Genomic DNA, 115,343 nt, shown 5'->3' with positions numbered 1-115,343 from the left:
ATTGTAGGCTATAAAGATAATATTTCCCGCAATGCTAATATTAACTTATATGCTGAATATAAATTTAAGTTTGGCCTTAAAGCCAAAGGGACTGTCTCTTATAATTATACGAATAATAAGTTTGATGGTTTCCAATATACCTATGATGTCTATTCTTATGATAAAGCAAAAGACACCTATAATCGTACTGGTGGATCAGATGCTGGTTGGAGATATCAGACAGGAAGAGAAGTTGTTGCAAAGTATGGTCAATTTCAATTAGACTATGCAAAACAATTTAAAGATCATTACCTTTCAGTCACTTTGGCCTATGAACGGTCCGATTATGATAAGAAGTATCTTTCAATGGGTACTAATCCTTCTAACAATTATTTGCCTTTGTTGGAATTTGATAAGATGAACTCATTCGGGAATGACTGGTCATACGAAGCACGGGCTGGCTATGCTGGAAAAGTTAACTACAATTATTTAGGAAGATATTTAGTTGAATTATTAGGCCGTTATGACGCTTCATATCTATATGCGCCAGGTAAAAGATGGGGTTTCTTTCCTGGGATATCGTTAGGATGGCGCATTTCTGATGAACCATTCTTTAAAGGAGCAAAAGGCGTCGTCAATGATCTGAAGTTAAGAGCTTCCATTGGGCAAACAGGTATTGAACAAGGTATAGGACTATTTGACTATATGGCTGGATACACATGGAATAACGGCAGTGCTGTTCTAGATGGCGAATATGTAACAGGAATAAAACCAAGAGGAACGCCTATAACCAATTTATCATGGGTCAAAAACACCAACTCTAATATAGGTTTTGATTTGTCGATTTTTGATAATAAGTTGAAAGTTACAGCAGATGCTTTTAAAATTATCAGGTCGGGAGTGCCAGCAGCACGATATGATGTTCTTTTACCTAGTGAGATCGGTTATAGTTTACCAAACGAAAATTTGAATAAGAATGGTTATTATGGGCTTGAAGGCATCATTACATATGCCGACAAGATAGGTGATGTCAATTATGTTGTAAGTGGAAATTTTACTTACTCACGCTATAGAAGTATAGAAACATACAAACCTCGTTTTGGTAATTCGTGGGATGAGTATCGAAATTCAGCGGAAGATCGCTTGGGTGGTACTTGGTGGGGATACCAAGTTATTGGTCGATTTAAATCCGAAGACCAGATTAGAAATTATTCAGTGGATATGGATGGACAGAATAACCGTACTTTATTACCAGGTGACTTTATCTATAAAGATGTTAATGGAGATGGTATTATCAATGATATGGATGAACGTTCTATTGGATATCCTACAGACTGGGCTCCAATGTTAGCTTTCGGTGGGCGTATTGGACTAGATTGGAAAGGCATAGACCTTAACATTGATTTTGCAGGAGGAGCTATGCAATCATGGTTTCAAGATTATGAGCTTAGGAATGCATTCCATGGTGGAGGAAATTCTCCAGCCTATCTATTAGAAGACAGATGGCACCGTGCAGATCCTTACGACCCTCAAAGCGAGTGGATAGAAGGTTATTATCCGGCTATAAGAAATGGAAATTCAGGGCCTAATAGTAAAAATAGTGATTTTTGGCTTACGAATGTTCGCTATTTGAGGGTGAAAAATATGGAACTTGGTTACACTTTCACTAAACAGTTGATAAGTAAAATAAAAGCAGAAAAACTACGTGTATTCGTTAGTGGCTCTAATTTGTTATCTTTCGACAATGTAGGTAAATTCCAAATAGATCCGGAGATAGACGCAAGAGCGGCAGTTGTTTATCCTCAGCAACGTACAGTATTAGTTGGCTTTAATGTTACATTTTAAAAGAAAATATGAGTATGAAATACCTAATTATAAAGCTATTAGTAATAGCCTCCTTCTTTTTGGTCAGTTGTAATTCTGATGGTTGGCTTGAAAGAGACCCTCAGAATATTATTACAGATGAACAGCTTTGGAACGATCCTGAACTAATTAAGTCGTTGTTGGCTAACTATTATGACAGGTTACCATCTCTTCATGGTGTTTTTAATACTGGAGGTATGAGTGAATTGGATGATGCTATGTGGTCGGGGCATAATGATGCTAACTGGCATAATGATTTTCAATATGGTGATGACTATGGTCGATATTGGGATTACGGTCTTATTCGTGATATTAATTTGGCACTTGACAATCTGGATAAATATGCTGGAAATCTTAAACAAGAAGAGAGAGATCTTTTTAAGTCTGAATTAAGGTTTATTCGGGCTTTTGTCTATTTTGAGATGGTGAAACGTATGGGTGGTGTACCTATCGTAACCACTCAGTTGATCTATGATTTTAGTGGTGATCCAACTCCTTTGCAGGTACCACGTGCAAAAGAATATGAAGTCTATGACTTCATCTATAATGAGGCGGAAGCTATAAAAAACATGTTAGCACCCAATAATAATAGCCAGACTCGAGCTAGCACCTATACTGCATTGGCATTGGAGAGCCGTGCTATGCTTTATGCTGCATCTATTGCCAAATACAACAATTTGATGCCTTCACCGATAACAACACCGGGAGAAGAAGTCGGCATACCTGCTTCTAAAGCGGCTGATTATTATACAAAATCTCTTGCTGCCTCCCAAGCCATTATATCCAGTAAGCATTTTCAATTATATAACGAGAATTCGGATAAGGGAAGGAATTTTTACGATATGCTTAATAAAAAAGGAACAAAGGAAATTATCTTTGCTAAAGATTATAAACTTAGTTTGAAAGTACACCGCTTTGCTTATGATAATATTGTAAAAAGCATTACTGAAGATAATGAATCTTCTTCCAGTTTGTCTCCTTCATTGAATCTTGTAGAGAGTTTCGACTATCTTGATGGGAGTCAAGGCTCTCTTCATTTCAAAGACAGTAATGGTAGCTATATATTGTATGATAACGTCTCCGATATTTTTGCAAATAAGGATAGTCGTTTATATGGAACTATTGTTTATGGGGGTACAACATTTAGAAATTTGCCTGTCAATATTCAAGCTGGAGTTGCTATTTGGGAAAATGATAACTATAGATTAAGTGTAGCTCCTAATTTGGGACAGAAATATGATATTGAAGGCGGCGATAATGGATTGTGGACTGGTTTCGACGGGCCAAAGGATAATGCCCAAGATGTAAGTAATACAGGCTTTTATATGAGAAAATTTGTTAGTGATGCATCTGGGGCGAGTACCAGAGGAACATCTGCTGAGAATTGGTGGCCTTGGTTCCGGTTGGGTGAGATCTATTTGAATGCGGGAGAAGCTGCATTTGAGTTAAATAAACCTGAGGCTGTAGGATATATCAATGCCATTCGTGAACGTGCTGGTTTTCCCATAAATAGTATTAAAACTTTAACGATGGGCATTATTCGTAATGAACGTCGCGTTGAACTTGCATTTGAAGATCATCGATACTTTGATTTGAAACGTTGGAGGATAGCGCATGAAATATGGGATGGCAATGACAATAATGAAAATGCCGTGATCTATGGATTATATCCTTATAGAGTAGTGCATCCCGGACATCCAGATAATAACAAATACATTTTTGAAAAAATAAGGCCTACACGCTTCAAAAGAGCAAGACTTTTCCGTATGGCTAATTACTATTCGTCTATCGATCAGACTGTACTTAATAATAATCCGAAGTTAGTAAAAAACCCTTTTAATTAATATTAGTGAATATGAAAAGAAATATATTATCTCTTATAATTATATGTAGCCTTTTACTTTCCGGGTGTGAATATGATAATTTTGATGAGCCTACGTCTTTTTTGATGGGAAAAGTCGTCTATGAAGGGAAAACGGTTGGAGTGCGTACCAATGGTCCGCAATTGGAACTGTGGCAAGATGGTTATGGTTTGAAAAAAAATATTCCGATATACATTGCTCAAGATGGTACCTATTCAGTTGCTCTGTTCAATGGTCAGTATAAAATGGTACGTAAAGCAGGAGCTCCTTGGGAGGCACAACTAAGCGATACTATCATCGTCAATGTTAAAAACAAAACGGAGTATGATGTGCCTGTAATACCTTATTTTACAATAACTGAAGAAGGTTTCCAAAAACAAGGCAATACGATTTCTGCAAAGTTCACTATAAACAAAATTGTAAGTTCTGCAAAAATCGAATCTGTTCGTTTGTATTTAGGCTCTTCCGTTCTTACTGATCAAAATAAGAATGAACAGGCACAAAACGCTGATATTGCTACTATTCAAATAGGGCAAGAAGCAACTGTGACAACGACAATACCAACTAATCTAGCACAATTAGACTATATTTTTGTTCGTGTCGGAGTTCGAGCTACAGTATCAAATGAATATTATTATACTCAAGTTCAAAAAATTGCTTTGAAATAAATCAAAGTACTATATTGAATGGATCGCTTGACTATATCGGAAAAGGTAAGATCTGTCTTGCCTTTTCCGTAATCTTTTTAAATAGACTAAAATAGGTATTAGAAATATTTATAGTTATGCAACAACTAAAGAAACATCTCAATTTTTTCATTCTTTCTCTAATCATACTTATTCCAGCTAACGCTCAGGATTACAAATCCGGACCAGCAGAGAAAGATTATGTCGGTTACCTTTTTGCTTATTTTAAAGGCAATAGTGTAAAAGATGAAGCAGTATGTTATGCTATTAGTCGAGATGGATATAACTATCTGGCATTAAACAATAATAATTCGATTCTGGATTCGAAGGAAATCAGTTCGACGGGAGGTGTGCGCGATCCTCATGTTCTTCGCTGCCAAGATGGTAAGACCTTTTATATGGTTGTTACCGATATGACCGCGTCTAAAGGTTGGGATTCGAATCGTGCGATGGTATTGCTTAGATCTAATGATTTGGTTAATTGGACATCTTCTGTTATCAATATTCAGCAGAAGTATAAAGGACAAGAGGATTTGAAGCGGGTATGGGCTCCTCAAACCATTTATGACACTCAAACAGGTAAATACATGGTCTATTGGTCGATGCAACATGGCAATGGCCCTGATATTATATACTATGCCTACGCCAATGAAAATTTTACGGACCTGGAAGGAGAACCGAGAATTTTGTTTACTCCTAAAAACAAGAGATCCTGCATCGATGGTGATATCATCAATAAGAATGGGCTTTACTATCTGTTTTATAAAACAGAAGGGGATTCAAATGGAATTAGACTGGCCATTACAGATTCATTGGCTTCCGGAAAATGGATAGAACAACTTGGATATAAACAGCAAACTCGTGATGCTGTAGAAGGTTCCAGTGTGTTTAAACTGATCAATAGCGATAGCTATATTCTCATGTATGATGTTTATATGAAGGGTAAATATCAATTTTGTGAAAGTAAAGACTTGGATACTTTCAAAGTAATAGATCAAAATGTCACAATGGATTTTCACCCTCGTCATGGTTCGGTGATACCTATAACGCGTAGTGAATTAAAAAAGTTGACCGCTAATTGGGGCATTCCCAAAGGATTTGAGATGCCGACGAATAATAATCCGCTAGTGGAAGGGTATTATGCCGATCCCGATATATTATATTCCAACAAAACAAAGAAATATTACCTCTATCCTACTAGTGATGGCTTTGATGGCTGGGGTGGATATTATTTCAAAACATTTTCATCTGAAAACTTGAAAGACTGGAAAGATGAGGGAGTGATTTTAGATCTGAAAAAAGATGTATCGTGGGGCAACCGTAATGCTTGGGCTCCATGCATTATAGAAAAGAAGATAAAACAGAAATACAAATATTACTATTATTTTTCTGCAGCTCAAAAAATAGGAATGGCTGTGTCTGATGATCCTGCAGGTCCTTTTGTAGACTCTGGTAAACCGGTCGTAGATTTTAAACCTGAGGGAGTTAAAGGTGGGCAAGAAATCGATCCAGATGTATTTGCTGATCCGAAAACAGGAAAAAGCTATTTGTACTGGGGGAATGGTTATCTGGCTGTAGCTGAGTTGAATAGAGATATGAGCTCTGTTAAAAAGAATACAATGAAAGTGATGACTCCTGATGCGACTTTCCGCGAAGGCATTTATGTTTTCTATAGAAAGGGCCTTTATTACTTCTTATGGTCAGAGGATGATACTCGCAGTGAGAATTACAGAGTCAGGTATGCAATATCTGCATCTCCTTTAGGACCACTTACGATACCTGAGAATAATCTTATTTTGCAAAAATATCCGGAAAAAGGGATATATGGCACAGGGCATAATTCTGTTCTTGAAATTCCGGGTAAAGATAAATGGTACATTGTTTACCATCGTTTTAATCGCCCTAATGGTATTAAAATGGGAGATGCTGCCGGGTTTCATCGGGAAGTATGCATGGATCGTTTGGAATTTGATGAGAATGGTCATATTAAACCTGTAATTCCTACACCTTGATTGATATCGGCTTAAGAGTGTTGTTGCATTAGTTTATAATTTTGAAATAAAGAGATACTATCTCTCTATTTCAAAATAGCTCCTGCCACTGCGTTTGCGACAAGAGATCGTAATCTGACTACTTCTCCTTTATCATCTGGATGAACGCGATTAGTCAGCAGAATGACAGCAGTGTTACTGTCTGGGTCCATGATTAGCGATGTTCCTGTGTAGCCTGTATGCCCGAAGGTGTTAGGTCCGAAAAGATCGCCATTGTTTGAAGCATAAGGTGAAGATACATCCCATCCGGGAGTACGACCTAGTTCTGCAACGGCATGGGGAACGGTACGCATTGTTTTTACCGCCATCGGACTGAGAATGCGTTTACCATCATATTCTCCTTCATTGAGCAGAGTAGCTGCAAGAATGGCTATGTCATCGGCTGAAGAAAAAACGCCTGCATTGCCCGAAACGCCACCATTCATTATCCTTGCCAGTGGGTCGTGGACAATACCTTTCAGTACACTACCATCTGCTTGTTTCTCTGTTGGTGCACAGAGAGCCAATGTTTCGCCTGTTGGGCAATAATCGGTGTGCTTCATTCCAAGTACATCGAAGATGTTGGCTTTAGCAAAGTTGCGTAAAGTTTGTCCGGAGATTGTTTCGATGATGCGTTGCAAGGTGATGTAGTTAAGGCAACTGTACTGAAACTGACTTTTCGGAGCAAAATCACGTTTGCAATTAGAAATGTACTCTATCAACCCGTTGGGATTGGGGGCACCATATTTCTTCTTCAATGAATCGACTGGTGCATAAGGAGGGAGCCCTGATGTATGAGTCATGATATCAACAATACGTATGTCTGTTTTCTTTCCATCTGTCTCTGTCCATCCTTTGAATTCGGGAATATATTGATTGACTTTATCGAGCAAACGCAATTGTCCTCGTTCAATAAGTATCATGGCACAAATTGCAGTCGACATGGATTTACTGACCGAGGCCATGTCGAATACGGTGTTGATATTCATTGCTTCTATTGTGGGATATATTTGCTTATTCCCGTAAGCTTTTAGATAAGCCATTTTACCATTACGCACTACTGCTAGTACTGCACCGGGAATCTCTTTATTATCAATAGCCTTCTGAATCGCTTCATCAGCATACTTTAGTTTCTGGGAGTCCATTCCTACTTTTCCGGGAGCAACACGTTGGAGCGGTTGTGCGGCTGCTTGCAACACAAATAATAGTGTTGCAAGGAGGTAAACTGTCTTTTTCATTTTTTACTATTTTTTGAAGTGTAATTTATTTTGCTTTGTAAGCATCTACAGCCTTTTTTACTGAGCCGTGCATCAACAGCAAAGCTTTGGCTTGTTCATACTCCAAATCGAGTTCTTCGATAATCATACGAGTGCCACGATCGATCAGCTTCTTATTACTGAGTTGCATGTTCACCATCTTATTACCCTTTACACGTCCGAGTTGAATCATTACAGAAGTGGAAATCATATTCAGAATCATCTTCTGTCCGGTGCCCGACTTCATGCGAGAACTTCCTGTAACATATTCCGGTCCTACTATCATTTCAATAGGCACATCGGATTCTGCTGCCATTGGTGAATTAGGATTGCTGGTGATGCATCCCGTCAAGATACCCTGCTGGCGAGCTTTATGTAAAGCGCCTATTACATAAGGCGTTGTACCCGATGCGGCAATACCGATAACTGTATCTTTATCAGTAATGTTATGTTCCAATAACTCTTTCCAACCACGTTCCGTATCGTCTTCGGCATTTTCTACAGGATTGCGCAAAGCAGTATCTCCTCCAGCAATAAGTCCGATGACAAACGTATTTGGCATGCCGAAAGTTGGAGGTATCTCCGAAGCATCGAGCACACCTAAGCGCCCGCTGGTTCCTGCTCCCATATAAAAGATACGTCCTCCCTGCTTCATACGAGGTACTATCTGAGTCACTAGTTTTTCTATCTGCGGAATAGCTCTCTGAACGGCAATAGCCACTTTTTGGTCCTCCGTATTAATATCTTCCAGTAATTCGTGTATCGATTTCTTTTCTAGGTCGTTATAAAGTGAGGACTGTTCGCTTATCTTAACGAACATCTTATTTAAATTTTCTTTGTTGGTATCCATATTCATTCTTGTACTGTATTAGTTGTGATATGAAATCAGCCCTTTCATCGGACTTTTGATGACTGTTCCCAGTTCAATGTTCATTTCGCTAGCAGCTTCAAATAAGATCTCCTTGTAGTAGTGAGCCACTGAGCCGATAATGTGTACTTTGTTGTTCTTATAATCATATTGCATCACGTTGCGTTTAAAGAAAGCTTTGAAGCTATCCAGAATTAGCGAATGTATTTCCGGTTCCTCTATGTTTTGTACCAGAAAAGGTGAAAGACTGGCAAGGAAACGGTTAGGGAATGGTTGGCGATACACCCTGTCGATAATTTCACCCGGTGTAAGGTTGAATTGTTTCAAGAACTTCTCTTTCAATGCGGGCGTAATCTGATTCTTTAGGATATCGCCTACCAGTAATTTACCTAAAACAGCTCCACTACCTTCGTCGCCCAAGATAAAACCGAGTGGAGATATATTTTCCACAATCTCTTCTCCATCGTAGTAACAAGAATTAGAGCCTGTACCCATGATGCAGGCTATGCCCGGTTGATGTCCACATAATCCGCGAGCTGCGGCAAGCATGTCTGTGCTTACTTCGATTTTTGCATTGATATGTTTTGATATGGCCTTGTGTACCGTCTCAATCTTATCGGGGAAAGCGCAACCTGCGCCGTAAAAATATACTGCATCAATTGTATACTTTCCTAGTTGAGGCAAGAGTGCACTACCGACTTCATTACTTATTTCTTCTTCCGATTGAAAAAAAGGATTCGTTCCTTTTGTATAAACTTGTTGGACTAATTGCCCTTTATCTACAATACACCAATCTGTTTTTGTAGATCCGCTATCTGCTATTAAAATCATATTTTTATATATAGTTTCTTTTTGTATAATACGTGTCCGATGGTCCAGTTCAATGCAACAAAGAGTAAAGCGAAGGCCAGCGAACCGGCTTTGTCGCCCAATAAAGGTTGCAAAATGACTGAATAGGCGTATCCGTGTAGGCTGATTGTTTCATTACCATAAGCAAAACTGATATTACTTAAGGAGATCGATAATATGGCTGCCATAACATAAATGAAAAGAGGATTTACGCCAAATGATTCGAAGAAACGACTCCACTTTTTGTATCCTTTTACGTCTATAAACCAAATAAGCAATGCCAGAAGACTAGCTGCTAATCCGCAAGTAGTTAAAGCGAATGTAGGCGACCAGACCTTTTTGCTGATTGGACAACCGTAGCTGAGTAAGAAGCCTGTGAAAGTGAGGATGGTACCTATTAGAAACAGGCGTTCTATCTTTTCATGAATGTCTTTTACTTCCATTAATAGTTTGCCACAGCAGAAACCAATCAATACGTGTGCAATGGAGGGAATAGTACTCAATAATCCTTCCGGATCAACTCCATTATCTTTGTACATATGATTCAGTCCAAGCACGAGGCGATCCACTAATGACAAGATGTTTGTTTCGTTATATTCAAATCCATTGCCGAAGAATAAGATCAGAAAATAACCTACTAGTAGTGTGCCAATGAGATAAGGTATACGTTTGTGTTTTATAGTCAAGGCAATGATGGCTGTAGCTCCATAGCTTAATGCCAGTCTTTGCATCACTCCCAAGATGCGCAATCTGTCGAAAGGGAGAGGATCTAGGGTGCGCCAGGATAAAGACAAGTAGCTAATCCCTAATCCGATAGCGAATATAACGATCGTACGTTTTAGTATTTTCCAAATAGCTGCAAGGCTGAATTCGAAATTGTATTTTCTTAATGAAATATAGGTAGAGATGCCCATAATGAACATGAAGAAGGGGAATACCAAATCAGTAGGTGTCAGTCCGATCCATTCTGCGTGTTCCAGCGGGGCATAGATGCTCCCCCAGCTACCCGGATTGTTTACCATAATCATCCCGGCTATTGTGATCCCTCTCAGTACATCAAGGGCTAGTAAGCGGCTGGATGGAGCCTTTTTAATTCCAGAAGTAGGAATTGTCTCTTTGTTGTTCATTTTATTTATTTATTTTCGTTGTACATTTATCTACCAGATACACAATGGATACGTAAGGTATACCTGAGTTGGTGGTTAATCCTATTTCGCACGTGCGACTGTTGGAGTAGCCAATTTGTATTCCTGCTTTTTCTATTTGAGGTTTAAGTTTACGTAAGGCATAAGTGTTGACTTCCGGATGCGTGAAACCTTTGTCTCCTGCAAACCCACAGCAACCTACTTCTTCTGGTATTAAAACCTGAGTAGAGCATAGTTTGGCAAGTGCGGTAATTTGATCTGCCAGCCCCATTTTGCGCATAGAGCAAGTAATGTGTAGCGCTATCGGCTTGTTGCTTTGCGTAAACGCTAACTTGTCTTTTAAGAACGCGTAGATAAATTCTGCAGGTTCATATAGCTTTAACTTCTTAATAGTATGGCGCATACGGTGCAAACAAGGACTTTGGTCGCAAAGAACGGGATATTTGCCTTCCTCACTAGCTTCGTACAGAGCTGCTTCAAGCTCGGCAGCTTTGCGATCGGCAATGTCTATCATCCCTTTACTTTCCCAGATGGTACCGCAGCATAAATTATCCATTTTTTTAGGGAAAATAATCTCATACCCTGCTTTTTGTAGTAGGGAGACCATTTTGCTGACGAGTGGCATCTCTTCCGGTGATTTTCGCTCCAGTCCCATTGTTTGGTTGATGCAGCTAGGGAAATAAACCACTTTGAGTACCTCTTCATGAGAGATATTCCGTTTTGCTATGCGTTGTTCGTTCTTTGCATTATAAGCTTTGGGCATAGCGGCTGTCCATTGGGGAATACCGAATACATAGTGCATACTCTTAGTAATAGATCTCATTGCTGCTGTTCCAATAATGCCGTGAGCTGCGTCAGCGAGAGTAAGTACTGGTCGCAGTACGCTCTTTATCTCTGCAAAATGATTGGCGGCAAAGTTGCCAACGGAGTAGCCCATACTTTCTTTGGGTAGTTCTTCCTGACGTAGGTCGTGCGTGAGATCTCCTGTGTTGATACCCATTGGACATGACATGGAGCAGAGTCCGTCGCCTGCACAAGTTTGGTTGCCCGGATAGCGATATTGTTTTTGTAAGATTTGCAGCCTATGTTGGTCATCCACATCCTCTGAGTGCTTCAATCGGGATATCTCTCGTTGAATGATAATTCGTTGGCGAGAAGATAAGGTAAATCCGCATGTGAGGCAATTAACCTCGCAGAACCCACATTCAATACACTTGTCTACATGCACATTCGTGAGTGGCAGAGGCTTGAAGTTTTTAATGTGGCACTGTGGGTCATCATTAAAGATAACGCCTGGGTTAAGTAGTCCTTTTGGATCGAACAATTGCTTGACAACACGCATCACTTCATAAGCCGTCTCTCCCCATTCGTATTTCACGAAAGGAGCCATGTTACGTCCTGTACCGTGTTCGGCTTTTAAGGAACCGTCGTATTTATCAACTACCAATGTCTTCACATCGTTCATCAATTCCTCGTAACGTTTTACCTCAGCATCTGTAGCAAACGATTGATTGATGATGAAATGATAATTACCTTCTAGTGCGTGACCATAAATACAGGCATCGTCATATCCGTGTCGCACCAATAGTTGTTGCAGTTCGGCTGTTGCTTCCGGAAGATCTTCAATATGAAAAGCGATATCTTCAATGAGACAAGTTGTTCCAAGCGGGCGTGTTCCTCCTACTGATGGGAAGATGCCCGAACGAATAGCCCAATAAGCAGCATATTCACTTTCAATGTCTGTAAAGTGAACAGGAATATATGTAGGGAAGGATTTTAGTGTTTCCTCAATGCATGCGATGTTGGCTTTAAGCTCTTCGGCAGTAGAAGCCTTTGTTTCAGTTAGCACAGCGGTGAGACCACTACCGGTTTGGTCATTTACGGAAGCTAGTGATTTACAGTCGAGAAGTTCGGCTCCCTTCACAATCAGCTCTTTGCTCGAAGCCAATGTGAGTTTTTTCATGGTCACAACAGCCTTGCAAGCTTCTTTTATATCTTCAAAATAGAGCATCGCACTTGCCTTATACGGATAGTCATATTCTGTTCTCATGGTTACTTCCGAAAGAAAAGCGAGCGTGCCTTCGGAACCTACCATTAAATGAGCTATAATATCAAATGGATCATCTAAAGCGATGAAAGGCAAGATGTTGAGTCCGGTTACATTCTTAATCGAATATTTATAGCGAATGCGTTCTGCTAGTTGTGTGTCTTTGCGTACTAAGTCTCGCAATGATTCTATCTGGTGAATGAACTCCGGCTTCTTTTTCGCAAAGTTTTGGCGGCTTCTACTGTCTCCGGTGTCGAGCAAGGTTCCATCAACTAGTACAATACGAGCAGATAACAAGACTTTATCGCTATTGGCATGAGTGCCGCAATTCATACCCGATGCATTGTTCATTACAATACCGCCTACCATGGCACTCTTAACCGAAGCAGGGTCTGGGGCAAACTTACGACCGTAAGGTTTCAGAATTTCATTTACACGTTGCCCTACTATTCCCGGTTGCATTGTGATGCGACTGGCATCCTCGTTAATGCTATAGCGTTCCCAATGTTTGCCTGCGATGATAAGAATGGAATCGCTGATGGCTTGTCCTGAGAGGCTTGTCCCTGCTGCTCGAAAGGTAACAGGAAGTCGGTAGCGGTTGGCTACAGATAGTAATTTTGACACCTCTATCTCATTGTCCGAGCGGACAACTATTTGAGGAATAAGACGATAAAATCCTGCGTCCGTTCCCCATGCTAATCGGCGAAGTTCGTCGGTATAGATTCTTTCCTGAGGGATAAATTGGGATATATCTCTAAGGAACGTTTTGTGTTTTTTCTCTATATTCATTTTACCATCTGACATTTAGATTCGCTCAAACAATGAGTTTGTTGTCTGATTTCTTCTTGAAATCTTTATTTATATAAATAGTATTTTTTAGATAGTTTGCGGAAAGCGTTCACATCTTTGTACCAATAATCGCGCACATCTTCCCAACGATTGTTTTTACTAAATCGTTCTCGTATCTCTTTGCTCCCACAAACTTTATCGAACATATTGAAACGTTCTTTGTCTGCATGATCAAAAACAGCCTTATCAGGATAGAGAACTGCTACTTCTTGCATGACGTAGAATTGAATATCACTCAATGCTGCTTTTTTAAAATCGACAATATGCACTTGTACTCCTTGCAGATTTTCTCCCTGTCCCACTGAATAAAAGGGTTTCAAATGTATCGGGCGGAAGATGACGCCAGGCAATTGCAAATTATTTAAGTTCTTAGCCAATTCCTCGGCTTTTACCCATGGTGCGGCAAACATCTGGAAGGGAATAGTATAACCTACTCCGATAGACATATAACCTAATTCGCCAAGAATGCCACTGACGGGATAAAAGAGTGCTGAATGTGGATGTGGAATATGTGGAGAAGAGGGTATCCATTGTAACCCGGTGTCTTCATAGTTCATTTTACGCTTCCAGCTTTTCATTTTTACGACGTTCAGTTTGCACTGTTTGCCAAGCATGTTTTCTCTATTTAGCATCAATGCTAATTCTCCACAAGTGAGGCCGTAAAGGTATGGAATTTTAAACTGACTGACAAAGGAAATGTAACCATCTTCTACTAAACTTCCTTCGACTTTTAAACCTCCTACCGGATTAGGGCGATCGAGTACAACGAATTCAATATTATTTTCAGCGGCTGCTTCCATTGCTAATCCCATGGTGCTAATATACGTAAATGAGCGGCAGCCAATGTCTTGAATATCGTAGACGAGTACGTCAATGCCTTTTAGCATCTCTGGCGTTGCTTTACGCGTTTTTCCATAGAGCGAGTAGACTGGTAGGCCGGTTGAGGGATCAGCCGAGTTATCTACTTTATCACCTGCATGTACATCTCCGCGTACTCCGTGTTCAGGGCCGTAAAGTGCTACTAAGTTTACGTTAGGAGCTTCGTGAAGAATATCGATAGTAGACTTTAAGTTATTGTCCACACCCGTGGGATTCGTAATGAGACCTACACGTTTCCCTTCAAGGCACTTAAAGTTTTGGTCTTTCAGTACTTCGATTCCAGTCTTGATCCTTATCTTCTGCGCTTGAGTAGTCAATGCTATCATGAGCAGTGTGTTAAGTAGGATAAATTTGATCATTTTCATATTGTTTCGAATCGTTTGATTATTAATAAGATATCCGAGCATCTATTTAGGCTGCTTTTTACCAAATGAAGCATCGATCTTGTTACGTATCATCATAGAGGCAACTATTCCTGGAATGGTACAGATACATACCCAACCAAAGAAGTTTGTATAACCTATCGTATCTTGAATCCAACCTGCAGCCATACCGGGAAGCATCATGCCCAAAGCCATAAATCCTGTACCGATGGCATAGTGAGCCGTCTTGTGTTCACCATCGGCTACATAGATTAGGTAGAGCATATATGCAGTGAAGCCGAAACCATATCCTAGTTGCTCAATGGCTACGGAGCCGATGACTAACCATGTGTTGTCTGGAATTACAGCAGACAAGTAAACGTATAGTAGGTCGGGAAGGTTGATTGCTAATGCCATAGGAATAATCCATTTTCTGAATCCATCACGTGAAACTAAAAAACCTCCAATAATCCCTCCAACAAGTAAAGCTGCTACGCCGATTGTTCCATAAACCATTCCGACGGTTGCTGTTGAGAGGTTTAGTCCTCCTTTATCCGCAGAGTCGAGCAAGAAGGGAGAGGCTATTTTGCCTAATTGTGATTCTCCTAAACGATAAGTAAGTAGGAAGAAGAACATTAAGCCTAAATCTTTCTTTTGGAAAAAAGAAAGAAAAGTAAGTAAGAAATCTGATAGCAGCTTTTTGCTACTAAGCCCTTGTCGCTTTACGTCCTCGGCAGGGTGGGGGAGAATAATTTTGTGATAGAGAGTAAAAGCGATGAAAAGAGCGGTTAATAGATAGAAAGTAATGCTCCAAGCTAATGGAATATTACCTTTGGTTGAAGGGATAATCACTCCTTCTTCCATTAATCCGGCAAACATTACAAGTATGCCTTGTCCGAAGATGTTGGCAAAGCGATAGAAGGTGTTACGGATTCCTACAAAGAAGGACTGCTCGCCGGTGTTGAGCCCAAGCATATAGAACCCGTCGGCAGCAATATCATGTGTTGCCGAACTGAAAGCTAATAAAAAGAAAAAAGCTAAGGTTAGTTGTAGATAATGAGGTGTAGGAATAAAAAAGGCTATTCCTGCAAAACCCGCTGCTACGCATGCTTGCATAGCTATCACCCATGCTCGCTTGGTTTTTACCAAGTCGACAAAAGGGCTCCATAAGGGTTTGATTACCCAAGGTAGGTTTAGCCAACTGGTGTAAAGAGCAATGTCCGTGTTTGACAATCCCATCTTCTTGTACATGATTACTGCTATGGTCATCACTGCTACATAAGGTAATCCTTCTGCAAAGTAAAGAGTGGGTATCCACGTCCACGGGTTAGTTCTTTTCTCTTTCATCCTATTTCTCATTTTATATTATTCGTATAATCTCTCGATGTTAGCTCCAATGTAATAGTGGAGCAATATTTCATCGTATACATATCCTTGTTCTCCCATCACAGCAGCACCTATCTGACAGAGTCCTACTCCATGTCCCCAACCGGCGCCGATAAGAGTGAACCTCCCCGGAATATTGTTGCTTATCTCCGTTTTATCTACCACGAAGGCAGAACTGTAAAGGTGCGATGTCGATAACGTCCTGCGTATTTCAAGCTCTTTACCAATGGTTAGAGTACGGTTTGTTCCTATAATCTTAAGTTTTACTAATCTTCCGGAAGTTCCTCTCTCAATAGGAATCAGATCGAGTATCTGACCATAGTCAACGCCGGAACGTTTTAATATAAGTTCAGATAGCTCTTGTTGAGTATAGGTTACCTTCCATCGATAGAAATCAGTCGTTTCCTGATCATAGTTATTTAGTACTTGAGAAAGAACCTTTTTATCTTTTGTATTGCAGAAAGCTTCGGGAGAAGTACGGATCCATTTATCAGCTTCCGCTTCCTGACGTAAGTCCGGGAGCTCCGTGATTGTTTTGCTATCTCGTTGTTTAGCCAGATAGGGGTATTTTACATCTTCCCAACAGTATTCAAATTCTTCGAATGCACCACCGCAACATTTAGAGAAGCGTGCATCACATATCTTTCCCTCCGAAGTAAGTACTTGTCCGCGAGTGGCGGCGATGGCTTGTTCTACTATTTCTGTTGAGGCACGGGTAATGCCTTGGTAGCGTTGACAATGGTCGTCAGCACAGACATCAAAGCGGGTGTGATCTTCACGATCGTACCAACGAATCAATTCCTCCTCAGTTTCAGTGTAGGCGGAATAGTTGCTATGGGTATCTGCAATCTCTTTGGTCTTTTGTATTTGAGCCAATAGCCAACTACGGGAAATTACCGCATGCGCTTTGAGTAATTCTAAAGAAGCCGTTGCACTCATCTCTGAAGAGATAACGCTGGTCAGATAATCTTCGATAGCAATAACATTGATACCTGTGAGTTTCTTCCCTTCAACAATAATCTTCAAAGCTCCCAAAAAACGCTGATCTTCCTTTCGTTCCCAATGGAAATTGATACCAATAGTGACATCAATTAGATCGAATGAATCTGTTCGTTCATTGGCTGGCACAAATAAAAGTTCGTCATACAAACGTCCTTTCCACAGAATCTTTCCGTCGTTAAATGTTGCTGTTTGTTTACCGCTGAGTTCTTCACCATTTAGTTGATAAGTGCCGAGTAATACAAACTCTATTTGAGGTTCAAATAAGATTCCGACCTCTACCTTAGGCTCTCTCATAATCGTTCTTTTATAAGTTGTCTTAATCGTAAGAAGCTATTGCTGCTGATGCAAACTTCACTAAGAATGTTTGCTATATCTGTAGCAGTAATTTTTTCAAAGTCTTTCTCTAGTGGAGTGATAAAGACTCCACCCATATCTACTGATGCCGGACTAAGAAGGATATTCTTGTCTCCTTCAGCAAAGTAACAAGAGGGGCGGTGCTTATCCCGTGGAAAGATACATGTAATCCATTTGCTCTCTTCATACCAAGCAAGGACATTCATCATCGGTTCTGCTTCTTCAGGTTTCAATTCTAACGCATCATAAATGGCATTGAATAAGAATTTAGCTGCCTCCTTCTCCTCACTCTCAATGATCAATGTGGCCCGTACTGAATCATTCAGGTACCACAAGGTTGCTTCTTTGTAAGAGGCAATTCTGCCAGCTTTTTTGTATTGCCATTCTTTTTCAATCGGCAAAAAGCCTTTGCTTCCTGCCTGAAAGTGTGCGTGATCGGGAGCCGAAGCTCCACATTTAGGGCCATTATAGAAGATGGTATATTCCTCTAGTTCTTTTGCTAATTGGAGCATATCTCCAAAACGCACTTTGATGCGCTGATCCACATGTTCCGTTTCAGGAATCGTTAGGTGCTTGGGAAAGATAGGGAACGGATTAACCAATATTGAATAATGTCCACCGAAAGGTAAGCCTTTCTGCACGGTCGGCAAGTTAGCGGGACAAAGAAAGCATTTTCTTTCCTGAATAGACTTGCTATCTACCTTCGCAGCAGACGAAACAATGCGTGCGGGGTTGAATTGCACTTTATACAACCACCCGTTTACATCCAATTCTTTCACTCTGACTGTTGCCAGAGCATCATAGTTGGCTTTTGCCATTTCCCATGTTTGGAGTTGCTCAGTAAGCAACTTTTCTATAGCTTCTTTCATCCTGTTTCAAGCAATATTTTGTTTCAATAAAAACACTTAAGAGTTTATGTGCAAACACCTAAGTCTTTTTAAAAAACACCTAGGCGTTTTGGCCATTATTTCCTTTTGTTTTATTTCTTGTTTAAAGCAATGCGTGCCTGGAGTTCCCAAGTACGTATTCTGTCCTTATAGGTGTTATGTCCGTTCATCTTCACTACATCAAGTGAAGCATCGGAGTTATCTTCCCAGCGGCGGCAGAGATAAACAACATCGTACACGCGACCTATCTGATAGTTACGAGAGAAGTTGAGACCCAAAGCATAATCTTCACCATAACTGGTGTTAGGCACATTCACTTCTCGTAATACCGGAGTGTAGAAGGCACGTGGAGCACCTAGCCCGTTGATGCGCAATGCATTGTTGCGTCCGTTCTCGGGAGTCCATTCTTTGTGATCGATGATGCCCGGAGCAATCATGTTCATATTGAAATCAGTCATCATATAAGTTCCTACTACCATGGCACAGTTCTGTTCATAGAAGGCATTAACCATCGTTTGCAGCGTATTCTCGTCTTTGTAAACGTCGTCGCTATCTAGTTGAATGGCAAACTTACCACACTTCTCGTGATGTACTCCTACATTCCAACAACCACCAATGCCCAAGTCTTTTCGCGTGGGGATGATGTGTATCAATCGTTCATCATCAGCATACTTATCTATAATTTCGCTGGTACCGTCAGTAGAAAAGTTGTCGATAATAATCAGATTGAACTTGAATGCTGTCTTTTGTTTTAATACAGACTTGATCGCATCTTCGATTGTACGCATACGGTTGCGTACGGGAATGATGACTGATGCCTCGTATTCGAAATTGCCTGCATTAAACTCTATCTTAGTGAACTCGGGAGCGAGATAACCGCCAATTTCTTTTAAGTGCTCTGTGCATGCTTGTTCCATCTCAACTTGCACCCCACGGTTTTTAGGGTCTACATAGTCAAATATCTTTTCTCCACTTTTGCGCATGTCGTTTTCTATTTCCGAATAGAGATATTCGTTGATATGCACAAGTGGTGCTTTTTGAGAAAGCTTCAAACGAAGATCGTATAGTCCGGCAAACTGATAATCAGCTTTCAGTCTTCCGACTGCTTCTTTCAGTGCGTTAGCTTTGTAAAGCAATACCGAACCGAAATTAAAATCATCACGCAAACTGCCGAATTGATAAGCGATGACCGGTGCATTCGCTTTTGATTCACCCACAATCTGATAATGGTCAGCATATACCATTCCGGCATTTGAATCTTCAGCGATATGAATCATTCTTTCAAGAGCAAAAAGTCCGAGTTCTAATGTGGTGTATTTGGTATAGAACAAAGTATACTCTGCTTCTGAACGCTCTGCGATAGCACGTATGGTAGCTGTAGAGTTCAATGCCGGCACTGTAACAACTTCGCATCCGCTTATTGTTTCACTCGTTGGTTCTATAGCAAGTAAGTATATCTTGTTCACCAGGTTTGTTTTTTGCAACCCTTGAACTGTTTGCTGAACTTGTGCTACTCCTGCAAAAGGGATGAAGCAGTTGATGATTGGTTTCATTCTTATTTTCTTTTTATATTTCTTTATTTTCTATCTTTTATTTCTTTTCGATCCATTCCAATAACCCGATTTCACCGCCAGTTGCTGTGAACAACACTTGGTGGCGATTAAGAGGAACAACCGTACTGATCAGTGAATTACCAACTTTGTGTTTCCACAAGACTTTTCCTGTCAAAGGCTTTAAAGCAAAGATGAGGCCACTTTTTGTACTTCCAAATACGATCCCGTCTTTCTCTACAGGCATAGAGGGAGCATGCTCGTAACCAAAGCCTACATTTGAGGCCCATAGCTGATGAGGCTTATTTCCTTGCGCTGCAAAACAGACGATACTGTCGTTCATTGTTTTGCTGTATACTCTTTTTTTGTCCTCTGATAGGCTGATGGTCTCACGCACCATTGATTGTTTGGTTCGCCATACTGTTTCGCCTGTTTCCAGATCGATGGCTGTCATAGCACGTTCAGGATCTGTTATGAAGACTTTTCCGTATGCTGCAACCGGCCATACTGCTGCTGGTGAGAAATGCATCCGCGTTAGTCCGCCTGTCCATTTCCATAATTCCTTTCCATCGGTCTTATCGAGTGCGTACAATGTATTGTCCCATGCACCAAAAATAACTTTATTTCCTTCGATAAGGGGACGAGTTTCTATGTATCCTTTCACTTGATTGTATGCCCAGCATACTTTTCCTGTTTTTATCTCTATTGCACGAAAAGTATGATCACTGGCACCTATGTAAGCTATTCCGTTCTCAATCGTAACGGCTCCAAGTACAGGTTCGCTGGCTTTTACTATCCATAGCACTTTACCGCTTTTTGCATTCAACCCATAGATGTTCTTGTCTGCGGAACCGAAAACAACGACTCCTTTCTCTACGGCTGGAGTTCCTACGATGCGGTTACCTGATTGAAAAGCCCAGAGCTTCTTTCCGCTCTTCAGTTCGTAGCAAGTCAGCACACCCATGTCGTTTCCCACATATACTTTTTTGTCTGCATAAGCCGGCGAACTATAAATGCCGACTCCGGAACGAACAATCCATGATTCTTTTACTTGAGAGAAGGTTTGGTTGAGCGAGAAATCCGGGTATTTATTGCTTGCACCTTTTTCGTCATAATACTTCTTCTGAAGCGACAGTGAAGCCCATTCTTTCATCTCGGAACCAATCTTGTGTTCGTAGACAATAATGGAATCAGGAGTTACATCGTACACGGAATATCCTCCGACGCTGTCTTTGGCTCTAAGATTGGAACGATTCAATATACCCGGTATGCCGTCATAGGAAAGGAATCGATTGCTGTGATAATGTCCTCCGAGGAAAGCACGTATATTGTATGGTCGCACGGCATCCGTTACATCAAACCAATTGTCCACGTCGCCATCTTGTAGCGGATAATGTGTTGCCAGAATTACGGGTTTCTCTTTTCCTGCTTTGCTGAGTTCTTCTTTCAGCCAAGTTATATCTTGTGGAGACACATGTCCATCTGCCATTCGCATAAGAGGTCCTGAATTAAATCCCAGGAACAAAAAACCATTGTGCTCAAATTCGAATCGCTCAGCACCAAAGATATGGCTGAATGCAGTGACGCCTGATTCACTCCACTTTGTTTCGTGATTTCCCAGAATAATATAATATTTCGCTTTTAATCCGTTAAGGATATCATGTGCTATTTGCAGACTATTTCTGTCGCCTTCTTCCGTGATATCCCCGGTAACTAGAACAAAATCGATGTTCGGAGTTGCATTAATCTGCTTGACGGAGTTTTGCAGATCTTCTACGGATGTAGGATTTTTAGAGATATGAATATCCGTGACCAGCGCAAATCGAAAAGGTTGTGCCAACAGTGTCGGTAATACTATAAACAGAAGAACAAGTATGATTAATCCTTTTTTCATTGTTCAGTCTACTTACTTTTGCGTTGTTTTTTCAAAAAAAGAAAGTATTGATTTCATCAATTGCTCTCTTTCAGCACTTGTGCGTATGGATTCGAAGGGAAATCCCAGTACACATGTTTTGTAATCTCCCTCATAAGCTATTCCGGCACTAAGATTGTTCTCCGAATATCGAAGTACGGTATATGCTCCTTCAGTCGAAGGCTCTAATGCGTCGGGTGATTCTACTACATAAGAATCGGAATTCAATTCATTGTAATAACTGTACTTACCGTTGATCATGTCAAATGGTGAAGCTACGCTCTTTACTTGTCCCGTAGTTGCAGCCTGACCTACACGCCATTTGTATTTAAGAATATTAGTGGCAAAAGCTTTATCTTCTTTGTTTGCTTGAGCATTATCCCATAAATCAGAGGCAACATAGGCTCCTGAAACAAAGATATTTCCTCCCGCTTTGGAATAAGTTGAAATCGCTTTTTGCATTTCCGGTGTGAAAGTCTTAAACTCTAACGGGGTGACTCCTCCTCGTCCCATCTTCGTTTGTTTTTCCTTGCCTAGAATCAAATCTACTGATGGGTAATCGTTCATTGAAGCATACTTATTCTCTATTGCTTCATCGCTACAAGAAACGAAAGAGTAACCAGCTTTGAGGATTGCTACACCATGCACAGCCGGATAATCGAATGTATTTCCCGCAATAACCATTGTTTCGTAATTTCCACAACTATCACCAAAACCTGATGCGTCATCGTCCATCCAAGGTATGACACGACGGAACTCTTTCATACTACCAATGTAACTGATATCCTCTTTATAAGGCACTCCGTGATCTAATTGATCGAGGAACCCGGCAATGCTATCTGCCGGCGCAACAAAATCAGCCGGAGCACTAATGCGATCGAATCCGTTGATAACCAAAACTGTACCTTTAGAGTTGAATGCTCTACCGGTAGAAAGAATTTCCGAAGGGAAACTTTCTCCACCTTTGTTTAGGGCAGTCACCTTATAACTGCAAACCACTCCAGCTGGCACTACTGTGCGATAGGAGTTCTGGTTAACAACTACTCCGTTGTCAAAGTCTCCATCATCTATACGGGTATAAACAATGTATTTTTCAGCTTTAGCTGTTGCCTCCAGTGGATCATTGACCGGTTGCCAAGTCAATTCCATCTCATTTTCTCTGATGAAACGGATACTCATATTGTCCACCGGCAATGGTTGCACTACATATTCTTGTTTGTATTGCGAACAGAGAAACTGGAGCATTCCCTTGTATATGGAACGGCTTACTGTGAAGCGAAAACGAGGATCAATGCCATAGCGCATATCTGCAAAGTTCTGATGAGATAGGAGTTCTAACAACATGGTAGGAACTTTAGGAACTCTAGCTTCAAAATACGATTGATTCCACATACCACGACGTGTCCATTTAGGCTCGTATAAAGCGCGAATGTCATTCACGATGTTGGTTTGTATCAAATCGGTAAGGTCTCTTGATGCATAACGGGACGTTCCATTGGCAAATATCCCGTCATCACCTGCTGTTTGAAAAATACCTAATGTGCCTATAATGGAATCGTTCATTGTAGTACCTGCATCCGAATGAAAGGCAAAAGCCATATCAATAGGGATTTTTAATCCTTTATCAGTAGGACATGCCGATGATCCTCCTGCTAAATAGTTTACCCATAATCCACGTGACTTATAGTCGTCCGTATAATCGTTTTTGCCTTGACTTTCGGAATAGACACTATCAGGCATGCCCGCCCACTGAAGCCAATAACGAGCACCTTCGGTAAATCTGGGATAACCACTTGTCTCATATGGATAGTCTACTTTAGGCAACTGTTTGGTTGTTATCGGAGTTGTAATGTCAGAACTTCGAGTGTTTTCAGTAGCGATACCACCATCGGCTATTCTACGTGCTATGTTACCATAACCACCTCCAATCTTAACGGCATCCGCTGTGACCATTCGTCCCGACTTATCCGACTTGTTGCTTAATACGACTTTGCAAGCATCATTCCTCTCAGCATTGAAACTAAAATGTCCCAGATAAATCCATGTGCCACCGCCCATGGTTTGGTTGACTTTGAATTGAGATACGCCACCTTTGTGATAAACAGTGTAGAGAGCATCTTCCGTACTATTCTCTACTGTTTTGTAAGACACATAAACGGCATACTTACCTGCTTTCGGAATGGAAGGAATCCACTCTGCCAAGTTTTCTTTTCCTTTCTTTATTGTTTCCGTTAAGCGGTAAGTACCCTCTTTGAAAGGATTCTCAAAATTAATGTATTGATCACGTAAATGAGCGAAGCCGGTTTCTTTGCCAGTGCTCCAGCTCTTATCAGCATCTTTTTCAGTATAGACAGATGCATTGCGGCAACCGTCATTATCAATGATAACTTCCACCGCTTGAGTGTCTCTCTCTCGAGGAAGCAATACGTTTGCTCCTGCATTCTCAAGCATTGGAAGAAGGTAGGGGAGGACGAAACTTTGGGTATAGAGATCTTCTACCGTTTGAAAGATGCGGGCTCGCTGCCACTCCCAACGTGTTAGTTTAGGCTCATAATAAAATCCATGACTTTGCCACAAAGCAATGTGCCTACTCTGTAAACCTTTCGTGGGGGCGTAAGGCACAGAGAGTTTGCTAATCAATGGTTTATCAGACTTATTGGTAAAAGTACCTGCTTTTTTATCCTTCTTGCTCCGCAAGGCCATTGGGATAAACTCTTCAATTGCTTTTTTGTCAGTGCAGATCTTTAGTTTGTATTTTGCTAATTCCTGGGGGAGGAGAGCTTGTACTTCACGATAAATAGTCTGCACATTGTCTTCACGAAAGGGGATGTAAGAGCAATGAATGTTAGCAAAGAGAGTGAGTTCATTCTTCTCAATGGCAACAGAGTCAATGTTTATCTTGGCAACAGAAATCTCCTTCCGAGCTGTAGCGGTAAGTAAGTTGCCGATCTTAGTCCGCAGTTCCGTAGAGACATCTTGTGCAATCATGGTTTGTGGGAGCAAACCGAAAGCCAACAGAGATAAAAATGACGCACGTTTTAAATTCATAATTGTGTTAAGTTTATAAATTGATTTTTGCGATTTATTTATTTTTTGTCTTTTACAATCATTAGGCTAAGGCCAACGAAAGTAAAGAATGCATTAAAGATCAATAGCTCGTAGCTAAACGCATACCCGTTGAACCATGCTTCCGAATTCTTTTGCAAGATGAAGCATAAAATAGGCGAGATGATAGCCACCAACGGAATATATTTATCTCGAACTTGTTTTTTAGTGAAAATGCCAAATGCGAACAGCCCTAATATGGGACCGTAAGTATAACTAGCCAAAATATATACTGCATCGATGACGCTGGTATTGTTCAGCATATTGAAAACAAGGATGACTAAACCCATGACTACGGCCATACCTACGTGCACGCGTTTACGTATTTTGACGATCTCGCCTTCTGCCTTTCCCTTTGTCCCTAGTATATCTACCGTAAAAGAGGTGGTCAGAGCAGTCAGTGCAGAACCGGCAGCCGAGTATGCTGAAGAGATTAATCCGATAATGAACAGTATGCCTACAATAATGGGAAAGTAATTGCCCGTGGCAATCATCGGAAACAGTTCATCACTCTTAGCCGGATTGGCAATCCCGTTTTGAGCTGTATATGTGTATAGCAATACGCCAAGCATAAGAAAAAGTAAGATGACAAAGAACTGTGATATACCACTGGTGATCATGTTTTTTTGAGAATCTTTGAAGTTTTTGCAGCTTAGGTTTCGTTGCATCATATCCTGATCCAATCCGGTCATGGCAATCATCGTAAAGATCCCTGCCAGAAACTGTTTGAAGAAATAACGTTTATCGTTTATATCATCAAAGAAAAATAGTTTAGAAAGGTCACTCTTAGTAATGCTAGCTACCATTCCGCTAAAGTTTAGTTTCAAGTCGGATGATATATAATAGATGCATAGTACTACCGATACTACTAAACAAAATGTTTTTAAAGAGTCTGTCCATATCAATGATTTCACTCCGCCACGAAAAGTATATAACCATACTAAGGCAACAGTAGCAATCACATTCAGGATGAAAGGTAATTGTAAAGGGTCGAATACCAATAACTGCAAAGTGAGGCATACTAAGAACAAGCGGACTGCGGCTCCCAGCATTTTGGAAATGAAGAAAAACCATGCTCCAGTCCTATATGAGGATGCTCCGAATCTCTCCTCCAAGTACTCGTAGATGGAAACAAGGTTCATTTTATAAAATAATGGTATCAGCACAAAAGCAATGATGAACTGCCCTGCTACAAAACCGAGCACCATCTGTAGATAGGCAAAGTTGCTAGTTGCTACCATTCCCGGAACTGAAACAAATGTAACGCCCGATATGCTCGAACCAATCATAGCGAAGGCTACTATATACCAAGGCGATTTCCGATTTCCAACAAAGAACCCTTGATTGTCTGCTTTCCTACCCGCTATATAGGAGATGGCGAATAAAATTGCAAAATAAGCGGCTATGGTAACTAAAACTAAAATAGGGCTCATAAGTATCCTCTTTTATTTGTACTAAATGATTAATAAATCCGTTCTCTCTTGTTCTATAATCCATAATATTTAGCGTATCATTCTGCATATAGCAGGTATGGCCTACGCTGCACCTTGAATATCTCCACATCGCCTTTCCACATTGCCTTGATCTCATCTGCATCCTTTCCTTCTTCAATCATCTTTCGTACATAATCCGTACCAACCAGCGATTCGAAGAACGGGCGGAAGAATTGGTCACCCATGTTAAGATTTCTATAGGCATCAATAATGTAGCTCAAATCTACACCTTTTTCCCCTATTTCTTTATCAGAAAGTCCGCTTAAATTTACACCGTGGCATAACTTTCCGAGCTGAGGTGGATTCTTTGCACCCGAAATACTTTTCGGTGTGAAACTGTAATTGTATCCTGTCATATTGGGATGCCCATAGATCTGGAATGGGAGAGAAGTTCCTCTACCTAAGCTAACAGGAGTGGCTTCGAAAAAGCAAGTAGACGGATAAAGGTAAACCGATTTCATATTGGGTAGGTTAGGTGATGGAGGAATAGGAAGTTTATATAATGTTTGGTGTGTATAATTTTTGCATTTGATTACTGTGACATCACAGACTCTTGATGCTGGGAGCCATTTTTCTCCATTTACCATTAAGGCGAGCTCGCCTAAAGTCATGCCATGCACGATTGGGATAGGAAGCCATCCTACTCCCGATTTATATTTCATATCAAGTATTGGCCCGTCTACATAATGGCCATTGGGATTGGGACGATCTAAAATTAGCATCTTACGATTATATTCCGCACAAGCATCCATTAGTTTTACCATAGATATATAATACGTATAAAATCTCAAGCCTACATCTTGTATATCTACGATTAATATATCAAATTTTCGCATAGATTCTTCGCTGGGCTTTCCAGCCTTTCCGTCATATAATGAGAGTATGGGTACCCCTGTCTTTGTATCAACTGAGCTTGAAACATGTTCTCCTGCATCTGCATTTCCACGGAATCCATGCTCCGGAGAGAAAATAGCAACTACATTGAATTTGTTTTCCAACAACACATCCAACGTATGCTTGTTGCCTATCATGCCAGTATGGTTAGAAAACACTGCAATGCGTTTATTCTTCAAAATCGGGAAGTATTCCTTTGTAAGTTCAGCACCGACAATGACAGAATTCCCTTCCTTTGTTTGTGCAGACATACAGGTTGAACCACACAATATAATAGCTATGAGTAGAATTGTTTTCATAAATAGATGTTATTAAGAGAACTATTTTCAGTAGTAGCAAAGATAATATTACTTTTGGCATCAAGAACAACTATTCACATTTATTTAGATACCTGTCTATCAATTCACGCAGTTGAATTTGTTGTCTTTTGATATAGAGTATTTAGATATTTGAGAAACAAGGAAGTGATGTTTAACTGCGATCACTTCCTTGTAAAATTGTTGACTCTATTCCCAGCCAGAATTCTGTTTTAACGTTTTTCCTTTAGCTTCATAAAGAGTTATTTGATCCAATGGGATAGGATATAAATAATCTTTTGCACTATAGGTTCTTAACATTGTAGAATCAGTAATCGGAACAATATAGCCTGTATTTCCTGCTCTGTCAAGTGTTATAGACTTGAGTGTCTCTAAAGTAATTGGAGTTGTTGGGCTGTATGTAGCGTTATACCATGTAATAAAACGCTCTTTATCTAGCCATGCACCTAAATTTAATTTAGCATTAAGTGCCATATCTGCATAATTTAGTTTATTCCATCTGCGGAGATCATTAAATCTGATACCTTCATAGACAAGTTCAATACGACGTTCGCGGCGAACTTCCCATATCAGAGATGGCACATCTGTATCGCGATTCGGATCATTAATGGTAACACCGTTTACTGTGAGGTTGCTGCCAGACAATAATACATGAGGCATACTAGTGCTTTTTCTATCACGAATAAGATTGATTGATTTATCAAAGTCACTTTGCACCAAAGTATAAGCACCTAATTGAGATAATTCTACAGATGCTTCTATGTAATTCATTAAGACTTCGTTTAACTTCATTACAGGGGCATCTGTAATACAAGTATTACTCGTTCCTCCAGCTTTTGTTTTTAAATCTTCGTTGACGAATCTATTTGAAAAGTATCCGGATATTGCATATACCTTTTCAATGCCATCCAACTTTAATCCAGTTTTGTCAATGTTTGCATACATACGTGGATCACGATCTGCTATCTCATCGAAAAACCATTTGTCTCCCTGATAAAGAGTGTTTTCTGCTTGATTTATAGGTAAACCGTTGGATGATAGATAAGAATCAATTAAATCTTTAGATGGGCTGTTTATCTCTGCTTCAGTTACTTGGAATGTCATCAAACTATGTGTAACAACTCCTTCAACATAAGAGCGATAAATGATGACTTCAGGGTTGCTTGCTAAATCTTCAGATGTTGTCAGTGATTTATAACTACTAGCCAAACTATAATCGCCCCAACTCATTAGCTCTGCAGCTGCATTTTTAGCGGCTTGCAGATATTTTTTAGCATATTCGGTATTGTTTTCACGGTATTTCTGCCATGTACCTTCAAATAGCATTAATCTTGAAGTATATGCATATGCTACGGCTTTGTTGATTGAAAGTCCCATTGTTCCGTCACTTTTACGTATGTTCTCACATGCAAAACTTAAGTCATTAAGGACGCTATCCATAACTGTTGTACGTGGATCTTTTTCTTTGTAAAGTGTCTCGTAATCGGTGTTTTCAATAGCTTCACTAAACCATGGAGTATCTCCAAATTTTGAAACTAACTTGCTATACTCCATTGCACGTAAGAAGCGCGCTACTCCTACCCAGTGCCTTTTTGCTTCATCTGTTAATGAGGAACTTGATACCCTATTAATGATAATGTTGAGTTTCCTGATATAACTAAAAGTCCAATTACGTTCATCATTCTTAGTTGAGGCTACATCTGTCTCAGATGATGGAGCTACTTTTGTGAAATAAGTTGCTGATTTTTGGGCATTATCATCAGTCCAATCAGCCACATTTGTTTCGGCATACCAATCTGCGCGTTCCCACCCAGACCGATATCCTTCAAAATACACGTCGTAAAAAGCATACATTGAAGTTCGTATATTATCTTCACTGTTCCAGAATGTAGGTGTGTCTGTTACTGTATCCATTGGGTCGCGAGTCAAAAAGTCATCACATGCACTCAATGTTAAAGCAACGAATAATAATGAGAATATTTTTATTTTCATAATTTTCTTGTTTTAATGTTTTTAAAATCCTATTTGCATACCGAGTGAAATGGTTCTTTGATATGGGTAGCTTCTTCCGAAAGCGTATGATCCGTCGCCATATCCTGTTTTGTAATCTGTTGATTCTGGATCAACAGGAATCTTCATGTTGTCAAATTCAAAAAGGTTTTCTGCACTTACATAAAAACGTGCATTTTCAAAACGTATTTTTTTCAACCACTCTTGAGGCAGTGTATAACCTATAGTTATATTTTTGCAACGTAGGTAAGACATATCAGATAGATATCTTGTTTGGCGTAAGAAGTTTTGGCCATTACTTACCCAAGCATTGTTTGAAGGGCGCGGATAGTAAGCATTTGTATTTGTTGTAGTCCAATAATCCATTTGATGAGCGTATGCTGCATCTGCATAACTGGATCCACCTGCAGGAATGGCAACACTACCGTATGCCCAATAATCACGTTTGCCTACACCTTGAAAGAAAACGCTAAGGTCAAGCCCTTTGTAATCTGCTCCCAAAGAGAAGCTATATTCGTAATCAGGTAAAGTATTGCCTATTACTTTTAAATCGCCGTGGTCTTCTATTGTGTTTTTTCCGTAGCTAATTTTATCGTCACCATCTATATTCTTATATTTAACATCTCCAGGGCCAAACTTAAAAGATCCAGTTTCATATAAAGATTGAGATGCAATACCATCTTTTAGACTTCCATCTATCTTGAAATCACTTTCTTGGAATAAACGGTCTGTTTCATATCCCCAGATTTCGCCAAGGCGTTTGCCTTCATAATTTCCATAAATATTATTATTGCTCCCTTTAAATTTTGTAATCTTTTCTGTGACGTGAGAGATTGATGCTCTGGCATTAATACCGAAACCAGATTTGAAGCGATGGCTATAATCAAGTCCAAGTTCTAAACCGTTTCCTGTAATTTCTCCATAATTTATTTTTGGAGATGATGCGCCAAAAGTAGAAGGTAATGTTTCTCCTGCGCAGTGCATGTCAGAAGTTACGCGCTTGTACCAATCAAATGTAAATCCAAGCTCATCATTAAAGAAACGGGCATCTAGACCTAGATCAGTTGTTGTGACACGTTCCCAAGTCAAAGCGCTTGAAATAACAGAAGGAGAACCTAGATAGAGTTGGTTTGTACCATTAACAACCCAATTTGAATTTCCAGAAGTCATTGTTGAGATAAATGAATTAGATGCAACGTCTTGATTTCCTATAGTTCCCCATGAACCTCTAACTTTCAAAGTTGATAGTGTTGGTTTTACCCATGTCATAAAGCTTTCTTCTGAAGTTCTCCAACCAGCAGAAACAGATGGGAATAATGCCCATTTTTTGCCTTTAGGGAAGTTTGAGGATCCATCATATCGTGCGTTTATTTCTAACAAGTATTTCTGCATGTAATTGTAGTTGATGCGTCCAAAGAAACCTGCAGCAGCAAAGTCATTATGATAGCTATCAGTTGAACTATATGAATATTGGTCACCTGTAGCCAATGCTATCTCAGGAAGGGTGGTACTAATTAATCCTCTGCGTTCTGAATAATGACTTAATTTCTCACGGCTTTCAGCATCCATACCAGCCATTATCTTGAAATTGTGTTTCTTCTCAAAGTTGAGGTTGTATGTAGCATATGCCTTGAATATATTAGCCATCGTATATTTGCTACTTTGAGTTACACGATTATGGGTGCTACCATAGATATCTGCATAGTTGCTGAATGGAGCAGAAGAGAACATATTGTAAGCCATCACGGTTCCACCATTCCTTTTTTGCGCATCAATTAGCATAGAAAAAGTATAGTCAAAGTTGATAGTCAAATCTTTGATAGGTGTTATCTCTGTTCCTAAGTTTGTACGTATGTAATTTGATGTTACCGATTCCCTATTTCCCGATTTTATATCGGTTACGGCTGAGCGGAAGTCTTTTCCGTCGTACTGTGCATAAGGGTACCATCGGGGCCAACGCATTAAGTAAAACCATGCATCATATTGTCCTGAGGTATATTTATAAGGTTGGTCATTCTCAGAACGCGTGAAGAGAATATTGGCTTTAACTTTCCACCAATCACGAATATTGGTGGTGATATTGGAGTTTAGAGTGTACCTGTTATATTTGTCAGAGTTAAATTTCATTACTCCTGTTTGGTTCAGATATCCTAGGCCGATGTTGTATGTGGTTTTGTCATTTCCACCTGTAACTGATAAATTATGGTTTTGTTGAGGTGTCCAGTCTTTGGTGAACTCTTTAATTGGATCAAATGAACGGTAGAAAAAAGTTTTACCTCCTCTTATCTCGAAATCACGCCCCTCAAGCATTTCGCCTAATTCGCTTTGTGACATATTACCATATTGTTCTTCCCATCCTTTTATCTTTTCAACAGCTGTAGCGTCGATGGTATATCCGATGTTAGTGATGGAGTTTTGTCCAAGTCTATCTAGTATGGTCATGATAAATTCAGCATTATCTGATGCAGAGGCTAATTCCGCCATTGTCGTTGGTGTACTCCATGCATAGTTGTTCGAATAATTAACTTTTACCTTATCATTCTTCTTTCCTTGCTTAGTGGTGATTAATATGACCCCCCATGCCGCGCGTGTACCATATATTGAAGCTGAAGCAGCATCTTTTAGAACAGATATTGTCTCAATGTCATCAGGATTGACTAGATTGATGCTAGGAATCTCAACGTTATCAACTAGAATTAGTGGTGATGTCCCATTTGTTGCGCTGAGAGAGCCTACAGATCCACGGAGCTTAATGGTTGATTCTGTTCCGATTCCACCAACTTTATTTGTAATAGTCAGGCCTGGACTGATGCCTTGTAGTGCTTTAGCTGCATCTGTAACAGGGCGACTTGCAATAGCTTCTTGTACATTTATATTTGAAACGGCCCCCGTTAGATTCACTTTCTTTTGTGCTCCATAACCAACGACTACTACTTCATCTAAAAGTTCAGTGTCTTCTTTTAGAACAACTTGCATATTTTTTGAGGCTTTTACCTCTTGGGATTTATAACCTATATAAGAAACGATTAGAATTGTTCCAGGTTTTACATTTAACGAGAATTTACCATTTATATCAGAAATAGTACCGTTTGTTGTTCTTTTTTCTAGGACGCTAGCTCCGATGATTGCTTCTCCTTTAGAGTCAACAATTAGTCCTTGGACAGCTTGTGATTGCTGCTGCTCATTTGCTGTATAGCTACTGTTTTGAATGTTTTTGTTGGCCATAGCTTCACCGCTGCCTAGAAATAGTGCAGTGATAGTTAGTGCCGTGAGGAACTTACTGTGAGTAATCCCTCGTTTTTTTCGATCTTCATTCATATGAGACTGATGATTTTAGTTGTTAGATAATTTTTTTTAAGGTAATAGAGATTTCTGAAATGTTTGGATAAAACTTTATCCCTCGGTAATCTTGTTTCTTCATCATAGGCTATAAGTATTATATTATCTCTTTTTTCTTATTGATAGCATTTACTAAATTGCTCTATCTCTGGTTTACCAGAATCTGAGTCTGCTTAAATATTGTTTTGGTTAGGTTGTTTTAAGAGATTAATCTGTGCGATCAACAAAGGGACAAGACTTCTAAAAAGTATTGTCTTAGCAAATATATAAATAGTTTTTATATCAAGAACTATTTTTTGCATTATTTTATATTTATAGATATATTTTTAGGTATCTATATGCATAAAGAGCTTTGAAATTAATAGATGTATTCGTTTACCTGGTTATAGGAAGAAATGGTTTTGTGCTTTTTGCTGTACTTAGGCTTCTTCAATGTTCATTGAATGAAACTCTATAAGTCCAGACATCGGTGTTTCCTCGATGACTCCAAGCTCTATGTTGAATTCGTGAGCTATATCGCATAATACTTCGGAATAAGTATGTGCTACTGAGCCTACAAAACGAATAGGGTAGTTTTTGTAATCGTACTGGCATACGCTACGTGTGAAGAAGTTGCGTAAATTTTCTGTAAGTAGGCTGTAGACATAATCGTTGTCTAAATAATCTGCCAAGAAATAGGAGATGGTGGCTAAGAAACGATTAGGAAATGGACGGTTATAAACCGATTCCATTACATCATTGGCATTGATACGGAATTTTTCATAAAAATCGTTCGTAATATCTTTAGGTGCTAGCCCTTTGAGAGCATCTGATAAAAAAATTTTCCCAAGTACAGCGCCACTACCTTCATCTCCTAAAATATATCCAGCAGCTTTTACATTTTTTGCAATAATTTTCCCATCATAAAAGCATGAGTTTGAACCTGTTCCCAAAATGCAGGCTATTCCAGCTTCATCTTTAAATAATCCACGGGCAGCAGCAAGTAGATCGCTTTCTACTTGTATGGGAGTCTTGAATTGAGCGACTAACGATGCTCCTAAGATGTTTTTTTTCTCATTCGAAGTGCATCCTGCGCCATAGAAGTAAACTTGTTCCAGTTTTTTTCTAAAAAAAGATTCAGGTAAGCCCAGTCTGACACTTCGACTAATCTCTCTTCGGGTTTGAAAAAAAGGATTCAACCCTTCTGTAAAGACACGTTGTATAAGATGATTATCTTCAATTAATGCCCATTCTGTCCTCGTAGAACCGCTTTCTGCAATAAGTTTCATTCCCTAGATGTATTTTATTCCGATACAAATATATAGTTTTTTTCTATAGTATTTGCTAAAATAATAAATTGTTCTTTGAATTTTGTACAAATCGTGTGATTCTATCGACCTATAGAGAAAAGGGTAAGAATATATTTTTAAGAACTGCTGAGGACTTTACTTTTCTTAGATCGAAATTAAGTGTGTAGGAGAGACGGGTAGAATGCTGCTTCTCTCTTCTGTAAAGGCTAAAATTACCTTTAAGAACATCCCCATGTTATAATATAAAACATCCGGATGTTCTTTGATATAAGTTGGGGATGTTCTGTATAATAACATCCCCATGTTGTGTTAGATGAACTCTCGTTTAATAAAGTGTTTTGTCTGTATTTACAATTAATATACAAAAAGCCTCGCAAAAACCGGTTTACGATTTTGCGAGGCTTTTCAATATGTAGAGCACAATCAGAGAATAAACTCTCTATTATATATTCTTCTCTTTAATCAGATATTCTGCAATCTGCACTGCGTTGAGTGCGGCTCCTTTTTTGATTTGATCGCCTACTACCCAAAAGGTTAGTCCGTTTTCGTTGGAGAGATCCTTGCGGATGCGACCTACGTATACGGGGTCTTTGCCTGCAATGAAAAGAGGCATTGGGTAATCTTTTTCGACAGGGTTATCTTGAAGGATCACGCCTTCTGCTTTGGCAAATGCTTCGCGGGCTTCTTCTATGGATACCGGACGCTCTGTTTCTATCCAGATGCTTTCGGAATGTGCTCTCAATGCGGGAACACGTACACAGGTTGCACTTACTTTGACGTCGGAGTGCATGATTTTGCGTGTTTCGTTAAACATCTTCATCTCTTCCTTGGTGTAACCGTTTTCTGTGAATACGTCTACTTGAGGTATGAGGTTGAAGGCCAACTGGTAAGCAAACTTTTCTACGGTTACTGCTTCACCGGCCAATACTTGACGGTATTGTTCGTATAGTTCGTCCATTGCTGCTGCTCCGGCACCGCTGGCGGCTTGGTAGGTAGATACATGAACGGTTTTGATATGTGAGAGTTGCTCTATTGCTTTCAAAGCTACTACCATTTGTATAGTGGTGCAATTTGGATTAGCAATAATGCCACGAGGACGATCTTTTGCGTCGGCTGCATTTACTTCCGGAACAACCAATGGAATGTCGGCATCCATGCGAAAAGCGCTTGAATTGTCAATCATTACGGCTCCATATTTGGTAATTGTATCGGCAAATTCTTTTGATGTTCCTGCACCGGCAGAGGTGAAAGCGATATCAACCCCTTTAAAGTCATCGTTGTGTTGCAGAAGTTTGACTTCGATCTGTTTACCGCCAAAGGTGTATTTAGTTCCGGCACTACGTTTAGAACCGAACAATACTAACTCGTCCAACGGGAAACTTCTCTCATCGAGCACGCGCAGAAACTCTTGTCCTACGGCTCCGCTTACGCCAACAATAGCTACTTTCATCTTCTTTTGTTTTATATGAATAATTTTGTTCCTATCCAATCTACTCTTTGTGAATAGGTAATTGGCTACAAAATTATAACATTCCATCAGATTATAAGCTATGATAAGCAGAGATTTATTATTTTTGGGTCTTCTTTTCTTGTGAAATGGTTCTATTTATGGATAAATGCTTATTTTATTGAATATTTATCCATAAGGAGATGTTCTATTGTTTATGCATTGTTTTTTTAAGTCATTAAATAATAAATATCCAATTACTTTCTTCGTCTTATTGCATTGTCTTTGTGATATCTTTTTTGTTCTTTTGCAGAAGAATATAAAAACGGAAAACAATGAAGTGGTTAGACTTTAATTTTGAGCTTCCTATCACGGACCCTACGTGGGTGTTTCTTATAGTGCTTACAATTATTCTCTTCGCACCGATATTGCTTGGTCGGTTGAAGATTCCTCATATTATCGGTATGATTTTGGCTGGTATAGCTATTGGTGAGCATGGATTTAATATCCTTGTGCGCGATAGCAGTTTTGAGCTTTTCGGTAAGGTGGGACTTTACTATATTATGTTCCTTGCCGGATTGGAGATGGATATGGAGGATTTTAAGAAGAACCGAGTGAAGGGGGTTGTTTTTGGAATATATACTTTCCTTATTCCTATGATTTTGGGTGTTTGGAGTAGTATTTATTTCTTAGGATACAATGTTACTACCGCAGTTCTTTTGGCAAGTATGTATGCATCTCATACGCTGATAGCTTATCCTATTATTAGCCGATATGGCTTGTCGCGTCTTCGCAGTGTAAGTATCACTATTGGCGGTACGGCAATTACTGTTGTTTTGGCACTCTTGATACTGGCTGTTATTGCGGGAGGTTACAAGGGGACTGTGGACGGATTCTTTTGGTTGTCGCTTACTGTGAAAGTGCTGCTTGTCGGCTTTTTTATAATTTATTTCTTTCCTCGCATCAGTCGCTGGTTCTTCCGTAAATACGAAGATAACATCGTGCAGTTTATTTTTGTTTTGACCATGATGTTCTTGGGTGGTGGATTACTTGAGGTAGCTGGACTTGAAGGGATTTTGGGTGCATTTATGGTTGGGCTGGTGCTGAATCGATTGGTTCCTCATGTATCTCCTTTGATGAATAGACTTGAGTTTGTGGGCAATGCATTGTTTATTCCCTATTTTCTGATTGGAGTGGGAATGATTATTGATGTTCGTACATTTTTCTTTGGAGGTGAAGCTTTGAAGGTAGCTCTTGTGATGACTCTCGTTGCGACTATTAGTAAATGGCTTGCGGCTTGGCTGACTCAAAAAACCTTCAAGATGCATGCTAATGAGCGCGCCATGATGTTTGGCTTAAGTAATGCGCAAGCTGCAGCTACACTTGCAGCTGTGTTGATCGGAAATAAAATAGAAATATCTCCCGGAGTGCCTTTACTCAACAATGATGTATTGAACGGAACGGTGATGATGATACTTTTTACTTGTATTATTAGCTCTATTGTAACGGAGCATACTGCTCGGAAGATTGCTTTGGGAGGGGAGTGCGGCATGAGTGAAGAAAGGCCTAAGGAAGAGGAGCACATTTTGATTTCCGTGGCTAATCCTGATACGATTAGAAGCTTGATGAGTATGGCACTATTGATGAAAGCTCCGAAGCGCAAAGATGGAATAATGGCCTTAAATGTGATAAATGATGGGAATGCTTCTGATGCTCTCTTGACGCAAGGAAAGAAAATGCTGGAGCAGACGGCTACGATAGCTGCAGCAGCGGATGTAAGCGTAAATATGATTACTCGATTCGACCAGAATATAGCCTCAGGAATCATACATACTTTGAAAGAATATAATGCTTCTGAGGTGATACTTGGATTGCATCGTAAGGCTACGTTGGTAGATTCTTTTTTTGGTGTTTTAACGGTAAACTTGCTGAAGGGTATGCATCGGCAAGTGATGATTGTAAAGTGTCTGATGCCTGCAAATACATTACGACGCATCATTGTGGCGGTTCCTGCTAAAGCTGAATATGAGGTGGGATTTTTTAAATGGGTAGAGAGGCTCTGTAGGATGGCGGGGCAATTAGGATGTCGATTATGCTTCTTTGCGCATCCCGATACGTTGCCTTACCTAGAAGATTATGTAAGAAAACAGCATAAGGGCGTGAGAGGAGAGTATTCTGAGTTTGCCGAATGGGATGATCTGTTGTTGTTGACTAAAGAGGTTAATTATGATCATCTGTTGGTTATCATCAGTGCTCGTAGGGGTTCAATCTCTTATAACCCTCTATTTGATACCCTTCCGGTGCAGATTAGTAAGTATTTTAATAATAATAGTTTGATGCTTCTGTTTCCCGACCAGTATGGAGATCCCCAAGAAATGGTTTCTTTCTCTGATTTGGGTCGTCCTAATGAATCGCAACAATACGAGAATGTGGGCCGCTGGTTTTATAAATGGTTTAAGAAGAGTTGATGTATAATTTAAATAGGCGAAAGTGATAAAATTAGAAAGAATTACCAAAAGCTTTGGAACTTTGCAAGTACTGAAAGGTATTGATGTAGAGATTGGTAAAGGAGAGATAGTAAGTATTGTTGGTCCCAGTGGTGCTGGTAAAACAACTTTGCTTCAGATTATGGGTACACTTGATGAACCTGATACCGGGCTTGTTTCCATTGATGGAACCATTGTTAGCCGGATGAAGCAGAAAGAATTGTCAGCCTTTCGTAATAGTCACATTGGCTTTGTTTTTCAATTTCATCAATTACTACCCGAGTTTACAGCTATAGAGAATGTGATGATTCCTGCTTTCATCGCTGGTGTATCTACTAAAGATTCGCTGACGAGAGCTTCTGAAATTTTAGATTTCATGGGGCTGAAAGAGCGAGCTTCACACAAACCGAATGAGCTTTCGGGAGGAGAAAAGCAACGGGTGGCAGTGGCTCGTGCGTTGATCAATAATCCTGCAGTGATTTTAGCAGATGAGCCGTCGGGCAGTTTGGATACACGTAATAAAGAAGAGCTACACCAATTGTTCTTTGACTTGCGTAATAAGTTTGGGCAAACGTTTGTTATTGTGACTCATGATGAAGCTTTGGCTCAGATTACTGATCGTACGGTGCACATGATTGATGGAATTATTCAATGAAAAGCGGTAAATGGCTTTAATAATCAATGAATCTACTCTTGACAAGAATACGTTGGATTATTGTTTGAAATGCTCTTTTTGTACGGAGCAATTTATTCAAAACGAATATAATGGCTGATGCGTTCGAAATCTTTTTGAGTGAATTCACTATAGAGTACCAATTGTTTCAAGCTTTTTAACGGGCCGTATTTCTCTCGTTGTTCCACAATGACTTTTGCCTGATAGAAGTTTAGGTATGGATGTGCTTTCAGGCGTTCTATGCTTGCCCTGTTCAGGTTTATCCGACGGGTTTGTTCGTTCCCTATACGAAACCAAGGCCTGACTTTCTCCACATTCAGATTAATTTCATTTAATTGCTCTATTCGGTAAAATCCGCCAAGCCGTTTCCTATAACTCACAATCATTCGGGCAATGCCTCCTCCAATGCCGGGAATCTTTTTCAGTTCCGTGGTATCACTAAGATTAAGATCGATAACGGTCCCTGTTGCATACTTAATTACTTTGAGAGAATCAGGAAAATTTCGTTTGATTAATATTCCGGTGGTATCTTTCTTCTGGAATGTATCACTTACATATATATAAGGTAGGAGGGAGGTGTATTGTTTTTCTGTGAGGCCATATACTTTTTTAAACTCTTCGGGTTTGCGAAACTTTCCACCTTTAGCTCGATAGCGCATGATGTTGTGTGCCATCCATGGCTGCAATCCTAAGCTAACAAACGTGGCGGAGTCGGCCATATTAGGGTCAAAGGGGGCTAGGCGAATTTCATGTCGCTGATCGTGAGCATACGCGTAAAACGTTCTGTAGTCTCTTTTCTTTAGCGAATGAATGAAATCGGCATACTCTTTCTTGAAATTGTCTTTTGTGGCCGCTTTTTCTTTGTGATCAGAAAGAGTTAGAGTTAACGTGCATATCACAACAATTGCGATGCACACAATGAGTATAATAATTCCCTGGCGTTCGTGCCCTGAGAAGTAGAAAAAATCCTTCCACATGTTGTTTGGTCCTATCTCAGTAGTCCGAGCTCATTTATGAAGATGAACGATATGGCTATTGGAGCGATGAATTTAAGTATAAAGATGAATAACTTATAGGCAGGCATTCGTAGCGAACCGCTATTACTAACCTCTTCCCATACAATTTTTTTGTCGAGGTACCACCCAGTGAATACAGAGATAAATAATCCTCCGATTGGAAGCATGATCTTAGCTGTCACAAAGTCGAAGAGGTCAAATAGTCCCAATCCAAAAAGCGTATAGCCTTTTGCTACTCCGAGGGAGAGTGAGCAAAAAATGCCAAAGAAGATGCAAGAACCTGTCACGATTCTTGCTGCCTTGCCACGGGTAAAGTGAAACTCTTCATGCAGATAGGCCGTGACCACTTCATGTAATGATATGGTAGAGGTAAGTGCGGCTACGGCAAGGAGTACATAGAACAGAACAGAGAAGAGATAAGCTAGTGCCGGTATGCCACTAAACGCTTGTTGAAAGACATTCGGTAGCGTGATAAAGATTAGACTTGGTCCGGCGTCAGGTTGTATGCCAACAGAGAAAGCTGCCGGGAAAATAATGAATCCAGCAAGTATCGCTATAATGGTATCAATAATGCCTACGCTAAAAGCAGTTTTCGTTAAGTTGGTATCTTTGCTGAAGTAAGACGCATAAGTGCATAAACAACCCATGCCCAGACTGAGAGAAAAGAATGCCTGTCCCATAGCCCCGAGAAACACACTGCTGTCTACCTTGTTAAAATCAGGTTTTAGGAGAAATTCAATCCCTCTTTTTGCTCCCGGAAGGGTAACGGAGCAAGCTACTAATATTAAAAGGAGTATGAATAGCATTGGCATCATTATTTTTGAGGATTTCTCAATGCCTTTTTCGACACCTTTTACTATAATAAAGTGAGTGGCTAGTAGAAATACGGTGAGCCAAAGGATTGGCCTCCAAGGGTTGGTAGAGAAGCTTTGAAAAGAAACGACAAAATCATTGGGTGATTTACCGGCAAAGCTGTTGCTTACAGCTTCCGTAATGTACTCAAGTGTCCATCCGGCCACGACAGAATAATAACTAAGAATCAACAGACCCGCCAAAACACCCATGCGCCCTATCCATCGCCAATGAGTTCCCGGAGCCAGTATTTGGAATGCACCTGCTGTATTAGCACGTGAATGTCTGCCGATAAGAAACTCGGCTATCATAATAGGGAGGCCTAAGAGGATGATACATCCTAAATAAATCAATATAAAAGCAGCACCTCCATGATTCCCTGTTTCATAAGGGAATCTCCATATATTGCCCAACCCTACTGCCGATCCCGCAGAAGCAAGTATTACGCCCATTTTGCTCCCGAAGTTGGCTCTGTCTTTCTTCATCATTGTATGTCTTTTGTCTTGCTATTTTGATATTATACTGCTCAAATTGCTGCAAATATAGAAAATGTTTCTTACTTTTGTATTCTATAATACAATAAACTTAGTCTATGTTTCGTTATATAAAAAGATATCCCGTATCACTTACTATTATCTTGATAGTGATTTATTTGTCCTTTTTTAAGCCCCCTTCTACCGAACTTAGTAAGATCCCTAATTTCGATAAGATAGTGCATTTCTGTATGTACTTTGGCATGTCGGGCATGTTGTGGCTTGAGTTTTTACGCTCTCACCGAAAAGTTGCTTCTCCAATGTGGCATGGATGGCTGGGCGCTCTTCTTTGTCCTGTGCTGTTTAGCGGATGTGTGGAGCTACTTCAAGCTTATTGTACTACTTATCGTGGAGGCGATTGGTTTGATTTTGCGGCTAACTCAACAGGAGCCGTACTGGCTAGTCTGGTAGCATATTACATTGTTCGTCCGCGGATGCTACAGAAGAAATGAACTGCTTGGTAACTAAACTAATAATTGAAAAATATGAAAAAAAAACAATGGAGATTACTTGCTATATTTTCTGTTCTGGCAAGCATTATGTTTTTAAGTAGCTGTAATGATGACGATGATCCCGTAGATGATGAAGGTGCTGTTCCCGCAGCGACACAAAAGGTCAACCAATTCGCACTCGATGTATTGCAAGATGTTTATTTATGGAGTTCTGAGATTCCAACAGTTGATGTCAGTACGGAAACCGATCCAATTGCTATGGTAAAAAGGATTAGAAATTCCGCTGACCATTGGACTACTCTGACAGATGACGTTGCTGGTCTGAATGATAATTTTGCAGGTGAAGGTACTTCCTTTGGTTATTCGCTTGGCGTATATCTCTTTAGTAACTCTGAAACGGATTGTTATGCTGTTGTTCAGTTTGTCTATCCCGGTACTCCTGCAGAGAAGGCCGGATTGAAACGAGGTGATATCATTCAACTGATGAATGGTACTAATATTACCACAAGCAATTATACCAATCTCTTCTATTCTCCTACTATTGATCTTGGTATGGCTAATTTAAGTGACACTAGTATTAGGCCTAATGGTATAACAGTCTCTCTTACTGCAGTGGATATGTATCAAGATCCAGTCAATGTATATAAGGTAATAGATGCAGGTACACATAAGATTGGTTATTTGTTTTATACGGATTATGTTTTGAAATCACACGCTAAATTACTGGAGGTATTTAACTCTTTTAAAGCTGAAGGGGTGACTGATGTGGTACTTGACTTACGTTATAACGGAGGAGGATACTCGCTTACGGCTCAGTTATTAAGTAGCATTCTGGCGCCAAACAATATAGTCGCTTCTGGAGATCAAATTTATTTGCAACAAACGTGGAACGATGCTTATTCTAAGTATTGGAAATCGCAAGGAGAAGATTTGAACGAATATTATAAGTATAATTTTAGCTATGAGAATGAGGAAGGAGTAAATGAATCTCTTTCTGTTCAAGATGCTAACTTGAATGGACTTAATCTGTACGTATTGGTTTCAGGTGGCACTGCTTCAGCTTCTGAAGCTACCATTACAGGGCTTTCACCCTATATGTCTGTAAAAACCATTGGTGAGCAGACTGCCGGTAAATATTGTGGTGGCATTGTCTTTACGCCAGATATGATCTATAAAAGTCCGGACAAGGCTCTTGACAACTGGGGGATATATGCAATGGTTTATCGATATTCCGATAAGAATGGGAATACACCGTGTATGCCTGATGGTTTTAAGCCAACATATGAAGTCGTAGATAACTTTTTTGATGGTTACTCGATGGGTGATGAAGCTGAACCTCTTTTGGCCAAAGCTCTGGAGGTGATTACCGGTAATATCTCTGCTTCTGCGAAAAAAACAAGAGCTCTCTCTTTTACTCCGAGGGCATTAAGTGGTGCTGTGAACCGTGCAGGAGCATTGGCTGGAAAAATGATAGAACTGCCTAGACGCTTTGAATTTAACAAATAAATCCAGAAAAAATAAAGGCTAACCCAACTTTACATAAGTTACAGTTAGCCTTTATTTTGTGTGTTATAGATAGTTGACTACTTTACTCAATTTTGTTCCGTTAGATCCTTTCACCAAGATGGTACATCCTTTGGGTTTGTTATCTTGAAATGTTTTAATCACTTCGTCTACATTATCATAAACCTTGTAAGAGTGCTTTGTCGCAGCAAATTGGTCACCAACGAGCATTACTTCTTCAAAATTGCATTCATTGATATAGTCTACTATCTTCTGATGCTCGTTTATGCTATCGGCACCCAATTCTCTCATATCTCCCAGCAGAAGCATTTTGTGTTCCGCTTTCATGTTGTGGAAGTTTTGAAGAGCCGCCATCATACTGGTAGGGTTTGCATTGTATGCATCAATAATGAGAGTGTTGTCTTCAGTCTTTTTTAGTTGCGAACGATTGTTTTGTGGCACATATCCTGTCAAAGCTTTGTCTATCTTCTGAGGTTCCACGCCAAAATATCGTCCAATGGTGACTGCAGCCAATGCGTTTGAAAAGTTATATTCACCGATGAGTTGTGTCTCAACCTTGTGATATTCACCATTGGCACCTGCTTTCCACTCAAAAGCTAGATAAGGCGAGTTTCCTGTAACTTTTCCGTTCACATAAAGAGTGTTATCACTTCCATAGGGAATTAAGTTCACTCCTTTAGCAATATCCATTAGGAACGGATTATCGTGATGAATGAACACGGTAGAATCTCCTTTTTCTCGCAAATAGTCATATAATTCTCCCTTTGTCCTTATCACTCCTTCGAAAGAACCGAAGCCTTCTAGATGTGCTTTACCAACATTGGTGATGATGCCATAGTCGGGTTCGGCAATATGAACCAATGTTTTGATTTCTCCGGGATGATTGGCACCCATTTCAATAACAGCTAAGTCGTGCTCGGAGGTAAGTTGCAGCAGAGTTAGCGGTACACCGATGTGATTATTCAGATTGCCTTGGGTATAGAGTACATTGTGCGATTGGAGCAATACGGCTGCAATCAATTCTTTTGTAGTAGTCTTCCCATTTGTTCCGGTGATACCAATAACCTTAGTGGCTAGTCGCCGGCGATGGAAATTGGCCAATTGTTGTAAAGTGGCTAAACAATCATCTACTACAATGAATCGCTTATCTCCCGCAATGGCATATTGTGACTCGTCAATTACTGCGTACGCGCATCCGCCTTTGAGAGCTTGGGCAGCAAAGGCATTACCATTGAAAGACTCGCCCTTAAGGGCAATGAATAGTGAGCCTGCGGGGCAGTGACGGCTGTCTGTTGTTACGCCACAGCAGTTTAGGAAGACTTTGTATAGAGCTGAAATATCCATATCTTTGTTTTTTACAGGGGACAAATATACGTGATATTCTTTTAAGTCGTAACTTTTTTATATATGAATAAGTTTATACGAGAATAATCTGTATTTTTGCAATATTCAATCCCCAAATTCATACATAATGAAGTCATCTTTCCCTAAATATATCAATGTCAATGGGCATTTACTTGATCTGTCTGTTCCTCAGATAATGGGCATTCTTAATGTAACCCCCGATTCGTTTTATGCTGATAGTCGTAAGCAGACAGAAGCGGAAATAGCTACACGTGCTCAACAAATAATTGATGAGGGTGCCTCAATCATTGATATCGGTGCTTATTCTTCACGGCCCAATGCCGAACATATTTCTCAGGAAGAAGAAATGAAACGTTTGCAAACAGGACTTGAAATTATAAATCGCAATCATCCGGACGCAGTGATATCAGTCGATACTTTTCGAGCTGATGTGGCCGAATGGTGTGTGAAAGAATACGGAGTAGCTATTATTAATGACATCGCTGCGGGAGAGATGGACGAACGAATGTTTGAAACTGTGGCAAAGTTGCATGTACCTTATATCATAATGCACATGCAGGGAACTCCTCAAAATATGCAGAAAGCTCCCCACTATAATAATCTGATAAAAGAGGTGTTTCTGTATTTTGCAAGGAAAGTAGAGCAATTAAGAGAATTGGGGATGAATGACATCATTCTTGATCCTGGCTTTGGTTTTGGAAAAACACAGGAACATAACTATGAACTCATGGGATGCCTCGACGATTTCAGGATATTTGAGCTTCCTTTGTTGGTTGGAGTTTCACGCAAGTCGATGATTACTCACTTGTTGAATGTACCTTCGGAAGAAGCATTAAACGGAACAACTGCACTAAACACAATCGCGCTGATGAAAGGTGCTGATATCTTACGTGTACACGATGTAAAGGAGGCGGTAGAAACCGTTAAGATGGTTGAGTACGTGCATTCTTTCGAGAAATAGTAAAGGAGGATACTTTAAATTATAAATAAGAACTATGTTTTTTGAGTTTGGAATAAAAGATTTTATCGACATACTATCTGTTGCTTTATTATTGTATTACACATACAAATTGATGAAGGCATCGGGATCAATTAATGTTTTTACAGGCATTCTAGTTTTTATTCTCATCTGGTTGGTGGTTTCTCAAGTGCTGGAGATGCGCTTGTTGGGTTCCATCTTTGATAAGTTGGTTAGTGTAGGTGTACTTGCCCTGATCGTATTGTTTCAAGATGAGATTCGTCGCTTTTTGCTAACACTGGGTTCGCATCAACGGGCAAGTATACTAGTGCGCTTTCTTACGGGAAACAAGAAAGAGTCTTTAGAACGCGATGATATTATGCCTATTGTGATGGCTTGTATTAGTATGAGTAAGCAAAAAGTAGGGGCACTGATTGTGATGGAACATAACATACCGTTGGATGAGGCTTTGCATTCGGGAGAAATGATTAATGCGGATATTAATCAGAGATTGATTGAAAACATCTTTTTCAAGAATAGTCCGTTGCACGATGGAGCTATGATTATAGGAAAAAAGAAAATAAAGGCAGCGGGATGTATTTTGCCGGTGTCGCATAATCTCGATATACCAAAAGAGCTGGGTTTGCGTCATCGTGCGGCAATGGGTATCTCCCAGCATACAGATGCACATGCCATCATTGTTTCCGAAGAGACCGGATCTATTTCTATCGCATATCGTGGACAATTTTATCTTCGACTTAGTGCTGAAGAGCTAGAAAGTCTACTGACTAAAGATGAATAAAAGTGAACCATAAATAATTGAATAATAGAAAAATAACATTGTTATGGACAGACGTAACTTTTTAAAAACCGGAGGTATGATTATGTTAGGCTCAGTGGCAACACCGTCAATACTGCATGCAAGCTTGAGTGGGCCTCATGATTTGTCGGGTGTTTCTTCTGCTTTGAAACATTTTGGAGTGAGTGAGGAGGATATGAAAAGAGTCCTTTCTGTGGCTCTCGAAAAAGGAGGGGATTATGCTGATCTTTTCTTTGAACATACATTTAATAACTACGTTGGCTTGCAAGACGGAGCTGTAAATCGTTGTAACTCGAACATTGACTTTGGTGTGGGTATCAGAGTACTTGCAGGAGATCAAAGTGGCTATGCTTATGTGGAAAACGTGACGATTGATGAGATGCTAAAAGCTGCTCGGACAGCTGCACGGATTGCTACGAGTGGTAAAGTGAAATCTCCGGTTGATCTTACTGTGAAATCCATTAAGAAGAACTATTATTCTATAAAAACAGCATGGGAAGAGATTATACTGAAAGATAAAATGCCTTTCCTGCAACGTCTCAACGATAGGATTTTTGCTCTCGATAAGCGGGTACACAAAGTATCGGCTTCGCTTACAGATACCACTTCACATATTCTATTCTGCAACTCGGAAGGGGTGATGTATTACGACTATCGACCAATGGTAACTTTTGGTGCTGTTTGCATTATGGAGGAAAATGGAAAGATAGAAAATGGCTATGCGGCTCGTGCTTATCGCATGGGATTTGAGTTTCTGACAGATGATATTGTTGATCTTATTGCGCAGGAAGCAGTAGCGAAAACGTCTATTCTCTTTAAAGCCGTGAAGCCTAAAGGAGGTGAGATGGCTGTTGTGATGGGGGCCGGTGGTTCCGGTATTTTGCTCCATGAGGCTATCGGACATGCCTTCGAGGCTGACTTTAATAGAAAAAATGTATCAATCTTCTCCGGTCAATTGAATAAGAAGGTGTGCAGTGAACATATCAATGTAGTAGATGATGGTACGATTCCTTTTAATAGAGGGTCGGTGAATATAGACGATGAAGGTACTGAAGGGCAAAAGACGTATATTGTGAAAGATGGTGTATTGACAAGTTATTTGCACGACCGTATCAGCGCCAAGCATTACGGCATTGCCTCTACCGGTAACGGACGTCGTGAGTCTTTCCGCAACGCTCCTATTCCCCGGATGCGAGCTACTTACATGGAAGCAGGTAATCTGAAAGAAGAAGAGATCATTGCTTCAGTAAAGAAGGGTATCTTTGTTGATCAATTCACTAATGGGCAGGTACAAATTGGTGCAGGCGACTTTACTTTCTTTGTGAAATCCGGGTATCTGATAGAAGATGGTAAGTTGACGCAACCTATCAAGGATATCAATATTATTGGTAATGGGCCGAAAGCGTTGGCTGATATTACGATGGTAGCTGATAATGATAAAATAGATAATGGTACCTGGACGTGCGGAAAAGACGGACAGTCTTGCCCTGTTACTTGTGGTATGCCTTCTGCATTGGTCAGTAAGCTTACTGTAGGTGGAGAAAATTAATTTGTTAACGGTTAAGAATAATACATTATGATATCAGATAATAATAAGAAACTGGCACAATGGGCGATGGACTTTGCTCAGAAAAACGGTTGTCAGGCTGCGAAAGTAAGTCTTTATTCTGGCTCCAACAGTTCTTTCGAATTGCGTGATACGAAAATAGATAAACTGCAACAAGCTTCTGAAAATAGCCTCAATTTAACTCTTTTTGTTGATGGACGTTATGGCTCTATTTCGACCAATCGGTTGGATAAGAAAGAGTTGGAATCGTTTATTGTCAATGGAATTGAATCTACTCGCTATTTGGCGGAAGATAAATATAGAATGCTTCCTGATAGCTCTCGCTATTATAAGGGCGGAAAACCAGATTTACAACTTTTGGATCCTAAGTTTAATTCTGTACAGCCTGACGATAAAGTCGCTTTGGCAAGAGCCATTGCCGAGGAGGTTTATGGATCGGATCAACGAATCATTTCTGTAGAATCATCCTATAGTGATGGGGTTGATTTTAGATACATGTTAACCAGTAATGGGTTTGAAGGTGAGACGCAAAGTTCTTGGTATTCACTTTCAGCTAGCGTGAGTATGAGAGGCGAGGGTGAAGCTCGTCCTTCTTCTTATTGGTACGAATCTTCGCTTTACTTTGATAAACTGATTAAAGAAGGAATAGGGCACAAAGCTTTGGAGCGTGTGTTGCGTAAGCTTGGGCAAAAGAAAGTAAAATCGGGCAAATACACGATGGTTGTCGATCCGCTTAACTCTAGCCGTTTGGTATCTCCGCTATTACAGGCATTGTATGGCTCTGCACTTCAGCAGAAGAATTCGTTTATGCTTAATAAGTGGGGTGAAAAGGTAGGTGCAGAGAAACTAACATTGATAGATGAACCTCATCTATTGCAGTCGTCTGGTGCCCGTTACTTTGACAATGAAGGGGTTGCCACCCAACGTATGCCCGTCTTTGAAGGAGGCATTTTGAAAACTTATTTTATAGATACCTATAATGCTAAAAAGATGAATGTGGACCCAACAATCAGCCAACCTTCTTTATTGGTGATGGACATGGGAGAGAAAGACCTTGATGGATTGACTGCCGGAGTTGATAGGGGTATCTTGATTACGGGATTCAATGGCGGGAACTGTAATAGTTCTACCGGTGATTTTTCTTATGGCATTGAAGGCTTCTTGATTGAAAATGGTAAGCTAACCATCCCTGTTTCTGAGATGAATGTAACGGGCAATATGATTAGCTTGTGGTCTTCTTTAGTTGAAACAGGTAATGATCCGCGGCTTTCATCTTCTTGGAGAATCCCTTCACTCGTGTTTGACGGAGTTGACTTCAGTGGATTATAAAGAACTAAAAAGGGTTATCTGTGTTGGATAACCCTTTTTAGTTCTTTATAATCAAATTGTATTTGAAAACGCTTTCTGCTTTTTATTCTCAGAGAATTTCTATTGGCTCTATACTTTGGAGAGAGATTTTTGTTCTCTTTTTAGTTGAGCATTAAACTCATATATGGCTGTAGAGGTGCAAATATCTTGAGCGTCAACATCTCAATATTGAGTCGCTGATGAGTACCCGGTAGCCTTTCTCCGCTCTTCATACACTTTCCATTATTCATATAGTAATATCCATTGTTTGCTGCCAATGTATCATCAGTTAGTTCAATATTCATCTCTTCTTGCGGAAAAGTAGCGGCAAAGAGTTGTAATACTTTCTTGGCATCTATAATACGGGCCATGCCTAAATGTAACTTTTCAGCTCCTTTTTTTAAAGGGCGGATAACTGTTATTTCATCGCATTTCCATTGCCGGGCCGCCTCATTTAATAGTGCTTGTTCTGTTTCCGTATTGTCGGCTAGTAATTCGTTAACTTGCAGGGTCTGTTCGTTTGGATAACAAAATGCGACTCCACAAATGTTTTTTCCGCGAGTAGCCGTGAAGATGCTGCCATTTGCTAATTTGAGGTCAGTAAGGATGACTTGAAAGTCTGCCACTGTATGTTGTATGCAGCATGGGCGTTCTTCCATTCTATGAGAAACATAATTGTAGATATCTTCCTTAAAATCAGTAACTGCTTCTATTCTTAATTCTTTCGAATTGAGAGTAAGATCCTTGGTGAAATAGTTCTCTTCTGTATAATTAAAGACAGAAGCATATCCGTTTTTTCTGTAATAATCAAATAGATAATCACTAGCCGGAATTAACGTGCTAAATAAGACTCCTTGGCTTTGCATCTGGGCAAATGCCTGTGAAAGTAACTCACGCATAACCCCTTTTCCCCTATAGTCGGGATGGGTACACGCTCCCGAAATGTATGATGTAGGAACTTCGTTGCTGCAAAAAGTCATTTGGTAAGGTAACATTTGAAGCGCAGAAATTATCTCTTCACCACTTTGGATACAGATGTTGACGTCATTATTATACCGATGAGTGAAATAAAGGTCAGTAAAAGCGTCACTATCATTGAAGCAAAGTTGCCACAAGTTTTTTATTTGTTTCTTTAGCATGTATTAAGTCCTTTTCTGTTTAATTTGTTGTGTTATTTTTCTAATCTGGCTCTAAGCAAGCCACATATTTATCCAAAAGAATGGTCGGCTGATAAGATAGTTTGGCTTTTCTTAATCCTTCTATGCCGAGGTCTTCTTCACGGTTAACGTAGGTGAATTGTTCAGGAATGTGGTTGGCAAATTCATAGTTGATCATAGTATAAGCTCCATCTATACTTGTGTCCGCCTTTTCTACATGCACACCGAACGTCTCTTTGTTAATTGGCATACCAAAAGTAAATGCGACTATTCTATCCTCAACGTAGAGCATTCCCCCCGTAAGGCCTATTTCTTCGAAATGTTGTAGCGCATATATAATTGCTTGTCGCTCGTTCCCTGTACCATCATTCTGCTTGTCACAGTCATTCATCTTACACCATTTGGCTTCAAGGTCGATACATTCCTGAATACTGTCTGGGGTGATTGGTCTGTATTGGTAGCTATATTCTTTTTTGAATTTATTGATATGATTTCTTTTCGATTGAAATTTTTTTCCTTTCAATGTAGCCAAATCACTTCGCAAATAGATATAGTCTGCATAGTTTCTGTCCGCAGTAAACGTGAATCGGCCCGGCATAATGTTTTCGAGTTCGGTACGGACTCCTGAACAGGTTCCCAACATACAGAACGGTTCTCCTTCTTGGCGGGCATCTTCTTCAAGATCCAGTAATACTTTTTTGAGATCTCCTTGACCTACAGGCATCATGTAGGCTAATTTATTGTCGGCGCGAAATTTGAAAACTAAAAAATTATCTACTATCGCAAACTTGGTATTGTATATAAATCTCCAGCTGCATAGATTTGAAAAAGAGAGATCACAGTTTCGTCGGTAACTGTTCATCGTAAAGGAAGTAATGGTAGTCTTGTCTTGTAACGTAATATCATTAAATACTATCATAAAATTCATCTTGTTTTAATTAATCAATATAGATAACAAAAAAAAATCTCTTTTGTTATAGTAGCCCTAAAAGACGCAGAATTGTAGGGGTTAATAGTGCCGTAAAGATGCCATTTAATGTCAACCCCAAACTAGCATAAGCACCATATTTATGGCTTACATCCATCGCTGTTGATGTGCCTACAGCGTGGGCCGCTGTCCCCATTGATAAGCCTTGCGCAATAGGGCTATGCACATTGAGTAAACGTAATACCTTAAATCCTAAAATCGCGCCAAGTAGGCCTACGACTACTACCACTGCAGCTGTTAGTGCGGGTATACCTCCTATCGATTTTGTTACTTCCATGGCAATCGGAGTTGTAACCGATTTTGGAGCGAGTGATAATATAACTACCTGACTTGCGCCCATAAGTTTGGCTATTAGTACTACAGAAACTACTCCTACGATGCAACCAGCCAACTGAGAAAGAAGGATGGGCATTAATTGCTTCTTGATGCTTTCTAACTGGAGGTACAGAGGAACTCCTAATGCGACGACTGCCGGTTTGAGCCAAAATTCAATGAGCTGACCACCTTTATTATAGGTGTCATAACTAATATTGAATGCTTTTAGAAAGATGATAAGGGCAGCAATGGTGAGTAAGATCGGATTTAATAAAATGAATCCGGTTTTTTTTTGTAGGAGTTTGGCTAAGAAATATAGACCAAACGTTATGGCTAAAAGAAAAAAAGTATTCTCTAAGTAACTCATTTGATTTTGCGTATTAATTGATGTACCCATCCTGTGACAAAAAGAACCAGAACAGTACTTACTACAGTTGCCGTAAGAATAGGTAGAATTTCTGCGGTAATAATATCAAAGTAAAGCATTAATGCTACTCCGGGTGGAACAAAGAAAAAGCCAATATTTGCTACTAGAAAATCGGACATACCTTGTACCCATTGCAGCTTGATCCAGCCTAATTTTAAGAATAAGGTAAGTAATAGCATTCCTATAATGCTGGATGGGAGCTTAATTCCTGTGAGAAAAACAATTAATTCACCTAAGGCCAAACAGCCGAACAAAATGGTGCATTGACGTATCATAAATACCTTTTTTGAAAACAGCGCAAAGGTACGAAAATTCATAGACCCAATTTGTTCTTGTCGATAAATCTTGTGCTAGTTTAACCTTTTATCTACTGTGTCATTTACCATCGTACTCAATGCCAGATTGTTTGGCAGTAATGTGCGATAATTAGATTTGTTGTTTTGCTTTAACTTTATTCTCCTCTTTTAATAGGATTTGTATTGCCTAATGTGAAATAGCTCCTTCTCATGGCGTCTGGCTAATGTTAAAGATTATAATAATTGTATTTTTAAGAGGCAAAAATACCTGTAATTGCAATGTAGATATTGCAATTATGACTACTTTTGCAGCGTAAAAATACTTTCCACCTGAATTTGTACACATATTAATATATCTATAATGGATTTAATAAGCGAAATTATTGCGCGTGCGAAATCGAATCTCCAGCGCATTGTTCTTCCTGAAGGAACTGAAGAGCGTACTCTTAAAGCTGCCGATCAAATTCTGGCAGACAAAGTTGCGAATTTAATTATTCTGGGCAATTCCGTCGAAATTAAGAAATTAGCTGCAGAATGGGAATTAATGAACATTGACAAGGCTATCATCATTGATCCTGAGAATCATCCTAAGAAAGAGGAATATGCTCAGCTTCTTTTTGAACTTCGCAAAAAGAAGGGTATGACGATAGAAGAAGCGCGCAAGCTGGTTCTTGATCCTCTTTATCTTGGTTGTTTGATAGTGAAGAATGGCGATGCCGATGGTCAATTGGCTGGTGCTCGTAATACTACGGGTAATGTTCTTCGTCCTGCTTTGCAGATTATTAAAACTGTTCCCGGAATTACTTGTGTGTCGGGAGCTATGTTACTGATCTCTAAAAATACTCAATACGGTGAGAATGGAGTACTTGTAATGGGAGATGTGGCTGTTACTCCTGTTCCTGATGCTGAACAACTTGCTCAAATAGCGGTTTCTACTGCACGTACTGCCAAAGCAGTTGCCGGTATTGAGGATCCTAAAGTAGCAATGCTTAGCTTTTCTACAAAAGGGTCTGCTAAGCATGAAAATGTAGATAAAGTTGTAGAAGCGTTCAGACTTGCTAAAGAAATGGATCCTACATTGAAAATAGATGGTGAATTACAGGCAGATGCAGCTTTAGTCCCTTCTATTGGTGCCAGCAAAGCACCGGGCTCTGAGATTGCAGGACATGCTAATGTTCTTATTGTTCCTAACCTAGAGGTTGGTAATATTGGCTATAAGATTGCTCAACGTTTAGGCAATGTTGATGCTATCGGCCCTATTCTTCAAGGTATTGCTCGGCCGGTAAACGACCTTTCGCGTGGTTGTTCTATTGATGATGTTTACAAAATGGTAGCAATTACTGCCAATCAAGCTATTGCAAGTAAAAACGCACAATAAAATATAAAGAGATGAAAATATTGGTATTGAACTGTGGGAGTTCATCAATTAAGTACAAACTGTTCGATATGGACAGTAAGGAAGTGATGGCTCAGGGTGGTATTGAGAGAATTGGTCTGCAGGGATCTTTCCTGAAATTCGCATTACCTAGTGGTGAAAAGGTTGTTCTTGAACGTGAAATTCCCGAACATACAGTAGGTATTGAATTTATCTTGGAAACGTTGACTAGTGAAAAGCATGGTTGTATTAAGTCGCTTGATGAAATCACAGCTGTTGGCCACCGCGTGGTGCATGGAGGCGAAAAGTTTAATTCATCGGTGCTTATAACCAATGAAGTTATTGAGCAAATGATACAATGCTCGGAGCTTGCTCCGCTACATAATCCGGCTAACTTAAAAGGTATCTATACCATTAATAAGCTACTGCCTAATATTCCTCAGATAGGTGTGTTCGATACAGCTTTTCATCAGACAATGCCTGATTACGCCTATATGTATGCTCTTCCTTACGAATTATATACTAAATATGGTGTTCGTAGATATGGCTTTCATGGAACCAGTCATCGATATGTTTCAGCTCGTGTGTGTGAATTCTTAGGCGTAAGTCCTGAAGGAAAACGTATTATTACTTGCCACATTGGTAATGGAGGTTCTATTACTGCAGTGAAGGACGGGAAATCGATTGATACTTCGATGGGGCTTACTCCGGTAGAAGGTCTAATGATGGGTACTCGTTCGGGTGATATTGATGCTGGTGCATTGACTTATATAATGGAGAAAGAAGGTCTTGACGCAGCTGGTCTGTCGGATCTTGTCAATAAGAAAAGTGGTGTGCTTGGTATCTTCGAAGTTTCTTCGGATATGCGTGAGCTGGAAGATGCTGTGGCAAGAAAAGAAGAACGTGCGTTGTTGGCTGAAAATATGTACTTCTATCGTATAAAGAAATATATTGGAGCTTACGCTGCCGCTCTTGGTGGGGTTGATATCATTGTCTTCACTGGCGGAGTAGGTGAGAACCAGACAACATGCCGTTCGGGTGTTTGCAAAGGATTAGAGTTTATGGGAGTGGAGATAGATGAAGAATACAATGCTAAGATTCGTGGTAAAGAGGCGGTTATAAGTACTCTTGATTCACGTGTGAAAGTAGTTATTATTCCTACTGATGAAGAGTTCATGATTGCGTCAGATACGATGGCGATCTTGAGTAAATAGTAGTTTTATTTCTTATAATCATTAAAAAGAGCCGTTCTTACCTTTTAGGTTAAAACGGCTCTTTTGCTTCTATTGTGATAAGAGATTGATTTTGGGAATCTATTATAGACCGTTATTTCTCTTCATTTGTCCAAGAGTCTACGAGAGATTGATTTTCTTTTATCCATCCTTTAACTGCGTCTTCCTCGTTGGTTGCAGAATTTTCTATTTCAGCCATCAAACTACTTATTTCCTCGTTGCTTAATTTAATCTTCTTTAGGATCTCTGCAACTTTGGGATTCTGTTCTGCAAAACCTTTCCAAGCAATAACTTCCAATTTTTCCTTTTCGCCATAGATACCTTTGGGGTCTTTTAATATTTTAAGATTAAATCGGTTGAACATCCAATGAGGAGTCCATCCGGTTACAACGACCCATTCTTTTTGATCAATAGCTTTCTTTAGTGAAGCTGTCATAGCGGGTCCACTTGAAGTTTGTAATTCAAAATCCAGTTTATATTCTTTAATTGCTTTGTCTGTGGCTCTCATGATTCCAGCTCCTGCATCAATACCAACGATTTTTTTATCAAATTTCGTTTTGTATTTATTCAGCTCCTCAATTGAATTAGCGGTAACATAATCAGGCACAACCAAACCAATGCGTGCTTCATCATAAACTGTTCCGAGCTCTTCTAACTTGTCGCCATATTGGTCCATATAGTCTTTCATGGTAACAGGTAACCATGTATCCATGAATACATCTGCCTTTTTGCGCGACAATGATGCGAATACAGGTGCCAAATCAGCATTCATTAATTTTACTTCATATCCTTGATTTTCCAGAATAACTTTAGTAAGATGAGTGATGGCAATACCTTCCGACCAGTTAACATAAGCAATGCTTATTGATTTCTTTTCACCTTTTCCTTGTCCGCAGGCACCTAAAAGGATAGCTGCTGCGAAGATTGTAAGTAATGTTTTAAACTTCATTCTTTATCTTTTTATAAATTAATTATTTCTTTTTCTGTTGAGCAATGCCCTGTGTGATACGGTCGAGTACGATAGCCAAAATAACAACAGCAATACCACCTTCAAAGCCTAAGCCAATTTTCATTTGCGTGATTCCTTTCAGCACAATCTCTCCAAGTCCTCCTGCAGAAATCATTGCGGCGATAACCACCATGGATAATGACATCATAATGGTCTGATTCACTCCGGTGAGAATCGTTGGCAGAGCAAGCGGCAGTTGTACCTTGTATAACATCTGAAGCGGTGTAGCACCAAATGCACGTGACGCTTCAATGATATTAGCCGGTACTTGACGGATGCCTAAACTGGTGAGTCTTACTACCGGAGGCATGGCAAATATGATGGTGGCAAATGCACCCGGAACAGTTCCCAACCCAAAGAAGAGTACTGCAGGTATCAGATAGACAAACGCTGGCATTGTCTGCATCAGATCTAGTATGGGGCGTAAAATCTTATTGCAATTGTCGCTGTGTGCTGCCCATATCCCCAAAGGAATACCTATTAATAATGCAATGGTGGTTGAGGATAAGACTAAAGCAAGTGTTTGCATTGTTTCTTCCCAAAAGCCCATCTGATGGATTAATAGTAATCCCAGTAAGGTGAATATCCCTATTCCTTTGCCTGCTTTGAACCAAGCTAAAATGGCGATTAGCAAAATAGCTATGTAAAACGGAATAATGTTTAGTACATGCTGAAATCCATCGATAAAACCACCTATTCCATAATTTAACGAGTCAAAGAATGGTGAAAAATTATCTGTAAGCCAATTAATGGCAGATTCAATGTATTGTCCTATATTTATCATAAGTCTACGGCTTTTTGAATGATTTCATTGATTTCTGTCTTATCTTTTCCGGTCATCTCAATTACGACAGAAGAGAGAGGAACAATGCCTTGAAACTCTTTCTCTTCGTTTACTACGTAGATATGAGAATTTGTGCGAGTCATCAATGGAAGAATATCTTCTACTTTAGTACTGGGCAACACGGAATGTACTTCTGGATTAATAGCCGATTCTAAGCTTTTGATTCCCGCTTTTCTTAGCTCAATCACTTTATCGAGAGTAATCTTGCCAAGTAAGATGTTTTTTTCGTCAATGACAGGAAGCACAGTCAAGTTCTTCTCTTTCATTTTTCGTATCATTGCTTCGGGGCCTTCTTTGCGTATACGAGCTACAGTTGGTTTCGTTATCATGATGGAAGCCGCTGTGATAATCTTCGATCGATCCACATTCTCTACAAATCGTGAAACATAATCATCAGCAGGCTCAGTCAGAATTTCCTCGGAGGTTCCTGTTTGTACTATCTTACCATCTTTCATGATGGCTATCCTATCACCAAGCTTGATTGCCTCGTCCAGATCATGGGTGATAAAGATGATTGTCTTCTTCATCTTTTCCTGCAAGTCCAAGAGCTCGTCTTGCATCTGAACCCTGATAAGAGGATCGAGTGCCGAGAAAGCTTCGTCCATGAGCAGCACTTCCGGATCATTGGCCAAAGCTCTTGCCAAGCCGACGCGTTGTTGCATACCGCCTGATAGTTCTCCTACCATTTGACTTTCATACCCTTTAAGGCCCACGAGCTGCATGCTGTTCATTGCTTTCTCTTCTCTAACCTCTTTTTTGACTCCTTGCAATTCAAGGCCAAAAGAGATATTACTTAAAACCGAGCGATGGGGCAGTAATCCGAAATTCTGGAAAACCATAGACATCTCTTTTCGGCGTATCTGTAGCAACTCTTTGTCTGATGCTTTGGATATATCGATTCCGTTTATGATAATCTCTCCGGAAGTCGGATTGATTAAGCGATTAATGCATCTCAATAAGGTAGATTTTCCACTACCAGACAAGCCCATGATAACGAAAATTTCTCCCTCGTTTATTGAAAGAGTGGCATCTTTAACAGCAACAGTGCATCCGGTATTTTTTAGTATCTCACTCTTGTTTTTCCCTTCTTTTAGCTGTTTTAAAGCTTTTTGCTTGTCGTGCCCAAAAACGAGATGCAGGTTTTTAATTTCTATTTTACTCATACTTATTGTCTTTTTGAGTTAGTTAAAAATAATATCCCATGTTTATATTAAACCGAGCATTCCATTTGTCCGAAGAGGAACTTGCGGCAAAAGCGTCATTCCAGTCACTTCCTAACCAAGCATGATTTTTGCCCAAAGCATAATCTACATAAGTGTAAACAGGGCCCATGGTTAACATACAACCTGTGACATTCTGATAACTGTCTTTAAACTCTTTCTTATGTTTATCGAACATGCTAAAGTCATTGTAGAATCGTATGCTTTGCAAAAGAGTATTTTTGATTGGAAGAGTATATGATAGAGATGCCAGATAAGTTTCTCCCCGAGAGGCAACATTGTACAAGGCTCCATAGGCAGCCATGGCTACCACATCGTTTGAGACTCCTTCTTCGTTGTGAGGCTTCTTTCTGAAATTAGAATATTGTGCTTTTAAGTTCCACCTTTTATATGTCGCTTCGTAATGAGCGGCAAATGCATAGTGATTGCCCATTTCCTCGGTGTCAATGTTATAGAGGCCACCAAACATCGCTGATAATCCAACTTGTTGCTGCATGTTACTTCCGAAATGATATACGGCTCGTCCGTTTATCTGGTTGGTTTCTTTATTTCTACCACCTACATCGTAGCCATAACGACTGGTAGTGGCTTCTGAAGCTGAACCAAATTCAGTGACATCTGCATTTTTAAAGAAAGCAATAGCTAAATCCCATTTTTTGTTGCTATACAGATACTTAACACCCATATCGGCATCATCTTCTAGTCCTAAGTAATAATTGATGTTGAAGAAATAACTATTGGAAGTATAAGGCAGTAAACCAAATGGCAATCCAGTAAGTCCTACTTGTATCTGGCTATGGTCATCAAATTTATATCCGGCCCATCCATGTTTCAGCATTCCTCCTCCAGAAGATTTTGCATAAAATCTGTACTCTGCATTAAGTAAAAGCTTTTTGTAAGTACTATTTACATTGATGCGGAAGACGTCAAATCCCCATTGACCACCTTGTTTTTTGTGAGCAGTTTTCCAATCTGAATAATTGTAATTGAACCTGAGAGCACCACCAAACTCTGTTTTGATTTTTTCTTGTCCGAAAACTTGTAGTGAAGAAGCCATTCCGGCTACACATAATAATAAAGAAACGAATCTCTCTTTATGTCTCATAAAGTGTTGATTTTAAATCGGAAAGTATCAATTAATTGATGAACTTTTCGGGAGAACATTCTTCTTCTCCAATTCCGATGTGTTAATAAATAAATAAAAGCAGGTGTGCGTAGTTAAATGGAAGAACAGATCGAAGAATCGCTGTCCCTTGTAATAACAGAATAACAAAAAGTACTCCCCTCATAGGAAGTAAACCTGCTTTTTGCAATGATTAATAACTGCGAAGTTAAAGAAAAAGAATTTTTAATCCAAATTAATGTCGAACTAATTGTGTTTGTTAACAATGTTGTAACATCTGTTTGCTTTGATATTTGTTTTGTATTGCTTTGATTATCAGTAGGTAATGGCTCTAATCCGACATGCTATGTTATCTTTTATATGGAATATTAACAATAAAATGGGACTCTTCAGACGCAAAGCTTTTATCTTTGTGTCGATGAACTAATATTTAATTATAATAAAATAATCATGAAGAGATTTGTTTATGCATTGATTTTTGTCTTAGTATCGGGTGCGGCTTTTGCACAAGGACAGGCAAAATATGTATTCTTTTTCATTGGCGACGGAATGGGTGTGAATCAGGTGAATGGTACGGAAATGTATCTTGCTGAGAAGGCGGGACGCATTGGTACTACTCCTTTACTTTTTACTCAATTTCCAGTAGCAGGTATGGCTACTACCTTTTCTGCAAGTAACTCTGTTACCGATTCAGCTGCCGCTGGTACTGCGCTTTCAACGGGAACCAAAACTACTAATGGAGCCGTTGCTATTGATCCTGAAGGAAACAGCTTGGCTACGATTGCTGAAAGGGCCAAGAAAGAGGGTAATAAAGTGGGTGTGGCTACTACGGTAAGTATTGACCATGCTACTCCTGCAGTGTTTTATGCACATCAGTCTAAGCGTTATATGTACTATGAAATTGCTACGGATCTGCCTAAATCGGGATTTGACTTTTTCGCCGGTTCAGGGTTTCTTAAACCAACTGAAACTTATGATAAAAAAGAGGCTCCTAGTGTATTCCCTATGTTTGATAAGGCTGGCTATGTAGTTATAAAAGGTTTTGATAACTTTAAGCAGCAAGCTGCTTCTGCAAAGAAAGTGATTTTGATGCCTAAAGAGGGATCTAGTGCGGTGTCACTCCCTTATGCTATTGATCAAAAGAAAGGTGATTTGAATCTTGCTCAGATTACAGAAGCCGCTATTTCTGTGTTGACAAAGAATAACAAGAAAGGCTTCTTTGTGATGCTTGAAGGTGGTAAAATTGATTGGGCTTGTCATAACAATGATGCAGCAACAGCTTTTAACGAAGTGGTTGATATGGACAATGCAGTGAAAGTAGCTTATGAATTTTATAAGAAACATCCTAAAGAAACATTGATCGTTATTACGGCCGATCATGAAACGGGTGGAATTGGCCTTGGTACTGGTAAGATGACTTTGAACCTGAAGGCTCTTCAATTCCAAAAAGTTTCGGAAGAGGTTCTTTCTTCTGAAATTAGCGCTTTGCGTAAATCAAAGCAAAATGAGGTGTCGTGGAATGATATTAAGACTTTCCTTGGAGAGAAGATGGGATTCTGGAAAGAGGTGCCTATCTCTTGGGAGCAAGAGAAGAAGTTGCGTGATGAATACGAAAATTCTTTTGTGAAGAACAAAGTTGTGTTTGAGAAGAGTGAATATGCTGAAAGCGAACCCCTTGCCGCCAAGGCTAAAGAAGTGATGGATGAGATAGCAAAGGTGGGCTGGGTTAGTGGTAATCATACTGCTGGTTATACTCCTGTTTTTGCTGTAGGTGCCGGTTCTCAGCTCTTCATCGGTAAGATGGACAACACAGATATACCCAAACGTATAGCTAAAGCCGCTGGTTATTAAGTTTAGGGAAATAAGTTTCATGAAATTATTATACCATGAAACACTTGGTTTCATGCGTTGAAACTAAGTGTATCCTAGTTTTAAACCATTTGTTTCAACGTGAGAAAACTTTAGTCTCATTACTAGAAACAAATAGCAAGCAAGGGAAGCCTGACTTTTACTGAATTGAGTAGATAACAGAAGGGCATTGACTTACTTCTTTCAGAAGGTAGTACATTCTTGTTTCAAGGGTGGTAATATAAAGGAGGCTTCTCTCATTTAGTTTGAGAGAAGCCTCTTATTCTTTATATTGCTTCTGTTTGGTTAGAGAGTTGAGGGTATTATAATGGAACTTCTCCTTCAACGAATTCTTCTAAAATAAGGTTTTTTCCATCGAACACAGCATAGGAGAAATAGTTGATCCAGTCGCCGAGAATGGTTACGCGAGCTGTAGCGCTTAGCATAAGATCGAGCATGATGTGACGATGCCCGTAGATGAAGTAATTGATGTTGGGGTGCTGTTTAAGATACTCTTTGGTAAAAAGGATTAAGTATTCTTTGTTTTCACCCAGGTATTCCGGTTCCTTTCCATCTGCCCGTTTCATACGGCTGTGTTTAGCCCAAGTGAGCCCTAGTTCCATGCTCCAGCGTGGATGGATAGCCGAAAATAAAGTTTGCAATGTCTGGTTATGGAATAGAGAACGAAGGAACTTGAATTTTGCATCCGGATCTCCTAATCCGTCGCCATGAGCTAGATAGAACTCCTTGCCGTAGATCTCTACCGTTAGCGGCTTTGTGTGCATTATCACTCCACACTCTTTCGTTAAATAGTCACCGCACCAAATATCGTGATTGCCTGTGAAGAAGTGCACCTCCACGCCCATATCCGTTAGCTCCGAGAGCTTACCCAGAAAGCGGGTATAGCCTTTGGGTACTACCGTTCGGAACTCGTACCAGAAGTCGAACATGTCGCCTAGCAGGTAGATGACCGATGCCTTTTGCTTGATGCTATCAAGAAAGTTCACCAGTCTTCGTTCCTGTGTGCGTCCATGCTCTATGGCACGAGACCCAAGATGGGCGTCAGAGATGAAGTAGACATTCTTCATAAGAATCCAAGTTCGAATTTAGCTTCTTCACTCATCATATCTTTGTCCCACTGGGGCTCAAAGACGAGGTTGATAGTAACTTTCGTTATTCCTTCTACCGATTCGACCTTTTGGTGAACATCCTCCACTATGAAATCGGCTGCGGGACAGTTAGGGGCCGTAAGGGTCATTTCCAGAGCTACCTCTCCGTCTTCACCTACATCGATTCTATAAATCAGTCCGAGGTCGTACACGTTTACAGGTATTTCAGGGTCGAAGACTGTTTTCAGTACTTCTACTATTTTTACTTCTGTTTCAAATTTGGTCATAAGAGTAAATTTGTTGTTTTTGCAAAGATATGAATAAATTCGATTATACAATTTCTCCTTCGTCGGCAAAGCTGTAAAACTTACCGTCGCAAATAATAACATGATCGGAGAGACGAATGTTCATCGTCTGTGCTGCCTGATTGATCTGAGCAGTGAGTCTTTTGTCTTCTATGCTAGGGTGTGGATTGCCCGAAGGATGATTATGTATGAGAATGAGCCCGGTAGCTCTTTGTATCAGCGCTTCGCGCAAGATGGTTCGTACATCAGCATACGTGCCATCTATGCCTCCTGCGCTAATGCGTACTTTGTCGATAACTTTATTAGCTTGATTGAGAAGCAATATCCAGAATTCTTCTTGTGGAAGGTCGCACATTAGGGGATGGAGTAGGTTGTATACATCCGTTGAACAAGTGATTTGCCAGCGTTCCTTCGTGTCTTGAAGCTTCCTTCGTTTCCCTAACTCGAGAGCAGCCATAATGGTGATGCTCTTTGCCGGGCCGAAACCTTTGTAGGAAGAGAAGTTGTGCATGTCCCATTTTGCCAATTCGTTTAGGTTATTGCTACACGAGGCAAGTACTCGCTTCATTAGTTCTACCGCTGTTTCATCTGTGTTGCCTGATCCAATTAATATGGCGAATAGCTCAGCATCACTGAGTGCATCGGCACCTTTTTTCATCATCTTTTCACGTGGACGATCTTCTTCAGCCCACTGATTGATGTTTAGTTTTTGTTTGTTTTCCATTTTGAATAAGAAAAACGATCTGTCTTCTTACATAACAGGTAGTACAGGTCAATTGGCGCTGCAATGCGTATATTGTGTCAGGAGATTATCTTTTTATAGATTATATTATTTATAGAAATTATTGTTAAATGCCGAAAACTCATCCTTACCGCATGCGCAACGTTGCCACCAAGCTCTCCAGAATCCGCTTCCGTAGCCGATGAGTTGGATGAAAGATGCAGCAATGGAATAGATTCCAATTCTATAGCTTTTATTTTGTAAAGCAGAGTCGGTACCCACTAAAATGGCATAGAGAAGGATGGGAGTGAGGCTTAGCAGAGTAAAAGGAGCAGCCAGTAGTAGCAAAGCTACACCAAGCGTAAAGATGCCCGGAAGCAGATGTACGGCCTTCAATGATTCTGGATACTTCTTATATAAATTAATTCGGGCTATCCCTGAGTTGTGCACCTGTTTGAAGAACTTCCTCAGATCTGTGCGTCTTTTGTGATATACCCATGCATCGGGGAAAAGCCGGCAAGTGTATGCATTCTTGAATATTCGAATACTGAAATCAATGTCTTCACCGAAGCGCATATTAGAGAAGCCGCCCAATGCCTCATATACTCCTTGTCGCACGCCCATGTTAAAGCTGCGCGGGTAGAATTTATCCATTTTCTTTTTACCTCCGCGTATGCCACCGGTAGTGAAGAAAGAGGTCATGGAGTAGTTGATAGCCTTCTGAATATCGGAGAATGATTCGTGCGCTTTATCGGGACCGCCAAAAGCATCTGCAGTAGAGGAAGCTAGCTCTTTCTCTATGTTGTCGAAATAAGTTGGTGGGAGAATGCAGTCGGAGTCTAATATAATAAGGTAATCACCCGTACTTCTTTCGGCTCCGTAATTGCGGGTTTGCCCGGGGCCGGAATTTGGTTTTGAGAAGTACTTGAAGTTGAGGCTCTCTACATACTTTTCCAAAACATGTTCGCAAGGGAGAGACGAACCGTCTTCGACGATGATGACTTCGAAATTCTTGAAGTGTTGGTTGGCAAGGCTTTGCAGTAACTCGTCCACTTCATCGGGACGGTTGTATACGGGGATGATGACGGAATAGAACATCTGATTGTTTACTATTTAACCATTGACCATTTACTGTTTAAAACCCGTTGGGTGAGTAAATAGTAAATGGTTAAATGGTAAATCTGTTTATGCTTTCACACGACCTTGGTATGAACCGTCGCGGGTATCTACTTCTATAAGTTCGCCTTCGTTGACAAACAAAGGAACACGTACGATAGCACCGGTTTCAAGAGTTGCCGGCTTGGTAGCGTTGGTGGCAGTATCTCCTTTGAGGCCCGGTTCGGTATAGGTGATTTGTAAAACAACCTTAACCGGAAGTTCAGCGAAAAGAACTGTTTCAGTCGAAGAATCCGAAACGACTTCTACCATGTTGCCTTCTTTTAGGAAATCAACCCCTGTAACCAAATTCTTTGCAATAGGGGCTTGCTCAAAGCTTTCTTGATTCATGAAGATATAATCTTCACCTTCTTTATATAAGAATTGGAAAGGACGGCGTTCTACACGAACATCTTCTAATTTGAAACCAACTTGAAATGTACGGTCAAGGACGCGGCCATTAACTACGTCTTTCAACTTGGTACGCATGATGGTATTGCCTTTTCCCGGTTTAACATGAAGGAATTCGATAACGAAATAGAGACGTCCATCTAATCTGATGCACATTCCATTCTTAACATCTTGTGAATTGATCATACTTTTTTTATACTTTATATTTATTGTGTATTATTCTAGGAGCTATCTATGGCTGTTTGGAAGTGCAAAAGTAATCTAAATAGGTAAAAAACACAAAATCTTTTGACTAAAAATGAACTATCTCTTGGTTAATTTAAAAAAAGTGCCTATTTTTGCATCCCGATTTCCAGATAGCAATAACATAAAAAACGAGATACAGTAATGAAAAGAACATTTCAACCCTCTAACAGAAAGAGAAAAAACAAACACGGTTTCCGTGAGAGAATGGCTTCAGCTAATGGTCGTAGAGTATTAGCATCCCGCCGTGCAAAAGGCAGAAAGAAATTAACCGTTTCTGACGAGTACAACGGAACGAAGTAATTTAGCTTCGCTAAACAAGGCATAAAAAAAGCAAAGGAGTATCCTTTGCTTTTTTTATGCCTTGTTTTTATCTATATGGGTGAGTTCATTAACCGACAAGCAATTGAAACTTTAGAAAGATTATTGAGCTTATCAACTAATTGTACTATCTTTGAAGCCGAATAATTGTTTATAGAATAGATATGACGATAAAGGAATTCTTTTCTTTCAAAGAAAATAAGTACTTCTGGGTAAATATCATTGTCATGATAGTAGCTGCTATCATCTTACTGTTTGGTGTACTTAAGGGTTTGGATATTTATACGCGCCATGGAGAAGGGATTGTAGTACCCGATGCGAAAGATATGACTGTGGAACAAGCAAAAATGTTATTTAGTCACAAAGGCTTGTTATGTGTAGTTGCTGATTCCGGTTATGTGAAAAATAAACCGGCAGGCTGTGTACTCGATTATAATCCTGCTGCCGGACAAAAAGTAAAAGAAGGACGAATTATTTATCTTACAATCAATACGCTGAATATACCTTTGCGGCCTGTTCCTGATGTGGCTGACAATAGTTCTGTTCGACAAGCGCAGGCTCGCATTATGGCTTCAGGCTTCAAGTTGACAGAAGACGAATATGTAAATGGTGAGAAGGATTGGGTGTATGGTGTTAAGTATAGAGGGCGTCAACTTCTTGCAGGGGATAAGGCACCGTTAGGGGCCACGCTTACGCTAATGGTTGGAGATGGAACGGAAGCTAAAGATACACTTGATGAAGAAGTCGATAGTCTAGGCGGAACGGAGAATCGCACTGAAGCTGCTCCTTCAAAAGATGACTCTTGGTTTTGATAAGACTAACGTTACCACAACTAATCAACATAAATGATGCAAGAACTGCCAGATGACATAGAGAATGATATTGATGACATAGAGCCTGTAGGCGATATTGCTGAACTGTATGAGCACTTTCGTGTGGTAGTAGATAAAGGCCAAGCGCTTGTTCGTGTGGATAAATATTTGTTCGACCGAATTGTGAATGCTTCCCGAAATAGAATTCAGAAGGCTGCGGAGGCAGGCTTTGTAATGGTGAATGATAAGCCTGTAAAAAGTAGCTATAAAGTAAAACCTTTGGACGTTATAACGGTGATGATGGATCGTCCTCGTTATGAAAACGAGGTCATTCCTGAAGATATTCCCTTAAATATTGTGTACGAAGACAAATACCTGATGGTGGTAAACAAACCGGCAGGCTTAGTGGTGCACCCGGGACACGGAAATTATAGCGGCACGTTGGTCAACGCATTGGCTTGGCACTTGCAAGACGATCCTGATTACGATGTCAATGACCCGCGCGTTGGATTAGTGCATCGAATAGATAAAGATACTTCAGGATTATTGGTAATAGCTAAAACGCCTGACGCCAAGACACACCTTGGTTTACAATTTTTCAATAAAACAACCAAGCGACAATATCGCGCATTGGTATGGGGGCTTGTCGAAAAAGACGAAGGAACCATTGTAGGAAACCTAGCCCGCAACCCCAGAGATAGGATGCAAATGGCTGTCTTCTCTGATCCTGAAATTGGTAAACATGCGGTTACTCACTATCGGGTACTCGAACGTTTGGGATATGTTACTTTGGTGGAGTGCATCCTTGAAACGGGGCGTACCCATCAGATAAGAGTACATATGAAGCATATAGGCCACGTGCTGTTTAATGATGAACGCTACGGAGGTCACGAAATTCTTAAAGGAACTCATTTTAGTAAATACAAACAGTTTGTAAACAATTGCTTTGACATTTGTCCGCGACAGGCTTTGCATGCCATGACATTGGGATTTATACACCCTCACACAGGTGAGGAGATGTATTTTACTTCCGAGATGCCCGAGGATATGAGCCAGCTGATAGATAAATGGCGGAGCTACATAAGTAACAGAGATTTAGAATGAAACGCATCATTGCCATTGTTGCCGGAGGAGATTCTTCCGAACTCCCCGTTTCCCTTCGCAGTGCCCAGGGACTTTATTCCTTTATTGATAAGGAAAAGTACGATTTGTATATTGTAGAAATGCAGGGTCTTCGTTGGGAAGTTCAGCTTGCCGACGGACAAAAGGTACCTGTAGACCGTAACGACTTTAGTTTTGATAACGGGACAGAGAAAGTAAAATTTGATTTTGCTTATATCACGATTCATGGCACACCCGGCGAGAACGGTTTGTTGCAAGGTTACCTGGATATGCTCCATGTCCCTTATTCTTGTTGTGATGTACTTCCTGCTGCTATCACTTTCAACAAGTTTACCTGTAACCAGTATCTGAAAGGATTTGGTATCCGTGTAGCAGAATCTTTAATGATTCGCCAAGGACACGAGATTCTGGATGAAGAGGTGATGAATAAGGTAAGCTTACCTTGCTTTATAAAGCCCAATTTGGGTGGATCTAGTTTCGGCGTAACAAAAGTGAAAACCCAAGAACAGATACAGCCCGCTATACAAAAGGCTTTTGATGAAGCTTCTGAAGTGGTCATTGAAGCTTTTATGGATGGAACCGAAATAACCTGCGGATGTTACAAAACAAAAACCAAAGAAGTGGTGTTTCCTATAACAGAGGTGGTTACAGGTAACGAATTTTTTGATTACGATGCGAAATATAATGGTCAGGTTCAGGAGATTACCCCCGCTCGCTTGTCAGATGAACTGACTGAGAGGGTACAGCTGCTCACTTCGGCTATTTACGACATCTTGGGATGTTCGGGTATCATTCGCATTGACTATATCATTACTGCCGGTGAAAAGGTGAACTTGCTTGAAATTAATACCACTCCCGGCATGACACTTACTAGCTTCATTCCTCAGCAAATTGCTGCAGCAGGCCTCGATATTAAAGATGTTATGACTGATATTATTGAAGATAAATTATGAACATAACAGAGTTTGATGAGATTCGTCCTTATGATGATGAGGAACTTCCTCAGATCTTTGAGGAATTGATTGCTGATTCCGCTTTTCAAAATGCGGTTTGTTCAACCATGCCGGATGTACCTTTTGAAACGATAGCTCAGAAGATGCGTGCTTGCAAAACTAAACTGGAGTTTCAGAAAACGTTTTGTTATGGCCTTTTATGGAAGATAGTCAGTGACTTTGCGGACGGATTAACATTAGACGATACAGCGTTGCCGGATAAGAGCAAAGCCTATACTTATATTTCTAATCACCGAGATATAATTCTTGACTCTGGATTTCTGTCTATTTTGTTGATAGATCTTAATATGGATACTGTGGAAATTGCCATTGGCGATAATCTTCTTATTTATCCTTGGATCAAGAAATTGGTTCGAATTAATAAATCTTTCATTGTGCAACGTGGGCTTGCTATGCGTCAGATGTTGGAGGCTTCTGCTCGTATGTCTCGTTACATGCATCTCACTATTACGAAGAAACGACAGTCTATTTGGATTGCCCAGCGTGAAGGACGTGCTAAAGATTCTAATGATCGAACACAAGAAAGCGTATTGAAGATGCTAACCATGGGGGGTGAGGGCAGCTTAATAGAACGCTTATTAGAAATGAACATTGCTCCTTTGGCACTTTCTTACGAATATGACCCGTGTGATTATCTTAAAGCACAAGAATTTCAACTTAAAAGAGATGTTGAAAATTATAAAAAGACTACGACGGATGATCTGATGAATATGAAAGTGGGACTCTTTGGGTATAAAGGAAGGGTGCATTTGCAGATGGCAAAAACGATCAATGATGAGTTGTTGGAACTTGATCGGACTTTGCCTAAGCCTGAGTTATATTCTTGTATTTCAGCTTTAATAGACAAAAAAATACATGCCAATTATCGCATGTATCCGGGCAATTATATCTCTCACGATTTGCTGAATGTTTGTGATGAGTTTGTTTCTCATTATACAGAGGATGAGAAGCAACGCTTTGAGTCGTATATAGAGCAACAGCTTGAGCGAATAGAAATTCCACATAAAGATTTACCGTTTTTGCGTGAGAAGCTTCTGCTGATGTATGCCAATCCATTGACTAATTATCTGGCCGCCCGCTGATGAAGAAGATGTCGTTTCATATTGTATTGCTTTTGATTTCATTTTTCTTTTCTTCTTGTAGAAAAGATGATGAATACGTCTATCCGTCGGTAAAGCTTGAATTCCTCACTGCCGAATCGGGGAATGATGGCTTCTTGAGCTATCTTGTTACAGATAGTGGAGAACGTTTGGAGGTATCTGAGGATCTTTCGAAGACGCAAATAGAGGCAAATAGTAGTGTGCGAATTGTTACTAATTACAAGGAGTTAGATAAGACTGGGACGGGAATAAAACAAGCAAAGGTTTATGCTTTGTTGAAAGCGGTATCTCCGGAACCATCTCCGGCTTCAGGTTTTGCAGATGGTGTAAAAACCGATCCGGCCGATGTGTTGAGTATGTGGTTGGGAAGAGACTATCTCAATATAACGTTGTCTATAAAGATGCAAAATGGCAAGCACCTTTTCCATTTCGTAGAGAATAAGGTGGAGACAGACCAAACGACGGGACGTAAAACCGTTTATCTAACGCTTTATCATGATGCAGGAAATGACTTGGAAGCATTTACAAGGCGTGCCTATCTTTCTGTCCCCCTAAGCAAGTATACCGAGAACAATACGAGGGAAACAATTGTTTATTTTAGCGTTAACACTTATGATGGTGGAGTTAAAAGGTACGATTTTGATTATACTCCCACATCTAATTAGTTAATCATTAATAATTTAGACAATGAACCTTTTATTTACAAGTATTATGTTTCTATTATCGTCTTTATTTGGTTGTCAGCAACCTAAAAATTATACTTCACTTTCTACGGCTGAATTCGAATCGTTGATTAAAGATGAGCATGTGCAGCGGCTTGATGTGCGCACAGCTGCAGAGTATTCGGAAGATCACATAGCGAAGTCAATCAATATTAATGTGTTTGACTCTTCTTTTGTTTCATTAGCCGATTCATTATTGAATAAAGAGGTTCCTGTTGCTATTTATTGTCACAGTGGCCATCGGAGTAAGCAGGCAGCATCCATCCTCGCTGAAGAAGGATACACTGTGTATGAACTTAATGGCGGATTTGCTGCTTGGCAAAGAGCTGGAAAGAAGGAGTGAAAATAGATTATTGGAATAGAAAACACTCATAGTACAGGTCCTTTAGCTTGTGCTATGAGTGTTTTTTGTTATCGATTTACTTTAGTTCTTCCAGCATTCTTTTCAATACCACAGTGGCTGATATCTCGCGGTTGGCAGCTTCTGGAATAACGATGGACTGCGGGCTTTCAATGACACTGTCAGTTACAATCATGTTCCTTCTTACAGGAAGACAATGCATGAAGTAAGCATTGTTAGTCACGGCCATTTGTCGGTTGCTAACTGTCCATTCGCGATCTCTGCTTAATACTACTCCGTAGTTATCGCCAGAGTAGGCTGCCCAATTCTTTGCATAGATAAAATCGGCACCCTCAAAAGCTTTCATTTGATCATATTCTACATGGGCGTTACCTACGAATTCGGGGGCTAGGTCATATCCCTCAGGATGAGTAATGACGAAATCATAATCAGTAGCATTCATCCATTCGGCAAATGAATTGGGCACAGCTTGTGGCAGTGGGCGTGGATGTGGTGCCCATGTCATAACGACTTTAGGGCGAGCTGTTTTTTTGTATTCTTCAATCGTAATGAGATCGGCAAAACTCTGAAGTGGATGGCGTGTTGCAGCTTCCATAGAGAATACCGAGCGTCCTGAATGCTGTATGAATTGATTGATGATTACCTCATTATAATCATAATCACGATCTTCAAAGCGGGCAAAAGAACGAACGCCGATTATATCGCAATAACAGCCCATTACTGGAATTGCCTCTAGCAAATGTTCGGGCTTGTCTCCGTCCATAATAACACCTCGCTCAGTTTCTAACTTCCAGGCACCTTGCGTGATATCTAGCACCATCACGTTCATTCCCAGATTAATTGCAGCCTTTTGGGTACTTAGACGTGTGCGCAGACTTGAGTTGAAAAATATCATCATCAAGGTTTTGTTGCGACCTAGCTCTACATATTTAAATCGATCTTTCTTTATTTCAAATGCTTCATCTAAAGCAGGTTTTAAATCGCCTAGATCTTGTACACAGGTAAAATTCTTCATTACTGTCTATTTTTGCGGGTTATTTAATGTCACTCATTTTATTGTCTGATTTGACCGTCTCCTTCGATAATCCATTTGTAAGAGGTAATCTCTTCCAACCCCATGGGGCCCCGGGCATGTAGCTTTTGTGTACTAATCCCTATTTCGGCTCCTAGACCGAATTGTGCGCCATCGGTAAATGCCGTTGATACATTAGTATATACGCAAGCAGCATCTACCACTTTAACGAATAAATCTGCATGAGCCTTATTTTCTGTAACAATGCATTCGCTATGCTTGGAGCTGTAGGCATGTATGTGGTCCAAAGCTTCCTCGAAAGTTCCGACTGTCTTAATGGCCATGGCATACGAAAGAAATTCGGTGCCGAAGCTTTCTGTTGTGGCTGGTTTCAATAACTTTTCCGGGTAGTTGTTTTGCAAGGTTTGGTGAGCTTCTTTATCGGCATAGATAATCACATTGTGCTCTTGCAACTTTTCGCAAAGCAAGGGTAAGTCGCTGAGCCGTTTCTGGTGAATGATGACACAATCCAGAGTGTTACATACGCTTACCCGACGGGTTTTGGCGTTGTTGATAATGGCAGAGCCTTTTGCGCAATCTCCATCTTCATCAAAATAAGTATGGCAGATGCCTGCACCTGTTTCGATTACAGGGATGGAGGCGTTTAGTCGAACAAAGTTAATGAGGCTGCTACTGCCTCTCGGAATGAGAAGATCGACGTAACCCACAGCGTGAAGTAATTCTGTTGTAGCCTCTCTATCAGCTGGGAGAAGTTCTACCATATGTGTATCTACTTCGAAGCTTTTGAGCACGGAGTGGATAATGTTTATGATAGCTCTATTGGAGTAGTCTGCATCGCTTCCTCCCTTTAACAGACATGCGTTGCCGCTTTTTAGGCAGAGGGAAAATACATCGAAGCTAACATTTGGGCGAGCTTCATAGATGATGCCAATGACGCCAAAAGGAACGCTAATTTTCTTTAGTCTCATGCCGTTGGGGCGAATGCTTTCTTTCAGTACTCTACCTAATGGAGAGGGGAGGGATGCTACGCTCCTCATGTCGGCAGCGATGTCTTTGATTCTTTCCGAAGTAAGCTTCAGTCGGTCGTACTTTGGATTTGTAGTCTCCATGCGTGCTAAATCTTTTTCATTCTCTGCAAGAATGAAAGGAGTTTGTTCGACAGCAGCATCAGCTACAGCGAGCAATATATGATTTATTTGTTCATCGCTTAGCAAGGCCAACTTGCGACTTGCTGTTTGTACAGCGACAAAAGTTTCTTTTAATTGTTTCATGATGCAATTTGCTTTATTCTATATATAAATAGTCGTAGTGCACAACAGCTTTCTTACCGTGTTTCCCTATTACTTCGCGTGCTTGGGCGGAGTCACAATTAGCTTTTCCTACCCCTACGGGATTGCCCGAATAGTCGATGATACGCACTATATCATCTTTCTCGAATTCACCTTCTATGTGTGTGATACCTACAGGTAGGATACTCACTGCTTTGTCTGCACTGAGTACTTCTGTAGCTTGTTGGTTTATGTGTATTTCTCCTTTGGCAAAACCTTCGCTGTGCGCAATCCATTTCTTTATACTCGATACAGGCTGAGGTGATGGGATGAAACGAGTACAGAGAGTCTCTGCAGGGTGTCGCAGTAGGTCTACTAGGATGTTATCTCGTTTGCCATTGGCAATAATTACGCAGATTCCTTCGTCAGCTACCTTGCGGGCAATGTTGGTTTTGGTCAGCATCCCTCCGCGGCCAAAGCTAGATTTGGAAGCTTGTATGTAGCTTGATAGATCTTTCCGCTGTCCTACTTCGCGGATAATTGTTGAAGCGGGATCTGCAGGTGAGCCATTGTATATACCATCAATATTGCTTAGAATAATAAGTGCTTGCGCATCCATCATAGATGCGATGAGGCCTGATAGTTCATCATTGTCGGTAAACATTAGCTCGCTAACGGAAATTGTATCATTTTCGTTGACTATTGGAATCACTCCATTTTCGAGCATTACCATCATGCAATTCTTTTGGTTAAGATAGTGCCTGCGCGTGCCGAAGTTTTCTTTTGTAGTCAGTACCTGTCCTACAGCAATGCCATGTTCGCGAAAAAGCTCATAGTAGCGATTAATGAGTTTCGCTTGTCCGACGGCCGAAAAGAGTTGTCGTTGATTTACGCTATCCAGCTTTTTTAATGTATGTATTTCACTACGTCCAGAAGCTACTGCGCCTGAAGAGATGAGGATTACTTCTACTCCGGATTTATGAAGTTCAGCTATCTGGTCGGTTAGAGCAGACATGCGTGTTACATCCAGTGTGCCATCAGCTCTGGTCAGAACGTTACTACCTACCTTTACAGCAATTCGTGTAAACTGTTGTCCCATTTTATTACGATTTGAACTACAAATATAGCCATTTTAACGAAACTGTAAGTAAGATGTTTCGATAAACATCTTTAAATGCCATTTCTAGTAAAGAAAATATTCCAATTGGTGGTAAGTGCTGAACTCATTTTGGGAAGAACTGATGTTTAAATGATGAATGAGAAGGCAGGTTCATGGAGGTAAATATACGTCTTCCGGTTTACGATGGGAGAGAAGCATCTCTTCTTATGCTAATTTAGTTTTATATAATTAATCTGATGAATAAAGAGAAACCGTCTTTCAACTGAAAAGGACGGTACAGTTAACGTAACTGCACTGTCCTTTTGTCTCATAAGAAGCACTCTGTTGAACATTTCAAGAGGGTCTACAAAAGAGATTTCCTCTTTTGTAGTAGTTAGATTATGAGTTAGTTTGATATTAGTGATACGAATATTCGATAATAGAAATTTGACTCCATTCTCTTCATTCTATGCATCATCTTCATTATCTCTCTCTCTAATAATTTGCATACTCAACTCGTAATCTTTTTCGTTAACAAGAATAGCAACCTCAGTGCTAAGATAAGGTGCTAGTGTTCCCATTATTCCATCTTTCAGAACGGACTCTATTCCATTACTCTCTAGTAAGCCTTTAATTAATTCTGCTTCCCAAGGTGTTCCTGAGTAAATCTCTGTTAGAATAGTGTTTTCTTTTGCTTCCATGGTGCCTGTTTATTAATAGGTTATTTATTATTAGTATAACAAACAACTCTGTATAATGTTATGTGAATCATTATTCCAGTGATATTCTTTGTACGGAAATGTTTTCATTTAAGAAGATCGATGCTGATTCAGAGAATTTATCTTCCGCCTCAGTTGTGCAAAAGATGGTGCTTTTGCATTTTGTGCATTTTTCATCTATCTCAGGATGTCGTTGGAGATAATTTTTCAGGCTGCTGGCTACATAGTTTCCTTGGGTCACAATCTTTATCCCTTCAGGCATGTATTGTTCTATTTTAGAAAGGAGCAAGGGGTAGTGCGTACAACCTAGAATAACCGTGTCAATTAGAGAATCCTTGCTAATGAGTTGGTCTATGCTTTTTCTTATGAAGTAGTCTGCACCTGCACTCTCTGCTTCATTGTTCTCTACTAATGGTACCCACATTGGAGAAGCTTCTCCACTTACTGTAATATCAGGAAATAGCTTGTGTATCTCAAGTGGATAAGAATCTGATTTAATTGTACCAGTTGTGGCAAGTACTCCGACATGCCGACTCTTAGTTATCTCTCCAATACACTCTACTGTTGGACGAATAACGCCCAATACCCTTCTTGCTGGGTCTGAACAAGGCAAATCGTTTATTTGTATACTTCTAAGAGCCTTTGCCGACGCTGTGTTGCAAGCTAATATGACGAGGTGACATCCCATTTCAAATAGCTTTTCTACAGCTTGGCGGGTAAACTCGTATACCACTTCAAATGATCGAGTACCGTAAGGAGTACGAGCATTATCTCCCAAATAAATGTAATCATATTCAGGAAGAGTCTCTCTGATTTGCTTCAAAATAGTTAATCCTCCGTAACCTGAGTCAAAGACTCCGATAGGTCCCGGAATTGTAGGTAAATCCTGCTTCATCGTTTTTAAGTTTAAAAGCATGTAAAAAAACGCGGATAGAACGAATTTTCGCTCTATCCGCGTTATCCGCGTTTTGTGTTTTTGAGGATATTATTTCAAACCAAGTTTCGCTTTTACAAGAGAAGTTACATTAATACTAGTCTTTTCATTAACGTAGGGAATAGCTGTTCTTGCAAGATCGAAAATATAAGTTAAGCCTTCAGCTTCACCTACTGCTTTAATAGCTTCATCTACTTTTTTAGAGATAGGTGCCATCAAATCTGTTTGAGCTTTTTGCATGTTTTGCTGAGCTTCTTGTTGAAATTGCTCGCTTCTTTGCATCATATCCTGCAGTTCTTTTTGTCTTCTTTCAGCAATATTTTGAGGCAGAGAGTCTTTCTGCACTGCTTGTTGATATTCCTGATACTTTTTGTTGAACTCTTCGCTTGTTCTCTGAATTTCCTCTGTGTATTTCTTCTCTAATGCCTGTAGATCGGCTTGAGCTTTTGCAAATTCCGGCATAGCCGTAATGATCTCGTTGGATACAACGTGCCCAAATTTAAGAGTTTGTGCAGATACGCCCATCGGAAGGATGAACATAATTGCGAGTGCAATTTTTTTAAGCATAATTAAATTATTTGTTTTAATGATTATTTTTTGTATTCTTGGATGCAAATGTATGAAATTAATTTGAATATCCTAATTTCGCTAATATTTCATTGCTAATATCAATGCGTGGAGAGGCAAAGATTATACTTGTAGCAGAAGCTCTATCTAGAACTACTGAGTATCCTTTTAATTCAGCTATTTCTTTCACTGCATTATAAATTTGATCTTGTATAGGCTTAATAAAGCTCTCTCTTTGCTTAAAAAGCTCACCATCCTGTCCAAAATATTTTCGTTTCAACTCAGCTATTATTTTTTCTTTAGCTACAATCGTTTCCTCTCTTTTTGTTCTTTGTTCTTCTGAGAGAGATTTTGCTTCCGATTGATACTTTTTATACATCGCTTGAGCTTCTTTTGTTGAGGCTTCCACTTCACTTTGCCATTTAGTGGAAGTTTGATTCAATTGTTCGTTTGCACTTTCGTAAGCCGGGATATTTTTCAGGATATACTCCATATCTATCAAGGCGAATTTTTGTGCGCTTGCTGTTATGCCTGAGGCAAGTAACAAAATAATTAATAGAACCGATTTTTTCATTGCGCTTAGTTTTTTATGAAACAATTAGAATTCTTGTCCTAAGATAAAATGGAATTGACTTCCACCATATTGTTTCGATCCAAATACTTTGTCGAAGCCATAAGCCCAGTCAATACCCATCATACCGATCATTGGTAAGAAGATGCGGACACCTACTCCGGCCGAACGTTTCAATTCAAGCGGATTGAAGTTTTTAATATCATGCCATGCGTTACCAGCTTCAAGGAAGGTAAGAGCATAGATACTTGTACTAGTCTCAAGCATTAAAGGGTATCGTAATTCCAATCCTAAGCGAGTATATGCATATCCTTCCTTGCCATAAGGGGTTAAAGAGCTGTTCTCATAACCACGAAGACCGACACTTTCGGTGGCATAGCTAGAGTAACCAGTCATACCGTCTCCTCCCATGTCGAATGTTTCGAATGGAGATCTTTTGTGGCTATTGAAATGTCCTAAGAGCCCAAAATCTGCACGAGTCATAAGAACTGGAGTTTTAGCTCCTGACGTAAACGCTGTGTAAGTCTTTGATTTCAACTTCCATTTATGATACTCTACCCATCTATGCATTTTGTTCACATCATCTTGATTACTTAAATTGTATGAATTGTAGTTGACGCCATCGAACAGTGAGTAAGGAGGGGTTACCTGCACCGATAATGAGAAATCCGATCCTTGACGAGGATATAGAGGGTTATCAGTAGAGCTTCTCGCTAATGTAAGGTTCAAACTTATATTATTACATTTCCCATCTGTCACTGGAAAATAGCTCCAATCTTTCAAGATATATCTTTGATAAGAAAGCTCAGCCGAAAGAGTGAAATAGTCGTCCGGCCAATTCAATCGTTTTCCCCACCCTAAAGAAAGTCCAAACATCTGGATATATTTGCTGGGATCGGAATAGTTCGAGTAGCTACTACCATAGCCATTGTTATAGTTGTTAGTTTGGTAGCTTGAGCCATAGTAACTGTTACTTACATTTGATTGCTTTGAGTAGAAAGCAGATACAGAGAATGAATTCGGACGTTTACCGCCAAACCAAGGGTCCAAGAAAGAAATGCTATATGATTGATAATATTTGGCGTTGGTTTGTCCGCTAATAGTAAGAGTTTGCCCATCTCCTTGTGGCAGAATTCCACGATAGTTTTCTCCCGGGCGTAATAAATTAGGTAAAGAGAAGTTGGTAAACTTTAAACTCAATTTACCTATTACTCCTGTTTGCCCCCAACCAGCTGAGAATTCTACTTGATCATTAGCTTTTGACACGAGGTCGAATGCGATGTCTACCGTACCATTTTCCTGATTTGGCTGAACATCTGGTTTTATGTTTTCTGGGTCAAAATGTCCCATCTGTTGAAGCTCGCGCATAGAGCGCATTAAATCCTCTTTACTAAATAATTGGCCTGGACGGGTACGAAGCTCTCTACGTATTACATTTTCATAAACACGGTCGTTGCCATTTATCTTCACTTTGCTAATGCTTGCCTGACGCCCTTCGTATATTCTCATTTCAAGGTCAATTGAGTCATTATCTATATTTACTTCAACCGGATCAAGGTTATAGAACAAGTATCCGTTATTATAATATAAGTTGCCAATGGCATCATCATCCGAGGATATACGTTCGTTAAGTAATTTCTGATTGTACACATCACCTTTTTTCATTCGCAGCAAGTAGCTCAATTGTTCCGAGGGATATAATGTGTTTCCTACCCAGTCAATCTTCCGAAGATAATATTTATCACCTTCTTCCAATTTCAAGAATACATTTACAGTCTTTTCATTGTATGGAGATACGCTATCCACGACAATACGTGCATCACGATATCCTAGTTCGTTATATTTGTCTATAATAAGTTGTTTGTCGGCTGCATAGTTCTCATTTACGAATTTCTTAGTGCGGAACAGATTCATAATCTTTCCTTTTTCATTCGTCTTCTTCATCACTTTTTTAAGCTTTGCAGTCTTGATCGCTTTATTGCCTACAATGGTGATTTTATGAATTTTTATTTTTTCTTTTTTGTCGATATTGACATATACTATGACTTGGTTTTCATTGGCTGTATCATCTTTCTGTGCTATGACTACGTCTGCATTCTTAAAACCTTTGTCATCAAAATATCTTTTTATAAGCGTTTTGGCACGGTCTGTTAAGTTTGGCGTGATTTGGCTGCCTTTTACAAGACCAAGCTTTGTTTCCAAATCTTCTCTTTCAGACTTCTTAACCCCATTATAACGTATATCTGAAATACGAGGGCGTTGGGTTAGATTTATTTTTAGGAATATTTTACTTCCTTCTATTTTCTCTGCGGTAATGGAGGCATTAGAAAAAAGGCCATGTTTCCAATAACGTTTGATTGCCTGTGTTATTTCATCTCCCGGAATTGTGATGGTTTGGCCTATTGAGAGTCCCGATAATCCGATTAGGACATAGTCCTCATAGTTCTTCACTCCAGAGACTTTTATTCCGCCTATCTCGTATTTCTTAGGCGTACCTGAGTATAGGATAACAGGCTTTGATGATTCATCTGTAGTAGTTACATTCTGTGCAATGCCCGAAGTAGCCAAGCTAAATAGGCTTATAAATGTTATGAATATGGCAGAAATACGATAATACATTTAAATTATGTGTTTTGGTTATAAGTTCTAATAATTAGCTAACCTGCTCGCTAGTTTTGCCGAAGCGGCGTTCTCTTTTTTGATAATCACAAATTGCTTTTTGAAATTCATCCTCCTTAAAATCTGGCCAAAAGGTCTCACAAAAATATAGTTCGGAATAAGCACATTGCCATAGTAGGTAATTACTTAGTCGGACTTCACCTCCGGTACGGATCAATAAATCGGGGTCAGGCATGAAACTAGTAACTAAATGTGCTGAGACACAATCGCTGTCTATTTTTTCGGATGATATCTCTCCTCTCTGAACTTGTAATGCGATATTGCGTACTGCGTTTGTTATTTCCCAACGTGATGAGTAACTAAGAGCCAATACGAGACACATTCCTGTATTTGAGGATGTATGCTTGACACAATCGTACAATCGTTTCTGTACATCTTCCGGGAGTTTATTTATGTCGCCAATAATGTGAAAGCTAATGTTGTTTTTCATGAATATCTCTTCCTCTATTGAATCAATAAGTAGACTCATCAATGTAGCTACCTCATCAGTTGGTCTGCTCCAGTTCTCAGTCGAGAAAGTATAGAGCGTGAGGTATTTAATGCCTATTCGAGCAGCTTCTTCGGCTATGATATGCACCGTTTCCGCTCCGGCTTGATGCCCATAGCTACGCTCTCGCCCATGCTGCTTGGCCCATCTTCCGTTACCATCCATTATGATAGCTACGTGCTGAGGTATGTGGTTTAAATCTATTTGCTCTTTATTTGGCATTTTATTCAGTTGTTACATTCTCTACATTTGTAAAATTGTACAATATGGTTGTTTTGAAACGACGAACGGATTAATTATATTATTAAGAAGCTAAGTCTATTAATTCTCTTTCGCTAAACTCTCCAGGAAAAAAGAACTTTCTTTTCACTCTTGTTCCATGCAAAACCTTCTTTTGATTGATAAAATGAGCTGAAATTTCCACCAAATGTATAGAATTTATATTGTGTATTTTATTGTTGGCTTGATCGATCGTAAAAGCGTAATTTACCCCTCCTACGGCGCTGAGGGCAAAAGCATTGATTGTGTCGTCAGAACTATATTCTATCTTTTCATTGCCTGTGCTGAGACACGAAGTAATAGTGAGCGATACTAGTAAGGACATTACGATTACTGATACAAGCTTTATTTTCATTTGAGAAATTTTGTTTATTTACAAGTTGCAAAAATAGGAACAATTTTCTCTATATTGAACGTTGTCGGTAAGTTTTATATAAAATTATAGATAATAATGCTGTTTTTGTCGATAGAAATTCTATTCTAGAGACTCTCTATTGATCTTCTTCGTTGGCATAATGGTAAATGTTAACTCCAAAGTGTTTCTCGACGGAATGGCTCTTTTTATCCTTTATCTGGGGAGATTTCACTCCGGATTTCAACGACTTGGTACTTTTCTCTATATAAATTTCGTCCCATAAACCTTCATTGATGAACGATTGAAGTAGAATGCTTCCGCCCTCAACAAAAAGAGATTGCACTTTTCTAGTGTATAAAGCTGTTAAAATTTGAGGCAGAATGTTTGCGCTGAAGTCAATGGTGATATACTCGGTTCTATTCTCTTTAAACCGGTATTTTGCCGTGAAGACAAGGGTAGGAATACCGTTGTTAAAAATATGCAACGAATTATTTAATGATAAAGTGCGATCGATGACTACTCGCATTGGATTGGCACCATGCCAATCCCGTACGGTGAGTAGAGGATTATCTAAACGGGCTGTTTGGGTTCCCACCATGATGGCATTGGACTCTGCCCTTTTTTTGTGTACTAACATTGCGGTTAAATCGGTTGATAGAATGGCAGGTGAGCCACTGTTTCGGTAAAGATCTATATACCCATCCGATGATTCAGCCCATTTAAGGGTAATGTATGGTCTACGGAGTGTATTAAAGGTTATGAATGGCTTTATTAAGCTTGCACACTCATCTTCTAAAATCCCAACGATGACTTCTCTTCCTGCATCACGTATTCTTTTAATGCCACGCCCGGCCACTTCCTTAAAGGGATCTTGGCAACCAACAATGACTCTTGGTATTTCTTTGCTTATGATAAGGTCAGCGCAAGGCGGGGTTTTACCATAATGAGAGCATGGTTCTAAGCTGACGTATATCGTCGATCGTTTTAGTAACGATTGATCTTTTACGGAATTAATAGCGTTCACTTCAGCATGTGGTCCGCCGCATTTAGCGTGATAGCCTTCTCCTATTATTTTATCGTCGCATACGATAACGGCTCCTACCATTGGGTTAGGCGAAGTATGGCTGTGGCCATTTTTTGCCAGCTGAATGCATCGCCTTATATACTTTTCTTCTCCCATCTTTTAGGCTTGTATCTGTAAAATTATTACTTTTGCACATAAAAATTGTAAAAACATGAATCGTCTATCTTTATACATCCGTCAATCTTTACAAGGCTCTTATACGCTTTCAGAGTTGCAAAGTCTTGCGAAAATTATTTGCCTAGACCTTCTTGGCATGGATGCGATTGACTTTTATTCTGGCAAAGATATTGATTTATCTCAAAAGAAAGAAAAAGATCTGGAAACTATTCTGGGGCGTTTGCGTAATAATGAACCGATTCAATACATTCGTGGAAATGCTGATTTCTTCGGTTTCAAATTTGAAGTTGCTCCCGGAGTTTTAATTCCTCGTCCCGAAACGGAAGAATTGGTTGATTTAATCATTAAAGAGAATCCTTCGGTAAAACGAGTTTTAGATATAGGTACCGGTACAGGATGCATCGCTATCACAATAGCAAAATATTTGCCCTTGGCTACCGTTTCGGCGTGGGATGTATCTGATGAAGCATTGGCAATTGCGGAACGGAATAATGTTTGCCTAGGAACTTCAGTGACATTTTCCAATAAAGATGTATTTACTGAAATTTTAAATGAAGAAAGATATGACGTGATCGTTAGTAACCCACCCTATGTTACTATTGCCGAAAAAGAAGAGATGGACGCTCATGTACTGAATTGGGAACCAGAGATGGCTTTGTTTGTGATGGATGACGATCCGTTATTATTTTATCGACGTATTGCTTCACTGGGTCTGAGTCTTTTGTCTTTGGGAGGAAGTCTTTATTTTGAGATTAATCAGGCTTATGGAATTGAGACATCTTTTATGCTCACAGAGTTGGGTTATCGAGATGTGTGTGTGATAAAGGATTTATTTGGGAAAGACAGAATTGTAAAAGCTAGCCGATGAGTATGATAACTGAAAAGGAAGCATTGGGCCGTGTGGCTTTCTATTGCAGTGCAGCTGAGCATTGTCGGTCGGAGATCGATGACAAACTAAAAAAATGGGGATTGGAGGCTGATGTAATAGAACGCATATTGGCTCGACTAGAGGCGGAAAAGTATATTGATAGCGAACGCTATTGTCGGGCTTTTGTAGATGATAAGCTCCGCTTTTCGAAATGGGGTAAAGTGAAAATAGCGCAAGCACTGTATTTAAAAAAAATACCCTTAGAAACGGCTTCGAAATATCTAAACGACATTGATGAAGAAGAATATTTGGCTACCTTATCTCATTTATTGATATCAAAACGTAGGACCATTCGTGCAAAAGATGACTACGATCTGAAAGCGAAACTGATTCGTTTCGCTATGAGTCGAGGGTTTGAGATGAAATACATTATTCGTTGTGTAAATCTGCCTGAGGCTGATGAATGAGCATAAATAGGATTTTTATTTAAAAAATATATGAGTTCTTCTTTTCATTCTCGTTCAGTTTCCGTATTTTTGTGCCATATAATTATCTTAGTTAGTTTAGTATGAAAACGTTAGAGAGATTATTCGCAGAGAAGTTACTGAAGATTAAGGCTATTAAGCTGCAACCGGCCAATCCGTTTACATGGGCTTCGGGGTGGAAATCACCGTTTTATTGTGATAACCGTAAGACGCTTTCCTATCCTTCTCTTCGTAATTTTGTGAAAATTGAAATTACTCGCCTTATTTTAGAACGCTTTGGGCAAGTTGATGCCATAGCAGGTGTTGCTACTGGAGCCATTCCTCAAGGGGCCTTAGTGGCCGATGCATTGAATCTTCCTTTTGTTTATATCCGCTCAGCTCCAAAGGATCATGGACTGGAAAATTTGATTGAAGGAGAGTTACGTCCGGGTATGAAGGTGGTAGTTGTTGAAGATCTTGTCTCGACAGGTGGAAGCAGTTTGAAAGCTGTAGAGGCAATTCGCCGAGACGGTTGTGAAGTGATAGGCATGATAGCTGCATTTACTTATGGGTTTGATGTTGCAATAAAAGCTTTTAAAGATGCAAAAGTTCCGTTGATAACATTGACTAATTATGATGCAGTAATTGAGGCGGCTCTTCGTACTGAGTATATTGATGAACCGGATGTTGCCGTATTGGAAGAATGGCGTAAAGACCCATCACATTGGGAACCCGAAAAATAAAGAAATCTATTTATAAATAAAGAGATGGGAAAGAACCGTTCGGACTGCTTTTGTTCGGATTGTTCTTTTTGTCTTTTAAAGACAGAAGCAAATGAGCCAATTTGAAAGTAGTGTGAAGGTAATCCCTTACGGTCAGCAGCAGGTTTATACTAAACTTTCAGACCTTAACAATCTGGAGATCGTAAAAAATAGTATTCCTGCCGATAAGGTGAAAAATATATGTTTCGATGCTGATACTTTGAGCTTTAATGTAGCTCCTGTAGGGAGTATAGCATTGAAGATCATAGAACGAAAACCTTATGAGTCTATAAAATTTGAAACCACTCACTCTCCTATGCCTTTCAATATGTGCATACAATTGGTGGATGGCGGCGAGATGGAATGTAAAATGAGACTTACTGTTAACATAGATATCAATCCTTTCATGAAAGGAATGATCCAGAAACCCTTGCAAGAAGGTCTTGAGAAGATGACCGAGATGCTTGCGTTGATACAATATTAAATAGGTAGATAGCTGCTAAATAATTATGGTACAGAAACTTTGGGAAAAATCGGTTCAGGTCAACAAGGAGATTGAACGGTTTACGGTAGGTCGCGATCGTGAAATGGATCTTTATCTGGCTAAACACGATGTGCTCGGCTCTATGGCACATATCACAATGCTTGAAAGTATAGGCCTATTAACTAAAGACGAATTGGCGATGTTGCTTGCCGAATTGAAGGAGATATACGCAACATCTGAGCAAGGCGATTTTGTTATTGAAGATGGAGTGGAAGATGTGCATTCGCAAGTAGAGTTAATGTTAACGCGTAGTTTGGGCGATGTGGGGAAGAAAATTCATAGTGGCCGTTCCCGTAATGACCAGGTTCTGCTCGATTTGAAACTATTTACTCGTGCACAAATCAAAGAGATTGCTGATATGGTAGAGCAGCTTTTTCACGTGCTCATATCTCAGAGTGAGAAATATAAAGAGGTGTTGATGCCGGGTTATACGCATTTGCAAATAGCGATGCCTTCTTCTTTTGGATTATGGTTTGGTGCTTACGCAGAGAGTTTGGTCGATGATATGATGTTTCTACAGGCTGCTTTTCGTATGTGTAACCGTAACCCATTGGGCTCAGCTGCCGGATACGGTTCTTCTTTTCCTTTAGATAGGACAATGACCACTCGTTTGCTTGGTTTCGATTCGCTAAACTATAATGTGGTGTATGCACAGATGGGGCGTGGTAAGATGGAGCGAAACGTGGCTTTCTCATTAGCCAGTATTGCAGGAACTATTTCTAAACTAGCCTTTGATGCTTGTTTATTCAACAGTCAGAACTTTAGTTTTGTGAAGTTACCCGATGAATGCACTACAGGTTCAAGTATCATGCCGCATAAGAAAAACCCCGATGTGTTTGAATTGACACGTGCCAAATGCAATAAACTGCAATCTCTTCCACAGCAAATTATGATGATTGCAAATAATTTACCTTCAGGCTATTTTCGTGATTTACAGATTATCAAGGAAGTTTTTCTGCCTGCTTTTCAGGAATTGAAAGATTGTCTGCAGATGACCACGTATATTATGAACGAGATACGTGTCAATGAGCATATTCTGGATGACGACCGTTATTTGCTTATTTTTAGTGTAGAAGAGGTGAATCGCTTGGCGCGGGAAGGTATGCCTTTTCGTGATGCTTATAAGAAGGTAGGGCTAGATATAGAATCGGGTCAGTTTGCCCATAACAAGGAAGTGCATCATACACATGAAGGTAGTATTGGCAATCTGTGCAATGATAAAATCTCGGCGTTGATGCAACATGTGCTAGAAGGTTTTAATTTTGAAACGATGGAGATTGCTGAACACAATCTACTTGGACGATAAATGGCGGCTGTTTATAGTTTGACGTTTTCGCAAAAAGGTTGGTAAATATCTTTTCTGTTTATAAAATCAGAACTTTCAGTTGGAAAAATTTGGCAGATATCTGAAAACTACTTATCTTTGCACCCGTTGAAAAAATGCGAAAGTAGCTCAGTTGGTAGAGCATAACCTTGCCAAGGTTAGGGTCGCGGGTTCGAGTCCCGTCTTTCGCTCTCTTTGAATTGTTGCTCGAATGGTGGAATGGTAGACACGAAGGACTTAAAATCCTTTGGCTATAGCAGCTGTGCGGGTTCAAGTCCCGCTTCGAGTACAAAGAAACCTCTGTAAATCAATAATTTATGGGGGTTTTTTATTTATTGGTACTTCTCAATTTTTCACTTATTCTTTTCTTAATATATCCTTTTATAGTTTGAATACTGCAAAGTTAAACAGAGAGTTAAACCGGGACACTTTATTCTCTTGGGGATTTAACCTTTAATTAAAATGCTGATCTTTTCTTCCTTCATCTTCATTGTACATAAATAATTCTATAAAGTCGTAAATATATTAGCTCAGTGATGATGCTTTTTTATTCACATTTGTTATATTTACAGCTTGATACTAATAGTAGGGATAAGCTAACAGATAAATCTATATATTATGAACTTTATTTCTGAAGACCGATTGAATCAGCTGTTGATTGATGAACTCGATGTTCTTTTTATATTAAATATGGATTGCGACATTCTTTTCATTAATAAAGCTGTGAGCTCTATTCTTGGTTATCAAGAAGAATCATTGAAGGGGCATAATTTAATTGCGGTATATTCACCCGAGCATAAAGACAAAATGAGCTTAACGCTTCCGTTGTTGGTTAAAGGGAATGTGATTTCTTGTCCGTACCCTCTTATGTCGATTGGAGGGAAAATACTACCTGTTGACATGAAGTTTTATATGGGTTGGTGGAATGGCGAAAATGTTCTGGCAGCTGTTGGCGTTAACCTGTCTTCTCATCATTTTTCAAAAGATGTTTTTTATAATATATTCAATTGCTCTGATATAATGATGGTTTTAGGCTCTATGGACGGGATTTATATCTATAATGCAAATAGAGCTTTTAGAAAATCTTTAGGATATTCTATAGAGGACATTTCCGGAAAGACTATTCATGAATTAGGATTATTTGTGAATAGTGGCCGTTTTGATGAGATATTGGCTAAGTTTTATAAAGTAGGCAAAGCTAAGGGCGAAGGTATGTTACGAACAAAATCCGGAGAGTTAGTCGTTTGCTGGTTTTCTTTGGAGAAATTAATCATTAGTGGAGAATCTTACATCTTCTTTGTAGCTACTGATATTACAGAGCGTAAGCAAATGGAGACTAAATTAAAATACCTTGTCTCTCAACAGAAATTATTAGCGGATGTGGCTCAGTTACTTAATGAACAAAGAAATTTTGACGAGATAGTTAATACGGTGTTGGAGCTCATCGGGCGGCATACTAATGTCAGTCGGGTATACATTGGTAAATATACGGATGATAATCTTTATTGTGATATGGTTTATGAATGGTGTAATGAAGGTATTGGGAGCTTGATTGAAGTTCTTCAAAATGTTCATTTCTCAGCAGCACCTTCATGGAATACGATGCTTAGTAAGGATGGGCGAATTCTGGCAGATAGTATTAATAAACTGCCTAAAGATATAGCCGATTTTGTGCGTAAACTTGGAGTTAAATCTTTGTTGGTATATCCGATTTATATTGATAACCACTTTTGGGGATTTATAGGCTTTGATGATTATGTACGAAATAAGGTATGGCAGGAAGAAGAAATTCATTTGATGCGTACGATCGTTAATAATATAGCCAATGCTTTGGACCGTAAATCATATATTGAACAATATAAAAATAGTGAAATGCGGCTAAGGCTTGCTCTGAATGCTGCTAAAGAAGGCATGTGGGATTGGAACTTGAAAACTGATGAAGTCTTTTTTACTGATGCTTGCTTTACAATGTTGGGCTATGAGCCTAATGAAATGTCTGGTATAGGCCATCATTGGAAGGATTTGGTTCATCCAGATGATTGGCCGGGAGCGATGAAAGCATTTGCTACTCATCTAAGAGGAAATTCAGCTTACTATGAATGTGTGTTCCGCGTAAAAACTAAAACAGGCGATTGGAAATGGGTTTTGGATCATGGGAAAATCGTAGAGAAAAATAGTAAAAATGAGGCGCTACGGGCTGTCGGTACTCATATTGATATAACAAAACAAAAAGAAGCGGAGCAAGAGTTGCAAGAATTACTCTCTACAAAAGATCAACTATTCTCTATCATTTCTCACGATCTTCGAGGTCCTGTTGGTAGCTTTATGCAAATTATTGAACTTCTTACTAGCGGTATGCAAATTGAACCGGAGATGCAGGTCTCTCTTCTTGAGGAATTGAAGAATATGTCTAAAAATACATTCTATTTGCTGGAAAACTTGCTCAACTGGTCAAGATCGCAACGTAGTGAAATAGAATATGCTCCGCGTGCTATCCTTATTAATGACTTAATTAAAGAGAATCTTTCTTTATTATCGGTTACTGCAAGCCAAAAAGAAATTGAAATCCGATTTAATGAAGATCATTATTTTAATGCTTTTGCTGATTACAATATGATAAATCTGGTGATAAGGAATTTGTTGTCTAATGCAGTTAAATTTACTCCTCATGCTGGAACTGTTGATATTTATCTTGCAGAGGAAGAACACTTCGTGCAAGTAACAGTAAAAGATTCAGGTGTAGGCATGCCACCGGATATTGTGGAGAAGTTATTTACTAAGGACCATTATCACTCAACCTATGGTACAAATAATGAAAAAGGATCAGGGCTTGGACTTATGCTTTGTACAGACTTTATAAGTAGAAACGGAGGAAAAATTAGAGTCGAAAGTGAAGTAGGCAAGGGTAGTTCTTTCATATTTACGCTTCCTGCAGCGGATGTTGGAAGGAGTTGAGAAGTTAGATATATTTTGCTTAGATATTATTGGGGGATTTTTTGTGTTATGCTGATGGCCGGTTATGGGCTCTGTCTTGCTATGATCAGTGTATATGTTGTAGAGCCCCTATTAATATTAATTTATGTTACGTGATTTTATTATGACCGCCTTTTTTCTTTCAGGTGCCATTGTGCAAGCGCAAGATTTGCCTAAATCAGTTAGTATTATTCCTCAACCTGTTGAAATAATATCTTCGTCTGGTGCTTTCGATCTTAGAACGAATACATCCATTTCCTTTTCTTCTAAAGAAGTGCTGCCAAGTGCAGTCTACTTGTCTGATTATCTGGGTAGATACCTTGGTTATCCGCTTGCAGTGAAGAGAGAAAAGGTTACTCCGAAACAAACAATCCGCCTGATTAATCAAAAGAATGGACAGATCTCCGGTGGCTATCGGCTCGAAGTAACACCCGACGGGATAACGATAAATGGAAATGATGATGCAGGAGTGTTTTATGGTGTGCAGACGCTTATTCAATTACTTCCTATCCGAGCCGGCATAATGCCTGTGGTACCTGCACTAACGGTGCGCGACTATCCTCGTTTTGCTTATCGAGGCATGCATTTGGATGTGGTTCGGCACTTCTTTCCCGTATCTTTTATCAAACAATACATTGATTACCTGGCTCTGCACAAGATGAATTATTTTCATTGGCACTTGACCGATGATCAAGGCTGGCGTATTCAGATGAAATGTCGACCTGAGCTCACGGAGGTTGGATCTTATCGGGAAGGTGAGATAGAGGGCTTATACCCCGGTGTTTATACTCCTCTGCCTTACGGTGGCTATTATACTCATGAACATGTAAAGGAAATTGTAGCGTATGCTGCCGAACGTTACATCACTGTGATTCCTGAAATAGATATTCCGGGGCACTGCATGGCTGTGTTGGCTACTTATCCGCAATTTAGTACTACGCCTGATGAGGCGAAGAAATGCGCATTGACTTGGGGTATTTTTAATAAAGAGAACAATGTGCTGGCACCTACACCTGAGGTTTTTGAATTTCTTAAAGACGTGTTCTCTGAGATCTGTGATCTGTTTCCTGCGTCCTACATACATGTGGGTGGAGATGAATGTGCCAAGCGTTGGTGGCAAGCGTCTGACCAAACGCAGCGCTTTATGAAAGAGCAAGGATTGAAAGATGAGAAAGCATTGCAGAGCTACTTTATCCATTATGTGCAGCAAGTGGTCAATGCCAAAGGGAAAACCTTGATCGGCTGGGATGAAATTCTTGAAGGTGGCATTTCGCCTGATTGTATTGTGATGAATTGGCGTACTACGCCTCATGCCGTGAAGGCTATCAAGACAGGACATCGGGTGATCATGACGCCGTCAGCATACACTTATCTGAATATAAAAGAATCCAGAAGTCAGTCTGAACTCGCCTTTCCGGGTTTGCTCCCATTAGAGAAAGTTTATAAGTTTGATGTGATTCCCGATAGTCTGACGGTTGCTGAGGCTTCTCAGGTATGGGGTGGGCAGGGTTGTTTGTGGACGGAATATGTGTCTACTCCGTGGAAAGCAGAATATTGCCTTTTCCCACGACTCTCAGCTTTGGCTGAAAACCTTTGGTCGGCTCCGGAGTGTAAAAGTTGGGAACGTTTTGTGCAAAAGATGGAGCAGCAGTATCAGCGCTATGACTTGTGGGGAGCCCGTTATTCGGAGGCTTTCTTTAGGGTGCAAGATATCTTGAGAAAACGCTAGATAGATCGGGAGTCCATGAAAAATAATTGCAAGATTTGAGAAAAAGTTTCGCGTTGTATTTTGTAGAATAAATCGAAGTGAATGATCAAGATTAAAACAAAAGAACTTGAATAGAATCTGCAATTATGGATTCTTTGCATCAGAACAAGATGTAGCTTTGATGTGCTATCTGGTAGATATTTGATAAGAGTTTAATAGCAACAAAAAGGCGGTAGTTTCTAACTGAAATTTTCTTCTTTTTTAGCGCTCTTTTTTGCTTCATTAGACCCTCTTTTTTGCTGTAGACATTTTGAACTGATATTGCGATTTTAAAAAGAAGAGGTATTTACTTTGAAAAGAAGAAATTTGGAAAGTGATGAAATCTCTCTCACAAAACGATGCTTTTTAGCTGCATTCATTGGCTCTTATTGATTGCATATAATAAAATGGGCCGATGTTGTTGAATGAGTCGTATGCATAAATGAAAGGCAGAATCAACATTTTCTCTTCAAAGTTTGTCGATTCTGCCTTTTTTGCGAATGCTTTCAGTGAAAGCTTGTTTTTTAGAATACTTTTTTGCCGTCTATAATCTTCATGGCAGCAGTGTATTGTTCGCAAGGGACAGCTAAAAGGATGCTGTCTATTCCTTTATCTTTTACGGAAACATCAATATAAGCTGCGCTCAAAAGTTCCTTTACGCAGTTTACCTCCCATGGGCTGCCTGCAAAAACGTCTACCAGTGAAAGTCTTTTATTTGTTATCATTGCTTTAAACAATTAAATTATGCGGTTGCAAATATAGACTATTTTTTTGTTTCGCAAGTTAAAGTGCTGTAAATTATGGCATTAAAACTTCATGCAAACGTTACCGTTACTTCACATCATTTTCACGAATCTCTACCCGACGAATCTTACCGCTGATCGTTTTAGGGAGTTCGTCCACAAATTCAATGACACGAGGATACTTATAGGGTGCGGTAACTTTCTTCACGTGGTCTTGCAATTCTTTGATTAATTCCTCTCCCACACGGTCTTTATAATCGTGCCCTAACACAATGGTAGCTTTCACGACTTGCCCGCGTATCTCGTCGGGAACTCCTGTGATAGCACATTCTACTACGGCAGGGTGCGTCATTAAAGCACTTTCTACTTCAAACGGGCCGATGCGATAGCCGGAACTTTTGATGACATCATCTGCACGGCCTACGAACCAGTAGTACCCGTCTTCGTCTTTCCAAGCTACGTCGCCAGTATAGTATATCTGATCGTGCCATGCTTCATGACTGCGTACGGGATCACGATAATATTCTTTAAACAGCCCGATAGGTTTGCCTTTATCTGTGCGGATAACGATCTCACCTTGTTCGCCAGCTTCAACCGAACGGCCATCGTGATCTATCAAGTCTACATCATATTCGGGATTAGGTACACCCATGCTACCCGGTTTTGGTTCTATCCAGGGGAAAGTACCTATGGTTAGGGTTGTTTCTGTCTGGCCAAAACCTTCCATCAGTTTGATTCCTGTTAATTTCTTGAAGGTTTCGTACACAGCCGGATTGAGCGCTTCCCCTGCAATAGTGCAATACTCAAGTGATGAAAGATCATATTTCGTCAGATCCTCGCGTATTAGAAAACGGAAGATAGTGGGTGGTGCGCAGAGAGAGGTGATGTGGTAGTCATGTATTTTCTTCAGTATCTCAGCCGGAGTGAATTTTTCATGGTCGTATACAAATACATTGGCACCGGCTATCCACTGGCCGTAGAGTTTTCCCCATACGGCTTTTCCCCATCCTGTATCGGCGATGGTAAGATGCAAGCTGTCGGGGCGCAGATTGTGCCAAAAACTGGCGGTAACGATGTGGCCCAGCGGGTATGTGAAATCGTGTGCTACCATTTTAGGTTCACCTGTCGTACCTGATGTAAAATACATTAACGATACGTCTTCATTGCTATTTGGATGGGTGGGGCGAATAAATGGAGCAGCTTGTTCGATGCCATTATGGAAGTCATTAAATCCTTCTGCTATTTCTGGGCCTACACTTACTAGTTGCTTCACGGTAGGCGATAGTGGCATAGCATCGATGATATGTTTTGTAATAACCTCTTCACCTGCAGCAACAATCATTTTGATACTTGCGGCATTACAGCGATAGGCAATATCTTTCTTGGTGAGCAGATGTGTAGCCGGAATTACAATAGCTCCGATTTTATGAAGAGCCACTATGCTAAACCAAAATTCATAGCGACGTTTCAGGATAAGCATTACCATATCTCCGTGTCCTATTCCTAAACTTTGGAAGTACGATGCCGTTTGGTCCGTGTATCGTTTCATGTCGGAAAAAGAAAACTGTCGGTGTTCGCCTTTGTCATTAGTCCACATCAGAGCCGGCTTTTCAGGCTCTTCAGCTGCCCAAGCATCTACAACGTCATAACCGAAATTGAAATTGTCGGGCACATTTATTTTCAGATTCTCTATAAAATCTTTCTGCGATGCGAAAGAGGCTTGAGATAAATATTTTTCTACCATAATTTATTGAGTGTTTACATGATAACAGCAAGAAAACGTACCATTTTACCGTTGAGCGCTTTCATGCCATGAGGCAGTTTAGAGTTAAAGTAAATGCTATCTCCTTCACTTAGAACCAACTTTTTACCGGCAATGCATATCATCATGCTACCTTCGAGTACTAAATTAAACTCTTGTCCGTTGTGACTGTTGTGTTGTATGGGCTCATTTTCATCCTTAGGCTCTACGGTTACAATGAAGGGATCGGCAAGTCGATTAATGAATCCTGCTGCCAGAGATTGGTATTTGTATGCCTTTGTACGCTCAATTGATGTGCCTGTTCCTGCTCGCGTGACAAAGTAAGAATTCATTTTTGGTTCTTCGCCAAACATCAGTGCATCTAATGCAATATTATACTGACGAGCCACTTTTTGCAGCATGCTGATTGAAATGTCATATTCGCCACTTTCGGCCTGTTTATACTCTTTGGCTGATAGTTCGCAATCGTGTACAATGTCTTCAACCGTTAGTTCGAGCACCTCTCGCAGACCGCGAAGGCGCTCTGCTATTTGCTTTATTTGTTCATCCATATTATTGTGTTTTTAGTTTGAGCTTGCTTTTATGGCACGAATGATGGCAGAAGAGAATCCTGCATGTTCCAATTCATTGATCCCTTTGATGGTAATTCCGCCGGGAGTGGTAACTTTGTCTATCTCAATGCTGGGATGAGTGTCGTTAGCCAAAATGAGTTCCGCTGCTCCTTTCACCGATTGTGCCACCATCTTCATGGCGTCTTTTGGATAGATACCCATTTCCACACCTGCTTGCATGCCTGCCTGAATATATTTCAATACGTAAGCAATGCCACAAGAGGCGAGAGCTGTAGAGGGAGTCATCTGTTTTTCGGGAATGAGCATGGCCAACCCCATCTCATTCAAGAGGTTCAGCATAAATGCTTCTTGTTGGGGTGAAGCATTGTGTGAGGCTATCAGCGTCATGCTTTGCAATTGCGAGATAGCAGTGTTGGGCATTAAGCGAAAAATGGTAGCCGAAGAACTGATCCATTGTTCATATTCAGAGAAAGTAATACCCGAAGCAACGGAAGCGATAAGTTGCTTTTCAGGTTTAAGAGATAGATTACTGATTACCTCTTTCATTAGCCAGGGTTTTACAGCCAGAATAACAAGATCTGCGTCATCTACTGCTGTCTGATTGCTATTGGTTACTTGTATGTCTTTGTTGAAGACTTTTAAGGCATCCAGTTTCCCGTTGGTGGGATTTGCTACAGTGATTTCTGCAGCTTTAATGAGTTGTCCTTGTGCCAATCCGCGGGCAATGGCACCGCCCATGTTCCCGGCTCCGATAATTGCAACTTTCATGTATCTTAATTTTAAGTTTAATAGAGAGATAATCAGCACTTTAAAGGTAAAATGCTGATTATTATGGTGGCAAAGTTACAAGTTTTACGGACAAAGTGTACGTTGGTCTATAAAAAACTTATGGCTGCTGTTTTAAAACTTTCTCAAGTCGCTCTAAAAAGACGTCTGCTTCTTTGATGCTTAGGCAAAGAGGAGGCAATAGGCGGATGACGTTTGTTCCGCTTACTCCTGTAAATACTTTCTGCTCAAAGAGCAATTTACTGCGAAGCTCTTTGATAGGCTCTTCAAATTCCATTCCAATTATTAATCCGCGACCACGCACTTCTTTTATTTGTGGATAAGTTCTCAGCTTTTCAATCAAATATGCACCTACAAGAGCAGCATTTTCCACCAAATGTTCTTTTTCCATGGTGTCCATCACTGCCAAAGCTGCTGCACAAGCTAAATGATTACCACCAAAGGTAGTGCCTAACATTCCATAGACGGCTTTGAACATAGGTGAAATGAGTACACCTGCCATAGGGAAGCCATTGCCAATGCCCTTAGCGACAGTGATAATGTCTGCTTTGATGCCTGCATATTGGTGGGCGAAGAACTTGCCACTACGGCCGTATCCGCTTTGTATTTCATCTAAAATGAGCACTGTTTTAGTTGCTGTACATACTTCACGAAGCTCCTTGAAGAAATCATCAGTCGGTAGTTTAATACCACCTACTCCCTGTATACCTTCAATGATAACGGCGCAAACATCTTTTTTGGATAGCTCAGCTTTTACTGCCTCTATGTCGTTTAAAGGCAAGTAAGTAGTGTGTCCATTTGCATTGATCGGGGCAATAATTTTAGGATTATCAGTTGTTTCTACAGCTAGAGATGTACGTCCATGGAATGATTTAGAGAATGAAATAACACGGGTACGTCCATTATGAAATGACGCTAGTTTCAGAGCATTTTCATTGGCCTCAGCACCTGTATTAATAAGGAATAAGGAGTAATCATCATACCCAGAGATCACACCTAACCGAGTTGCGACCTGCTGTTGTAGTTTGTTGATTACCGAATTTGAATAAAAGCCTAATTTGCTGACTTGTTCACTTATCATCTCTACATAGTGAGGGTGACTGTGTCCAATGGAGATGACAGCATGTCCGCCATATAGATCGAGATACTCTGTTCCATTCTCGTCCCATACTTGGCATCCTTTACCTTTTACTATATTGATATCAAAAAGTGGATAAACGTCGAATAATTTCATGATAAAATCCTCCTTCTGCCTTTGTTGTTCCGAGAATTCAGGTTTTTTCTCAAAAGAACTTAGGTCAGATTTATTTTTTTTATTAATATTTTAGCAGAATCAGTTTCGTTATAGTTCGAAACTGAGTGGTCTGAATTTCTTGTTTTTGTACACTTCCTATAAAAGCGATAAGTGCTTCAATTACATTTTTCAAAATAAGTGTGCTTGCCGTTGGACTCTTAGAACGCAGAAGGCTTCAATCGAAGCCCCACTGTCTCTTCTAGGTTGAACATCAGGTTCATGTTGTGTACTGCTTGACCTGAAGCGCCTTTGAGCAAATTGTCTATGCAAGAGACGATAAGGAGCTTATCGTTATGTTTCTCTAAATGAATGAGACATTTATTGGTGTTTAATACTTGCTTTAAATCGATGTTCTTTTCTATAATGTGCACGAATGAATCCTCTTCATAATACTCCTCGTACATGCGAACGATCTCGCTTAACTCCACCTTGGTCTTCACTACCAATGTAGCAAAAATACCCCGTGGAAAGTCACCTCGATAAGGGATGAAATCAATTTCTACATCGAAGCTATTTTGAAGTTTCTTTAATGATTGCTTAATTTCGGGCACATGCTGATGGTCGAACGCTTTGTAGATACTCATATTATTGTTTCGCCAGCTGAAATGGCTGGTTGCTCCCGGCTTTACTCCCGCACCTGTACTTCCTGTAATGGCGTTTACCGTCACATCTTCATTAAGCATTAGGTGCTTGGCTAGCGGTAGCAAACCTAGTTCGATGCATGTGGCAAAACATCCGGGATTGGCTACGTGTTTTGCTTTGCAGATAGCACGTCGATTTAATTCGGGTAATCCGTAAAGGAAATCGTGTTCGTCACTTTCGATGCGATAATCCATCGAAAGATCTATGATTTTGAGCTCCTGAGGCACATTGTGACTTCCCATGAACTTGCGGGTATCACCATGTGCGGTGCAGAAGAAGAGCACATCAATTTCATCTAGTGGCAACGCATCAGTGAATGTCAGATCACATTCTCCGTATAGTCCCTCGTGCACGTCTGTAATTTTGTTGCCGGCGTTGCTAGTGCTATTGATAAAAACAATCTCTGCTTCGGGATGGTTAATCAGTAAGCGAATAAGTTCTCCGGCCGTATAGCCTGCTCCGCCGATAATTCCTGCTTTAATCATATTTGTATTTAAGTTGGGCAGCCCTCTTTCAAAGGCTGCCTCAATTATTATAATTCTTTTCCGTTTTTCTTTTGATTAGCATAGTATACACGCAAAGGCGTAGAAAGTATCTTAGTGAACCCTTTAGCGTCCTCTGCAGTCCAGCCTTTCTGGATTTCTCCATATTCCCCAAATTCAGTTTTTACTAGGTCGTAAGCCGATTCCACTCCTACTAAAGTGTAGCTATATGGACGAAGGATAATGCTCACAGTACCATTTACATTTTGTTGAGAACTAAGTAACATTGCTTCAATGTCGCGCATCACAGGTTCCAAATACTGTGCTTCGTGTAGAAACATCCCGTACCACGTACCCACTTGATCTTTCCAGTACTGCTGCCACTTGCTGAGTGTGTGCTTCTCTAACATCTTGTGTGCGTTGATAATAAGAATTGGCGCTGCGGCCTCAAATCCTACTCTACCTTTAATGCCAATGATTGTGTCACCGATGTGCATATCACGACCAATGGCATATTTACTACCAATCTCTTCTACTTTATTAATGGCTTTCACTTTATCTGCAAACACTTCGCCATTCACCGCATAAATCTCTCCTTCTTTAAATTCGATCTTCAGCGTTTCAGTCCCTTTTTCAGCTACCTGACTGGGATAAGCCTCTTCAGGCAACGTTTGCTCGCTGTGCAATGTTTCTTTACCACCTATGCTGGTCCCCCAAAGTCCTTTGTTAATGGAATATTCCATCTTCACAAAGTCAGCCACATAACCATGCTCGCGCAAATAATTTATCTCATATTCACGAGTAAGGATCATGTCGCGTGTTGGAGTAATGATTTCGATGCCCGGAGCAAGTACGTCAAAAGTAAGGTCGAAACGAATTTGATCGTTGCCGGCACCCGTACTACCGTGTGCTATTGCGTCGGCACCTATTTCACGTGCATAATTGGCGATAGCAATGGCTTGAAAGATACGCTCAGAGCTAACCGATATAGGGTAAGTACCATTGCGTAACACATTACCGAATACCATGTATTTGATACTCTTGTTATAGTAATCTTGAGTAACATCTATCGTGGCGTGTTTTACTGCTCCCAATTTGTATGCTTTTTCTTCAATCGTCTTCAGCTCTTCAGGGCTGAAACCTCCTGTGTTTGCTATCGCAGTGTATACTTCGCATTCTTTCTCTTGTGATAAGTACATGGCACAAAACGAGGTGTCTAATCCACCGCTAAATGCTAAAACAACTTTCTTTTTCATACTATCTTAGTCTTTCAAAATGATTATATTCTACTTTCCCGGTTTTTCTCCTTGCTCTTCAGTTTTATGTTGCTTTGTAGGGTCGTAAAGCATTGCAGTGCAGATGCAATATTTTCTTTCTGTGCGTTCTAATACATCATGATTGCAACATCCTTCGCATCCTTTCCAAAAGGCTTCATCAGTTGTTAATTCAGAAAATGGGACAGGAACATATCCGAGCTCTGTATTTATTTTCATCACTGCCCCTCCGCTTGTAAGGCCAAATAACTTTGCATTTGGCCATAGCGATCGAGAGAGGTTGAAAGCTGCCTTTTTAATTCGTTTAGCCAATCCTTGACTACGAAATTTTTCGACCACTATGAGTCCGGAATTAGCCACATACTGTTTGTTACCCCACGATTCGATGTAGCAGAATCCTGCAAATTCTTCACCGTTGAGTGCAATGATGGCTTTTCCTTCTCTCATCTTTTGCGCCACATATTCGTGTGTACGCTTTGCAATGCCTGTGCCTCTTACCTTAGCTGCGGCAGAGATTGTTTCTAATATAGTGTCAACATAAACCTCGTGTGAGGCGTCGGCTACCATAACATCTATTTGAGTGTCCATTTAATTATAAGCTTTTAGCCTTTTAAAATTTGAATGATATGTTCTGAGTTTAGGTTTCTAATCTCTTTAGTCGTTATAAGCTTGGAATAATTAAGGCTAAGAAATTGCGTACCATCATCTGCTGTGCTCCTTCACGGAGAACAAGCATGATCGTGTCATCTCCAGCTATGGTGCCTAGAAGGTCACTAAACTCATGATTGTCAATGTCATATGCCATGCTACTGGCATATCCGGGGCGAGTTTTTATCACAGCAATGTTTCCCGAAAATTGTAGTGATACAAATCCGTTATTCATTAGCATCTCGCTGGTACTTTGGTCGTTTGCTCGTTTGTACATGGTGTTGTTAGGCAAAACATAGACATACTTACCATTCATGCTGGCAGCTTTCGCTACTTTAAGCTGTTTAAGGTCACGAGAAAGGGTAGCTTGAGTCAGCTTAAACTTCTCTTTACTCAGCTCTTGTAATAGTTCTTCCTGAGAGCCAATCTCCTTGCTAGAGATAATCATTTTGATGGCATCTAATCGGTTCGCTTTTTTCTTCATATTGTATAATTATTCTAAGAATACTGCAAAAGTATGCATTTATTTGGAGAGTTAGTGCATAATCCTCCTTTTTTTTATTCTTTTTATACATTAAGATTGCATAGAAATAGCAAAAAGGATAAGATTACAATCAAAAAGCCAACGAACTATATCGATTTTTCTTATTATGTTTGTAACATAAATCATTCTATTAATCTTTAGGAACTATAAAAGCACGTTGATCATGAAAAAACTGTTTGGATATTTCTCTTTTCTTTTTCTAATAATCTCTTCTTTTTCTTTAGAAGCGAAGGTATCACTTCCTGCTATCTTTTCGGATAATATGGTGCTGCAGCAAAACACGTCGATAAATATATGGGGAAAGGCTAAAGCCGGAGAGAAAGTTTCTGTATCTGTATCTTGGGATAAAAGGGTGTATCGTGTTGTTACACCCGCTGGAGGTAAATGGATGTTGAAATTGAAAACCCCTTTAGCAGCAGAAAATCAAATGCTAACAGTAAAGGGGGAGAATACGATTGTTATTCATAATATATTAATAGGTGAAGTCTGGCTTTGTACAGGGCAATCGAATATGGAATTTCCGGTAGCTAAAGACCCGAAAATGAAGTGGAAGACTGGGATGCTTAGTGAAGCAAAAGAATTAGAAGATGCTGACTATCCACAGATACGTCTTTTTCATGTAGAACATCAATTGGGACATAATGGTGAGATGGATGATTGTACAGGCCGTTGGATGGTTTGTAATTCAGAAAACAGAAGAGATTTCTCTGCTGTAGGATTTGTTTTTGGCCGTAAATTATATAAGGAATTAGAGAAGCCAATAGGGCTCATTCAATCAACATGGGGTGGAACGCATGCTGAGTCGTGGACGAAGATGGCTGTGATGAGAAATAATCCTCTTTATACTGATGTTCTTCAAGAATTTGCTAAAGAGAAAGTTACGAGAGAAAAGGATGATTGCAAAGTACCTGCTACTCTGTGGAACGGCATGATTTATCCAATCTTACCTTATACCATTAAAGGAAATATTTGGTATCAGGGAGAATCTAACTCTATTCGCTTTGAGAAATATCAGAGAGTTTTCACTAATATGATAACTAGTTGGCGAAAAGAGTGGGGGCAGCCTGATATGCCTTTCTATTTTGTGCAGATAGCACCGCAATATAAACAACCGGCAGGCATTCGTGAGGCTCAACTTAAAACTTGGCAAAGTGTTAGAAATACTGGTATGGCTGTAATAACGGATGCAGGAGATTCTACTGATATACATCCTCGAAACAAACTTATTACCGGTGAGCGCTTGGCTGCATGGGCTTTGGCTAAGCAATATAAAAAGGATGTGCCTTATTCAGGACCGTTATACAAGAGCCTGATAGTAAAGAATGGTAAAGCTGTTTTGTCTTTTGATTATGCTGAAGATGGCCTGACTACAAATGATCATAAGCCTGTTAAGGGATTTTTTATTGCAGGTAAAGATGAGCGTTTTTATCCAGCGCAGGCCACTGTTGTCAATAATAATAGGTTAGAGGTTTCCGCTCCTGAGGTGTCGGAGCCCGTTGCTGTTCGCTATGGCTATGCTAACTTTTTCCGAGTAAATCTGTGCAATCTAGCAGGGCTTCCAGCAACGCCTTTCCGTACAGATTCTTTCCCTCCAGATACTTATGCACGTCGATTTGCCGATTCAGAGATGCGCCGTTTTCCAGAAGCATGGCAACTGGATCATGGTACAAAACCTTTCTTTGGTTATGCTCAGGGAGTGGGTTGCTGCGCAATGCTTAGTATGTGGAAGCAAACAGGTGATAAACGGTATTTTGACTATGTGGAGAAATGGGCTGATTCATTGATTAATGATAAAGGAGAAATAGAGTTGTATCATGTCGAAACTTATAATATTGACTATATAAATTCAGGGAAAGTGCTTTTTGATCTTTATCGCCAAACAGGAAAAGCCAAATACAAACTGGCCATGGATGTTCTTATCAAACAGATGAAAAATCATCCTCGTACACTCGAAGGAGGGTATTGGCATAAATTGACTTATCAGCATCAGATATGGCTTGATGGATTATATATGGCTTCGCCTTTTCTTGCGCGTTATGGTGCGGAATTTGACAAACCTGAATGGATAGACGAAGCAGTGAAGCAATTTACTATTTGTCAGAAACATACATATGATGCAAAGACGGGATTATATCATCATGCGTGGGATGAGAGCAAGAGCCAGCGTTGGGCTGATCCGGCAACAGGACATTCACCTAATTTCTGGGGACGTAGTATAGGATGGTGGTTCATGGCATTGGTAGACGCACTCGATTATATCCCGCAAAGTCATCCGGGCCGGGCATCTATGATTACTTGGATACAAGGCTTGGCTGATACGTTGCCTAAATACCAGGATAAGAACGGATTATGGTACCAGGTACTCGACCAGCCTACTCGTGAGGGTAACTTTCCCGAAGCATCTGTTACTGCCCAATTTATGTATGCTTATGCAAAAGCGGTGAATAAAGGTTACCTTGATAAAAAATATCGGATTTATGCAGAAAAAGCATTTAAAGGCTTGCAAGATAAGCTGTTGGTGGAAAACACAGATGGAACGTTAACACTCACTCGCTGTTGTCAAGTCGGTGGCTTAGGGGGTACTCCGTATCGCGATGGTAGCTTCGAATATTATATTGGTGAAAAAATGCGCGATAATGACGCTAAGGCTACAGGTCCATTTATTATGGGCTGCATCGAACTTGGAAAATAGTTTTTTCTCTTAATATACTTATCACTAAACCTTATTACCAATGAATTACTCTAAACAATTACTTATAGCAGCAGGATTGGTTTTAGCAAACCTGATGATGGCACAAACAACTTCGTGGCCTGAGATTAAAATAGAAGCAAAACCTGCTGCTCGTTGGTGGTGGATGGGGAGTGCTGTTGATAAAGAGAATCTTAGCCAGAATATGGAGTCGTATGCTACCTCTGGTATGGGAACGATGGAGATTACGCCTATTTATGGTGTCAAGGGGAATGATAATAAAGAAATATCTTTTCTTTCTCCTCCTTGGATGGAGATGCTTAGATATACTGAAAGTGAGGCTGTTCGTCGGGGTATGCAGATAGATATGAATACAGGTACGGGATGGCCATTTGGTGGTCCTGAAGTGACAATAGAAGATGCCGCCTCAAAATTGCTCGTTGCTGAATTCAAACTTTCGGGTGGAGATCGCTTAAAAGAGAAAATAGCTGTAACAGATAAGGGTCAGAGGTCTTATGCGGTGCTTAGCAGGCTAATGGCTTTTTCAGAAAAAGGACAGTGCTTGAACTTAACCGATAGGGTGAAAGATGGAGTACTTGATTGGAAAGCTCCTAAAGGAAATTGGCGATTAATAGCCGCTTTCTGCGGAAAGACTATGCAAAAGGTAAAGCGTGCTGCTCCCGGTGGTGAAGGTTATGTGATGGATCATCTATCTGCTAAGGCAGTCAAAAACTACCTCAATCGTTTTGAAAAAGCATTTAGTGAGAGTAAAGTACCTTATCCTCATAATTTTTTTAATGATTCGTACGAAGTCTATAAGGCTGATTGGACAGAAGACTTTTTTGAGCAATTTGCCATTCGAAGAGGATATAAACTCGAAGAACATTTGCCCGAATTTCTCTCTGACGAACGAACAGAGGTTGTTGCCCGAATTATTTCTGATTACAGGGAAACAATAGCAGAATTATTACAAGAGAATTTTACTCGCCAATGGACGGAGTGGGCACATAGTCATGGATCTAAAACACGTAATCAAGCGCACGGTTCTCCTGGTAACTTGATTGATCTTTATGCAACAGTAGATGTACCTGAGTGTGAAGGCTTTGGCATTTCCGATTTCGCTATTAAAGGATTGCGTAAAGATTCTTTGACTCGGCCTAACGATTCGGAGCTTTCTATGCTGAAATACGCTTCTTCTGCAGCCCATGTTGCAGGCAAGCCTTATACCTCTTCTGAAACGTTTACTTGGCTGACAGAACATTTTCGTACTTCACTGTCACAGTGTAAACCAGATATTGATTTAATGTTTGTTTCAGGCGTAAACCATACATACTTTCATGGTACTACGTATTCTCCAACTGAAGCGGCATGGCCCGGCTGGAAGTTTTATGCCTCGATAGATATGAGCCCAACCAATAATATTTGGAGAGATGCTCCAGCATTCTTTAATTATATAACTCGCTGCCAGAGTTTTTTGCAGATGGGAAAGCCTGATAATGATTTTTTGTTATATCTGCCTGTTTATGATATGTGGCAAGAACAAGATGGCCGCTTGTTGATGTTCGATATTCATCAAATGGACAAACGTGCACCTAAATTTATAGATGCTGTACATCGCATTAGTAAAGCGGGATATGATGTGGATTACATTTCTGATAATTTCATTCGTTCGTGTACTTGTGTAAATGGACAAATTCGAACTTCTGCAGGTGCTACTTATAAAGCTCTTGTTATTCCCGGTGCCCGTTTTATGCCTGTTGATGTATTAGCTAAACTAATTGCTTTGGTTAATGAAGGTGCTACAATCGTGTTTTTAGGTCAATATCCCCAGGATGTACCGGGATACAATAATCTGGATGCTCGTCGTGCCAAGTTTGGAGAACTGATGAAAACTGTGAAGGACTTACATAAAGGACGCATTCTTTTTGGCACAGATTATGTTGCTACTCTAGCGCAGATAGGCGTACGGGCGGAAGCGTTGAAAACTCAGTTTGGACTTAGTTGTATTCGCCGTAGTAATGAGGATGGATTCCACTATTTTATATCAGCTTTAAAAAGTGAAGATACTGAAGGTTGGGTTCCACTAGGCGTTTCTGCAAAGTCTGCTGTGTTCTATAATCCAATGACAGGTGAAAGTGGGAAAGCACGTTTGCGAAATGTGAACGGGTGTACTGAAGTATATCTTCAGTTAGCCTCTGGTGCTTCTCTTATTCTGAAAATATTTACTACGGTAGATGTGGTGCTGCCCGAGTGGACTTACTTACAAGCCCAGAGAGGAGAGTTTATTCTTGCTAATCAATGGGATTTTCATTTTATAAATAGTCAACCAGAAGTGAAAGGAACTCTTTCGAATATAAAGCTTGGATCATGGACTGATTTTAATTTGCCTGAGGTGAAAACGACTATGGGTACTGGGTGTTACAAAACAACTTTCGCCCTGAATTCTGCTTTGGCTAAAGAATGGATGCTCGATTTGGGAGATGTGCGTGAAAGTGCTCGTGTGCGTATTAACGGGAAAGAAATTGCTACACTCTGGGCTGTCCCTTTTCGTTTACTGATTGGTAAGTATCTCCGTTCTGGACAGAATACGCTTGAGATTGAAGTGACTAATCTACCGGCCAATCGCATTGCCGATATGGATAGGAGGGGTGTGGATTGGCGCATCTTCAAGGAAATAAACTTCGTAGATCGCAATTATAGCAAAATGGGTTATGCTAATTGGTTACCTGTGCCCAGCGGTTTGTTAGGACCTGTGAAGATTATACCGATGAACAATGATATTGTTTATTGATATTTAGATTTTCACTATTTATCGTTGTCGTAGCATCATATTAATTGAAAATTTATTGAGTCCTTTTTTCATTGTTTTTTATAATCAAATATTACACCATTTCCATCAAAACATACACATTAGGTAAGTATATTTCTTGTTAGATTTGTGATATTAAATGATTCTTAGTACGAATGTAAAGATGGACGCTATGAAGAACAGAACTTTTCTTGTTGGACTATAGCTGATATTCATGAATTTTAATGCTCCGAGGAGTACAATCTTGCTAGTTAAAAAAAATAATTTATCAACATACACTATGAAACAGTGTTTTTTTGCAGTCGATTTGGGGGCCACCAGTGGGCGTACTATTTTAGGTTCTTTATCAGATAAAGGGCTTGAATTGGAGGAAGTAAACCGTTTTCCTAACCATTTAATTGAAGTTGGAGGGCATTTCTATTGGGACATCTATGCTTTGTATCAGCATATTGTAGATGGTTTGAAACTTGCTGCTCAGCGAGAGGTGAAAATTACATCTATTGGGATCGATACTTGGGGGGTTGATTTTGTTTGTGTAGGTGAGGATGGACATATTCTTCGTCAGCCTTATGCTTATCGCGATCCTCATACTAATGGAGCACCTGAGGCTTTTTTTAGTCGTGTATCTCGTAGTCGTGTTTATGAATTGACAGGTATTCAGGTGATGAACTTTAATTCACTGTTCCAGATTGATACGCTTCGTCGTAATCGTGATAGTGCTCTCACTGCTGCTAAAAAAATACTTTTTATTCCGGATGCTTTGTCTTATATGCTCTCTGGTGAAATGGTTACAGAATATACCATTGCTACTACAGCGCAATTAGTGAATGCTAAAACACGTAAGTTAGAACCTGAATTGCTTGCAAGTCTTGGTTTGACGGAAGATAACTTTGGACGCTTTGTTTATCCGGGCGAAACAATTGGCGCTTTGAGCGAAGAAGTACAGCAGCAAACCGGACTGGGAGCGATCCCTGTGATAGCTGTTGCCGGACATGATACAGGATCGGCCGTAGCCGCTGTACCTGCACTGAATAATAATTTTGCTTATTTAAGTAGTGGCACTTGGTCACTGATGGGTGTAGAAACAGAAGCGCCGGTGGTAAATGCTGAAACAGAAGCTCTGAACTTTACTAATGAAGGTGGTGTGGAAGGTACTATCCGGTTACTGAAAAACATTTGTGGCATGTGGCTTTTGGAACGTTGCCGTGCTGAGTGGGGAGAAACATCTTATCCTGATTTGATAGCTGAGGCACAAGTTGCTGAGCCTTTTCGGAGCATTATCAATCCTGATGATGCACTTTTCGCTAATCCTACCCACATGGAGAAGGTTATTTGCACTTACTGCGAGGCAACTGGGCAGCCCGTTCCGGATACTCGTGCTCGTATTGTGCGTTGCATATTCGAAAGCTTGGCACTGCGTTATCGTCAGGTGCTAGAGAATCTTACCAAACTTTCTCCTCGTCCTGTTGAGGCACTTCACGTTATCGGTGGAGGCAGTCGAAATGATCTTTTGAATCAGTTTACAGCTAACTCTACAGGGATAACAGTTATTGCCGGACCATCAGAGGCTACAGCCATCGGTAATGTTATGATACAGGCTATGACCTCAGGTGTAGCTAATAGTATTGGTGAAATGAGAAAGCAAATCAATGCTTCTATTCCTCTTGCTACTTTTCAACCTCAGGATGCTGCAGATTGGAATGAAGCGTATGCACAGTATCTTACTATATTGACTAATAAAAGTAAATAAATAATAACTTAAAAAAGATTATATTATGAAAGAAGAATTGATTAAAAAAGCCTATGAGATTGCAGTAGAACGCTATGCAGCTGTTGGTGTTGATGCTGATAAAGCCATTAATGAGTTACAAAAAATAGCATTGTCACTCCATTGCTGGCAGGCAGATGACGTAGCTGGTTTTGAAAATCCAGACGGACAACTTTCAGGAGGTATTCAAGCAACAGGTAACCATCCTGGCAAAGCTCGTAATATTGAAGAGTTACGTCAAGACATCCTTAAGGCAGCTAGCTATATTCCGGGAACTCATCGTTTGAACCTTCATGCTACTTACGGTGATTTTGGTGGCAAGTTTGTTGATCGCGATCAAATTGAACCTAAACACTTTGAAAGCTGGATGCAGTGGGGAAAAGAAAACGGTATGAAACTTGATTTTAACTCAACTTCATTTTCACATCCTAAGAGTGGTAGTCTTTCGTTATCAAATCCTGATGATAGCATTCGTGACTTCTGGGTAGAACATACAAAGCGCAGCCGTGCTATTGCTGAAGCAATGGGTAAATTTCAGGGTGATCCTTGTATCATGAACCTTTGGATTCACGATGGTAGTAAAGATCAAACAGTGAACCGTTTGCGTTACCGCGAGTTATTGAAACAGTCACTGGATGAGATTTTCGCAACGAAGTATGACAATATGAAAGACTGTATCGAGGCCAAACTTTTCGGAATTGGAGCAGAAAGCTACACTGTTGGTTCTTATGACTTCTATTTGGGATATGGCTCTAAGAACAATAAGATGGTGACTTTGGATACAGGGCACTTCCACTTGACAGAAAGCATTGCAGACAAGATTTCTTCTTTGTTGCTTTTCACTCCTGAAATTATGTTGCACGTAAGTCGCCCTGTACGTTGGGATAGCGATCACGTAACTATTATGAATGATGATACATTGGATTTGGCAAAAGAAATTATCCGTTGTGGTGCACTTGATAAAGTACATATCGGTCTTGATTATTTCGATGCAAGTATCAATCGTATTGGTGCGTATGTAGTAGGTAGCCGTGCTACACAGAAATGTTTTATGCAAGCATTACTTGAACCTCTTGCTAAACTTCGAGAATATGAAGCGAATGATCAATTGTTCGAACGCCTTGCTCTACTTGAAGAATCAAAAGCACTGCCTTGGAATGCGGTATGGGATATGTTCTGCTTGAAGAATGATGTTCCTGTTGGTGAAGACTTCATTACTGAGGTTCAGAAGTATGAAAACGAAGTAACGTCAAAAAGAATTTAAGATTATAAGCGTCGCTAATATATAGATATCATGAACACACTTATCGGACTTATCATTATTGCTATAGGCAGTCTGGGGCAAAGTAGCTCGTATGTGCCAATCAAAAAAGTAAAGCAATGGAGTTGGGAAAGCTTTTGGTTGGTGCAAGGCATCTTTGCCTGGCTGGTTTTTCCTTTTCTTGGTGCTTTGCTCGCTATTCCTGAAGGTAGTAATTTGTTCGAACTTTGGAGCTCTGGCGGGGCTATGCCTTCTATTGTCTACGGTGTGCTGTGGGGAGTTGGCGGGTTGACGTTTGGTCTGAGTATGCGCTACCTTGGGGTTGCGTTGGGACAAAGTATTGCACTGGGTACATGTGCTGGCTTCGGTACACTTTTTCCTGCTATTTTTAGTGGAAAAGATTTGTTTCATGGCGAAGGATTGCTCTTGTTAATAGGCGTGTGTATTACGTTGGCCGGTATTGCGGTTATTGGATACGCTGGTAGCCTTCGTTCTCAGAACATGACTGATGAGGAAAAGAAAGCCGCTGTGAAGGATTTTGCTTTGACCAAAGGTTTGCTCGTCGCTTTGTTGGCAGGTGTGATGAGTGCTTGTTTTGCTTTAGGGCTTGAAGCTGGAACGCCTATAAAAGAGGCTGCTATTGCAGGTGGCGTTAAGGGACTCTATGCTGGTCTTCCTGTTATCTTCTTGGTAACGTTTGGTGGCTTTATGACCAATGCGACCTATTGTATTCAGCAGAATATAAAGAACAAAACAGGTAAGGAATACTTTACTGTTAAAGGTAGTACTCTGACGAACAATATTTTGTTCTGTGCGCTTGCCGGTGTACTTTGGTATTCTCAATTCTTTGGTCTTGAAATGGGCAAAAGTTTTCTTGATAGTCCGATTCTGTTGGCTTTTTCATGGAGTATCTTGATGTCGCTCAATGTTACATTCAGCAATGTTTGGGGCATCATTTTAAAAGAATGGAAAGGGGCAAGCAGCACAACTGTTTTGGTACTTGTCTTAGGACTGCTAATACTAATTTCGTCTATTATTGTAGTAGCGATGTCGCAAGCTTAAAAAAGAATCAAATAAATAACAAGAATATGAAATCAATATTGGAAAATCGTCCAGTACTTGCTAAGCAGGTAGCTGATGTAGCTGAAGTAGCAGGATATCTCTGGCAAAAAGGCTGGGCTGAACGTAATGGAGGAAATATTACCATCAATATTACGGACGTAATTGATGATGAGATAAGAAACATGAAAGCGATAAGCGACCGAGTGGAGATAGGCTCTTGTCTTCCTCACTTAAAAGGTTGTTACTTCTTTTGTAAAGGAACCAATAAGCGTATGCGCGATTTAGCGCGTTGGCCTATGGAGAACGGATCGGTTATCCGTATTTGTGATGATTGCTCAAGTTATGAAATTATAGCAGATAAGCCTGTTGCTCCCACTTCAGAATTGGCTTCTCATTTATCTATGCACAATTATCTGATAGGTAGCGGCTCTAACTATAAAGCAGCAGTGCATACCCACCCAATTGATTTGGTGGCAATGACTCACAATCCTGCTTTCTTGAAAAAAGATGTGTTGACGAAATTGCTTTGGAGCATGATTCCGGAGACAAGAGCTTTCTGCCCAAAAGGTTTGGGAATTATTCCTTATGCTTTGCCTAGTTCTTTTGAATTGGCAAATGCAACAGTTAAAGAACTTGCTGACTATGACGTAGTAATGTGGGAAAAGCATGGCGTTTGCTCTGTTGGCGAAAATGTAATGGAAGCATTTGATATGGTTGACACGCTTTCCAAATCAGCTCAGATATATCTTACTGCTAAATCAATGGGATTTGAGCCTGAAGGTATGTCGGATAAACTGATGGAAGAGCTTAAAGTCGCTTTTAATCTGCCTAAATAGAGTTCATCTATTATTCTAAAACAAGGACATGAGTGTTTTACATGGACGCTATGTTCTTGTTTTATATCAACTCTACTAGCATTATCAATCTATTAATCATGAATTTAAAGAAAAGTTTGTTGCTGGGTACACTTGCCCTCTGCTTTACCTCTCTGACTTCTCATGCGCAGACAAAAATGACTGCTGAAGAAGCTGCTGTGAAAATTGCAAATCGTATATTGAACAGCACTACCTATGAGTTCAAAAACGCTAAAACCGGGGAAACATATAAATCGGTAAAGGGACTTCCTGTATCGCCGGATGTTAAGGTTGTTTCTAAATATAATCAATGGCATTATACCAATGGTGTAACAAATATTGCATTGATGGATTTGGCTACGAAACTTGGCGACAAGAAATATGAGAAGTATGTCCAGAAGAATATGAATTTTGTATTCAACGACGGCAATCTTGATTTCTTTCGCAAACAATATGATCAAGTTTTTAAAGAAGGTGGCTGGAATGCTATTCGTGATTTGAGCTGGCATATGATTTTCCGAGCTAAGCGCTTGGATGACAACGGTCCGATGGGTGCTAGTCTTATAGAACTACAGATGCGTTATCCTAACAAATCTTTTCTGAACTATATAAATGAGACGGCCGATCATTTAAACTTTGCGGAACCACGTTTAGTAGATGGCACCATCGCACGCTTGTGGCCGCATGTTAATACGATTTGGGCTGATGATGCTTTTATGGCTATTTCTTTCTTAGCTCGTATGGGCAAACTTACCGGAGATCAGAAATATTTTGATGATGCTGCTAATCAAGTGCTCAATTATACACGCTACTTGTGGTGCCCTGAGAAACAACTATATTATCATTGTTATCATACTGACAATAAGGAACATGGCGTGGCGCATTGGAGTCGTTCTAATGGATGGGTCTTTATGGCTCAAGCTGACTTATTGAGCATGTTGCCTAAAGATCACCCATTGCGTGATGAACTGATTAAGAACTTCCGTCAGCAGGCCAGTGGGGTTGCTCGCTATCAAGGGAAAAATGGTCTTTGGCATCAATTGCTTGATAAAGAGGATTCTTACGAAGAAATCACAGGGACAGCCATGTTTGTGTTTGGTATAGCTCGTGGAGTGAAAGAAGGTTGGTTGCATCCCGACTTCATTTATGTGGCCGAGCAAGGACTGAAAGGAATGATGAAATTAATTTCTGATGCTGGAGATGTGAGAGGTATTTGTGTTGGCACGGGCATTATGCCTTCTATAGCCTATTACTATAATCGTCCAACACAAGAAAACGATCCAATGGGCGAGGGTCCAGTCTTGCGTGCGCTTGTCGAAATGATGGATGCTCCGAAATATACTGAAATAAAAGCGGAGGAACAGTACGATAAGATTGTTTCTAAAAAATAAAAGAAATATAGGTACACGGATGGGTTGTATTGGCTAGTATGCCTTTACAGCTCATTTGTATTAAGCTAAAAAGAGTTTATGCCGTCTGGAATGGCTCTTTATTCCTAAAAACTTAACTAGATATCTTAAAAAGCTTTTGTTTTCCTTTCAACATGCTTGTTTTTTGATTTTTATACCTATTTTTGTAGTTCAGACTATCTTTGATGTGGCGCTTATGACTAATAGCTTTAATGATTTAGGAGTCGAGTTTAAGTATCTCATTGTTAATGACAAAGATCACCAGTTCGGGCTTTGGGTTAATACTGTCGGCTTTCAGGCTATTCAACCTAATTCACCATATCCTCTAAAAGACCATCCCTCTGGTTATTTCTTTAATACACTTAAAGGACGTGTGTTGCCAGAATACCAAATCGTTTATATAACCAAAGGGCGAGGGCTTTTTGCTTCTGATTCTACTCCCGAAAGACAAGTCTGTAAAGGACGGCTGATGATTCTTTTTCCGGGGCAGTGGCATACTTATCATCCTTTGCAACAAACTGGTTGGAATGAGCATTATATTGGTTTTGAAGGAGGTATTATTGATAACTTAATAAGAAACTCCTTTATCTCTAAAGAGAACCAAGTACTTGAAGTGGGTTTGAATGAAGAGTTAGTTTCTCTTTTCTCTCGTGCTCTTGAAATTGCTGAAGCTGATAAAATTTCTGCCCAACAATATCTTTCAGGGATTGTGCTCCACATGGTAGGAATAATTCTCTCTGCTTCAAAGAATAAAATTTTCGAAGTGGGTGATGTTGACCAGAAGATAGAACAGGCCAAAATCATTATGAATGAGAATGTGCTGAAAAATGTTGATCCTGAGGAGCTGGCGATGAAACTTAATATAAGCTATTCCTGGTTCAGGAAGGTCTTTAAAGACTATACGGGATATGCTCCTGCTAAATACTTCCAAGAATTGAAGCTTCGTAAGGCCAAGCAACTTCTAGTGGGAACTTCTCAGTCAGTTAAAGAAATTTCTTTTATGCTCGATTATAAATCTACCGAACATTTCTTCTCTCTTTTTAAAAAACGTACTGGTTTTACCCCACTTGAATATCGTGCATATGCCCGTGGTGGGGATGTGAATGAATGATTCTTCGCAGTAATTAAATCTCTCTCTCTTTAGTAAAAAAACGCCTATATGTCTCCTCGGACTTTATCTTTTTATTGTGTAAATCTTTTTGGTGTATCCAGATATCTTATGCGTTGATTTGACGTAAATTACATCAAAAAATGTAGATAAAATCAAATACGAAAGTGTTTCTATCAAAAGAGCTACTCTGCAATCTTCTGGGATGCCTTACTTTTGTCTAAGAATACTGTGCTCGATAACAGCAGCCTGTTAATCTTAAAATTATCTATTAATCATTATATATTTATTTATTAATCTATGAGAATCTTACACAAAAAGCTCTGCTTATTAATGATTCTGTTAATAAGCTGTCCTTTAAGCATTCTTGCTCAAAACAAGACTATCACCGGAACGGTGAAAGATGCTATGGACGTTGTTATTGGCGCATCTGTGGTAGTTAAAGGTAGTGCAACAGGAACTATTACAGATTTAGATGGACACTATTCCATTTCGGTCCCAGCTTCAGCGAAGCAATTAACTATCTCTTTTGTTGGTTACGAAAGTCAAACGGTAGCCATTGGTAATCAATCAAAAATTGATGTTACACTAAAAGAATCTTCATTGATGCTCGATGAAGTTGTAGCTATTGGTTATGCGAAAGTTAAGCGTAGAGACTTGACCGGAGCAACTTCTTCTGTTTCAAGTACTGAATTGGCAGCCGTTCCTGCAATGACTGCCGCACAAGCCCTTCAAGGTAAAGCTGCTGGTGTGAATATTGTTACAGCGAGTGGTGCTCCGGGTGCTGGTGTGAATATTACTGTTCGTGGTGGAACATCTATTACGCAAAAATCCGACCCCCTCTACATCGTCGATGGATTTGAAATGAGTGATGCGCTCACTAGTATTGATGTTAACGATATTGAGACTATTGATATCCTCAAGGATGCCTCATCTACAGCTATTTATGGTGCCAGAGGCTCGAATGGTATTATTTTGATTACTACCAAATCCGGTAAGAAGGGAAAAACTCAAGTTACTTATAATACTTATCTTTCGTTTGATAAGTTATCTAAAAAACTTGATATGATGTCCAATGTCGAGGACTATGTGAAGTATCAGTATGAAATGGCTGAATTGCAAGGTAAAACAGCTATGTGGAGTAACGTTTTTGACAACGGGACGGGTACTGATGCGAGTGATTTCTATTCTGGTGCTTACACCCGTATCAGCAACCGCTATGTCGGTAGTGATGCAATTGATTGGCAGGATGAGGTATTTGGCGGTTCCGCTTTGACTCAAAGCCATAATGTTAATATTTCTACAGGTACAGACAAGACGCAGGTGATGTTGAGCTATAACTATAGTGGTCAGGATGGGCTTTTGGCTAACCATAGCATCAATAAGAATTCGGTCCGTGCCAAAGTTAACTCTGAACTTTATAAAGGTATTCGTTTGGACATGAACACAATGTTTTCCAATACGTCAACAGATGGTGGCGGTGCCTATTCAGGTATGAAAAATGTGCTTCTTCAACCTATTAATGGTGGTACGATGTTTACGCGAGACGAGTTACTTCATACACAAACTTATCCCGATTTTTCAAGTTTAGATTCTAGTTTTGATACGGCTAACCCGCTTGTACAGAACGAAGCTTCAACTTCGAATAAACGTTCTCGGTTGTATACCATCAATGCCGGTTTGGAATTTGATTTTCTGAAACACTTTACTTGGCGTACAGCAGGTAGTTATACTTGGTCTAACAGTAAGTCTACTTCTTTTGCAGATGAGAACTCCACTTCATATATTATGGATCCTAGCAATACTGGTATAAATGGTAGCATAGATAATTCTGAATCATACAAATATCAGATAACAAATACTTTGAATTATAACCAAACTTTCGCTAAAAAGCACAAAGTAAATGTCTTGTTGGGGCAGGAAGTTTCTTATACTGAAAGTGAGAAGAATGGTATTAAATTAGTGAAATTCCCTTATCCTAATCATGGATTGGACGATATTAGTAATGCTACTGTATTGGAGAAGTCCTCGGGACATTCCCGTAGCGGCATTGTCTCTGCTTTTGCACGCGTTAATTATAATTTTGATGAACGTTATCTAGTCACTGCAACAGTTCGTGGGGATGGTTCTTCTAAATTTGCTAAAGGTAATAAATGGGGCATATTCCCATCTATTTCCGGTGCATGGCGTATTTCAGAAGAGAACTTTTGGAAAAACAGTAAGATTGTGAATACAGTAAATAACTTGAAGCTACGTGTCGGCTATGGTATGACAGGTAATAATAATATTGATGATTACCTGTATACTACAGTTCTTTCGCAAACTACTTATCCGATAAACAACAATGAAAATAATTCTGCTTATGTGCCTAGTACGACGTTGGGAAATAAGGATTTAAAATGGGAAACTTTGCATTCTGCCAATGTTGGGTTAGACGTGTCTCTGTTTAACAGCCGTGTGAATCTGACGGCTGAGTGGTATAGTAATTCTATAAATGACTTGCTAATGAAGTGCATAATTCCTTCTTCATCTGGTTATCAATATCAGTATCAAAATGTGGGTGAAATACGTAACCGTGGCTGGGAATTCTCTCTTAATACAGTGAATATCCAAACTAAGAATTTCCGCTGGACTACTGACCTGAATCTCGCATTTAACCGTTCAAAAGTCCTTTCTTTGGAAGCTGAACAGAACTCCAAAACCTTTACTGTGGGAAGCAATCGCTCCGGGCAGGTAAATTACTACGCTGTGGTAGGTCAAGCTTTAGGTGATATGTATGGATATGTGTATAACGGCGTTTATACGACTGACGATTTTACTCAGGATGCTACCGGTACTTTAACGTTGAAAGAGGGTGTTGTAAAACCGGAAAATGGCATTACCGCTCAGCCAGGTAATATCAAGTTTGCTGCTGACAATGAGAGTGGAGACCAATTTACTCGTAAGTTGGTTAAGATAGGTAATGGTACACCCGATTGCATTGGAGGTTTGAACAATACCTTTGCTTTCCACGGTTTCGACTTGAGTGTTTTCCTGAAATTCTCTATTGGTAATGATGTTTATAATGCTACCAAACATAGCATGAGTCCCTATGCGCTATATCAGAATGTACCTTCTGAATTTGGTGACAACTACTATCGTTTGATTGATCCCAGTGTTGGTAAGAAAACTACTTCGTTGGCACGTCTTAAGGAACTGAATCCTAATGAGGCTTCACGTACATGGAGTTTGAGTACAGTGAATTCGGGCTATATTACTTATCCTTCGTCTTATTATGTAGA

91 protein-coding genes, 2 tRNA genes and 1 pseudogene (2 of these 94 running past the window's edge) are annotated in these 115,343 nt (G+C 39.9%); 40 read left to right on the top strand and 54 right to left on the bottom strand.

The annotated features are described in order from the left end of the window. The 4 genes from BQ5338_RS13820 to BQ5338_RS13805 form a co-directional block, all read left to right on the top strand. Window positions 1-1,824 carry the 3' portion of a SusC/RagA family TonB-linked outer membrane protein gene (locus tag BQ5338_RS13820; RefSeq protein WP_071147396.1) on the top strand. It extends 1,308 nt beyond the left edge of the window, so 1,824 of the gene's 3,132 nt are visible here — the last part of the coding sequence; the start codon falls outside the window, past its left edge; its stop codon occupies window positions 1,822-1,824. Between the two features lie 8 nt (window positions 1,825-1,832). Then, a complete protein-coding gene (locus BQ5338_RS13815; RefSeq protein WP_071147395.1) occupies window positions 1,833-3,686 on the top strand; it encodes a RagB/SusD family nutrient uptake outer membrane protein in 1,854 nt (617 codons plus the stop codon). A gap of 11 nt (window positions 3,687-3,697) precedes the next feature. Beyond that, window positions 3,698-4,372: a DUF3823 domain-containing protein gene (locus tag BQ5338_RS13810; protein ID WP_071147394.1), complete on the top strand. Its 675-nt coding sequence runs from the start codon at window positions 3,698-3,700 to the stop codon at window positions 4,370-4,372. Window positions 4,373-4,488: 116 nt separating this feature from the next. Then, a complete protein-coding gene (locus tag BQ5338_RS13805; RefSeq protein ID WP_071147393.1) occupies window positions 4,489-6,402 on the top strand; it encodes a glycoside hydrolase family 43 protein in 1,914 nt (637 codons plus the stop codon). A gap of 74 nt (window positions 6,403-6,476) precedes the next feature. Here BQ5338_RS13805 and BQ5338_RS13800 read toward each other — a convergent pair. The 18 genes and pseudogenes from BQ5338_RS13800 to BQ5338_RS13715 all read right to left on the bottom strand — a co-directional run. Beyond that, window positions 6,477-7,687, bottom strand: a pseudogene (locus BQ5338_RS13800) (serine hydrolase domain-containing protein); the annotation flags it as partial. Continuing rightward, a complete protein-coding gene (murQ, locus tag BQ5338_RS13795; RefSeq protein ID WP_071147891.1) occupies window positions 7,684-8,496 on the bottom strand; it encodes an N-acetylmuramic acid 6-phosphate etherase in 813 nt (270 codons plus the stop codon). The gene murQ and the pseudogene BQ5338_RS13800, both read right to left, overlap by 4 nt. Before the next feature lie 48 nt (window positions 8,497-8,544). After that, the gene (locus BQ5338_RS13790) at window positions 8,545-9,375 is read right to left on the bottom strand and encodes a BadF/BadG/BcrA/BcrD ATPase family protein (protein WP_071147392.1); all 831 of its coding nucleotides are present in this window, start codon (window positions 9,373-9,375) and stop codon (window positions 8,545-8,547) included. Further along, entirely contained in the window at window positions 9,372-10,520 is a 1,149-nt protein-coding gene (locus tag BQ5338_RS13785; protein WP_139265257.1) for an acyltransferase family protein, read from the bottom strand. The genes BQ5338_RS13790 and BQ5338_RS13785 overlap by 4 nt, the downstream gene beginning before the upstream one ends. Window position 10,521: 1 nt before the next feature. Then, window positions 10,522-13,374, bottom strand: coding sequence for an FAD-binding and (Fe-S)-binding domain-containing protein (locus tag BQ5338_RS13780; protein ID WP_071147889.1), 2,853 nt, complete (start codon window positions 13,372-13,374; stop codon window positions 10,522-10,524). A 65-nt stretch (window positions 13,375-13,439) separates the two neighbouring features. Then, window positions 13,440-14,672 carry an exo-beta-N-acetylmuramidase NamZ family protein gene (locus BQ5338_RS13775; protein ID WP_235816449.1) on the bottom strand — a complete coding sequence of 411 codons (1,233 nt, stop codon included), beginning with the start codon at window positions 14,670-14,672 and terminating at the stop codon, window positions 13,440-13,442. Between the two features lie 48 nt (window positions 14,673-14,720). Next, on the bottom strand, window positions 14,721-16,022 hold the full coding sequence (locus BQ5338_RS13770; protein WP_071147391.1) for an MFS transporter: 1,302 nt from the start codon (window positions 16,020-16,022) through the stop codon (window positions 14,721-14,723). An 18-nt stretch (window positions 16,023-16,040) separates the two neighbouring features. Continuing rightward, window positions 16,041-17,357 carry a SpoIID/LytB domain-containing protein gene (locus BQ5338_RS13765; RefSeq protein ID WP_071147390.1) on the bottom strand — a complete coding sequence of 439 codons (1,317 nt, stop codon included), beginning with the start codon at window positions 17,355-17,357 and terminating at the stop codon, window positions 16,041-16,043. Beyond that, window positions 17,354-18,286, bottom strand: a complete 933-nt coding sequence (locus tag BQ5338_RS13760) for a DUF4922 domain-containing protein (RefSeq protein ID WP_071147389.1) — start codon at window positions 18,284-18,286, stop codon at window positions 17,354-17,356. Before BQ5338_RS13760 ends, BQ5338_RS13765 begins: the two co-directional genes overlap by 4 nt. A 110-nt stretch (window positions 18,287-18,396) precedes the next feature. Then, on the bottom strand, window positions 18,397-19,857 hold the full coding sequence (locus BQ5338_RS13755; RefSeq protein ID WP_071147388.1) for a glycosyltransferase family 2 protein: 1,461 nt from the start codon (window positions 19,855-19,857) through the stop codon (window positions 18,397-18,399). A gap of 37 nt (window positions 19,858-19,894) precedes the next feature. Beyond that, window positions 19,895-21,748, bottom strand: a complete 1,854-nt coding sequence (locus BQ5338_RS13750) for an outer membrane protein assembly factor BamB family protein (protein WP_071147387.1) — start codon at window positions 21,746-21,748, stop codon at window positions 19,895-19,897. A gap of 12 nt (window positions 21,749-21,760) precedes the next feature. Continuing rightward, a complete protein-coding gene (locus BQ5338_RS13745; protein ID WP_071147386.1) occupies window positions 21,761-24,814 on the bottom strand; it encodes a golvesin C-terminal-like domain-containing protein in 3,054 nt (1,017 codons plus the stop codon). A 38-nt stretch (window positions 24,815-24,852) separates the two neighbouring features. Then, complete coding sequence (locus BQ5338_RS13740; protein ID WP_071147385.1) at window positions 24,853-26,304, bottom strand: sodium:solute symporter; 1,452 nt, start codon at window positions 26,302-26,304, stop codon at window positions 24,853-24,855. A 77-nt stretch (window positions 26,305-26,381) separates the two neighbouring features. Beyond that, entirely contained in the window at window positions 26,382-27,557 is a 1,176-nt protein-coding gene (locus BQ5338_RS13735) for an exo-beta-N-acetylmuramidase NamZ family protein (RefSeq protein ID WP_071147384.1), read from the bottom strand. Between the two features lie 207 nt (window positions 27,558-27,764). After that, complete coding sequence (locus BQ5338_RS13730) at window positions 27,765-29,567, bottom strand: RagB/SusD family nutrient uptake outer membrane protein (protein ID WP_071147383.1); 1,803 nt, start codon at window positions 29,565-29,567, stop codon at window positions 27,765-27,767. Between the two features lie 21 nt (window positions 29,568-29,588). Then, window positions 29,589-32,903 (bottom strand): SusC/RagA family TonB-linked outer membrane protein, encoded by a 3,315-nt coding sequence (locus BQ5338_RS13725; protein WP_071147382.1) that lies wholly within the window; start codon window positions 32,901-32,903, stop codon window positions 29,589-29,591. A 440-nt stretch (window positions 32,904-33,343) separates the two neighbouring features. Beyond that, the gene (locus BQ5338_RS13720) at window positions 33,344-34,192 is read right to left on the bottom strand and encodes a hypothetical protein (protein WP_071147381.1); all 849 of its coding nucleotides are present in this window, start codon (window positions 34,190-34,192) and stop codon (window positions 33,344-33,346) included. A gap of 463 nt (window positions 34,193-34,655) precedes the next feature. After that, window positions 34,656-35,663, bottom strand: a complete 1,008-nt coding sequence (locus BQ5338_RS13715; RefSeq protein ID WP_071147887.1) for an aspartate-semialdehyde dehydrogenase — start codon at window positions 35,661-35,663, stop codon at window positions 34,656-34,658. Window positions 35,664-35,995: 332 nt separating this feature from the next. On the opposite strand from BQ5338_RS13715, the gene BQ5338_RS13710 reads away from it, so the two are divergent. After that, a complete protein-coding gene (locus BQ5338_RS13710) occupies window positions 35,996-38,128 on the top strand; it encodes a cation:proton antiporter domain-containing protein (RefSeq protein WP_071147380.1) in 2,133 nt (710 codons plus the stop codon). 22 nt (window positions 38,129-38,150) lie between these two features. Then, entirely contained in the window at window positions 38,151-38,801 is a 651-nt protein-coding gene (locus BQ5338_RS13705) for an ABC transporter ATP-binding protein (RefSeq protein ID WP_071147379.1), read from the top strand. A gap of 92 nt (window positions 38,802-38,893) precedes the next feature. On the opposite strand, the gene BQ5338_RS13700 is transcribed toward BQ5338_RS13705, so the two are convergent. Both BQ5338_RS13700 and BQ5338_RS13695 read right to left on the bottom strand, forming a co-directional pair. Further along, window positions 38,894-39,796 carry a ComEA family DNA-binding protein gene (locus tag BQ5338_RS13700; RefSeq protein WP_071147378.1) on the bottom strand — a complete coding sequence of 301 codons (903 nt, stop codon included), beginning with the start codon at window positions 39,794-39,796 and terminating at the stop codon, window positions 38,894-38,896. Window positions 39,797-39,807: 11 nt separating this feature from the next. Beyond that, window positions 39,808-41,175, bottom strand: coding sequence for a sodium-dependent transporter (locus tag BQ5338_RS13695; protein WP_071147377.1), 1,368 nt, complete (start codon window positions 41,173-41,175; stop codon window positions 39,808-39,810). 104 nt (window positions 41,176-41,279) lie between these two features. Between BQ5338_RS13695 and BQ5338_RS13690 the strand changes: the two genes are divergently transcribed. Next, window positions 41,280-41,672 carry a VanZ family protein gene (locus BQ5338_RS13690; RefSeq protein ID WP_071147376.1) on the top strand — a complete coding sequence of 131 codons (393 nt, stop codon included), beginning with the start codon at window positions 41,280-41,282 and terminating at the stop codon, window positions 41,670-41,672. 33 nt (window positions 41,673-41,705) lie between these two features. Next, window positions 41,706-43,178: a S41 family peptidase gene (locus BQ5338_RS13685; protein WP_071147375.1), complete on the top strand. Its 1,473-nt coding sequence runs from the start codon at window positions 41,706-41,708 to the stop codon at window positions 43,176-43,178. A gap of 63 nt (window positions 43,179-43,241) precedes the next feature. On the opposite strand, the gene BQ5338_RS13680 is transcribed toward BQ5338_RS13685, so the two are convergent. Beyond that, window positions 43,242-44,540: a UDP-N-acetylmuramoyl-tripeptide--D-alanyl-D-alanine ligase gene (locus tag BQ5338_RS13680; protein WP_071147374.1), complete on the bottom strand. Its 1,299-nt coding sequence runs from the start codon at window positions 44,538-44,540 to the stop codon at window positions 43,242-43,244. Window positions 44,541-44,667: 127 nt separating this feature from the next. Between BQ5338_RS13680 and folP the strand changes: the two genes are divergently transcribed. From folP to BQ5338_RS13660, 4 genes are read left to right on the top strand one after another with little or no spacing between them, the layout of a single operon-like run. Next, complete coding sequence (gene folP, locus BQ5338_RS13675; protein WP_071147373.1) at window positions 44,668-45,522, top strand: dihydropteroate synthase; 855 nt, start codon at window positions 44,668-44,670, stop codon at window positions 45,520-45,522. A gap of 34 nt (window positions 45,523-45,556) precedes the next feature. Further along, the gene (gene cdaA, locus BQ5338_RS13670) at window positions 45,557-46,321 is read left to right on the top strand and encodes a diadenylate cyclase CdaA (protein ID WP_071147372.1); all 765 of its coding nucleotides are present in this window, start codon (window positions 45,557-45,559) and stop codon (window positions 46,319-46,321) included. Window positions 46,322-46,364: 43 nt separating this feature from the next. Continuing rightward, entirely contained in the window at window positions 46,365-47,888 is a 1,524-nt protein-coding gene (locus tag BQ5338_RS13665) for a TldD/PmbA family protein (RefSeq protein ID WP_071147371.1), read from the top strand. 27 nt (window positions 47,889-47,915) lie between these two features. Next, entirely contained in the window at window positions 47,916-49,235 is a 1,320-nt protein-coding gene (locus tag BQ5338_RS13660) for a TldD/PmbA family protein (protein ID WP_071147370.1), read from the top strand. A gap of 140 nt (window positions 49,236-49,375) precedes the next feature. Here the strand turns inward: BQ5338_RS13660 and BQ5338_RS13655 are convergent, their stop codons facing one another. From BQ5338_RS13655 to BQ5338_RS13640, 4 genes are read right to left on the bottom strand one after another with little or no spacing between them, the layout of a single operon-like run. Then, on the bottom strand, window positions 49,376-50,392 hold the full coding sequence (locus tag BQ5338_RS13655) for a GNAT family N-acetyltransferase (protein ID WP_071147369.1): 1,017 nt from the start codon (window positions 50,390-50,392) through the stop codon (window positions 49,376-49,378). A 40-nt stretch (window positions 50,393-50,432) separates the two neighbouring features. Then, on the bottom strand, window positions 50,433-51,329 hold the full coding sequence (locus BQ5338_RS13650; RefSeq protein ID WP_071147886.1) for a DUF2156 domain-containing protein: 897 nt from the start codon (window positions 51,327-51,329) through the stop codon (window positions 50,433-50,435). A 55-nt stretch (window positions 51,330-51,384) separates the two neighbouring features. Further along, window positions 51,385-52,080, bottom strand: coding sequence for an LrgB family protein (locus BQ5338_RS13645; protein WP_071147885.1), 696 nt, complete (start codon window positions 52,078-52,080; stop codon window positions 51,385-51,387). Beyond that, window positions 52,077-52,415: a CidA/LrgA family protein gene (locus BQ5338_RS13640; protein WP_071147368.1), complete on the bottom strand. Its 339-nt coding sequence runs from the start codon at window positions 52,413-52,415 to the stop codon at window positions 52,077-52,079. The genes BQ5338_RS13645 and BQ5338_RS13640 overlap by 4 nt, the downstream gene beginning before the upstream one ends. A 382-nt stretch (window positions 52,416-52,797) precedes the next feature. Here BQ5338_RS13640 and pta point away from each other — a divergent pair, with 382 nt between their 5' ends. After that, window positions 52,798-53,814, top strand: coding sequence for a phosphate acetyltransferase (gene pta / locus BQ5338_RS13635; RefSeq protein WP_071147367.1), 1,017 nt, complete (start codon window positions 52,798-52,800; stop codon window positions 53,812-53,814). Window positions 53,815-53,825: 11 nt separating this feature from the next. Next, entirely contained in the window at window positions 53,826-55,025 is a 1,200-nt protein-coding gene (locus BQ5338_RS13630) for an acetate kinase (RefSeq protein ID WP_071147366.1), read from the top strand. A gap of 112 nt (window positions 55,026-55,137) precedes the next feature. Here BQ5338_RS13630 and BQ5338_RS13625 read toward each other — a convergent pair whose 3' ends face one another. Genes BQ5338_RS13625 through BQ5338_RS13610 form a run of 4 tightly spaced genes read right to left on the bottom strand, consistent with a single transcriptional unit; the run spans window position 55,138 to window position 59,221 of the window. Then, a complete protein-coding gene (locus BQ5338_RS13625) occupies window positions 55,138-55,992 on the bottom strand; it encodes a glycine betaine ABC transporter substrate-binding protein (RefSeq protein ID WP_071147365.1) in 855 nt (284 codons plus the stop codon). Window positions 55,993-56,014: 22 nt separating this feature from the next. Next, window positions 56,015-56,836 carry an ABC transporter permease gene (locus tag BQ5338_RS13620; RefSeq protein WP_071147364.1) on the bottom strand — a complete coding sequence of 274 codons (822 nt, stop codon included), beginning with the start codon at window positions 56,834-56,836 and terminating at the stop codon, window positions 56,015-56,017. Continuing rightward, a complete protein-coding gene (locus BQ5338_RS13615) occupies window positions 56,833-58,059 on the bottom strand; it encodes a quaternary amine ABC transporter ATP-binding protein (RefSeq protein WP_071147363.1) in 1,227 nt (408 codons plus the stop codon). Before BQ5338_RS13615 ends, BQ5338_RS13620 begins: the two co-directional genes overlap by 4 nt. 22 nt (window positions 58,060-58,081) lie before the next feature. Next, the gene (locus BQ5338_RS13610; RefSeq protein ID WP_071147362.1) at window positions 58,082-59,221 is read right to left on the bottom strand and encodes a hypothetical protein; all 1,140 of its coding nucleotides are present in this window, start codon (window positions 59,219-59,221) and stop codon (window positions 58,082-58,084) included. Window positions 59,222-59,689: 468 nt separating this feature from the next. Here BQ5338_RS13610 and BQ5338_RS13605 point away from each other — a divergent pair, with 468 nt between their 5' ends. After that, complete coding sequence (locus BQ5338_RS13605; protein ID WP_071147361.1) at window positions 59,690-61,090, top strand: alkaline phosphatase; 1,401 nt, start codon at window positions 59,690-59,692, stop codon at window positions 61,088-61,090. A gap of 320 nt (window positions 61,091-61,410) precedes the next feature. On the opposite strand, the gene BQ5338_RS13600 is transcribed toward BQ5338_RS13605, so the two are convergent. From BQ5338_RS13600 to efp, 5 genes are all read right to left on the bottom strand, one after another. After that, window positions 61,411-62,175: a UDP-2,3-diacylglucosamine diphosphatase gene (locus tag BQ5338_RS13600; protein ID WP_071147360.1), complete on the bottom strand. Its 765-nt coding sequence runs from the start codon at window positions 62,173-62,175 to the stop codon at window positions 61,411-61,413. Then, window positions 62,172-62,483 carry a metal-sulfur cluster assembly factor gene (locus tag BQ5338_RS13595; RefSeq protein ID WP_071147359.1) on the bottom strand — a complete coding sequence of 104 codons (312 nt, stop codon included), beginning with the start codon at window positions 62,481-62,483 and terminating at the stop codon, window positions 62,172-62,174. The genes BQ5338_RS13600 and BQ5338_RS13595 overlap by 4 nt, the downstream gene beginning before the upstream one ends. 43 nt (window positions 62,484-62,526) lie before the next feature. After that, window positions 62,527-63,225: a RadC family protein gene (gene radC, locus BQ5338_RS13590; protein WP_071147358.1), complete on the bottom strand. Its 699-nt coding sequence runs from the start codon at window positions 63,223-63,225 to the stop codon at window positions 62,527-62,529. Between the two features lie 105 nt (window positions 63,226-63,330). Then, window positions 63,331-64,320 (bottom strand): glycosyltransferase family 2 protein, encoded by a 990-nt coding sequence (locus BQ5338_RS13585; RefSeq protein WP_071147357.1) that lies wholly within the window; start codon window positions 64,318-64,320, stop codon window positions 63,331-63,333. 87 nt (window positions 64,321-64,407) lie between these two features. Then, on the bottom strand, window positions 64,408-64,974 hold the full coding sequence (gene efp / locus BQ5338_RS13580) for an elongation factor P (RefSeq protein ID WP_071147356.1): 567 nt from the start codon (window positions 64,972-64,974) through the stop codon (window positions 64,408-64,410). Between the two features lie 201 nt (window positions 64,975-65,175). On the opposite strand from efp, the gene rpmH reads away from it, so the two are divergent. The 7 genes from rpmH (at window position 65,176) to BQ5338_RS13550 (ending at window position 70,464) form a co-directional block, all read left to right on the top strand. Next, window positions 65,176-65,334 carry a 50S ribosomal protein L34 gene (gene rpmH / locus BQ5338_RS16565; protein ID WP_078063498.1) on the top strand — a complete coding sequence of 53 codons (159 nt, stop codon included), beginning with the start codon at window positions 65,176-65,178 and terminating at the stop codon, window positions 65,332-65,334. Window positions 65,335-65,516: 182 nt separating this feature from the next. Further along, window positions 65,517-66,164, top strand: coding sequence for a PASTA domain-containing protein (locus BQ5338_RS13575; protein ID WP_071147355.1), 648 nt, complete (start codon window positions 65,517-65,519; stop codon window positions 66,162-66,164). A gap of 33 nt (window positions 66,165-66,197) precedes the next feature. Further along, window positions 66,198-67,268 (top strand): RluA family pseudouridine synthase, encoded by a 1,071-nt coding sequence (locus tag BQ5338_RS13570; protein ID WP_071147354.1) that lies wholly within the window; start codon window positions 66,198-66,200, stop codon window positions 67,266-67,268. Further along, on the top strand, window positions 67,265-68,239 hold the full coding sequence (locus BQ5338_RS13565) for a D-alanine--D-alanine ligase (protein ID WP_071147353.1): 975 nt from the start codon (window positions 67,265-67,267) through the stop codon (window positions 68,237-68,239). Before BQ5338_RS13570 ends, BQ5338_RS13565 begins: the two co-directional genes overlap by 4 nt. Further along, window positions 68,236-69,381, top strand: a complete 1,146-nt coding sequence (locus tag BQ5338_RS13560) for an acyltransferase (protein WP_071147352.1) — start codon at window positions 68,236-68,238, stop codon at window positions 69,379-69,381. The genes BQ5338_RS13565 and BQ5338_RS13560 overlap by 4 nt, the downstream gene beginning before the upstream one ends. Continuing rightward, a complete protein-coding gene (locus BQ5338_RS13555; RefSeq protein WP_071147351.1) occupies window positions 69,381-70,064 on the top strand; it encodes a NigD1/NigD2 family lipoprotein in 684 nt (227 codons plus the stop codon). Before BQ5338_RS13560 ends, BQ5338_RS13555 begins: the two co-directional genes overlap by 1 nt. A 22-nt stretch (window positions 70,065-70,086) precedes the next feature. Then, window positions 70,087-70,464: a rhodanese-like domain-containing protein gene (locus tag BQ5338_RS13550; RefSeq protein WP_071147350.1), complete on the top strand. Its 378-nt coding sequence runs from the start codon at window positions 70,087-70,089 to the stop codon at window positions 70,462-70,464. A 76-nt stretch (window positions 70,465-70,540) separates the two neighbouring features. Here the strand turns inward: BQ5338_RS13550 and BQ5338_RS13545 are convergent, their stop codons facing one another. From BQ5338_RS13545 to ribD, 11 genes are all read right to left on the bottom strand, one after another. Continuing rightward, window positions 70,541-71,497 carry a Rossmann-fold NAD(P)-binding domain-containing protein gene (locus tag BQ5338_RS13545; RefSeq protein ID WP_071147349.1) on the bottom strand — a complete coding sequence of 319 codons (957 nt, stop codon included), beginning with the start codon at window positions 71,495-71,497 and terminating at the stop codon, window positions 70,541-70,543. A gap of 38 nt (window positions 71,498-71,535) precedes the next feature. Beyond that, complete coding sequence (locus tag BQ5338_RS13540; RefSeq protein WP_071147348.1) at window positions 71,536-72,786, bottom strand: glutamate-5-semialdehyde dehydrogenase; 1,251 nt, start codon at window positions 72,784-72,786, stop codon at window positions 71,536-71,538. A gap of 13 nt (window positions 72,787-72,799) precedes the next feature. Further along, a complete protein-coding gene (gene proB, locus BQ5338_RS13535; RefSeq protein ID WP_071147347.1) occupies window positions 72,800-73,882 on the bottom strand; it encodes a glutamate 5-kinase in 1,083 nt (360 codons plus the stop codon). A gap of 467 nt (window positions 73,883-74,349) precedes the next feature. Beyond that, on the bottom strand, window positions 74,350-74,583 hold the full coding sequence (locus tag BQ5338_RS13530; RefSeq protein ID WP_071147346.1) for a DUF2007-related protein: 234 nt from the start codon (window positions 74,581-74,583) through the stop codon (window positions 74,350-74,352). A 70-nt stretch (window positions 74,584-74,653) separates the two neighbouring features. Further along, window positions 74,654-75,496 (bottom strand): glutamate racemase, encoded by an 843-nt coding sequence (gene murI, locus BQ5338_RS13525; RefSeq protein WP_071147345.1) that lies wholly within the window; start codon window positions 75,494-75,496, stop codon window positions 74,654-74,656. Between the two features lie 90 nt (window positions 75,497-75,586). Further along, window positions 75,587-76,102: an OmpH/Skp family outer membrane protein gene (locus BQ5338_RS13520; protein ID WP_071147344.1), complete on the bottom strand. Its 516-nt coding sequence runs from the start codon at window positions 76,100-76,102 to the stop codon at window positions 75,587-75,589. Between the two features lie 58 nt (window positions 76,103-76,160). Next, window positions 76,161-76,676: an OmpH/Skp family outer membrane protein gene (locus BQ5338_RS13515; RefSeq protein ID WP_071147343.1), complete on the bottom strand. Its 516-nt coding sequence runs from the start codon at window positions 76,674-76,676 to the stop codon at window positions 76,161-76,163. Window positions 76,677-76,700: 24 nt separating this feature from the next. Further along, window positions 76,701-79,292 carry an outer membrane protein assembly factor BamA gene (bamA, locus tag BQ5338_RS13510; protein WP_071147342.1) on the bottom strand — a complete coding sequence of 864 codons (2,592 nt, stop codon included), beginning with the start codon at window positions 79,290-79,292 and terminating at the stop codon, window positions 76,701-76,703. A gap of 34 nt (window positions 79,293-79,326) precedes the next feature. After that, window positions 79,327-80,061, bottom strand: coding sequence for an isoprenyl transferase (locus tag BQ5338_RS13505; protein WP_071147341.1), 735 nt, complete (start codon window positions 80,059-80,061; stop codon window positions 79,327-79,329). 82 nt (window positions 80,062-80,143) lie between these two features. Continuing rightward, entirely contained in the window at window positions 80,144-80,473 is a 330-nt protein-coding gene (locus tag BQ5338_RS13500; RefSeq protein ID WP_071147340.1) for a hypothetical protein, read from the bottom strand. Between the two features lie 136 nt (window positions 80,474-80,609). Then, complete coding sequence (gene ribD / locus BQ5338_RS13495; RefSeq protein ID WP_071147339.1) at window positions 80,610-81,653, bottom strand: bifunctional diaminohydroxyphosphoribosylaminopyrimidine deaminase/5-amino-6-(5-phosphoribosylamino)uracil reductase RibD; 1,044 nt, start codon at window positions 81,651-81,653, stop codon at window positions 80,610-80,612. Between the two features lie 55 nt (window positions 81,654-81,708). Between ribD and prmC the strand changes: the two genes are divergently transcribed. The 9 genes from prmC to BQ5338_RS13450 all read left to right on the top strand — a co-directional run bounded on the left by prmC (window position 81,709) and on the right by BQ5338_RS13450 (window position 90,337). Further along, a complete protein-coding gene (gene prmC / locus BQ5338_RS13490) occupies window positions 81,709-82,542 on the top strand; it encodes a peptide chain release factor N(5)-glutamine methyltransferase (RefSeq protein ID WP_071147338.1) in 834 nt (277 codons plus the stop codon). After that, window positions 82,539-83,009: a regulatory protein RecX gene (locus BQ5338_RS13485; RefSeq protein ID WP_071147337.1), complete on the top strand. Its 471-nt coding sequence runs from the start codon at window positions 82,539-82,541 to the stop codon at window positions 83,007-83,009. Before prmC ends, BQ5338_RS13485 begins: the two co-directional genes overlap by 4 nt. 101 nt (window positions 83,010-83,110) lie before the next feature. Continuing rightward, entirely contained in the window at window positions 83,111-83,749 is a 639-nt protein-coding gene (gene pyrE, locus BQ5338_RS13480) for an orotate phosphoribosyltransferase (protein ID WP_071147336.1), read from the top strand. 91 nt (window positions 83,750-83,840) lie between these two features. Next, complete coding sequence (locus tag BQ5338_RS13475; protein ID WP_071147335.1) at window positions 83,841-84,251, top strand: SRPBCC family protein; 411 nt, start codon at window positions 83,841-83,843, stop codon at window positions 84,249-84,251. A 25-nt stretch (window positions 84,252-84,276) separates the two neighbouring features. Next, a complete protein-coding gene (gene argH / locus BQ5338_RS13470; RefSeq protein WP_071147334.1) occupies window positions 84,277-85,617 on the top strand; it encodes an argininosuccinate lyase in 1,341 nt (446 codons plus the stop codon). A 136-nt stretch (window positions 85,618-85,753) separates the two neighbouring features. Further along, a tRNA-Gly gene (locus tag BQ5338_RS13465) sits at window positions 85,754-85,826 on the top strand. A gap of 14 nt (window positions 85,827-85,840) precedes the next feature. Continuing rightward, window positions 85,841-85,924 (top strand) — tRNA-Leu (locus BQ5338_RS13460). 329 nt (window positions 85,925-86,253) lie between these two features. After that, the gene (locus BQ5338_RS13455; protein WP_071147333.1) at window positions 86,254-88,590 is read left to right on the top strand and encodes a PAS domain S-box protein; all 2,337 of its coding nucleotides are present in this window, start codon (window positions 86,254-86,256) and stop codon (window positions 88,588-88,590) included. Between the two features lie 124 nt (window positions 88,591-88,714). Next, window positions 88,715-90,337: a beta-N-acetylhexosaminidase gene (locus BQ5338_RS13450; RefSeq protein ID WP_071147332.1), complete on the top strand. Its 1,623-nt coding sequence runs from the start codon at window positions 88,715-88,717 to the stop codon at window positions 90,335-90,337. Between the two features lie 542 nt (window positions 90,338-90,879). Here the strand turns inward: BQ5338_RS13450 and BQ5338_RS13445 are convergent. The 9 genes from BQ5338_RS13445 to BQ5338_RS13405 form a co-directional block, all read right to left on the bottom strand. Further along, on the bottom strand, window positions 90,880-91,080 hold the full coding sequence (locus BQ5338_RS13445; protein WP_071147331.1) for a DUF2007-related protein: 201 nt from the start codon (window positions 91,078-91,080) through the stop codon (window positions 90,880-90,882). A gap of 106 nt (window positions 91,081-91,186) precedes the next feature. Continuing rightward, window positions 91,187-92,842, bottom strand: coding sequence for an AMP-binding protein (locus BQ5338_RS13440; protein ID WP_071147330.1), 1,656 nt, complete (start codon window positions 92,840-92,842; stop codon window positions 91,187-91,189). 14 nt (window positions 92,843-92,856) lie between these two features. Continuing rightward, on the bottom strand, window positions 92,857-93,411 hold the full coding sequence (locus tag BQ5338_RS13435) for a helix-turn-helix domain-containing protein (RefSeq protein ID WP_071147329.1): 555 nt from the start codon (window positions 93,409-93,411) through the stop codon (window positions 92,857-92,859). Between the two features lie 12 nt (window positions 93,412-93,423). After that, the gene (gene proC, locus BQ5338_RS13430) at window positions 93,424-94,200 is read right to left on the bottom strand and encodes a pyrroline-5-carboxylate reductase (RefSeq protein WP_071147328.1); all 777 of its coding nucleotides are present in this window, start codon (window positions 94,198-94,200) and stop codon (window positions 93,424-93,426) included. 118 nt (window positions 94,201-94,318) lie between these two features. Then, entirely contained in the window at window positions 94,319-95,452 is a 1,134-nt protein-coding gene (locus tag BQ5338_RS13425; protein ID WP_071147327.1) for an aspartate aminotransferase family protein, read from the bottom strand. Between the two features lie 218 nt (window positions 95,453-95,670). Then, window positions 95,671-96,639 (bottom strand): N-acetyl-gamma-glutamyl-phosphate reductase, encoded by a 969-nt coding sequence (argC, locus tag BQ5338_RS13420; protein ID WP_071147326.1) that lies wholly within the window; start codon window positions 96,637-96,639, stop codon window positions 95,671-95,673. 47 nt (window positions 96,640-96,686) lie between these two features. After that, window positions 96,687-97,892: an argininosuccinate synthase gene (locus BQ5338_RS13415; protein ID WP_071147325.1), complete on the bottom strand. Its 1,206-nt coding sequence runs from the start codon at window positions 97,890-97,892 to the stop codon at window positions 96,687-96,689. 30 nt (window positions 97,893-97,922) lie between these two features. Continuing rightward, the gene (locus BQ5338_RS13410) at window positions 97,923-98,498 is read right to left on the bottom strand and encodes a GNAT family N-acetyltransferase (protein ID WP_071147324.1); all 576 of its coding nucleotides are present in this window, start codon (window positions 98,496-98,498) and stop codon (window positions 97,923-97,925) included. A 73-nt stretch (window positions 98,499-98,571) separates the two neighbouring features. After that, window positions 98,572-99,042 carry an arginine repressor gene (locus BQ5338_RS13405; RefSeq protein ID WP_071147323.1) on the bottom strand — a complete coding sequence of 157 codons (471 nt, stop codon included), beginning with the start codon at window positions 99,040-99,042 and terminating at the stop codon, window positions 98,572-98,574. Between the two features lie 223 nt (window positions 99,043-99,265). Here BQ5338_RS13405 and BQ5338_RS13400 point away from each other — a divergent pair, with 223 nt between their 5' ends. From BQ5338_RS13400 to BQ5338_RS13360, 9 genes are all read left to right on the top strand, one after another. Then, entirely contained in the window at window positions 99,266-101,794 is a 2,529-nt protein-coding gene (locus BQ5338_RS13400; protein ID WP_071147322.1) for a glycoside hydrolase family 88 protein, read from the top strand. 40 nt (window positions 101,795-101,834) lie between these two features. Beyond that, window positions 101,835-104,582, top strand: coding sequence for an alpha-L-rhamnosidase (locus BQ5338_RS13395; protein WP_071147321.1), 2,748 nt, complete (start codon window positions 101,835-101,837; stop codon window positions 104,580-104,582). Window positions 104,583-104,880: 298 nt separating this feature from the next. Next, a complete protein-coding gene (locus tag BQ5338_RS13390) occupies window positions 104,881-106,350 on the top strand; it encodes a rhamnulokinase (protein WP_071147884.1) in 1,470 nt (489 codons plus the stop codon). Window positions 106,351-106,372: 22 nt separating this feature from the next. Continuing rightward, window positions 106,373-107,632, top strand: coding sequence for an L-rhamnose isomerase (locus BQ5338_RS13385; protein WP_205409955.1), 1,260 nt, complete (start codon window positions 106,373-106,375; stop codon window positions 107,630-107,632). Between the two features lie 30 nt (window positions 107,633-107,662). Next, the gene (gene rhaT, locus BQ5338_RS13380; protein WP_071147319.1) at window positions 107,663-108,691 is read left to right on the top strand and encodes an L-rhamnose/proton symporter RhaT; all 1,029 of its coding nucleotides are present in this window, start codon (window positions 107,663-107,665) and stop codon (window positions 108,689-108,691) included. A 26-nt stretch (window positions 108,692-108,717) separates the two neighbouring features. After that, window positions 108,718-109,527: a rhamnulose-1-phosphate aldolase gene (gene rhaD / locus BQ5338_RS13375; RefSeq protein WP_071147318.1), complete on the top strand. Its 810-nt coding sequence runs from the start codon at window positions 108,718-108,720 to the stop codon at window positions 109,525-109,527. A 98-nt stretch (window positions 109,528-109,625) separates the two neighbouring features. Continuing rightward, window positions 109,626-110,936 carry a glycoside hydrolase family 88/105 protein gene (locus tag BQ5338_RS13370; RefSeq protein ID WP_071147883.1) on the top strand — a complete coding sequence of 437 codons (1,311 nt, stop codon included), beginning with the start codon at window positions 109,626-109,628 and terminating at the stop codon, window positions 110,934-110,936. Between the two features lie 214 nt (window positions 110,937-111,150). Next, entirely contained in the window at window positions 111,151-112,065 is a 915-nt protein-coding gene (locus BQ5338_RS13365; protein WP_071147317.1) for an AraC family transcriptional regulator, read from the top strand. A 297-nt stretch (window positions 112,066-112,362) separates the two neighbouring features. After that, window positions 112,363-115,343 carry the 5' portion of a SusC/RagA family TonB-linked outer membrane protein gene (locus tag BQ5338_RS13360; RefSeq protein ID WP_071147316.1) on the top strand. 253 nt of this gene lie beyond the right edge of the window, so 2,981 of the gene's 3,234 nt are visible here — the first part of the coding sequence; the start codon lies at window positions 112,363-112,365; its stop codon lies beyond the right edge, outside the window.

It is taken from the genome of Bacteroides ihuae (assembly GCF_900104585.1).
Taxonomy (GTDB): domain Bacteria; phylum Bacteroidota; class Bacteroidia; order Bacteroidales; family Bacteroidaceae; genus Bacteroides; species Bacteroides ihuae.
The sequence above is the reverse complement of the archived record's forward strand: the minus strand, read 5'-3'. Positions and strand labels throughout refer to the sequence as shown.

Coding starts and splice junctions, on each gene's coding strand:
- proC (WP_071147328.1), bottom strand. CDS start 94,200: ATGAAAGTTGCAATTATCGGAGCCGGGAACATGGGCGGTGCCATTGCC.
- BQ5338_RS13575 (WP_071147355.1), top strand. CDS start 65,517: ATGACGATAAAGGAATTCTTTTCTTTCAAAGAAAATAAGTACTTCTGG.
- BQ5338_RS13700 (WP_071147378.1), bottom strand. CDS start 39,796: ATGTGGAAGGATTTTTTCTACTTCTCAGGGCACGAACGCCAGGGAATT.
- BQ5338_RS13600 (WP_071147360.1), bottom strand. CDS start 62,175: ATGAAGAATGTCTACTTCATCTCTGACGCCCATCTTGGGTCTCGTGCC.
- murI (WP_071147345.1), bottom strand. CDS start 75,496: ATGAAGCAGGATTTACCTACAATTCCGGGACCTATCGGAGTCTTTGAC.
- prmC (WP_071147338.1), top strand. CDS start 81,709: ATGAATCGTCTATCTTTATACATCCGTCAATCTTTACAAGGCTCTTAT.
- BQ5338_RS13740 (WP_071147385.1), bottom strand. CDS start 26,304: ATGAGCCCTATTTTAGTTTTAGTTACCATAGCCGCTTATTTTGCAATT.
- BQ5338_RS13540 (WP_071147348.1), bottom strand. CDS start 72,786: ATGAAACAATTAAAAGAAACTTTTGTCGCTGTACAAACAGCAAGTCGC.
- argH (WP_071147334.1), top strand. CDS start 84,277: ATGGTACAGAAACTTTGGGAAAAATCGGTTCAGGTCAACAAGGAGATT.
- BQ5338_RS13555 (WP_071147351.1), top strand. CDS start 69,381: ATGAAGAAGATGTCGTTTCATATTGTATTGCTTTTGATTTCATTTTTC.
- BQ5338_RS13370 (WP_071147883.1), top strand. CDS start 109,626: ATGAATTTAAAGAAAAGTTTGTTGCTGGGTACACTTGCCCTCTGCTTT.
- BQ5338_RS13680 (WP_071147374.1), bottom strand. CDS start 44,540: ATGGATATTTCAGCTCTATACAAAGTCTTCCTAAACTGCTGTGGCGTA.
- BQ5338_RS13450 (WP_071147332.1), top strand. CDS start 88,715: ATGTTACGTGATTTTATTATGACCGCCTTTTTTCTTTCAGGTGCCATT.
- bamA (WP_071147342.1), bottom strand. CDS start 79,292: ATGTATTATCGTATTTCTGCCATATTCATAACATTTATAAGCCTATTT.
- BQ5338_RS13560 (WP_071147352.1), top strand. CDS start 68,236: ATGAACATAACAGAGTTTGATGAGATTCGTCCTTATGATGATGAGGAA.
- efp (WP_071147356.1), bottom strand. CDS start 64,974: ATGATCAATTCACAAGATGTTAAGAATGGAATGTGCATCAGATTAGAT.
- BQ5338_RS13415 (WP_071147325.1), bottom strand. CDS start 97,892: ATGAAAAAGAAAGTTGTTTTAGCATTTAGCGGTGGATTAGACACCTCG.
- rhaT (WP_071147319.1), top strand. CDS start 107,663: ATGAACACACTTATCGGACTTATCATTATTGCTATAGGCAGTCTGGGG.
- BQ5338_RS13565 (WP_071147353.1), top strand. CDS start 67,265: ATGAAACGCATCATTGCCATTGTTGCCGGAGGAGATTCTTCCGAACTC.
- BQ5338_RS13730 (WP_071147383.1), bottom strand. CDS start 29,567: ATGAAAATAAAAATATTCTCATTATTATTCGTTGCTTTAACATTGAGT.
- BQ5338_RS13550 (WP_071147350.1), top strand. CDS start 70,087: ATGAACCTTTTATTTACAAGTATTATGTTTCTATTATCGTCTTTATTT.
- BQ5338_RS13475 (WP_071147335.1), top strand. CDS start 83,841: ATGAGCCAATTTGAAAGTAGTGTGAAGGTAATCCCTTACGGTCAGCAG.
- BQ5338_RS13720 (WP_071147381.1), bottom strand. CDS start 34,192: ATGAAACTTATTGCAGAAAGCGGTTCTACGAGGACAGAATGGGCATTA.
- BQ5338_RS13520 (WP_071147344.1), bottom strand. CDS start 76,102: ATGCTTAAAAAAATTGCACTCGCAATTATGTTCATCCTTCCGATGGGC.
- BQ5338_RS13530 (WP_071147346.1), bottom strand. CDS start 74,583: ATGGAAGCAAAAGAAAACACTATTCTAACAGAGATTTACTCAGGAACA.
- BQ5338_RS13405 (WP_071147323.1), bottom strand. CDS start 99,042: ATGAAGAAAAAAGCGAACCGATTAGATGCCATCAAAATGATTATCTCT.
- BQ5338_RS13650 (WP_071147886.1), bottom strand. CDS start 51,329: ATGATAGTATTTAATGATATTACGTTACAAGACAAGACTACCATTACT.
- BQ5338_RS13620 (WP_071147364.1), bottom strand. CDS start 56,836: ATGATAAATATAGGACAATACATTGAATCTGCCATTAATTGGCTTACA.
- BQ5338_RS13690 (WP_071147376.1), top strand. CDS start 41,280: ATGTTTCGTTATATAAAAAGATATCCCGTATCACTTACTATTATCTTG.
- BQ5338_RS13775 (WP_235816449.1), bottom strand. CDS start 14,672: ATGATCAAATTTATCCTACTTAACACACTGCTCATGATAGCATTGACT.
- BQ5338_RS13625 (WP_071147365.1), bottom strand. CDS start 55,992: ATGAAGTTTAAAACATTACTTACAATCTTCGCAGCAGCTATCCTTTTA.
- BQ5338_RS13485 (WP_071147337.1), top strand. CDS start 82,539: ATGAGTATGATAACTGAAAAGGAAGCATTGGGCCGTGTGGCTTTCTAT.
- BQ5338_RS13585 (WP_071147357.1), bottom strand. CDS start 64,320: ATGTTCTATTCCGTCATCATCCCCGTATACAACCGTCCCGATGAAGTG.
- BQ5338_RS13665 (WP_071147371.1), top strand. CDS start 46,365: ATGGACAGACGTAACTTTTTAAAAACCGGAGGTATGATTATGTTAGGC.
- BQ5338_RS13780 (WP_071147889.1), bottom strand. CDS start 13,374: ATGAATATAGAGAAAAAACACAAAACGTTCCTTAGAGATATATCCCAA.
- BQ5338_RS13400 (WP_071147322.1), top strand. CDS start 99,266: ATGAAAAAACTGTTTGGATATTTCTCTTTTCTTTTTCTAATAATCTCT.
- argC (WP_071147326.1), bottom strand. CDS start 96,639: ATGATTAAAGCAGGAATTATCGGCGGAGCAGGCTATACGGCCGGAGAA.
- proB (WP_071147347.1), bottom strand. CDS start 73,882: ATGGGACAACAGTTTACACGAATTGCTGTAAAGGTAGGTAGTAACGTT.
- BQ5338_RS13735 (WP_071147384.1), bottom strand. CDS start 27,557: ATGAAAACAATTCTACTCATAGCTATTATATTGTGTGGTTCAACCTGT.
- ribD (WP_071147339.1), bottom strand. CDS start 81,653: ATGGGAGAAGAAAAGTATATAAGGCGATGCATTCAGCTGGCAAAAAAT.
- BQ5338_RS13710 (WP_071147380.1), top strand. CDS start 35,996: ATGAAGTGGTTAGACTTTAATTTTGAGCTTCCTATCACGGACCCTACG.
- radC (WP_071147358.1), bottom strand. CDS start 63,225: ATGGAAAACAAACAAAAACTAAACATCAATCAGTGGGCTGAAGAAGAT.
- BQ5338_RS13640 (WP_071147368.1), bottom strand. CDS start 52,415: ATGATACGTCAATGCACCATTTTGTTCGGCTGTTTGGCCTTAGGTGAA.
- BQ5338_RS13760 (WP_071147389.1), bottom strand. CDS start 18,286: ATGAAAGAAGCTATAGAAAAGTTGCTTACTGAGCAACTCCAAACATGG.
- BQ5338_RS13815 (WP_071147395.1), top strand. CDS start 1,833: ATGAGTATGAAATACCTAATTATAAAGCTATTAGTAATAGCCTCCTTC.
- murQ (WP_071147891.1), bottom strand. CDS start 8,496: ATGTTCGTTAAGATAAGCGAACAGTCCTCACTTTATAACGACCTAGAA.
- BQ5338_RS13745 (WP_071147386.1), bottom strand. CDS start 24,814: ATGAATTTAAAACGTGCGTCATTTTTATCTCTGTTGGCTTTCGGTTTG.
- cdaA (WP_071147372.1), top strand. CDS start 45,557: ATGTTTTTTGAGTTTGGAATAAAAGATTTTATCGACATACTATCTGTT.
- BQ5338_RS13570 (WP_071147354.1), top strand. CDS start 66,198: ATGATGCAAGAACTGCCAGATGACATAGAGAATGATATTGATGACATA.
- BQ5338_RS13455 (WP_071147333.1), top strand. CDS start 86,254: ATGAACTTTATTTCTGAAGACCGATTGAATCAGCTGTTGATTGATGAA.
- BQ5338_RS13610 (WP_071147362.1), bottom strand. CDS start 59,221: ATGAGACATAAAGAGAGATTCGTTTCTTTATTATTATGTGTAGCCGGA.
- BQ5338_RS13365 (WP_071147317.1), top strand. CDS start 111,151: ATGACTAATAGCTTTAATGATTTAGGAGTCGAGTTTAAGTATCTCATT.
- BQ5338_RS13755 (WP_071147388.1), bottom strand. CDS start 19,857: ATGAAACCAATCATCAACTGCTTCATCCCTTTTGCAGGAGTAGCACAA.
- BQ5338_RS13445 (WP_071147331.1), bottom strand. CDS start 91,080: ATGATAACAAATAAAAGACTTTCACTGGTAGACGTTTTTGCAGGCAGC.
- BQ5338_RS13390 (WP_071147884.1), top strand. CDS start 104,881: ATGAAACAGTGTTTTTTTGCAGTCGATTTGGGGGCCACCAGTGGGCGT.
- BQ5338_RS13785 (WP_139265257.1), bottom strand. CDS start 10,520: ATGAACAACAAAGAGACAATTCCTACTTCTGGAATTAAAAAGGCTCCA.
- BQ5338_RS13805 (WP_071147393.1), top strand. CDS start 4,489: ATGCAACAACTAAAGAAACATCTCAATTTTTTCATTCTTTCTCTAATC.
- BQ5338_RS13770 (WP_071147391.1), bottom strand. CDS start 16,022: ATGAAAGAGAAAAGAACTAACCCGTGGACGTGGATACCCACTCTTTAC.
- BQ5338_RS13500 (WP_071147340.1), bottom strand. CDS start 80,473: ATGAAAATAAAGCTTGTATCAGTAATCGTAATGTCCTTACTAGTATCG.
- BQ5338_RS13425 (WP_071147327.1), bottom strand. CDS start 95,452: ATGAAATTATTCGACGTTTATCCACTTTTTGATATCAATATAGTAAAA.
- BQ5338_RS13660 (WP_071147370.1), top strand. CDS start 47,916: ATGATATCAGATAATAATAAGAAACTGGCACAATGGGCGATGGACTTT.
- BQ5338_RS13750 (WP_071147387.1), bottom strand. CDS start 21,748: ATGAAAAAAGGATTAATCATACTTGTTCTTCTGTTTATAGTATTACCG.
- BQ5338_RS13515 (WP_071147343.1), bottom strand. CDS start 76,676: ATGAAAAAATCGGTTCTATTAATTATTTTGTTACTTGCCTCAGGCATA.
- BQ5338_RS13715 (WP_071147887.1), bottom strand. CDS start 35,663: ATGAAAGTAGCTATTGTTGGCGTAAGCGGAGCCGTAGGACAAGAGTTT.
- BQ5338_RS13630 (WP_071147366.1), top strand. CDS start 53,826: ATGAAAATATTGGTATTGAACTGTGGGAGTTCATCAATTAAGTACAAA.
- BQ5338_RS13725 (WP_071147382.1), bottom strand. CDS start 32,903: ATGAATGAAGATCGAAAAAAACGAGGGATTACTCACAGTAAGTTCCTC.
- BQ5338_RS13685 (WP_071147375.1), top strand. CDS start 41,706: ATGAAAAAAAAACAATGGAGATTACTTGCTATATTTTCTGTTCTGGCA.
- pta (WP_071147367.1), top strand. CDS start 52,798: ATGGATTTAATAAGCGAAATTATTGCGCGTGCGAAATCGAATCTCCAG.
- BQ5338_RS13810 (WP_071147394.1), top strand. CDS start 3,698: ATGAAAAGAAATATATTATCTCTTATAATTATATGTAGCCTTTTACTT.
- rpmH (WP_078063498.1), top strand. CDS start 65,176: ATGAAAAGAACATTTCAACCCTCTAACAGAAAGAGAAAAAACAAACAC.
- BQ5338_RS13765 (WP_071147390.1), bottom strand. CDS start 17,357: ATGAGAGAGCCTAAGGTAGAGGTCGGAATCTTATTTGAACCTCAAATA.
- BQ5338_RS13505 (WP_071147341.1), bottom strand. CDS start 80,061: ATGCCAAATAAAGAGCAAATAGATTTAAACCACATACCTCAGCACGTA.
- BQ5338_RS13695 (WP_071147377.1), bottom strand. CDS start 41,175: ATGATGAAGAAAGACAGAGCCAACTTCGGGAGCAAAATGGGCGTAATA.
- BQ5338_RS13595 (WP_071147359.1), bottom strand. CDS start 62,483: ATGACCAAATTTGAAACAGAAGTAAAAATAGTAGAAGTACTGAAAACA.
- pyrE (WP_071147336.1), top strand. CDS start 83,111: ATGAAAACGTTAGAGAGATTATTCGCAGAGAAGTTACTGAAGATTAAG.
- BQ5338_RS13395 (WP_071147321.1), top strand. CDS start 101,835: ATGAATTACTCTAAACAATTACTTATAGCAGCAGGATTGGTTTTAGCA.
- rhaD (WP_071147318.1), top strand. CDS start 108,718: ATGAAATCAATATTGGAAAATCGTCCAGTACTTGCTAAGCAGGTAGCT.
- BQ5338_RS13410 (WP_071147324.1), bottom strand. CDS start 98,498: ATGGACACTCAAATAGATGTTATGGTAGCCGACGCCTCACACGAGGTT.
- BQ5338_RS13440 (WP_071147330.1), bottom strand. CDS start 92,842: ATGGTAGAAAAATATTTATCTCAAGCCTCTTTCGCATCGCAGAAAGAT.
- BQ5338_RS13545 (WP_071147349.1), bottom strand. CDS start 71,497: ATGAAGAATTTTACCTGTGTACAAGATCTAGGCGATTTAAAACCTGCT.
- BQ5338_RS13615 (WP_071147363.1), bottom strand. CDS start 58,059: ATGAGTAAAATAGAAATTAAAAACCTGCATCTCGTTTTTGGGCACGAC.
- BQ5338_RS13645 (WP_071147885.1), bottom strand. CDS start 52,080: ATGAGTTACTTAGAGAATACTTTTTTTCTTTTAGCCATAACGTTTGGT.
- BQ5338_RS13790 (WP_071147392.1), bottom strand. CDS start 9,375: ATGATTTTAATAGCAGATAGCGGATCTACAAAAACAGATTGGTGTATT.
- BQ5338_RS13605 (WP_071147361.1), top strand. CDS start 59,690: ATGAAGAGATTTGTTTATGCATTGATTTTTGTCTTAGTATCGGGTGCG.
- BQ5338_RS13655 (WP_071147369.1), bottom strand. CDS start 50,392: ATGCTAAAGAAACAAATAAAAAACTTGTGGCAACTTTGCTTCAATGAT.
- BQ5338_RS13435 (WP_071147329.1), bottom strand. CDS start 93,411: ATGGATGAACAAATAAAGCAAATAGCAGAGCGCCTTCGCGGTCTGCGA.
- folP (WP_071147373.1), top strand. CDS start 44,668: ATGAAGTCATCTTTCCCTAAATATATCAATGTCAATGGGCATTTACTT.